Source organism: Cryobacterium sp. Hz7 (assembly GCF_004402815.1).
GTDB classification, from domain to species: Bacteria; Actinomycetota; Actinomycetes; order Actinomycetales; family Microbacteriaceae; genus Cryobacterium; species Cryobacterium sandaracinum.
Window position 1 is genome coordinate 1 of sequence record NZ_SOFB01000052.1, and the last position, 115343, is coordinate 115343.

Genomic DNA, 115343 nt, shown 5'->3' on the forward strand with positions numbered 1-115343 from the left:
CCGCCCGCAGTTCAGCGATGAAGGCCCGCACAATTGCCATCAACCAGATCAAGGGGATACTCGTCTCCGCTCCGGAGCACGTGCGCAGTCGGTTCCGCCCGCTGACCACCGCGCAACTCATCCCGGCGTTGAAGCGTTCCCGTCCAATGGGAAACCTCACGGACACTGAGATCGCAACGGCCCTCACTTTGAAGAAACTTGCTGTCCGATACCGACTTCTCGAGCGGGAGATTCTTGACACCGATGCAGTGATGGCAGAGATTCTTCGGGACTGCGCGCCTCTGTTACGGAATGTCCCCGGTGTTGGCATAGAAGTAGCCAGCCAGCTCCTCGTTACCGTGGGCGACAACCCCAAACGCATCGCCACGGAAACGCAGTTCGCAGCACTCGTCGGCGTAGCTCCGATACCCGCCTCGTCGGGCAAGACAAGCCGGCACAGGCTCAGCCGCGGCGGCGACAGAGCGGCCAACGCGGCAATCCACCACGTCGTCGTCTCACGCCTCGCAACCGACTCCCGCACGAGAGACTATGCGGCCCGACGAACGGCTCAAGGCAAGACCAAAAAGGAAATCATGCGCTGCCTGAAACGATACGTCGCCCGGGAGCTCTACCGTCAACTCACCAACCCACAAGCGGCGCCCTCGATCACCGACCTACGCACCGCGCGCGAAGACCTCCACATCACCCTCCGCGAGGCGGCCGGACACTTCAATACCTGGCCTGGCACCCTCTCCCGAATCGAACGAGGACTCAGCCGAGACGACTACCTCGCGAGCCAATTTCGGGACTGGCTCCACGAGCAAAAAGCCGTCCAAAATATCAATTGACAACTATACTATAGGAGCATCACGTGGGGGTCTCCCCTGGCTGCACGAACGAAGAGAAGGTGAGACCGACGATCGAGATTGAGCTGGGAAGTTAGGACGTCTGTTGCGCTCGCCCTGTTCATATGGACAGCACAGGAACTGAATTACCTCCGTGCAGGGCTGCGGCGCGGCAGGCGAGGAACGGTGACTGAGGATGAGGCGCCCGCATCTGGCGGTACGATCACTACCTGCCTCGCTGGTATGTCACGGCTAGCGGTTCGCACGAGAAGTTCGGTAGCTGGATCGGTACCGCGTTTGATGACTGCGAGTGCGATCGATCCTAATTCGAAGTGCCGGGCAACAGAGGTCACCTGGCCCACACTTTTGTCCTGGCCGTCCTGGTTCGGCACCACAACGTCGTCCCCGCGCGCCGGCAGCACGGTATCAAAATCGTGCAAGTAAAGCATGACGAGTCTGCGCGGTGGATGGCCGATGTTATGGACCTTGGCCACCGTCTGTTGGCCGCGATAACCGCCTTTGCTCAGGTGCACAGCTGTGCGCAACCAATCCAGTTCATGGGGAATGGTTTTGTCATCGACTTCGGTGGCAAAACTTGGACGCCAGGCGGCGATGCGCAACGCGTCGAGAGCGAGCAGCCCAGCGACAGGAATATCGGAGGCGGCGATGCTGGCAAGTTTGGTGCGGGGCAGCAGCAATTCGCTGTAGGTCCAACCTGCGGCCGGGTGTCTTATCGCTACCGCGTACTGGTGCCCACCTTGGCTCACATTCATCCACGGGTCGCGCCAGACCAATGGGAGGCCATGCGGGGCAGCTACCGGAAGCTCAGGCTGGCCAAGGGTGCCGATTGTCGCGAAATCGACGGAACGATCCGCAAGTTCCACCCGCAACGCGAATTGCATGCTGCCCAGCCACTGCAGCAGCCCGAATGCTTTTCCCCGCTCAAGCAAGAGCCACAGGTCGGTACCGTCATCGATCAAACGAACCGCATATTCGATCCGACCAGTCATATTCAGCAGCAGGGTCTCTGCGGATTCACCTGGTGCCAGGTGGGTGACACTCTGACTGGTCAGCGAGTTGATCCAGCTCAGACGATCGGGGCCGGTGATGGTGATCACTGCCCGGTGGGAGAGGTCGACGATCGCGGTTCCCGCGGCCAGTTCGCGCTGCTCGAAGATCGGGTTCCCGTAGTGGGCGGCCACACCGGCGTTGGTCGCATCACCGGCATCGACGGTGCCGGGCCTGTTCAGGAATTCACTCGACATGAGCGAGATGTCCCGAAGCGCACGTGGCCTGTTTGTGGGCGAGCGCGCTGATGTCCCGGGACCGCGGCCGGGATCCGTACCTCGTGGCGGCACCCGGCGTGGCCTCGTGGACCTGCATGCTGGTGTGGGAGTTGCTGTTGAGCTGTGGCAAGCCGCTTCCTTCGTTCATCCTTTGCGCTGTGATGCCTTTCGCTCGCGGCGCTCACAGGTGACATAACCCGGGGCCGGGCCGTCCTGTCTTGGTGCGGCCGTGCCTGGTCAGTACATTCCGAGTTGGAGCCTGGCGGCTTCCGACATTCGGTCCTGGCCCCAGGGTGGGTCCCAGACGAGTCCGATGTCGATGTCGCTGACGCCGGGAACCGCCTGGATTGCGGTGCGGGCGTCTTCCTTGAGTACGTCGCCCATCCCACAACCGGGAGCGGTCATGGACATTTTGACTTCGACTCGGTGGGAACCATCAGCAAGCAACTCTTCTTGGCAGAGATAGATCAGTCCCAGGTCCACGACATTGATCGGGATTTCCGGGTCGAAAACGTTCTTGAGCTGGTCCATCACCTGGTCCAGGTCGAACGGACCATCATTCTTGATCACTGTTTCGGCGACAGGCCTGATCAGTCCGAGCGCGGCCGAGTCCTCTGCACTGATCCGTACCAGGTAACCCATGGCGGTTTGCACGGTTACGCTATCGCCCAGGGTCTGCGTTACGACGACCTCTTCGCCTTCCTGGAGCAGCATCGGCTGGCCGCCCGGGATCACCGTCGCCTGCGCGTTCTGGCTGAGTGTAACTATTGTGTACCGGCCTGAGTTCATGGTCGTCTATTCCTTGTCGTTTGGGCGGTCGCCGGTTTCGAGGGCGTTCCGCAAGGCCTGCCAAGCCAGGGTGGCGCACTTAACCCGCCCGGGGTATTCCCATACCCCCGACAGCGCAGCTAGCTTGCCCACGTCGACGAGTGCCTTTTCATCCACGGTTTCGGTTGTCAGCATGCTGTGCACGCGGGTGAACAGGGCGAGGGCGTCACTCTGTGGCAGACCCTTCACCGCCGTGGTCATCAGCGATGCGGAGGCCCGCGAGATGGCGCACCCGTCGCCCTCAAAGGCAATGTCGGAGACAGCACCATCGGCGGCGAGGTCAAGGTAGAGGGTCAAGTGGTCACCACACAGTGGGTTGACCACGTCGACCGTGCGGGTCGCGCCGGCCAGTTCACGAAAATTTCGGGGACTGTGGGCGTGCTCGATGATCATTTCCTGGTAGAGGCTGGCGATACCCCCACTTGCTGGCCCGTTCATGACTCGACCGGACGGTCGTCTTTCCTGAACCGGCCGGCGACCAGTGGTTCCAGTTGCGTCCGGAGCTGCTCGATGGCAATCCGGTCCACCATCTCGTGTACGAACGCGTAGATGAGCAGACCGCGGGCCTCCTCCAACGGTATTCCGCGTGCCTGCAGGTATAGCAGCGCTTCCTCGTCCATTTGGCCGACTGCCGCGCCGTGCGTGCACTTCACGTCGTCGGTGTAGATCTCAAGCCTTGGCCTGGTGTCGACCTCGGCGCGGTCGGAAAGAATCAGGTTTTTGTTCTTCTGGTTCGCATCGGTTCCGTCGGCACCGTGGCGAACCATGATGTGCCCGTTGAACACCCCGTGTCCGTGTCCGTCCAGCACGCCTTTGTACAGCTGGTGGCTGGTGCAGCTGGTCGCGGCGTGATCGATGAAGATCGTATTGTCGTGGAGTTGATCGCCTTGCGGCAGGTAGACGCCGTCGAGGCTGACCTCGGCGCCGACGCCGTCCAGCAAGACCCGCACCTCGTGGCGGGCGATGCTGGCGCCGAGCATGACGGAGCGGGAAGTGAAGCGGCTGTTGCGCCCTTGGCGCACGTCGAGCAGTGCCAGATGGAACGCGGTCACGGGTTCGAGCTGAACCTTATAGTGCTCAATCTGCGCGTCATCGGCCAGGACGAATTCGGTAACGGCATTGGTGAGATACATGTCGCCATCGATCCCGGCGTAGGTCTCGACGATCGTTGCGCGACTGCGAGAATCGGCGATGATCACCGACCGTGGACTTGATATCAGGGGGACTCCGTCGGCATTGGAGAAGAATACGAACTGGATCGGCTCGTCCAGAATTACCCCGGACGTGAGGTGGATGAATGCACCGTCCTCGGCGAGTGCGTCGTTGAACGCGGCGAACGCGTGATGTTCGCCGGGTGTACGCGAGAAGAAGGGTTCGAGGCGATCAGACCCCGCGGCCAGCACCGCGGCGAGAGTCGTCACGACAGAGCCGGCTGGCAGGGCGGTCAGCCGCGAAAGCTCGGGCGCGAAGTGTCCGTTGACGAAGACCAACCGCGGACCACCGAGGTCGACCGCTGCTGCGTTGATCATTTCTGCGGTTACCCAGTTGCTGGAGGTCACGGTGGAGGCTTCGAAGGGCACAGCGAGGATCGGGGCCAGCGCTGTGTACTTCCAGTCCTCGTCCTTGTGGGTCGGGAAGCCGTGCACCCCTACCCATTCGAGGGCGGCCAGTCGCGCCTCGTGGAGCCAAGCGGGATCGCGGTCGTCGCGGTGGGGTTCGCGGCCGGCGAGCACTCCGCCGGCTGCACGCGTCAGCGTCACCTGGCCACCTCCACCGGTGTCAGACGCCCAGCGTTAGCTTGTTTCGTGCTCGTATAGCCGTGCTCTTCGAGCTCGACGGCCAGGTCTTTGTCCCCTGAGCGCACAATTTGACCAGCGGTCATCACGTGCACCCGGTCGGGAACGATGTAATCCAGGAGCCGCTGATGGTGCGTGATGACCAGCATGCTGCGGCCGGCGCTGCGGAGGGCGTTCACGCCGTTCGCGACGATCCGAAGGGCGTCGATGTCCAGACCGGAGTCCGTCTCATCCAGGATTGCGAGTTTAGGTTCCAGGATCGCCATCTGCAGGATCTCGTTGCGTTTTTTCTCACCGCCAGAGAATCCCTCATTGACCGACCGGCTCATGAAGCTTTGGTCCATCTCGACTAGCTTCATTCGCTCTTGGGCCAGCGCCAGAAAATCCACCGGATCCAGTTCTTCGTGCCCGCGTTGGCGGCGCAGGGAGTTCAACGCGGTGCGCATAAAGTACATGTTGCCAACGCCCGGAATCTCGACCGGATGCTGGAAGGCCAAGAACACACCGGCGGCAGCACGCTCTTCAGGTGAGAGAGCAAGCAGGTCTTGGCCCTCGTAGCGCACGCTGCCAGAAACGTTATAGCCGTCGCGGCCAATGAGCACACTCGCCAACGTGCTTTTTCCCGATCCGTTAGGCCCCATGATCGCGTGCACCTCGCCCGCGTTCAGCTCAAGATTCACTCCCCGAAGGATTTCTTTGTCCTCGATACTGGCGTGCAGTTTTTCGATTTTGAGCATTATCCAACGCTTCCTTCCAGGCTTACGGTTAACAGTTTCTGCGCTTCGACGGCGAATTCCATCGGGAGCATCTTGAATACTTCACGGCAGAAACCGTTGACGATCATCGAGACCGCCTCCTCTTCCGGAATGCATCTTTGGCGGCAGTAGAGGAGTTGTTCCTCACCGATTTTGGAGGTGGAGGCCTCGTGTTCAACCTGCCCGGTTTTGTTCTTCACCACGATGTAAGGAAGGGTGTGTGCCCCGCTGTCATTGCCGATCAACAGCGAATCGCATTGGGTGAAGTTGCGGGCGCCGACGGCCGAATGCCGCATGTCCACCAGCCCCCGGTAGGTGTTCTGGCCGTGACCGGCCGAAATCGCCTTCGAGATGATGGTGCTCTTGGTGTTCTTACCAATGTGCACCATTTTGCTGCCGGTATCGGCCTGCTGACGCCTGGCTGTTAATGCCACGGAGTAGAACTCCCCGACCGAGTTGTCGCCCTTGAGAACGACGCCGGGGTACTTCCAGGTGATCGCCGAGCCGGTTTCGACTTGAGTCCAGGAGATCTTCGAGTTCTTGCCCGACGCCATGCCACGTTTGGTCACGAAGTTGTACACACCACCGTTGCCGTCCGCATCCCCCGGGTACCAGTTCTGCACAGTGGAGTACTTGATCTGGGCGTCGTCGAGGGCTACCAGCTCGACCACTGCGGCATGCAGCTGGTTCGTATCACGCACCGGAGCGGTGCACCCCTCGAGGTAGCTGACATAGGCGCCCTCCTCGGCAATGATCAGGGTGCGCTCGAACTGACCGGTATCGGCCGCGTTAATGCGGAAGTAGGTGGACAGTTCCATCGGGCAGTGCACCCCTTTGGGGATGTAGCAGAACGAGCCGTCGGTGAACACTGCAGCGTTCAGGGAAGCGAAGAAGTTGTCGTTGTACGGGACCACCGAGCCGAGGTATTGACGCACCAGGTCCGGGTGGTTCTGAACGGCCTCCGAGAAGGAGCAGAAGATGACACCGACCTCAGCCAACTTGTCCTTGAACGTGGTCGCCACCGACACCGAATCGACAATGGCGTCCACGGCGACGCCGCTGAGCCGCTCCTGCTCGCCGAGGGAAATGCCGAGCTTGTCGAACATCTCCCGCACCTCCGGATCGACCTCGTCTAGGCTCGCCAGATTTTTCTTCGGCTTGGGGGCGGCGTAGTAAATGATGTCCATGTAGTCGACCGGTCCGTAGGAGACGTGCTGCCAGGTGGGTGGTGTGAGCGTAATCCAGTGCCGGTAGGCACGAAGTCGCCACTCCAACAGCCACTCCGGCTCATTTTTTTTGCTCGAGATCAGCCTGATGATGTCCTCGTTCAGCCCTCGGGGTGCGACGTCGGTATCGAGATCGGTGACGAACCCGTACTTGTACTCTTGATTCGCTAAATCCCGGACCTCGTCAGAGATACCAGTCGTGGTTGTGGGTGCGTTCATCTTCGTCTCCATGTCAGCTGGTGGTAATTACGGGCGGCCAAAAAAGTGTCGGCCAGAAAGGTGTGCCGATCAGTGCCCCTGCGGGGGCAGCGCTGCGATGAGCGGGCGGTCCTTGGCGATTACGCCCACCTTGGCCGCGCCACCTGGTGAACCGATGTCATCGAAAAAGTCGCCATTGGCCGTGTAATAGTCGGCCCACTGCTCCGGCACGTCATCCTCGTAGAAGATCGCCTCGACCGGGCAGACAGGTTCACAGGCACCGCAGTCGACGCACTCATCGGGGTGGATGTAGAGCGCTCGCCCTCATAAATGCAATCGACCGGGCATTCGTCAATACATGCCCTGTCCTTGACATCCACGCACGACAGCGCGATCACATACGTCACAGTGCGGCCCGCACCGAGTGCTCCAAGAATATTTCCTGACCGAACCCCATTAGGCTGCCACCCCAAATACTGCGGGCACCTGATCGAGAGCGTTCAGCAGCGTATCAACCTCAGCCACAGTGTTGTATGCGGCGAAGCTGACTCGCGTCGACGCCGCCACGTTCATCCGCTGATGCAGCGGCCAGGCGCAATGGTGACCAACCCGAACGGCGACCCCGGCATCGTCAAGGATTTGGCCGACATCATGCGCGTGCACACCGTCGACCACGAATGAGACCACGCCAGATCGGTCCTGGCAGTCGACCGGCCCGATGACACGGACCCACGGACGTTTTGCGAGTCCGGCGAGCAGAACCTCGGTCAGGGCGTGCTCATGGGCACTCACCCGCGACATACCCAAACGGGTCAAGTAATCGCAGGCTGCGGCCAGGCCTACGGCCTGCGCTGCCACCGGAACACCCGCCTCGAAACGTTGCGGCGGCGCGGCGTAGGTCGAGCCTTCCATGCGGACGGATTCGATCATCGAGCCCCCGCTGAGGAATGGGGGCATGGCTTCCAGGAGAGCGTAGCGGCCCCAGAGGACGCCGACCCCTAGGGGGCCGAACATCTTGTGGCCGCTGAAAGCCACGAAGTCCACGCCGAGATCGACCACGTCAATGGCTAAGTGCGGCACCGACTGGCTGGCGTCCAAGACGGTCAAGGCACCGACCATCCTGGCTCGATCCACAATGACTGCAACAGGATTGATCGTACCCAGAACGTTCGACACCTGAGTGAATGCGACCACCTTGGTATGCTCAGTGATCACCGTCTCCAGGTCAGTCAGGTCAAGACGGCCATCGTCAGTGACATCAATCCAGCGCAGGGTAGCGCCGCTGCGCCGGGCAAGTTCCTGCCACGGAACGAGATTGGCGTGATGCTCCATCTCAGTGACCACTATCTCGTCTCCCGCGTCGAGCGCGAACCGCGCCGCAACATCCGCGTCGACGCCGTCCATGGCCCCCACCGCAGCCGCGTTGCTGAAGGAATACGCCACAAGATTCAGCGCTTCGGTCGCGTTTTTGGTGAACACCACCTCCTGAGTGTGCGCACCAATGAAACGGGCCATCGTCTCTCGCGCAGACTCAAACGCTTCGGTGGCTTCCTCGGCCAGCTGATGGGCACCACGGTGAACCGCGGAGTTGTGCTGCTCATAGAACGCACGCTCTGCATCGAGCACCTGACGCGGCTTCTGCGACGTCGCCCCGGAATCCAAATACACCAACGGTTTCTCTCCACGCACGGTGCGCGACAGGATCGGGAAATCGCCACGTATGGCGGCCGACTCTTGGGCCGTGAAGGCCCCGGCGCCTTCAGAGCGTGTGGTTTCCGTCAAGCCAGAGTTCGACCCTTGGAGGGTTCTCATAGATTGGACCTTTCATCAGAGTTGTTCGTTTCGGACGACGTCGTAATTGGGAGAGCGTCCAGGGGGATGAAAGTCGTACAGACGTGCTCACCCTGGACAAGAGTTGTTCGTCGTTCAACGCCAACCCCGAGCAGTCGCGAGAATGCTTCGGTCTCAACGTCGCAGAACACCGGGAACTCGGCCGCGACATGCAAAACTGGGCAATGCCCCTGGCACAGCTGCACGCCAGCCACGGGCAGGCCCGCACCGGTCGAACGGATCGTCGCTGCGAAACCGTCAGCGCTCAATACCGACGCCAGTGCCTCCGCGCGGGCGCGCACATCTCCACCCGTCGAGGGCAGCTGTGCGGCATACCGTCGCTCCAACTGTGCGCTACGTTCACGGGCGAACTCGCCCACGGCATCCGCACCGGCGTGTTCTGCGAAATAGCGTAACGCCGAGGTGGCCACATCGGCATAGTCACTACTCATCCCGGCATGACCCGCCTCGGAGAGAACGTACGCGCGGGCCGGCCTGCCGCGACCACGACCACCTGCCGTGGCAAGCTCGCGTTCCTCGATGGCGCCTTGTTCGGCGAGCAGGTCAAGGTGACGGCGTACGGCGGCGGGCGTCAATCCCAAACGTGAGGCGAGATCGGCAGCGGTAAGCGGGCCATCCTCGGCGAGCAGCTGCTGGACCCGGTCCCATGTGCGGGTCTCAACACCATTCGGTCCGTGTGTCGACCTGTCTGTGCCCTCGGAGCTGTGGCGGTGGGTTATTAACATTACATAAGCATGTCTTAATTAGACACGGCTATCAAGTCGGCGCGTTGACTCATAAAAACCTCCGCGTATGGAGGGCTTTCGCAGTTTTACCTGGACTCACGTCGCGTAAGCAAGGGTTAGCTGTTGGATTATTTCGGGTGCGCTTTCATGAATGCCCACCGCTCCCTGTTTTGGGACATCAAGGTCCGAAACTATTGAGAGAGACAGGGCGGCGTGCAGAATGCCGACCTCTGGCGGCCTTTGCTCGGTGTAGAAAAGACGGTCGTGGAGCGCCCAATTTCGATGACGCGCGCGACAGATCGTCTGCCGGGTCGGGACAATGGGGGTTGGGGGGCTGCGCTCACCGGGGATACGACCTGTGGCCTTGCGCAGGCGCTGGCGTGCCCCGGGAAGTGGATGGATCCGGGTTTGGCTGGAATAGGCGCGCGTGAAGCGACTCCCGCCGTGGCGTCCGTTCGCCGCAGGATGGTGGAGGAGTTAGAAGCGCAGCAGGGGGTCGACGGCGACGAAGAGCAGCGTGAGGTATGCGATCGAGCCATGGAAGACGCGCTGGGCGACAAGTGCTCGTGATGGATGGCCCGGTTGTAGAGGCGGTGTGTGTCATAGATGAACCACCCGCCGGTCACAATGGCTGTGAAGGTGTAGACCAGCCCCATGTTCGCAATTGGGAGGGTAAGCAGAGAATAGGCGACGGTCGCCCATGCGTACAGGATGATCTGTAATCCCACCTGGGTGCGGCCACGAACAACGGCGAGCATCGGCACGCCGGCGGTCTGGTAGTCACTGCGATACTTCATCGACAGCGGCCAGTAGTGCGGTGGTGTTCGGAGGAAAATGACGGTGAACAGGAATGAACGGCGGCCAGGCAAGGTCCCCGGTCACGGTGGCCCAGCAGATGAGCACGGGCATGCACCCGGCGACACCTCCCCAGACGATGTTCTGCACGGTGCAGCGTTTGAGGATCGTCGTGTCGAACACGACCTACAGGAGAATAGCCCCCGAGAAAGTGCCGCGGCGAGCCAGTTGGTGAAGGCCCAGAGCTAGGCGATGGATGTGACGCCCAGCGCCCACGCGAAGATGAACGCCTGCCGATCGGTCAGCTCGCCCGTGACCTGGGGTGCCCCTGAGCGCGGCGCATCACCCGGTCGATGTCGCGGTCGATATAGCAGTTGAAAGCTCCGGCCGACCCGGCGCTCAATGCACCGCCAACGAGCGTCACGAGCACGAGCCAGAGGCTCGGAACACTGGTTTCAGCGAGGAACATCGTCGGGGTGGTGACCAATCGTCGGAACGGTGACCAGGAGAAGCAAGTCAATTACCCGAGGTTTCGTCAGGGCGATGTAAGCGTTCAGGGTGCTGCGGATGCTCCGCGGTCCGCTCCGAATGGGGATTTCTACGGCAACGTCCACAACTCCTCTGACACTGTGTAAGTCACGCCAATTGTAGATCAAGCCCGCCACCGCGCCCGAAGCGGTCGGTTGGCCAGCGTGGATACTGTTTCAATCCTCGAGGGCTTCGCCCTGTTTTTCGGGGAGTCCGAAAGCGCCGAGGGCCGCGACCACGAAGAACATGGCAAACACCGCGAATAGGAGGCCTGTCCCGCCCGTTTCGCGAAGCGACGGCACGGCCAGCGGCGCCAGGATTGCGGCGATCCGCCCGATGCCGGCCGCCCATCCTGCCCCAGTGGCTCGGATGCGGGTGGGATAGAGCTCGGGAGACACAGCATACAGTGCTCCCCATGCACCGAGGTTGAAGAAAGAGAGCAGCATGCCGGCACCGATCACCTGGGTGGCGTCTCCGGCAACCCCGAAAAGCGCCGCCGAGAGTGCCGAGCCGATGAGGAACACGGCGAGGGTCCGCCGCCGCCCCCACCGTTCAATCAGGTACGCCGAGGCAGCGTATCCCGGCAGTTGCGCCACTGTGATGATGAGCGTGTACGCGAAGGAGCGAACGAGGGAAAATCCCGACGCGACCAGGGTGGTCGGAAGCCAGATAAAGGCGCCGTAGTAGGAGAAGTTTACGCAGAACCAGACCAGCCACAACGCACCGGTTCGGCGACGCAGGCCGCGCGACCACAGCGCGGTGACGCGTGTTTTGGCCGCGGGAATGGTCGGCCTTGGACTCGTCGCCGCAGGCAGTGCCAATTCACGGGGTGTAGCGGTGACTCCAGCGGACTTTTCGAAGCGTCGGACGGTCGACTCTGCCTCCTGGAAGCGGCCACGCGACTCGAGGTAGCGAACAGACTCCGGTAGCCGCAGCCGCACGACCACCGCGTATATGGCCGGAGCCGCTCCAATAGCCAGCGCCCAGCTCCATCCGTCGGCCGAAGACGGTACAACGAGAAAACCGATCACGGCGGAAAGGGTCCAGCCGATAGCCCAGAACGATTCGAGGAAGACGATGATGCGGCCCCGAATTCGTGGCGGTGCGAATTCGCTCACGAGCGTTGAGGCGACCGGAAGCTCACTGCCGAGACCGAGCCCAACGACGAATCGCCAGCCGATGAGTATGGCCACGGAACCGGACAATGCCGACGCTCCCGTCGCGAGTCCGTAGACGAGCAGGGTGAGTGCGAAAACCTGGCGTCGACCGATGCGGTCGGCCAGCAAACCGCCGAGGACGGCGCCAATGGCCATGCCGATGAACCCGGCGGATGCGATCCAGGACAGTTCCGCGTCTGTGGTATTCCATTGCACTGCCAATTGGGCTAGGACGAAGGAGATGAGTCCTACGTCCATCGCATCCAGGGCCCAGCCCAGGCCGGAACCCACGAGCACACTGCGGTGTTCCCGGGTGAACGGAAGCGCGTCCAATCGCTCGGATCGACTGGAACGTGCGCGAACTTCAGCCATCAGGTGTCCACTCTAGTGTTGGCGGCAATGCGGCAATGCGGCAATGCGGCAAACTGAGAGTGAATCGTCCACCGGATAATCGAACTCTATTGCACGTTTTCCCTCGCCTCCCTCGTGGCGGGGGTGGTTACGCCGTCGCGGGGCGGTGCGGGCCAGGTAGATTTCCCCGGAATCGTACCGAACTGGATTTGGTCGTCCGGCACCCACGTTCTGAAAAATTAGGCTCGTCGCGCCACAACGCGGACGCATCGAATTCGTGAGCACGAAGATCAGATTCATCGCCCTGGTCGCCGTCGGATGCCGCCACCGAAGCCTCATCGCCCTGGCTAGCCTCAACCTCGGAGACAACGAATCCTCCCTTTCCAGCCAAAAATAACCCACAGATGTATAGGGAGAGCCCAAAAAAGATCGTTTTTGTGGGTTCATGCCGACGATGCGTAGCGCTCAACCTCGGAGCAGTCAAATGTGTCGTCTCACAGTGGCGAGTAGCGCTTGATGGTAGCGGTAGTCCGGCGAGTTGGTAGCGCGTTTCCGGGTACACGGTAGCGCTGGCGGGCGGTGTACTGCTCTGCTGTGAAAGTACAACGCAGAAGGCGTTGTCGTTTCATTGTTAAGGGGCAGGTTCATGGCGGACTATCGAAAAATATTGGGGTTGTTGCTGGAGGGGCGGAGTTACCGCGAGATTGTAGAGATCGCGGGATGCTCGCATCGCGACGTGGCCAGGGTTCGGCAGGAGGCCCAGGACCGAGGTCTGACCTCGATGGTCGCGATCACTGACGCTGAGCTCGCGCAGTGGTTCCCCGACGGGCGGCGGAGAGTGTCGGAAGAGTAGGACCAGCCCGACCTGTCGCGGGTGCTGGCGTCGATGAAAGCGAACCGGCACTTCACGTTGCTGTTGGCGTGGCGCCGCTACGTCGACACCAAAGACGCGGGGAAGAAGTATGGGTATTCGCAGTTCTGCGCCCTGTTCACGGACTATCTCCCCACCCATGATCTGGTGGCGGTTCTCCGGCACGAGCCGGGCCGGGCGATGCTGGTGGACTGGGCCGGCGACACGATGGACGTCGTCGACACGATCACCGGCGAGGTGATCCGGGCGGTGCTGTTCGTCGCGGTGTTGCCGTTCTCGGGCGCGATGTTCTGCCGCGCCTATGCGGATATGAAGTCCCCGGCCTGGCTCGACGCTCACGTTCAAGCGTTCGCGTTCTTCGGCGGCGTGGCGCAGATCGTCGTGCCGGACAACCCGACGACCTCTACCCACCAAACCCATAAGGGCGACGCGGAGCGGGTCGTCAACGCGAGATATCAGCAGCTCGCCGATCACTACCAATGCGCGATCGTCCCAGCACGCGTGAAGCGTCCGCGAGACAAGGCTGCAGCCGAAAACGCGGTGAACGTCATGAACAAACGCGTCATCGGCTACCTCAACGACGATGTCTTCACTTCCGTCACCGAGTTGAACGACGCGATCGAAGAGCGGGTGCGGGAGATCAACCACGACATCCGCCGCGCGGACGACACGACCCGGTGGGAGAGGTTCGACACCGAGGAGCGGGAGCTGCTGGGCCCGTTGCCCGATGCCGGGTTCGAGGACGTCTCATGGAAAGAGCTGAAGGCAGCCCGCAACTACCACGTCACCGCGGACACCCAACGGTATTCGGTGCCGTTCGCTCTGGCGGGCAGGCTGTTGCGGGTGAGGCTGACCTCGTCTCGGGTGACGGTCTTCGATGGGCACGAGATGCTCTGCGAACACCCGCGGTTGACCGGCCGGAAGGGCCAGTACTCGACCCTGCCCGAGCACGTCCCGCCGCAGCACCGCAACATCGACGGGCTGTGGTCCAGGCGCTGGTTCACCGACCGGGCGCGCAGCGTCGGGCCGGCAACCGTCACGGTGATCGAGCAGATCCTCGACGCCCAGGTGATCGAGGCGCAGGGGTATCTGGCCTGCCAGAACATTCTGGATGGGCTCGGCAAGAACAACCGGGAACGATTGGACGCGGCCTGCCAGGAACTCGTGAACCGCAGCGCCCATCCGACCTACTCGACACTGAAACGTTTGATGGCCGCGATCGACAGTGATGCGAAAAAGCCTCGGCCGGTGGTCCCGGCGGCCTCGACCCGCAAACGCGTCAGCACCGTCGTTTTCCGCGACACCATGCCAGACGTTTATGTTCGCGACGCCTCCCACTACGCACGCGACGAGGAGGGAAAGTGATGTTCACCAGCATCGATTACGACAAGTTCCGGGCCCTGCGCGTGACCCACGTCGCGACCCGGCTGGAAGAGCTCATCCAGGACGAAGCCAACGACACCCTCACCCCCGAGCAGCTGTTCCTCACCGCCGTCGATGACGCTTTGGAGTCCCGCCGCATCAACAAGGTCGACAAACTCATCCGCCAGGCCGCCTTCCCGATCCCGGGCGCGACCGTCGCCGAGGTCGACTACCGCGACGGGCGCGGCATCACCCCGGTGCGCATGCGACGCTATGCCGCCCACGACTGGCGCTCCGATGCGACAAACCTGCTCATCATCTCGCCCACCGGCGGCGGGAAAACCTACCTCGCCTGCGCGCTGGCCATCGGCGCCTGCCAGAGCGAACACTCGGTTCTTTACTTCCGGATGGACGACCTCGCCCGCCGGCTCGTCATCGCCCGCGGCGACGGCATCGCCCACCAGAAACTGTTGAACGAGCTCTCCAACATCGACCTGCTCATCATCGATGACTTCCTCACCGTCGGCATCGACAGCGACGCCGCCAGCGACCTGTTCGCGATCCTCGCAAACCGTGAACACCGGCTTCCGACGATGATCGCCTCGCAGACCGGACCCGCCCACTGGGTTGCCGAGCTGCCCGACCGGGTCGCGGCGGATTCGATCGTGAACCACCTCGCCAACAACGCCCGGATCATCAACCTCGGCCAGATCGACATGCGGAGGCACCGCAACGACCAAGCCCGCGCCCACGAGACCTACTGGGAATGAGACGGGGGCGGCCCGGGCACACAGCGCCCGGGCCGCTACCACCTCGTCAGAACCGCGCTACCACCTGCATGGACTGGCGCTACCATCAAGCGCTACTCGCCATCACAGGGTCACCGCGCGACTTCTGCGGTGCTGATCCGACGATGAGTCGTAGCGTCGATAGTGCCTTCCTGACTTCGTGAAGGCCGCGACGAACGGGGATACGACATGCTTCTCACCGGTTTGGGCTTGGGCATTGCCCTGGGCTTCGCGATGCAACGCGGTCGTTTCTGCGTCACTGGCGCATTCCGTGATCTTTGGGTCACCGGCAACACGCGCTGGCTTACGGCCTTTCTCATCGTGATCGCCGTGCAGAGCGTCGGGGTCTTCACCCTGGATGCCGTCGGCGTAATCTCGCTGTCGTCCAGCGCCTTTCCCTGGCTCGCCACGGTTCTCGGCGCTTTCCTCTTCGGCTTCGCCATCGTGCTCGCGGGAGGCTACGCCACGGGCACCTACTACCGGGCCGGTGAGGGCCTGGTGGGCAGCTGGCTGGCGTTGATCTTCTATGCGCTGTTCTCCGCGATCTCGAAGACCGGCGTGCTGGCGACCGGGGTATCCGGCCTGCGCAGCGTGACGGTGGAGGCCTCGACCGTGCACGGGCTGCTTGGCGTCTCGCCCTGGCTCCTGATCGCCGTGCTCGTCACCGCGGTCGTTCTGCTAGCCCGGCATCACCTGCGCAAACGCCCGGGAGCTCGCCTGGCCACCCTGCCGCCCCGCAAACGCGGCATCGCCCGCCTCCTCTTCGAGAAGCAGTGGGGCGCGTTCACGACCGCGCTCGTGATTGACGCGCTGGCGATTCTGGCCTGGCCGCTGAGCTGGGCCACCGGCCGCGAAGCGGGTCTCGGAATCACCGGCCCTTCGTCAAACATCGTCAACTATCTCGTGAGCGGCGACGCCGAGGTCATCGACTGGGGTGTCTATCTGGTGATCGGAATCCTCACCGGAGCCTTCATTGCCGCCAAGGGCAGCGGAGAATTCCGTATTCGAATTCCGGATGTCGTCACCACCGTTCGCAGCATCGCCGGCGGCGCCCTCATGGGTATCGGCGCCAGCCTGGCTGGCGGTTGCACCATCGGCAATGCCATGGTCAACACGGCTTCCTTCCAGCTTCAAGGCTGGGTGGCCTTTGGCTTCATGATCCTCGGTACCGGCGCCGCCACCCGGCTTTTCATCACCGGGCCATCCAAGGCCCGCTCCGCCCGCAATGCCGCGGCTCGGGAGGGGTCAGGTCAGGGCGCTGCAGCACCGGGCTCGCCCAGCAAGACGGCACCCGGCCACAGCACCGCACGGGCATCCGTTCGCCGCTAGCGTCTATCGCCCGGCGCCACGTTCCAGTTCAACAATTCACCGCAGAACAAGGAGATTCACCATGGCAGTTCACGTACTTGAAACCGATGGTCAGGTCTGCCCGTTCCCCATTGTCGAGGCCAAGGAAGCCATTGCCCTGCTCGATCTGGGCGATGAGCTGGTCATCAATTTCGACTGCACCCAAGCGACGGATGCCCTGCCACGCTGGGCCGCGGAGGTAGGTTACCCGGTCACCAATTTCGACCGCGTCGGCGATGCCGCCTGGACCATCACCGTTCAGAAGACGTAACGCTGCTGCTGCGTGATCCGAACAGCCAAGACTGAACGACTTCAAACTTAGCGAATGTTTTCGTTCCATTACTACTCAGACCTCGCGTCGGCCTGGCTGGCATTTTCGGTTTCGCCGCCGTCATGTTCAACTTCGGCGTCGTGAACGTGTTCTGCAGAGGCCTGCACTCGTACTCGGGGTTGTAAATACTTCGCTCCCGCTCCGGCTTGGGACTCAGCCCTTCGGAGTATTGATTAAAGCTCTTGCGGGTTGTTCGGTGATTAACCTGGGTGTGGCGGCCAATCGTTGAGCTAGGCCGGCTGTCGCAGTGGTCTGTTCCACCGCGCGCGTGCTGGAACATTGGGTGGCCTCCGACCCAGCCAGCTTGCCGGAGTAGGTTTTAATGATTGACTTCGCGAAGGATGGGCTGACGTGGTGAAGGATCAAGTGAAGGGCAACCGCTCGGCGCTAGAGACAGCGGCGGAAGCGATTCGTGAGCTGTGCGAGCCAGTTTCCCCGCCTAAACGCACACTTGATTACCAGAATTACTTTTGCGCCAGAAACCTCGATAACAAGGAGGTCGTGGAGCGGAACGAGGCGCGTAGAGCTGCTTTTTACGAAGCTGTAGTCGAGTATGCCCGTGCCTTTTCGGTAATCTGGGACGAGTTGGAGGCCGCCAGACATTCGCCGCGCGAGGCCGCGAGTATTGAGAAGGAAGTCTCTTACTTCCAGGATCTGGGCGAGGAGCTGAAGCGCGCAGCAGGTGGCAGCGTCGCCCAGGACACCGCTTACTAGACGAACAGATCAACAGATCCACTTAGTCTTAGACCAGCCGCCGACACCGTAACCCGATGCGGCGCCTTCGGTTTACTTGTGCTTACACCTTGCCGGTCAGGATGGCTTGTTTGACCTCGGCGATGGCCTGGGTCACTTTAATTCCGCGGGGGCAGGCATCCGTGCAGTTGAAGGTCGTGCGGCAACGCCACACGCCCTCTTTGTCGTTGAGAATGTCGAGGCGCACTTGGGCGCCATCGTCGCGTGAGTCGAAGATGAAGCGGTGTGCTGCAACGATCGCGGCCGGACCGAAGTACTGACCGTCGGTCCAGAACACCGGGCAGGCGGTAGTGCAGGCGGCACATAGAATGCACTTTGTGGAGTCGTCAAAGCGGGCGCGCTGGGCGACCGTCTGAATGCGCTCCTTGCCCTTTTCCGGCTTAATGCTGTTCATCATGAACGGCTGCATTTCCTTGAAGGAGTCGAAGAACGGCTCCATGTCAACGATGAGGTCCTTCTCCAGCGGCAGGCCCTTGATGGCCTCCACGTAGATGGGGTTCGTGACGTCGAGGTCCTTCATGAGCGTCTTGCAGGCGAGACGGTTACGACCGTTGATGCGCATGGCATCCGAGCCGCAGACGCCGTGCGCGCAGGAACGACGGAAGGTCAACGAGCCATCCTGTTCCCACTTGATCTTGTGCAGCGCGTCGAGCAGGCGGTCGGAGGGGTAGAGCTGCACGTCGAAGTCCTGCCAGTGCGGCTCTTCGTCAACCTCCGGGTTGAACCGGCGCACAATGATCGTGGCGGTGAACGACTTGATTTCTTCGGGGATGATGGGCTTGTTGTCGATCGTGGCTGTGCTCATTAGTACTTCCTTTCCCTCGGTGGTAGTGCATGATCTTGACCGGGGAGCGATTCACTTTCCATAAATAGATTGGGTCCAAGGAACCGTACGGTTTGCACTGTTACGAAGATTCGCGCTCGTAGACGACCACCGCTGTCCTCCTATAACAGGCTATCTGTTTTAATCGCTCTCGCGCCGGTCGGCAACGACAGGACGCAACCGTGAACCCGAGCGTGCTCTTGTTGCTCAGCAACCACGTGTTTCTCCGGCCCTGTTCACCGGGCCTGCACGATTTGTAGGTGGGGCCGTACATTGCGGGGGTCAGGACACCACGCCGTCGTGCTGTGGATTAGGCGCGGCTGAAGCGCACCCGCCAGAGCTCCGGGCCTCGTTCGATGTAGCTCACGTCGAAAGTGTTTGGCTGGCTCTGCTGAAGTTCCGCCAGCATCCGTTGGGGGTCGTGCGGTTCGATCACGTCCAGGGCGAACCCCGGCACAATGGCGTCGAGCGCGCCGAAGACGGCCGCGTGCCGGATGGCGTGCGGGATGGTGCGGGCGTCGAGCACGATGGTGTCCGTCCCCTCGGTCGTCCCGTCACTGCCCCCATCTGCCGTCGGCTTGCCGAGTGCAATCGGTGGAGGACGCCGCGCCGGAGCGATGAGCTTCGCCACGGTGAGCAGGATGACCGCGTCTTCGACAGCCTCCAGCGAGTTGCGGCCCGGCGGCATCGTGATCAGGTCCCCGCGCCATCCAGACCACGATGCGCCACCCGAGGTGAGAACGACCCGCCCCTCGAGGACCTGCACGGTTGCTTCAGCCAGGTTGTCGTGTTCTCCAAGGCGTCGCCCGGCACGGAGCGCGATCAGCGTTTGCCGGAGGACGTGCACGTGGCCGCCGTAAACGGTCTCCGCGCTGCGACCGCTGGATGCGTCCCGTGCGTGATTGAGATGGTGGCGCACGAGTGCGGTGAGCGACTTCTTTTGCATGTCGTTCTCAACTTTCATTTCCCTCAGGCTCCGCTACCGCTGCGCACGTCTCAACGGTGAGGTGATTGCCGCGCGTGGCCGGTCGGTGCGCCCGTTCTCAGTTCGGAGTCGGTTACGCTGCCAGCGCGTGGAGTCCACTTATTCTTGAGCATCTCATACTGGTAGGTCTCCGTTTTTTGCCCGGTCTGAGTGCATAGTGCCGCGATTGAGTTGAAGGTCGATTAGATGACGAAGGGTGGTCCATGGGCTTGACCGGAGGGGGCAGGCTGCGTGTCACCGGCGACGAATACGCTTTCGTGGCTCGTCTGGAGCCGACCGTCACGTGTGCGCCGGGACGGTTAGCGTCACAGAATGAATTTTCGCCGCAAAATGAAACTGCGCGGGCCTATTTGGTTTCCTCAGGAATGGCGGCTCCGCGTGCGCTCCGGGTGCGCAGCCACGGGATGAGGCCACCGACGAGGAGCATTTCGATCTGCCGGGTCGAGAGTTCGTGGCGCACGGAGTAGACCTCATCACGGGTTGTGTTGCGCACGAGGATCTCCGTTCCGTTCGAGAGAGCCTCACGAATCCCGTCGAGCACGAGCACGTCATCCTGCGCGATGCGATCGTGATCGGCCGCATCCACGAACTGGAGCGCCAGCGCGCCGAAGTTGGCCAGGTTCTGCCAGTGGATGCGTGCGAACGAGACCGCCAGCACCACCCTTAATCCTAGGAAGCGTGGGGTGATCGCGGCGTGCTCCCTAGAGGAGCCCTGCCCATAGTTGGCCCCTGCGACGATCATGTGGCCGGTCGTATCTCGGGTTTGGGCGGCGCGAGTCGGGTAGGTCGGGTCGACTTGGTCGAAGGTGAATTCGGCGAGCTTGGGGACGTTGCTGCGGAAAGGGAGCACGCGCGCACCCGCTGGCAGGATCTCATCCGTCGAAGTGTCATCGCCCACGATCAGGGCGACGGGTGCCTCGATGTGCTCGGGGAGCGGTCCGAAGACCGGCAACGAGGAGATGTTTTCGCCCTTGACCAGGTGCACCGCTATGGATTCCTCCGGCGGTAAGGGCTTCTCGAGCATCGCCAGGTTCACGCTCGACACCGCCGGAAGTGTGATCTGGGGATATTCCAAGCCGAAGAGCCCGGGCAGGTCCCGCGGATCGGTGATCTGTCCCGTCAGCGCGGCGGCGGCCCCCGTCTCCGGCGAACATAGGTAGACCGAGTCTTCCTGGGTGCCCGAGCGGCCGGGAAAGTTGCGCGGCATCGTGCGCAGGCTGATGCTGCCATTCGCTGGGGCCTGGCCCATGCCGATGCAGCCCATACAGCCGGACTGATGCAGTCGAGCCCCCGCCCCGATCAGATCCAGGGTGGCCCCCATGATGGTCAGGTCCTGCAGAATCTGCCGGGAGCTGGGATTGACGTCGAGGGACAGGCCGGGGAATGACTGCCGCCCCTTCGTGATCGCGGCCACGATCGCGAAATCGCGCAGGCCCGGATTCGCGGACGACCCGATCACGACCTGTCCCACCGGGCGCCCCGCCACTTCGCGCACCGGCACGACGTTGCCGGGCGAGCTGGGAAGCGCGATCAACGGCACGATAGAAGCCAAATCGATCTCCTCGGTCACGTCGTAGGTTGCATCTTCGTCCGCGAGCAGTTCGGTGAAATCCTGCTCGCGCTGTTCGGCGCGCAGGAAGGTTTGCACTTGATCATCGGCCGGGAAAACGGTGGTGGTCGCGCCCAGTTCGGCGCCCATATTGGCGATCACGTGCCGATCCATCGCGGTCAGGGTGGCGAGGCCGGGGCCGTAGTACTCGACGATCCGGTTGACGCCGCCCTTGACGCCGTGCCGGCGCAGCATTTCGAGGATGACGTCTTTGGCGCTGGTCCACGGCGGCAGTTGTCCGGTGAGCTTCACGCCCCAGATTTCGGGCATCCTGATGTACAAGGGCTCGCCGGCTATGGCCAGGGCTACCTCGGTGCCGCCGACGCCGATGGCCAGCATCCCCAGCGAGCCGGCGGCCGGGGTGTGGCTGTCGGAGCCAACCATCGTCTTGCCGGGGATGCCGAACCGCTGCATATGCGTGGGGTGCGACACCCCGTTTCCGGCCTTCGAGAACCACAGACCGAACCGCTGGCAGGCGGAGCTGAGAAAATCGTGGTCCTCCGCGTTCTTGCTGTCGGCCTGCAACAGGTTGTGGTCGACGTACTGCACGGAAACCTCCGTGCGCGCGCGATCCAGTCCCAGCGCCTCCAACTCCAGCATGACCAGGGTCCCGGTCGCGTCCTGGGTGAGGGTCTGGTCGATGTGCAGGCCGATTTCGGTCCCCGGCACCATCTCCCCGGAGACCAAGTGCGACGCGATGAGTTTCTGGGCGACGTTGTATGCCACGGTAAGCTCCCTTACTCGATAGCGGTGCCCGCCGACATCCGTCGGTATGAAATCGGCCTCCGGGGCATGCCACTAATACCAAGGTAGGCCACTCGTGGCGGGGGGCCTAACCCTCCCAGGACAATGGACATCGTCTGCACCGGATGCGTGCTGTCGTTTCGTCACGGTCTCAGCGTCGGTCCACCGGTCGGGTGGGGTCCTGGGCGGCGACGCAATCACTCGACCACGAAATCCTCCAGCTCGGCCAGGACCGCAGCAACTGCATCATCCCCATGACCCACATAACCACTCCAAGTAGTTTAGACGGCCTGCGCGAAGCCGAGCGAAGCATCCTCCAGTGGTCTGAGGTGTTCGGGGACCTCTCGCCCCTTGGCCTGCATGGACTGTGCCCACAGCCTGCCTGCCCGATACGACGAACGAACGAGAGGACCGGCCAGCACCCCGAGGAAACCGATCTCCTCGGCCTCCACCTTGAGCTCAATGAACTCCTCCGGACTCACCCAACGATCGACAGGCAAATGTCGCGCCGTTGGTCGGAGGTATTGTGTGATCGTCATGATGTCTGTGCCTGCGTCATGCAAATCCTGCGTTATCTCCGACCGTTCCTCTCCCATGCCGAGAATAAGATTCGACTTCGTGATGAGCCCCGCGGCGCGCGCCTGGGTCAAGACATCCAAAGAACGCTCATAGCGAAAAGCCGGCCTGATGCGCTTGAACAATCTCGGAACGGTTTCTACATTGTGCGCGAAGACCTCGGGTCTGGAGGAGAAGACCTCGCCGAGAAAGTCGGGGTTGCCGGAGAAATCGGTGACGAAAATCTCGACTCCGGTGCCGGGACTCTGCTGATGGATTTGCCTGACCGTCTCGGCGTGCAGCCATGCTCCCTCGTTTGGCAAGTCATCGCGGGCAACGCCCGTGATCGTGGAGTAGCGCAGATTCATCTTCACGACGGATTCCGCGACGCGCCTCGGCTCATCTGTGTCGTACTGTGCGGGTTTGCCCGTGTCGATCTGGCAGAAATCGCAGCGCCTGGTGCATTGCGAACCGCCGATCAGGAAGGTTGCTTCCCGATCTTCCCAGCACTCGAAAATGTTGGGGCAGCCGGCCTCCTGACAGACAGTGTGCAGGTTTTCGCTCTTCACCAGGTTTTGTAGCTTGTGGTATTCGGGGCCCATCCTGGCGACGGTCTTGATCCACGCAGGCTTGCGATCGATAGGCGTTTCGGCATTGCGGATTTCAAGGCGGAGCAGCTTCCGGTCCGCTGGGACAGCTCTCATGCGGCCACCGTCATTTCACTCTTGAAATTTGCCTTCATGGGGTCGATCAGTTCGGATGTGTGCACCGTGCGACCGAGAACGCGCGACATGGTCGTCACCCCGGCATCCTTGATCCCGCAGGCGATGATGTGATCGTACGGCTCAAGGGAGTTACTGCAGTTGAGGGCGAATCCATGCATGGTCACTCCTTCCGCTACTCGGATGCCGATGGCCGCGATTTTGTCTTCCCGGCGGGTTGAACCGACCCAGACCCCGGAGCGGCCGGGAATTCGGACACCCTCGATACCGAACCCGGCGAGCACGTCGATCAGAATGCCCTCCAACCGTCGCACGTGGCCGACGACGTCGGCGGGCTCGGCGAGACGCAGGATCGGATATCCAACGAGTTGCCCGGGCCCGTGCCAGGTGATCTTGCCACCACGGTCAGTGTCAATGACCGGGGTACCGTCCGTAGGACGCTCCTCCGGCTCGGTGCGTTTACCATCCGTGTATACAGCTGGATGCTCCAGGAAGATGACGGTGTCCGCTCTCTCCCCAGAGACAACGGAACGATGGACTGCGCGTTGGAGCTCAAGGCCCTCAACATACGGCGCGGAGTTGGCGCTTAGCCCCGCGACGACAAAGTCGAGCATAGAAGCGGGTCTAGGGCACGGCACATACTTGCTAATCCGATGACGCCCAGTTGTTCACAAATACCCCCTGAAACGTTTGGAGAGTCTGGATGACACCACAGGGGATGTGTGATCCAGCGAACCCGCCACCGACTACGCTGCCCGCGATCACGTCCCACTGAGTGTGGAATTTCTCGACACCTTTTATGCGTCGCGGTGGGTGACGATGAGGCCGGGGTGGTGCGTCGCGGTGGGTTACGATCGTGGTTTCAGATGGTTGTCGATATCGGCGGCATCATCGTGACGAACACCGATGGTCGCGGACGACCGGGGTCGTCGCGTTGATCCTGGCCGGGCTGATCGGCACGGTGATGGCGACCGCGACATCCTCAACACGAGGTGGCCCCTTCCCCCGGTCGGTGTGGTAGTCAAGAGCTACTGGTGTGACCCCGCCGTGCCCGCTGCCCGGAGTGCGCAGCCACGCACGTGCTGCTGCCCGCAGCGCTGGTTCTGCGGCGGGCGGACACGGCCGAGGTGATCGGCACCGCCCTGGCGGTGAAGGCCCGCGGCGATGGGCACCGCATGATCGTGGTCCGGTTGGGCCGCCCGGTCTCCACGGTGCACCGCTGGCTGCGTCGGCACGGGAACCACATGCCGACTAGGTTGTATGAACAGGGCGTGCAGCACGCGTACCGTGCCGATCCTGACCTTCTGAACCGCGACCTAAGTGTACCCGGCCACGACGTTAGTGGCTTAAGGGGTTGAAAAAGGGAGGTCCTCCGGTGCTTAGTGGAGATGTTCAACGTCTCACTTCGCAACGGAGGTCCTCATGTCACACAATGCCAGGTTGAACGTTCGCGGAAGGGCTCTTCTGGCCGAAAGGGTGTTGGGTGGTCGTCCGGCCGCGCACGTCGCCAAGGAACTTGGCATCTCTCGGCAGTGCGCGTATCGGTGGGTGCGCGGCTACCAAACCCGACAACCGACGGTCAGAGACCGGCTTCACCCACCCTGTACGCGCCATAGCCGCAATGTAAGAGGAGAGTGCTTATCTGAATGGTATTGAGGCTAAGCATGCCGGTGTTGTCGATCGGACCCGAGCGGGCGCCCACCTGGGAGAGGGCTTTGTTGCGCTTCGGTGAGACCGATGTGCGCTGCACCGTCCGCGTGATGCGCTGGACGAAGGACGCCGTTGGTGTCGACGTCGACGGTGACGGGGAAGAGCTGCGCTGTTGGGTTTGGCAGGGCGCGGTCGACGGGCTCGCAGCTCGCGAGGATGCCTGGCGATGAGATCGGGCCCGGAAACGATCGTGTGCGGACAGTGTCCGAAGTTGACTGCACGAGTGTCCGCAGTCGGCTGCACAACTTAGAGGTTGCGTAGTCATTGTCTGGTGAAGCGACGACCCACGATGGCGAGGGGGTGTTGACATTGTCTTGACAAGCTCGTGTCTGCGGCGAATCGCCTGTTCGCCTGCGGAGCTACTCCCGATCAGCAACCCCTGTGTACACTCGACCTGTACGACAGGGGAGCGCCGTGAATGGGCGCTGAGAGTGCGCAAGCAGACCCTTGAACCTGAACCGGTTAGCACCGGCGGAGGAAGTCGTGTGGTGACCGTTCGCCTGTGAACATCCACCTATGCGTTCGCGCTTGCGATTGCACCCGCCGGACATCCTCCCCTGTCGACGCGCCCTGCCAAGGACGGCAGCGCACAATCTGACAGAGGAGATGCTCATGACCGACGCTCACCGATTTGCACCCGGCATCGCTACCATCACCGTCGACCCGAACGGCCACATCGCGGAACTCCGCGCCGCGGTGGCCGAGGCGTGGGACGCCGCCGTCGACCACCGCTTCGTCAGGGAGCTCTCCGCCGGCGCGATCGACGACGAGGTCCTCATCGGCTACCTCGTGCAGGACCACCAGTTCTTCGACGCCTTCCTCTCCATGCTCGGAGCATGTGTCGCGTACGGGGACGAGGTGCCCGCCAAACGGCGTCTCGCCCGCCAGCTCGGCATGCTCGCGTCGGACGAGGAGGGCTACTTCCAGCAGTCCTTCGACGAGCTCGGAGTTCCCAAGTCCGAACGCACCGCACCCGAACTCACTCCCGCCACTACCGCGTTCAGGCAGGTGATGACCGAGGCGACCCGATCACAGTCTTACCCTCACCTGCTCGTTATCCTCGTCATCGCCGAATGGCTCTACCTCGATTGGGGGGAGCGCGAGGCGCAGATGCCCGAACGCTTCGTCCACCGTGAGTGGATCGACCTCCACCGCGGCACCGACTTCCAGGAATGGGTGCAGTTCCTCCTCGACGAGCTGGATCGCGTCTTCCCCCAGGATTCTGCCGAGCGGGACCGCCTCACCGCGGTGTGGGAGCACGTCGTCGACCTCGAACTCGCCTTCTTCGACACCGCTTACGCGTGAGACGCGGGTCGGTGACGGTCGTGGTCCCGTCATCGAGCTGAACGGTCACCGGAGATCGCGCGCTCGAACCTGCAGGCTTCTGCCCGGCGTACCGCCAGCGCCCACCCCTCATCGGGGACCATCAGCAGACCACGCTCAGGAACCCGGTCCTCAGCGACGGCTTCGTCGTGCACCGGACTATGGAATAACATGCCAGTCGTCCACACGGGTACGGATACGCCGGAAGATCAAACTACTGTGCAGACGACTTCGGACATTCACAGTTGCCTGGTGAGACGACACCATGGCGAGAACCCTGCAGCGGTGAAAAACGCCACGACTGGCCTTGACCCCGGAGAGTGGACACGGGTTAAGCGGCGAGTTGGATCTCTGCGGCCTGGGACGAGTATTGCATCTCGAAGTCCACCGGGGTGACATGCCCGATCGAGGAGTGCCGCCGGCGGCGGTTGTAGTGGTCCTCGATCCACGCCGCGACGTCGCGGATCGCTCGGGCCCGGGTGGGCCAGATGCGACGGTAGTAGAACTCTGTTTTCAAGTTCGCGAAGAAGCTCTCGGCCATTGCGTTGTCCCAGCAGATTCCGGTGTATCCCATCGACTGGGTAATGCCATGTGCGGCAGCGAACTCGGTGATCTGCTCCGACGCGTATTGGGTGCCGCGGTCCGAGTGAAAGATCACCGTCGCCGGGCGGTCCCCGCGCATCACCATGGCCATCATGAGGGCGTCCTGGATGAGGTCGGTGCGCATGTGGTCGGCGATGGCCCAGCCGATGACGCGGCGGCTGTGGGCGTCGATGACGGTCGCTAAATACACCCACCCCTCCCAGGTCCTCAGGTAGGTGATATCGCCCACCCAGACCTGGTTCAGCGCCCCGGTATCCCACTTCCGTTTCACCGCGTCGACCGGGTAAGCGTCAGCGTGATCGATGATCGTGGTCGTCTTCCCTTTCTTCGGACAAATGCCCGCCAAACCCAGTCGTCGCATGGTCACGGCGACGGTCTTGCGAGAGATGATCTCCCCGTCCGCGCGGAGATCAGCCAAGATCCGCGGGGCCCCATAGACCACGTCGGAATCACCGTGGAAGAAGGTGACCTTCCGCTCGATATGCACCCGCCGAATCGACGCCGGCGACGGCGGCCGGCCAACCCAGGCGTAGTAGCCCGACCGGGAGACCTCGAGGAGGCGGACCATGCGGGTGATGGTGAAGTTGGTCTTCTCCGCCAGCATCAGTTCGAACGCAAGACGCTCGTATCCGACGCTTCCTGGGCGAAGAAGATGGACGCTTTTTTCAAGAACGCCCTGTCCATCTTCAGGTCCGCGTTTTCTTTCCGAAGCCGCAGCAGCTCGGCCCTTTCAGACTCCGTCACCTCGGTCTGCCCGGTCTCGTTGCGAGCCTTGAACGCGCTCACCCACCGGCCCAGTGTGGCCTCGTTAACACCAAGCTCGCGGGCGACGGTCGCGACCGCTCTGCCGGTGGTGATGACCAGCTTCACGGCCTCGTCTTTGTACTCAGGAGTGAACTCCCGACGTGATCTTGCCATAGTGAACATTCTCTCTTGTGAGGTGTCCACTCGCTGGGGTCAGGGCCAAAGGCCCCAATCTGCCTCAACGAGCCAACGGAGAGTTGCATCATTCGTGGCCGGGTTCTCCAGCATGGCCCCGCAGTAATTGCTGCGAATGTCCTCCCGCGATTGGAAGACCCATCGTTCGGCCAGAATTGTTTCGGCTTCGTAGGCAATTCGGGCAGTGTCGGTATTTGTCAACCTGTGTGAGACAGGTTGGGGATGGTTCTTTGGTGCGGGTCGTTGATGCAGACGCGTCGGGGCAGGGCGGGTGGTTTGGGGCGGTGGTTGAAGCGTTCGGGGTGTGCGGTGGCGGTGCGGTCGAGGAGTTTGCGTCGGGCCGCGCTGATGCTGGTGGTGAGGCCGTGGTGGACGTTGTCGGGTGTGTGCCAGCCGATCCCGGAGTGGCGATGGTTCTGGTTGTATTCGCGGAAGAACCAGTGGCAGAAGTCCTCGGCGGTGGTGAGGTCGGGGAAGGAGCTCGGGAAGACTTCGTCGTATTTCAGCGTCTTGAAGAATGCTTCGGAGAAGGGGTTATCGTTGGAGACTTTCGGCCGGGAAAAGGACTTCCCGATGCCGAGCATTTCCAGAAGCACGGATACGGGTTGGCTGCATATCGCTGCCCCGTTGTCGGAGTGCAGATAGCCGGGTGCTTTCCCGTTCACGGTGACGGCGGTCTGGATCATGTCTTGGGCGAGGTCGCTGTCTTCGTAGTTCTCGATCCGCCAGCCCACTGCCCGGCGGGACCAAATATCGATGATGACGTAGAGGTGGAACCATTGGCCGCGGCGGGGCCGCGAACCTTCGTGATGTCCCAGGACCACACCTGAGACGGGCCGTTGGCGACCAGTTCAGGGATCTTCTTGGGCGAGCCCGTGGCCTGCCGACGGCGATCGCCGACCTGGCCGGCCGCGCGGGCGATGCGGTACCGAGAGGACTTCGACGCCACGTAGTAGCAGTCGTCCCACGAGCGGTAGAACGCCTGGCACACTGACAAGCCGGCGTAGGGGGTGAGGTTGAGGATCTCCAGCACCGACGCCCGCTCCGACTGGGACAACGCCGCCGGCTGGCAACGATCGGCCTGCGGCATCGGCACCCGCGTATCAACCGCTGGGCGGCGGTGACGGTAGAACGAGGCCCGCGAGTGACCCAGCAGACGGCAGGCCCGGACCACGGACATCCCGGTCACGGCGAGATCGGTGACGGCGCGGGACTTTATTCGTCCCGCTTCCGGCTCTGGAACGCCGGCGGGATCGCTGGTTGTTCGGGCAGTGAGGGTGCCTTGATTTGCGAGCTCTTGGCCAAAGCCCCCAAGAGCTCGGATGCTTTTCCCAGCACCTCCACCGCAGCTTCCGACTGGTCCAACTGCGCTTTCAACCGCTCGTTCTCACGCTGCAGCCGCCGATAATCGGCGCGTTCTTCCTTGCTCATCACGTACTTATTCTTACGGGCATCCGACACGATCAACAGCCCGTCACGGCGCTGCTTATCCCACACATAGACCGTGCTCGGCCTGATCCCAAGCTGGCGGCAGAACGTGGAACGCTGGCCATGCTCAAGGAGCGTGTCCCACCGGGCCAAGACCGCCAACCGCTCGTTCGGGCTATATCGCTGATACTTCGATACTCGTTCGGGCAACTCTGAAAAATCCAACTGAACACTCAATTCCCCGCCCAAAACGCGGCCTGTAGTCAAACACAAACTGAAACACGAACTGTCTCACTACAGGCTGACACGCGGGGGTGTCGCTGTCGAGCAGGGTAAGAAGTGCGGAATCCGAAAGGTTTAATTTGGCGAACAGCCGTCGCTTCTGCTTCCACGATCGATCCCGAACGAAGTCCTCGTACCGCTTGTCCGAACGGGAATCCTCGTCGAAGAACCAGATCCAGCCAATCGCATACATGTCGATCAGTGCTTGATCTGTGATCACGCCGTCGACAACGAGTTCGGCGAACTCTTGTTGCGGCTGAAAAACATAGTCTTCGTCGCCCCGGTGGTGCACCTGGATAGCGAAGTCAACCCACTCCAACAAATCCAGCTTCTCCTGTTCCGGAATGGACTGCGCGCGTATGAGCGCACTACTCAGCCGGAGGACGCGATTTCCACTAGGAATCGGGGGGGGGGGGGGGGGGGGGGGNGGGGGGCTAGGAATTCCGGCCGAGAAGATTGCCGTCAGGTGGATCCAGTCTGGGGGAGAGTCTTCATCGATGGTGAGGAGGGCGACCCACTCGCGGACCAGGGTGCGGGCGTGAAACGATCCGAGAGCAGGGTTTCTGATCGCCGCTTCTTGAACATCAGGGTCCCAATGGCGAGCCAAGGAAGACAGCTCGTCGCCACTCTTGGACTCATGCGCTCTCGTGAAGGCATCTGACGTATCTGCCCTTTCACGCAATGACGTGAGTACTTCGTGCGTGTGCGCTGAGTCGGTGCGTTGTCTGGCGGCTTCGCGCACTTCCTCGCGGGGATCGGCCGCAAGCATCTCAGCGATGTCAGGACGCAGGTGGGGATTCTCAGTGAGCGCCACCCTGACATCAACATCTCGACATAGGGCGAGCAAGCCCAGGAAAGCTGGCGAAACAAGACTTGATGCGGCCGCTTGGCCGATGAATGACGAGAGAGACGCAACGGTCTTCTCATCTGATGATACGAGCTCAGAGAACATGTACGCCCTGCCGGTCACGTCCCGCTGAGTGGTGGAATTTCTCGACACCGTGCGGGTCAGCTGTTCTAGCTTAGGCGGCGGCGAGTTCCGGGAGGATCACCGCCTCGTCGATGACCTCGATGGGGTTGTTCATGACGGCCAGCTCGAGCATGGATGCTTCGGAGAAGTAACGGCGTTCGCCGGCTTCCCACTCGTCGTGCTGCTCGATCAGGACCGACCCGGCCAGGCGCAACAGGGCCGCGGAGTTGGGGAACACTCCGACGACGTCGGTGCGGCGTTTGATCTCCTTGTTGACCCGTTCGAGCGGGTTCGTGGACCAGATCTGGCGCCAGTGCCGCCTCGGGAAGCCGGCGAAGGCGAGGAGGTCGGGTTGCGCGTCGACGAGCATCGCGGCGACCTTCGGGTGCGAGCGGGAGAGCATCGTGGTCACCTCGCGGAACTGTTTCTCGATGTGCTCGCGGTCGGGCTGGGCGAAGATGGTGCGGATGATCGAGGCGACCATCTCCTGCGATCCCTTCGGCACCACGGCGAGGACGTTGCGCATGAAATGCACCCGGCAGCGCTGCCAGCCGGCGCCCTGGAACACGGTCCCGATGGCCTTCTTCAGGCCGGTGTGAGCGTCAGACATGACCAGCTTGACCCCGTCGAGACCGCGAGTCTTCAACGACCGCAGGAACGACGTCCAGAAGCCCTCGTTCTCGCTGTCACCAACGTCGAAACCCAGGACTTCACGGCGTCCGTCGGCAGCCACCCCGACCGCGACGACGATGGCCTGGGACACGATCCGGTGGCCGACGCGGGCTTTGCAGTAGGTGGCGTCGAGGAACACGTAGGGGAAGTCCTGCGCGGCGAGGGTGCGGTCGCGGAACTCGGCCACCTCGGCGTCCAGGCCTGCGCAGATCCGGGACACCTCCGACTTCGAGATCCCGGTGTCAGCTCCGAGGGCCTTGACGAGGTCGTCGACCTTTCGGGTCGAGACGCCGTGAACGTAGGCCTCCATCACGACAGCGAACAACGCCTGGTCGACCCGACGGCGACGCTCCAGGAGCGCCGGGAAGAAGGAGCCGGCGCGCAGCTTCGGGATCTTCAGGTCGAGGCCCCCGGCTGTGGTCGTCAGGGTGCGCGCTCGGGTGCCGTTGCGGTGGGTGGTGCGGTCGCCGGGGCGTTCGAACGGGGCTGCACCGATGAACGCGGTAGCCTCCGCATCGATCAGTTCTTGATACAAGGTTTCGGTCGCGACGCGGATGCGGTCGGTGACATCGGTGAGTTTGAGTTCTCCCAGCAGGTCGAGCAGGGCAGACTGGTCTAGAGCCATCGTGTGGTGTCCTTTGTGAGTTCTTTGATCGGTACTCACTGACCATCCCACGGTGGCTCTTCANCTTTGATCGGTACTCACTGACCATCCCACGGTGGCTCTTCACGTTGACGAAGCAACACGCAAGAGCGGGAAACCACACCACTCACGGGGACGTAACCAGAGCAAACGCTGCGGGAGCACCAAAACCTGTTTGCCATCCAGTCACTCGGATTACCGCTGCGCACGCCCACTGTTCGCTGCGGCCCAGAGGTGAGGGCCGGTTTTTCTGCATTTGTCACATCGTCAAAACGCGCCTTCACGCTAGCGGTAATACCTAGAGCGTTGTCGGCGATCTCGAAGAACATCTGACGGTATTCCTTCATGTCACTCTCTATGAAGATCTGCACGGCAATGCGCTCCTCGGACAAGCGCTTCCTCTGGGCTTCCAGTTCTGTCACGCGTTGCCTGGCGTGCGCTTCGGCATTGCCTTTCGGGTCGACGCGACGCGCAGAGTCAAGGGCCGAACGTGCCTTGTCGAGGTCATCAGTGATTGCCTGATGGGCGAGATGGAACCCCAAGATTCGGTGTTGACCATCGAGAATATGAATGTCCCTCAGAGCAAGGCGGGCGAAGGAGACTTTTCCAAACTCGGTTCCAGCAATTTTGGCTATCGTCACGAAGTCGAACATGGCAGGGGCGCGCAAGATCATCCCTAGGGCTGTCCATCTCTTCTTCTCGCGGATGTATTTTCCGAAGGACGCGGCATGGGCCGGACGAATAGTTCGATTCCCAGGTGTGACATGTGTGGGGTCTGGACGAGCGATGAGACTGACAATCTCGGCGGGAGAGAAATCAAGCGAGTAAACGGTTCGTTCGCCCTGCTTATAGCGCGTCGCGAACCAGCTCATTGTCGTCTCGTAGCCGGTCACCCCATGAAGGGCTAGATCCTATTCAATGGCGGTGAAAGCCATTCCGTCGGTGACCGGCTCGATTTGATTTTCCATCTTTCCCCCCAGAGTGATGCACTAGCCCCAGCCTGTTGGTGGGTTGTGACACGCAGCACGCCTCAAGTGGCTGCAGAAAGACACGCTGACCTCCATTTAGCGGGACATAGCCGGCCAGACATGACGTCTGGAAGGAGAGGACGTGTCGGGCTCAATCGGTTCCTCGATGAGGCAGGGTCAGTACTTCATCGAAGTGACGCTTCCGGCTAGCTGCCTGATCGATAGCGGTTAGGTAGCCGAAACGGCTGCTCAGGAATGCTCCCACAAACGCACCGATGACGGTCGTCCCCAACGTTGCGGCGAGGGCGATGATGTTTGTCTTTATATAGGCGATGATTCCGCATATTCTCTGTTCGAGTTCATCTCTGCACGACCGAGTGCAGTGGCTCTGGATCGCGGTTCATTTCAGCTGCCCGTAAGCCGGCCCTCATTGGCACAGAGCCAAGGTCCGTGGTGGCGTGAAGGGGCTGTGCATGGGGGCGGCCTGGACTCGGTACGTGGCGAAGTCGTGCGGAGCATCGAGTGCCGCTACCCCGGAGGCGGGTAGAGATCGGTTCGCACGCACTCGAGATAGGTGTTGATCCCGCGTGCCCGGCGTACCTCCTCTTCATCGACCTCTGCGGTCAGTAGCTGCTCGCCGTCGGCCGCCAGGGCGAGGAACGTTCCGTAGGGGCTCGCAATGCCGCTGTGCCCTGTGAATGCGGGGCCGGTGTGGTTGGCATAGGCGATGTAGACGCCGTTCTCGAGGGCGCGCACCGGCACCATCATGGTCGAGATTCGCTCGGCGTTGTACCTGAGCTCGAGCGTGGCGCCGCCCACATCGCCCGTGCTGGGTACGGCGGTCGGGATGCAGAGCAGGTCGGCGCCGCGCCGAGCCGCGCTTCTGGCGTATTCGGGGAACTCGATGTCGTAGCAGATGCCGAGTGCGATGGTGAGACCGTGGTACGGCACCAGTTCCGGCAGCTCGTTTCCGGGGGCGAAGGACTCCTTCTCGTCGGGGCCGAACAGGTGAGCCTTGCGATATCGGGTCAATTCGATGCCCTGGTCGTCGAAGAACGACGCGCAAATGTGGAGATCCGAGCCGGCCGCCTCCACGCTCGAGCCGACGAGAGCAATGCTGTGCTGCCGGGCGATCCCGGCAAGTGCCGCTCGTACCGCGCCGCCGTCGGAGTGTCTCACGAGGCTCGGTGCGTAGCCGGTGGCGAAAAGTTCTGGTGTAACGAGGAGGTCGGTTCCCTCGCGGGCCGCTTGCTCCGCGAAGGAGGAGATCTTCGCGAGGTTCTCGGCGACGGCGTTGGTTCTTGCAGCACCCTGAAGAACGGCAATCCTGAGCATTGCGTCCCTATCTCTCACCAGCGTCGGTCACTCGGTTGCCGGGCGATAGACGTCCACGTCAGTCGCCGTACAGCGAATACTAATTGACAGGCACCCCATCGACCGCCACTATTGACCAAAACCGAATGACATTCGATTACACGGGGAGCCAATCATGGATTCAACGGATGCGAGAATCGCCGTCGAGCTGGAGAGCAGACTTGGCGTCATCGATTCGATCGAGAGGGATGATCCCGCGCGTAGCGCGCTGACGGGAGCGGAACTCTGGGTCTTCGTCGGCGTCGCCGGCATGATCACGCTGCTTGGCGTTCTGGTGCTGGCACTGTGACGAATCAGCGCGTCCGCGACGCACGCAACGGTGGAGCCGAACCCGATTCCGCCTCCCTCGGCTCGTTGCCGCTGTTGAACAAGGAACGCATCTGGAACGCGGCGGACTTCACGGGCGTCAACGTGGCGCTGGCGATCGCCACCTGGGCTTTTCTGGTCGGTGGGTTCACCGCGCTGCTGGTGGGCTTCCAGCAGGGCGTCGCTGCGATGATCATCGGCAACGCCATCGGCCTGTGCTTCATGATTCTCGCGAGCGTCGTCGCGAGCCAGCGCTACGGCGTCGAGCAGTACACCCTGCTGCGGCCCGTGTTCGGTGTCGTGGGCGTAGGCGTTCTTGTTTTCACAGTCATTCTGATCACCGAGATGGGCTGGTCGTCGCTGCTGGCGATCATGGTTGGCCGTGCCGTGACCCAGGTCTCGAACTCGGCTTTCGGCGCCGATTTAGGGCCCGAAAGCTTGCTGGTGACCCTCTTCGCGCTTGTCGCGATCGTTGTCTCCTGGTGGATACTTTCCCGCGGGCCCGTCACGATCGGCCGCTTCAACAAGTTCATCGCGCCTGGGCTGCTCATCGTGACGCTGTTCCTGATGGTCTACCTCGTCCTCAACACCTCGATCGACACTCTCTTCACGGCCGCCCCTCTCGCCCCCTTTGATGACGACCGGCTCAACTTCATGCTCGCCGTCGAGTTCAACGCCGGGGTCGGTGTGTCGTGGTACCCGGTAATGGGTTCGCTCGCCCGGCTGACTCGCTCGCCGAAAGCGGCCTTATGGCCCGCCTACGGCGGCTTGCTCATCGCGACCCTTGTCGCCCAGATCGTGGGGATGGCTGCTGCACTGACCCTCGGGGACTCCGACCCGACGGTGTGGATGCTGCCATTCGGAGGCCCGGTTCTCGGCGCGTTCATCCTGATCTTCATCGCCTTCGCCAACGTCACGAGTAGCTCATCCATCGTGTATTCGACCGTGCTCGCGATTAGGCAGGCCAGCGGCAATCTTCTGTCACGGGTGAGATGGGCGTGGCTGTGTGCCGCCTTCTTCGTGCTGCCGGCGTTACTGACCTTCTTCCCTGGATTCATGTACGACAAGTTCATGCTCTTCGTCACACTGAGCGGGGCGTTCCTTTCGGCGATGTGCGGCGCGATCATCGCCGACTACTTCGTGCTGCGTCGGCAGCGAGTCTCACTGCGAGACCTGTACCGGCCCGGCCGGGAAAGCGCGTACCACTTCAGCGGCGGAGTGAACTGGGCGGGAATGGTTGCCGTCGTCGTCGGGGCCGCGTTCTATCTCTGGATCTACAACCCGATCACCCTCGACACGCATCCGCTCTTCTCGTACACGACAGCCTCGCTGCCCGCCGCGGTCGTGGGTGGAGTGGTCTACTTCGTGCTGGCCACGTTGCTCTACAAGCGACGCGGCATCGGTGACTTCGTCCCCGGCGCTCCAGTGGCGGAGGCCTCGACGGTACTGGGGGAGAAGGCATGACGCGCCTCGCACGCGCAGCGGTGCACGACGGCTCGTCCCACTTGCTCGAGATAGCGACCGTTATGGTCGCCGACCCGGGGCACGGTGCGGTGCTGGTGCGCATGGGTGCCTCGGGGGTTTGCGGGTCTGATCGTCACGTACTCGATGGCGACTGGACCCTGCCCTCGCCCACAGTCATGGGGCACGAGGGCGCCGGAACCGTGGAGGCGATCGGCGTGGGTGTCACCGACGTCGCGGTGGGGGACCACGTGATCCTGTCCTGGTTCTACCCGTGCCGCCGGTGTGTCGCCTGCGTGTCGGGCAAGGCCTATGTGTGCACCGGGAGCCGGGCGGAGGAGTGCGTGCTCCCCGACGGCAGCACCGCTCTCACGATCGACGGGGAGCGGGTCTTCCCCTACCTCGCCGTGGGGTCGATGTGCGAGTATGCGGTGGTGCCCGAGTCCGGCGCCGTCCGCATCCCCGAGAATGTTCCGTTCGACGTTGCCAGCCTGATCGGATGCTCGATCGCGACCGGTTTCGGGGCGGTGACCCATGACGCAGTCGTCGAGGCTGGGTGCTCCGCGGTCGTAGTCGGCAGCGGAGGAGTCGGCCTGTCGATCATCATGGCCCTGAAGCTCGTCGGCGCGAACCCGATCATCGCTGTCGACCGCAGCGAGGAGAAGCTCGAGGCCGCGCGCCGTCTGGGCGCGACCCACACGTTCGTGGCCGGGCCCGACCTCGCTGAGCGCGTGCGGGAGCTCACCGGCACCGGAGCCGATTACGCCTTCGAGGCGATCGGCCGCGTGGAGACGATCGAGTCGCTGCCGGGGCTCATCGCTCCCGGCGGAAAGGCGGTCATCGTCGGACTCCCGCCGCAGGACACGCCGGTGGCCATCGATGCCCTCGCCCTCGCTGAAAGCGGCAAGTCGCTCATCGGCTCCAATTACGGGTCCACCGTGCCGGGGCGGGACTTCCCGCGAATCGCCGAACTGTACCTCGCGGGGAAACTCCCGGTCGATGAGCTCATCTCCCACCGCATCCGGCTCGAGGACGTCAACGAGGCATTCGACGCGATGCGGCGAGGTGAACGTGCCCGCAGCGTGATCGTCTTCTAACCGTGGGTAGGCCTGCCACCCCGCTGCTCTCCCCGGAAAACATCTGCCGCGCCGCGCTCGAACTCGTCGACGAGTGGGGAGACTTCACCCTGCCGCGTCTGGCGCGACGGCTCAAGGTGAGCCCGTCGTCGATCTACCACCATGTGCGCGGCCGGCCGGAGATCATCAACGGTATGAGGTCACTCATCAGCGCTGACGTTCTCGCCAGTGACGGATTTCCCCCCGGCGAGGGTACCTGGCAGGAGCAGGTGGTGCGCTGGACGCGGATCTACCGCACGGCGCTCGCGCAGCACGCCAAGGCAGTTCCGATCTTCGTCGGCGCGGCGGTGACAGATGGGGCGACCCTCGAGGTCTACGAACGCCTCGCGGCCTTGCTGGCCGGCCAGGGGCTCGATCCCCGCGCCGTGATCGTCGCGGTCTCGGTGATCGACAGCTATCTGCTCGGCTCGGCGATGGATGCCGCGTCCCCCGTCTTGGCCTGGGTCACGCAGCCGGAAGAGCAGCCGGCCCTCCACGGTGCGCTCCACCGCGGCGGGCTCGCAGGCGACCGGGCCGATGTCGCCTTCGAAGCGGGACTGGCCGGGCTCGTCGCGAACCTTCAAGCGATCGCGGGTTCAACGACGCCCGCGAACCCGCTGTCCGGTGAAGATGAATCGCTCTGAGTGCGTCCGACATCCTGGTGCTCTGGTCGGTCCTGACACCTACACGTTCAGCACCTGCCCAACCGTGGAACCGCCATCGATGATGAACTCGGTGCCCGTGGAGTAGGTGGCATCGGCGACCAGATACAGGATCAGCTTCGCCACTTCGTCCGGCTCGCCGACCCGGGGGATCGGCTGCTTCGCGAATGCCTCCGGGTTGTAGATACTGGCGATCATCGGTGTACGGACGCCGCCCGGGTGGACCGAGACCACACGGATGTGGTCTGCCGCGAGATCCAGGGCCGCTGCCTTGGTGAGGCCGCGCACTCTCCACTTGCTAGCAACATAGGCGCTCGAGTTGGAGTAGCCCACGAGTCCCGCAGTCGACGACACGTTGACGATGACGCCTCCGCCGGCGGCTTTCATGGATTCCGCGACTCTGGAAGATCTCACTGTTGAGAGGCCGAGTACGTTGTTGTCCCAAGCACGGGGGCTACTGGAGCGATTGCGCTATTCATAGACTGAGGTTTGGGGGCAAATCATTGTGCCCGAAATCGAAAGGGCACCATGACCGTTCCTGAACCTGGCTGGTATGTCGATCCCACGGATTCGACTCACCTGAAGTGGTGGGACGGCACGGTTTGGACTGAGCACAGGCAGGCTAACCCTCAAAGCGTCCCAGTAGCAGCTGCTAACAACGCGAGCACGGCGAGCACTGAGGCGTATGTGCCGATGGCGAACCACTACGGCGGCGCGAGTACCTCAGCGCCTGAGGAATACGTGCCGATGGCGAACCACTACCGCGCGACCATAGCGCTGGCCCCGAAGCTCACTCGTGGCGAAAAAGACCGACAGGTCCGTAGAAACAACTCGTTCGCGTACGCAGGCTGCGTGTTTGCCCTCTTGGGCTTTCTCATCAATCCCTTCGCGATTCTGAGCATTCTAGGAATCATCTTTTCCGCTATTGGACTGGCGAAGTCTCATGACTTGGACGGGCGACAGAAGGTGACCGGTCGCGGCACCGCCATAGCCGGTATCGTCGTTGGGCTACTTGGCCTTGTGGCCTTCGGATGGGTGCTGGCTCAGAAGCTCGCCTAAACAGCCTTCCGTGGGCCAAGATGCTTTGCTCTTCTATGTGCCTTCGGGCGAGTTGAACCGTGAGGGATCGCACTTGCGACCTGTATCGGTGCCCGGTTTATTCGGAGTCCACAGGTCGCGCGGGCTTCGCGCACCTCGCGGCCGACGAGGCGTCCGGTTACCTCACGAGCACACAGAAAGACGCCAAGACCGCAGGAAATGGTCTCTGGACCCCCTGTCCGGGCTTCGGTGCATAGCCGACAGTAAGAACTGCCGGCTCGCTTTCGCGCGCATGAATTTCAGTGCGCGCCAGAACACCAGCCACCACCCATCCAGCACGACAACCCAGAAAGGGGTCTGAAGACCATGACCGACAAGATCACCCCCAGCGCCCCGGACGCCAAGGCACCCGCCACGAAAGCAAAGATGCCTCGCAAGAAGCTCTTCGCCATGCTCGCCACCGTGGTGCTCATCGCCGGGGGCAGCGCTCACCTCGGTGAGCGTGGCCAACGCCAGCGCCGAAGAGGCGAGCCGCCTGTGTGCGGTTTCCCTCAAGGACGGCGCCAGTGCTGCCACGAGCGCGAAAGTAGCCACAGCCGCGGCCGACGCGGCGCTGGCGGCTGTCAAGGTGCTCGACCTGCCGGCTGTTGCTGGGACCAGCGCCAGTGCTGGAGCCAGCACCGACTACGCTGCCCGTTCGGGTGTCGAGGCCGTGAAGGCTGTGCCCGCCGTCGAGGCCAGTGAGGGTGTCGAAGCCGTCGCCGGTGTTGACGCCGTCGACGCTCGCGTCGACGGCACCGGACACATCGCCGAGACGACCACGGCCCGCGCTGCACTCGTGAAGATCAAGGTCGACACCAAGTGCTCCGGCCGCGACCAGGCTGCGGCTCTGACTGCTACCGCCACCCGCGCCAAGACAGCCGCCAAGGCGCTCGACCTGAGCGTCGAGGCACTGACCGCCGACTTCGCTGCCTTCCAGACCGACGAAGCTGCCCGCATCGCCGCGGAGATCGAAGCCGCGCGCGTCGCCGCCGAGATCGAGGCTGCGCGCGTCGCCGCGGAAGCCGAGGCTGCCCGAGTGGCAGCTGAAGCCGCAGAAGCAGCCCGTGTGGCAGCCAACGCCCAAGCAGCCAAGAACTCGTACTCGAACAACTCTGACACCGGATCCAGCTACTCCGGCGGGGGTTCTTCCAGCGGCAGTTACAGCTCCGGTGGTGGGTCGTCCAGCGGCGGAGGCTCGTACAGCGCCCCCGCTCCTGCTCCGGCTCCTGCTCCTGCTCCTGCTCCTGCTCGCCCCAGCGGTGGCGGCCAGATCGGTCCTGGTGCCAGTGGCCCCGGCTGCATGACCTCCAACGGCATGGGCGGATCAAAGCCCTGCTAGCCACGCAGCCCGCCGCAACAATCACCTCGGTCTACCCAACGGTAGGGTGAGGACCGGGCCACACCACCGACCGGGTGGTGAGCCCAACCTGAAACCCCCGGGGAGCATCTGCTCTTCGGGGGTTTCTTCTCGTTACGCACCTCCTTCACCGAACGAAAGGCCAGCCATGGCTGACAGCAACGACGCAACCAGAAAGCTCAGCGGAACCGAGATCGACGAGCAGATGGCCCGCATCGACGGCATCAACGGATCCGCCGGGCACACCCTCGAAGACAATTACCTGCGCGACCTGGTCAGGCAGCAGCTTGCCGGTGAGATCACCGGTGACGAAGCTCGGAAGCTCGGCCGTCAGCACCTGGCGCTCGACCAGCACGACAGCACTCCGCACTCGTGAGCACGCGGGTCGATCCGCGCGAGCAGGACTACATCGTCGGAACCAGCGTCATCAGCAACCTGATACGCCGTAGTGCCCGCTCGCCCCAGGGCTCAGCGGACCAGCGCGTCCTCAACGACGCCGAGAACTTCTACGTCCCCACCCGCATCGCCGAGCTGAGCACAGCGCCGATCCCAGGCTCGTTCACCTTCGGTCACATGCGCGAGATCCACAAGCACCTGTTCCAGGACGTCTACGCCTGGGCGGGTGAGCCCCGCAACGTGCCGATGCAGAAGCACGGCACCGCGTACGCTGAGCCGGCCGAGATGCCCGCTCTGCTCCGGGAGCAGTACACCCGTCTCGCCGCCGAGCGCCGGCTGCGCGGCATCGCCGGCCAAGCCGAATTCACGCAGAAGCTTGCCGGATTCTGGGGTGAGGTGAACCACGCACACTCCTTCCGCGAGGGAAATACCCGATCGCAGACTGTGTTCTTCGAGCAGCTCGCCGAGCATGCCGGCTGGACGCTCGACGTCACGCGCCTCTCACCGCACCACCCGGACTCCGTCTACCAGGCCTTCGTCGATGCTCGCTTCGAGCACCAGCGCATCCGCGGCCAGGACGGCGTCAGCACGCAGCAGGCGACCTCAGACCTCGCGAATGTACTGGGCAAGCTGATTGAGCCTGATCGCTCAGCAGAGGGCTGCATGCGGCGCGGCGTGCACGTCGCAGCTGAGACACCCGGAGCGCCCGCGACCGTGACCGAGCTGCACGCGCGCAATCCAGAACTGCGCACCATGAAGCTCGACCCGTACGGGCTGAGCGATGAACCCGAACACGACCCCTCCACCGAAAGCGGCTACCAGCCCTGACACCAGAAAGTGAGCGTCGCCATGAACCTCGTCCAGACCATCGTCGTCCAACCATCCACGCATTTCGACACCATCGCCGCCGCGGCGCTCGCTTCCGGGCTCGCCATGGTGCATGCCGACCTCGGCAGCAATCCGTGGCACAGCTGGCTCAGCGGCAGCTTCACCAAGAGCGTGCAGCGCGTCAAGCGCCCCATCGAGCTCGAGCGCATCCGTGCCCTGGGGCTCGAACACGCCGAGGTCACCGTCGGTGACGCTGTCGCTCTTGCGTTCGTGCCGGCGCGCTATGACGACAGCCCCCGCGAGATCAGCAAGCTCCAAGTCTCGGGCCTGGATCTCGCCCACGACGCTGACCGCTTCCAGCGCCTCGGCGCCGTGACCCCGCACATCGAGATCAACTCTGATGTGGCGATGTCCACGGGCAAGACCGCCGCTCAGGTGGCGCATGCGCTGGGTGCCTGGTTGCTCGCGCAACCCTTCAGCACCCGCCTGGCCTGGGCTGAAGATCCCGGGCTTAACATCGGCGAGGTCGGCTTCGCTGCCTACGCAGCAGCGGGCCCCGACGACGCCTCGATCATCACGATCGTCGACCACGGGCTCACCGAGATCGCGCCGGGCACGGCGACCGTGCGGGTTTACCTCGACTCGCTCGTCTGAGGCTCGCTCTCGGACCGGTGAGCACGCCAGTGCGGCTGATTGAGGGTGAAAACATGCCCTCAGGCAAGAAGTACCGCGACGGAACTTCCAAATACGGTCCGCGGTCACAGCACGTCGACGCCACTAAAACCCCTGATGAGAGCCGTAATAGCTCGCTCAGACGGCTGAGTACGATGCGAACAGGTACCGGCGATGAAAAGGCGATACGGTCCGCTTTTTTGCCACCTGATCACGGCTGAAAGCTCAATGTACCGAATGTACCGCGTTATCGAAGGAACCCCTGTGTGTGCGCATGCGCATGCGCGTGTGTGTAGGGTTTCCCGGTCCGTGCGGTACATACGGTACATCTCTCTCTTTCTCTCTTTCTTTATTCAGTAAATCAAAGAGAAAACAGGCAAAAGACGCCTGAGAACGCGGACCGTATTTGATTTTCAGAAAAACAATCGCCGGTACCTGTGTTTTCAAATACACACTCTCACCAGGCAATCTGCCCCGCGAGCCCGGACCGTATTTATTCTGAAAAACGATCCGCGACCCCTCGATGGAAGAAAACGCCAGTACGGTACACGCCTGTACCCCTTATGAAGGATGAAATCACCATGCGCATCACTCAACAGGCCCTTGGCACCGCCATCGCTGAGCTGCATTGCCTGAGCCCAGATCGTCCGGCCTCACTCGAAGAACTCACCGCCCTGAGCACCGCCCGCGACTGCATCGACCAACTGATGCGCGACTGCGTGGTCCAATTGCGCGAGGATCATCCGCCGATCGCCTGGTCAGAAATCGCCAACGTGCTCGGAACGCCGTCGGTCGCTGCCGCCAGGCAGCGATACGGCTCCGAGGTCGCTGTCGCCAACACCGGCGCTGGTACAGCCCTGGGCAAAACAGGCGTCAAGTACAACGCGCCCGCCACCGAACGTATCCTCGTGTTCTGGCTCTCGATCGCCGAGCAGTTCTCCTGGGGCTTCCTTCCCGTCAGCTTCGTGCACGCCCTGTATGTGGCGTGGATGACTGCTGAGTTCCCGGCAGAACAGCCGGTTGGACGAACGGCATTCACCGGAAGGCTGAAGCCGATTGCCGCGGCCACCGCAACGGGCGAATGGCGCTACACCCGGCTCCGTGCTGCGTCGCTGCTCGGCGCTCCGGAACCCTTGTGCGCACGCGTGCCTGCGTGGTCCGTCACCGACCTCGAGAAGGCCTAGTACGGCTTCCTCCGCGTCGGGCCGGTGACAGAGGGCGACAGCACCGATCGGCGTCAAAGCCTGACTCGTCGCTGACAACCGCACACCCGGCACCCGCTGTGGCCCCCAAGAGGGGAAGATTGCTCCATGCACCACAGCGACCACCCACTCCGAACCGCCCTCGCGGAGCTGAACAACCTGAGCACCGACAGCCCGGCAACCCTCGCTGAGCTCGCTGCCCTGAGCGCTGCCCGCGACTGCATCGACGAAATGCGCCGCACCTGTGTCGCCGAGCTGCGCGCTGATTCTGAGCACGCCGCTTCCTGGCCGGCCATCGCCGCGGCCCTCCGATCCTCGTCGGCCTCTGCCGCCCAGCAGAAGTCCAGCGCGAAGCCCGCCGCCACCGCAGCCTGGCTGGCCAACGCCACCGCCGACGGGCAGATCCTCTCGTTCTGGCAAGCCTTCGCTGAACGCTTCGCCTGGGACTTCCTGCCGGCGATTTCCTGTTCGCGCTCTACGCAGACTGGATGCACGCAGAGTTCCCGGCGGACACGCCCCTTTTGAAGAAGGCATTCACCCGGCGCATCACGACTGTCGCCACAGCGTCGGGCGAATGGCTCTACACCCGCTCCCGGCCCGGGTCCCTGGTGAGCGCAGCTGAGCCGCTCACCGCCCGGGCACCCGGCTGGACCCGGAACCGGTCCGATGACGCGCAGTATGGCTTGCGCCGGAGCAAGTCCGCGACGATTACCCGCTGAGTGCGCGGCAGCTGCCAGACTCTGTGGTTCCTGCCCGAAGCGCCCTGCTTGTTCATAGAATTAATACAGATTAATAGAAGTTAAGAGCCGTGCCTGAGCCGTTCGACCACGCCTTCCTCAAGCGCCGGCACCTGTTGGGCACAGAGAACAGAACGCTGCACCGCACCCAAACCGAGTTGCCTGATAAAGTTATCAGCGTGGAGCATAAATGCGACAGCAAGCGGGCTATGTAGCGTTCTCGCAACATATCGAGATATAGTTGCGTATATGCAACGCATCATCGACCAGATCATCGAGGGGTCCGGGCTGTCCAAGTCCGCCCTCGCGGCGCGGTCTGGGCTCGCGAGGTCGACGCAGTACCGGGTACGCGATGGCCTCGTCGACCCAGCCATTGGCACCGTCCGCGAGCTTGCCCTGGCCGCAGGCTTTGAGCTCGTGCTCTCCCTGGCGCCGCTGTCAGACCCGGATGCGGCACGGGCAGCTCGGGTGATCCTTGATCCGCTGTACGAGGCTTCATACCTTCTGACCACAGGGACGACCGGAGAGGCGAAGAAAGTCGACGAATGGGTCGAGCGTCTTCGCCGGTGGGTGCCAGACGGCAACCCGGTGGACATCGTTTCGCAGGCCGGGCAGAGCTCGAGCCTTCTGCACCGACCCGGCACTGTGTTTCTGCGCGGCCACGTTACTGAGCTCAAGCTCGCCTCGGCCGGCGACTTCTCCCAGCAAGAATGGCTGATTTCCGGCGCTGCTGTCATCGACCGAATCGGCGTGCCGGATGACGAGGGGGCCCTGTACGGCGGTGCTCTGCCAGGCACCAGCGCCTGCCCGTACATCGTGCACACCGCAGATACTCACCGTTTCGCGCGACTCCTGGACAACATGGAGACGGTTCGCCCCAACAAGGCGAACCTCATCATCGCCGAGTACACCGCCGGCGTCGAGGTCGACTCGTGGGAGGACGGCAAGATCAAGCTCGCGGCTCCGATCCAGGGTCTGCTCGACGCCTTCGGCATCAGAGGCGCCCTCGGAATAGCCGCAGAGCGCATCGCCCGGAGCTGGTGAAGCATGGATGAGACCAGCAAGCCTCAGAACAACCCAGCTGAGCACAGAGCCTGGGCTGTCAGCGCTGACCGCTTCGTGAAGCAGCCGAGACCGAAGCCGGCCAGCGCTACCGGCCGGCCGCCGGCGCCCCGTACCTCTCTCAGTTCCTCGGCAACGCAGGTCCAGCTCGAGGAGACCGGCATCACCTGGGATCGGTCCGCCGTCGATTGGTCGCTTCTCGAGCGCTCAACTGTGGGCCGCGCGCGCAGTCGGTTCCGCGCATCCCTGCCGGAGTACATCTGGGACGCTGCCGCGCTAGAAGGCAACCCGTACACGCTCCCTGAGGTGCAGACCCTCCTCGAAGGCATCACCGTCACCGGGCACCGCATCGCGGACCAGGACCAGATTCTCGCTCTCAACGAGGGGTTCAACCTCACCGACGAGCTTGTTGGTACCAGCAAATTCCACCTCGACAAGGCAACGAGCGATGAGATCCATGCCAAGGTCGCCGTATATGAGGCGATCGAGTCGGGTCACTTCCGCGGCGAGGGCTCAGCCGGCGGTGGCGGACACGTCAGCATCGGCTCCCTCGGAACCTTCCACGCCTCGGAGCCCGGCGAGAATGGCACGAACCTCAAGCGAGAATTCTCTCGCTTGAGGGCCTATCTCCTTGAAGATGTTGAAGACCCACGCGAGCAGGCCATCGCGTACTTCTGCGCCGCGACGAGGCGACAGTTCTACTTCGACGGCAACAAGCGCACCGCGAAGCTGATGATGGCCGGGCACCTGATGCAGAACAGCTACGACGCGATCTCCATCTCGGCCAGACGCCAGCTCGAATTCAACCAGCTCCTCGCCCCCCTGTTCGACACCGGCGAGGCCACTGAGATGATGCAGTTCATCATCGACTCGCGTCCCGCGTAACGCAGCAGGTCACCGCCGGAGCGCGGCGCCGCACCCCGCACCCCGCACCCCGCACCCCGCACCCCGCACCCCGCACCCGAACCCTGCACCCTGCACCCTGCACCCTGCACCCTGCACCTGCACCCTGCACCCTGCACCTGCACCCTGCACCCTGCACCCTGCACCCTGCACCCTGCACTCTGCACTCTGCACCCGAACCCTGCACCCGCGCCAAGCGCAAAAACACCACCCCGCCAGCCAATACGCTGAGCGGGTACCATCACATTCTTCTGGGGGAACCACCATGACCACATTCCTACGCACCATCCTGGGCGCGAGCGTCGCGCTCGCGCTCGCTACGGGCCTCACCGGCTGCGCTAGCGGCTCCAGCGCCCTGGGCGGCCTGGTGCCGACCGCAGCTGCTGAGTCGCCCGCGGTTACACCGAACGCAGCCGCTGCCACAGCAGCAACCGGCGACATTGTCGACGCCGCTCAGGCGGACGTCCTCCTGAAAGCCGGCCAGGGCCAGCGCGCGTACCCGATGGCCGACGGCACCTTCGTCGTCGTGAGCAAGACGGAACCGTTGCCAGCCAACGTGCAGGCTGACATGGACGCGAAGACTGCCGCCACGCTCGCCCCGTTCGTCGACATTCTCGCTGACGAGGAAGGCGCGGACGCCGCTCTCGGTTCGGCTCAGCTTTTCATCGCCAAGAACACGGGTAAGCGCGTCATTATCGCGTTGCATGCGCTTGGATACGCGACTTCCTACGATGAGGTCAAGACCATGAAGTGGTCCATCTCCGGCGGCCCAGCTGCCGGGGTTCTGCTCGACGACGAGGCTGCCGCGCATGGCGCCGTTGACGCGTTCCTTGCTGGCCGGGACAACGCGAGCGAGTACGCGGTGGTGTACGTGCGCTAGACCTGCTGGCTGCGCGTGAGTGCAGAAGCAGTATTCACAGCAGGCGTCGCCTGGTCCAACGATCTGCCTGAGCCACAACGAGGCGCAGGCCGCAGTCGACGCTTTGGGTGCCGCAGGGTCTACACGCGCGACGGCGCGGTCATCTCTGCGGGATAGAGCTCGTCAGGCAACCGCCCGCCAACACCACGCGGCACCACCGCAAACACCACCCCGCCAGCCAATACGCTGAGCGGGCACCGACACATCCCTTGGGGGGAACCATCATGACCAAATTCCGACGCACCATCCTCACCACGACCGCAGCACTGCTGCTCGCCGCACTCCTCACCGGGTGCAGTCCCGCCAGCGGTGACGTCGCCGGGCTTATCCCCGGCGCAGCCCCCGCGCCGGCCAGCGCGACTCCCACGCCGACCGCGATCCCCGGCGACCGCGACGGCAACGGCACGCTCTCCGCGTTCGAGACGGAGCAGCTGGCCAAGAACGCGCTGCGCGACTACACGATGCCCGATGGCAGCGTCGTCACGATCGACCCGACGCAGCCGCTGCCGACTGAGGTGGTGGCTGTGATCAAGAGCGGCGCATCCCCGTTGATGAGTGCGTTGAAAACAACAGAGAAGGACGGCGTCCTTCTGAGCCTCATGAACAACGCTGACGCCGTTGCCGACGCCACCGGCAAGGAAGTCGTCTTCGTCTACAACACCGCAAGCGCAACCGCCGACTGGGGCTACGAGATGCTGTGGGCGACCACGGCCTCGCACAAGGACTCCACCGGAATCGCAGCCGTTGCGAGCCGGGACAACGTTGTGGCTGACGCTCAGACCTGGGCCGGCACTCGCGGGTACGAAGTCATCGTCTTGGAATAGAACGTAGCAGCCGGGCATTCGACCAGCCCGCGCGTCAGAGGTGCCATGGAGGATCAAGGCACAGCCGTGACGCTGCACTGCGCCATCTAACTATCCGGGGGGATCGTACTAATGGGGAACAAGACCGCATGCTGATTCTGATGTACGCCTCGAAAGAGGAGATCGCCCGAGCACACTATGCGTATCTGGACGGGATCGGCGATGCGCAGGGCCGCATCCGCGAGCACCTCCGGAAAACCGGCGGCCCCGAAGCAGACGCGAGCATCGAGAGCCTCCGAGGCATCGGTTCGTGGTTCTTGGAGCACCTCCCGGAGACAGCCGAGCCGATGCCGACGTCCTGGATTCCGGCCTGGTGGAATCCTCTGGTTCTACCTGCTGGAGACGGCGTCGAGACGCACGCCCCTGTCACCCGGCAACAACTGCGCCTGATCGACGAGGTCCAGGCCTACGTCGCCGAGGTCGTCCTGGGACACGTTCCCGGAGCGCACTGGGTCGTGTACAAAGGCCGCCGGAAGGACATCCGTCACGGAACGACGGTGATCCAGCTGGACAAGCGGCGGCAGTTCTATCCGCGGTCCCTTGTCTACAAGGCAGCTCTCACGGGGGTGCTGCTCGCCAAGCCGGTGGAGGCTGCGCTCTTCTACGACGTCGTGCGGCAATACATCAGCGACGCGGGCTGACACGTCACTACCTCACACACGTCCTACGAAGGGTGCAACGCCATGTCGAATGCCGCAACAACCGAGGAACCCCAGAGCGCCACGCACCCCGAATGCCCCGCCTGCGGGACCTGGGTCTGCGACGACTGCGGCGCCCAGCGGTCCTACGCCAGCAGATTCTCAGCCCAGGCGCAGCACTGCGCGAGCTGCCGAAGCCTGAGCGGGCACATGACGCCGGCGCGTCACCGCGCACGCCGCGCAGACGATCACGCGGCTTCGTATCAGTCGTGCATATCCACTGGTCTCGCGCTGCGCTACCCGCTGTAGGACGCCCGTGGCGTCAATCAGCAACAGAACCGGGACGATGCTGCTGGTTGAGCGCGGCACGTTCACCCGGACAACCAGAAGAAGGACGCGGCATTGAACACCTTGACCATCGACCTCGGCGCCCGCGTTGGACTCATCGGAGATGTTCACGGCAACCTCCCGTTTCTCCGCGGTAGGCCGGACTGGCCTGTGACCGCATAGCTGTTGAATTCTCTGCGGACAGCGCGCGAAGTGCTGACCAAGGTGAACTCCCGTGCTCTAGCCGAAGCAGATAGCGGTCGTTGCAACAATGCACAGAGATGTGTACAGTTGCAAGCATGACAGCGCTGCGCATGCCCGTATCCACCGCCGCCCGCAAGGGGATCTCTGCGGTTGCCGCCGATGCGGCCCAGCAGCGTATCGTGCTCACGCGAATGGGTCATGACGTCGCTGTGATCGACTCGGCAGAGCGCCTCGACGAAACAGTGCGCGTGCTCAGAGACACATCGCGTGAGGTTCTGGGGGCATACGCGAATCTCGCCGAAGCTCGAGGCGGTCAGAACTCCTTGGCTGACGTGTGCGCCCGACTGGGTCTCAACGAGACCGTCGTTCGTGAGCGAGCTGTGCGGTTGCAGGCTGCGCAGGCTGCGCAGATTCCTACTGCACGCTAGTGAAGCCTGGCAACCGTCTTCCGGACGACCAGGCCGAGATCGTCTTCTCCGACGTGTTCGTCGAGCAGCTGGAAGCCTGCTCCAGCGTAGAACGCCTCGAGATCATGACGACCGTGGTCGCCCTGTGCTCTGATCCCGGCGGAAGCCACACACTCAGTGCTCGGGGCAACGACCGCATGCTCGTCGGCTGGAACACCGTAGCCGTCGTAGAAAAGACGAAACGAGTTGTCTATCGCGTCGACGAGAACGTAGCGAGCATCTACGTGCTTTGCGTCGGACCTCGACGAAACGACGAGGTCTATGACTTGGCCTCAAGCCTTGCCTCCTCCGGACTGTTGACCGACGAGGAGGTCACTCAGCTCTGGGAAGCGCTGAGCCTGCTCGACGTCGCCGCCGAGTCAGTAGGTCTCGATGGCTGGGACTACCTCCCCGAGGCTGCGCCGGAAGGACAGCAGCGCGCTGCCGTAGCGGCCGGGCTGCTGTCCGAGTCCATGGCAGCGCTTCTGTCGAAGGATGAGATCTCAGCCGCTCTGGAGCGCGGCTGGGGCGAGAACGGGCCCGACAAGACCAAAGCGCTCCTCGCTGCGTTGCAACGTGCCCGCGGCGGCGCACACTTCGACTCAGCCGAGTGGGTAATGACCAATCGTCAAGAAGACCGGTGCAGCAAGCAGATGCCTCGAGCGGGCCGCAAGTGCATCCGCAAGGCCGGCCACCCCGGACCGCATCGCGCCAGCGCCTAGCAAAGGACAGTTCACGATCGCGCATGTCGGCGCCCTGGCACTCCCGGCTGTGAACGATCGCGCATGTCGTCGCCCCGACGCCTGCGCTCGAGCGGGCTGCCAAATAAAGTGTCGCCGTCGTTGTCCAAATAAAGTGTCGCCCCGAGCAAGCCGCTTTGGCAGGCGACACTTTATTTGGCAATCCAACGTGCTCTCCGGCCCCATCAACCGGCGCAGGCCCTGCTCGACGACGTCTAGGCGCTGAAGGAGCTAAGCACCACTGTTCGGGTGCTAATTCGTGTTTAGCAATGACAAACCCCATCTAGGTGCGATAAAGTTGTGGTTATGAGCGCTGAGATCACCAACACTGCCTGGTCTCCACACGGGGTTGAGACTCTGCCCTGGCGTCAGCAGGTACGCGGCGGCACGCGTGAAGACCGGGTGCTGAGCTCGGTCGACGCGACAATCCCGCCACTGATCCAGACGCTCGACTACATGCCGCCTCTGGCAGTGTTGCTGGAAACCGAGAAAGCCCTTCTCGCCGTCGCGCAGGCTGATACTGACGCCCAAGCAGGCACTGACGCGGAAGGCCATTCTGCTGCATTGAGCCGTTTCATGGTGCGTTCGGAATCTGTGGCCTCCTCGAAGATCGAGCGCATCTCTGCATCGGCGCTGGACTACGCCCAAGCGGTTGCCGGCAACCGGGGCAATGCCTCGGCGATGAGCATGGTCGCCGCCTCGGCTGCGCTTCATGAACTCATCACCACCGTTGAGCAGCACAAGTGTTTTGAGCTGGAGCACATCACGAGCGCGCACCGCGCGCTGATGAAGGATGATCCAGACGAGGCGAGCTACGCAGGTCGTCTGCGGGACATGCAGAACTGGATCGGCGGAAGCGACTACTCACCGCGGGGTGCCCTCCACGTGCCGCCGGCGCCCGCACGAGTCGCTGAGCTGATGACGGACCTGGTGGCGTACCTCAACCGCGACGACGTTCCGGTGATGGTGCAGGCCGCGATCGGCCACGCCCAGTTCGAGTCGATCCACGCCTTCACTGATGGCAACGGTCGCATCGGTCGTGCGCTGGTATCCGCTGTGCTGCGTCGCCGCGGCGTCACCCGTAACGCCGTTGTGCCTCTGGCCAGTGGTCTCCTCGCCCGCCGCGACGACTACTTCGCATCGCTCGGCGCGTACCGCTTGGGCGACCCGGCGCCGCTGATCGACTTGTTCGCGCACTCAGCCCGTGCTGCCGCCGAGTGCTCGCGCGGCACCATCGCTCGCCTGAAGGCAATGCCGGATCTTTGGGCAGCAGAGCTGCGCCCTCGCGCTGGATCTGCGGCCGCCACACTGATTCACGCGTTTTATGACCACCCCGTGATGAGTGCAGCCGAAATCGAGGCACGGTCCGGGTCCGTGGCTTCTCAGGCATACCGGGCCATCGGCCAGCTCACCCAGGCTGGGTACATCCAGGAAATCACCGGGCGCAAAAAGAACCGCGTGTGGGCTGCGTCCGAGGCGCTGGCCGAGCTGGATGATCTCGACCGCCGCATCCAGGCCGCGATGATGGCGTGAAATGGAGACTCGCGGACGCAACGCGCACCGTTGTTTTTGACAAACAGTGTCGAACTGCGGCATGCACTCGAGGAAGACATCTAGCCGGTTACGAGCTCGCTGTCTTGGCGAGAAAAGAAACTACTTCGCGGCGGGTGTCTGAGAAAGCTTGACGATCCACTGTGGCGTCTCCACGCCGACGCGGCGGTCTGCGTTCACTCGAACGCGCGCGGCTACGGCCTGAGCTTTCGGGCTAGGTCGGCTGTCGCTCTGACGTTGCGGAATCTCGTTGATCGTCATGGTGTGCCTCCTGTTCCTGTACTGATTATGCGCGGGGGAGCCTGAAAAAACCACGTATGGCACTGAAGATTCGACTGCACCCTCACGTCGACGAGCCGCGCTGTCACCGCCGCGGAATATGCTTATCTCGGCGGTCTGGACCGCCGCACTCCGAGTCTGAATCCCCACGCGATTCAGACGCTAAGGACAACGGTTGCCGATCCAGAAATGCAGTGCCTATCGAGTTGAGTTCTCTCTCTCCTTGCTCTCTCTCTCTCTCTCTCTCTCTATCTCTCTCTCTCTCTCTCTCTCTCTCAGGGCATGCAGGCGTGGGGTGTAGAGCCCGGAAAAGATTGAGATGACCTCCTCCAACCACACCCGCGATCGAGCACTCCAGCAGGACGCTCGTGCGTGGCAAGCCTTCACCGGCCAGAGCTACACCGCTGCCTTGCGGCAGATTGAAGCCCCTTACGCGCGAGGCACGTCGCGCGATGAGTTGTCGCGCCTCGCGAGGGCAACCGCTCGCATCATCGAGACCGCGACAAACGCGTGATAGAATCGCGACATAACCGCGACACTATTGAACCATCTCTGCACAGCCTGGAGGCGAACATGACTAAGGCAACTTCGGCAACGGCTGCAACTTCGGTAGCCCCACGCCGACGAAGCGCTCACGAGCGGGCAGTGGGCAGCGACCAGAACGACGCTCTGCGGGCGCTTGTCGCGGCGCTCGGCAAGCACGCCGTCGCCGCAATCTTCGACAAGGACGCTCGGACGATCGAGCGCTGGCTGAAGCCGGGCGCCCAGCTGAAGGTCGACGATGAGAAACGACTGCGCGACGCCTTCCACGTTTTCTCTTTGATCGAAGGAGCTGATGATGCCTACGTTGCACGAGCATGGTTCATTGGCATGAACCCACAGCTGGGTGACGACTCTCCGGTCGAACGGCTCGCCGTCGGCGACGCCCGCAGCGTACTCGCCGCAGCGCGCGCGTACGTGAACGCGGGCTGACCCGTTGCCGCCGCTGGCTACAGCGCTCATCACAGAAGAATTCCCCACCACAGCCTTCCGCGTCGGGCGCCGATCCGGCGTGATCCACTTCGCTGAGATTGACGCGGTAGACGCAGCGAACATCGAACAAGGCGGGCGCTTTGACGTGGTTGGTGGTGGCGTGCTCTACTGCGCTACCACCAAGACGGGCGCGTACAAGGAAGTCCTTGCTGACTTCCGGCCGTCGGCCAAGGCTTATAGGATCGCAGAAGGCGAGTCGATCATGGCTCAGGGGTCTATGCCTCGTAGCTGGCGTGACGCTCGAGCCCTGGCAGAGTTCTCGCTTGAGGACCCCCTGCCGTTCGTCGACATCGAGCGCGACTCAACGCTCACGCATCTGACGGCGGCGATGGCGGAGCAGCTCGACGAACTGGGAGTCCGAGCACTCGATGTCAGCTTCGTTCGCGGCCCGAACAGGCTTCTCACGCGCTCGATTGCGAAATGGCTTTACACGCTGCGTCGACGAAGAAGGGGTGCCGCTGTACGGTGGCATCCGCTATCTGTCGCGGTTCCAGAGCCACGAGTGCTGGGCAGTGTTCAACGGCAGCATCATCGGCACCGTGCGAACCGAACCGATCCTGCTTTCGGACGCCGAGCTGACAAACGTCAGCCGCGAGTTTGGCATCACGCTGCACTGACTCCGACGAGGTGATCTTGTCGGCGTGCTTGTTCGCCGATCTGGGCGGGACGCTCGTCGTCGCCGAGTTGGTGCACCACGACCGCACCCCTCGGGTCACCGACGGATGCCCGGCCGCACCCCGGTGCTGCCGGGCGGCGTTGAACCTGTTGTGAACGACAGCGCAAAATGTCGCCGTTGCCCCAGCCTTTGAGCGGGCTGCCAAATAAAGTGTCGCCGTCGTTGTCCAAATAAAGTGTCGCCCCGAGCAAGATCTACGTCTCCGACCATGCTTCCGACGGGAAAACGAAACCCGCGAGAAGCCCGCCGACCCGCGTCCACGCCGACCACGGACCGCCGTTGCCCAAATAAAGTGTCGCTCCGAGCAACCGGCGACACTTTATTCGAGCAGGCGACACTTTATTTGGCAATCCAGAGCACGTTCCGACCCCCAAATATGCGCAGCCTCATCTCGGTTCAAGGGGGTGGTTTTTTACACCCGATAATCGCACTTATCCCTACTATCGGCGGTAGGGGTGTTTCCCGGATTCGAGCGTGAACGCGGCGATATTGTGCATTGCGCAAGGAAACCGGCTGCTGCCGTCGCGCCATCCAAGGCGTGCGCGACGGGGCGTCCGACGCATCGACGGGCGCGGGCGTCTGTAGAGGGTCCAGCGAGATCAGGCAAGTACCCATCATTCGACCGTTGAATGTACGGAGGCTAGAGCGAGAGATGAGGCGACCCTCGTCAAGCTGCAGATGCTTGATAGACCGGATTTCTCAGGTATGCCGCAATCCAGTGATTGGCGTCGCGTTGTGTCCGAGTTGAAGGCGGGCTTGTTAAGGTCGCGAGCGTGTTCATACTGCTCCCAGGGGCGATATAGACGGGGGTCCACTCGCCGCGCTCCGCCATGAGCGCAGGCAGCTGCCGACCGAATTGCCCGTACGTGCGGACAGGTAGCTGCAGGCCTTCGGACCCTTGCCTGTGAACCCATTTCTCGTACTGCTCGTAGACGAATCTGAAGGTCACGATGGGCCCGGTGAAATGTTGGGCGTGGCTCTTCCAGAACCATCTGATTTCCAGGTCGATGTGTACCTTGTAGATCTGCGCCCGAGACGAAGCCGAAACGGTCGGAGTTCTCCGGAGAGCCGGCGGCCTCGTCTCGGGGTGCAATGCCTCCATATCCTGATCATCACGACAGCACGGAATGAGGCTCACGGCGTCGGATTGGATGGCGTAGCGGAACGCAGATATCGAGTACCCGCCATCCTTGAGCTCCAGGATGGATTGCGCGGTCCTGCGGTGAATAGAAGCGGCGATGATCATGAGCACCTGAGATTCATTCACGGTCTCTGGTAGTGGGTTGCCGAAGTGGCGTTGAAAAGCGTCCGTCAAGTCGACGTTCAGATCACCGTCAGCGACGAGGCGAATGATGCCCTCCCTGTTTAGCCGCTTGATCCCGCGCCGGTAGGCGAGCACTTGGGTGATGATTGCGGGGGAGGCTTCGTTCAGCTTCAGTTCGATGATGTAGATGACGCCGTTCGCGTCGATCGCGAGCAGATCGATACGCCCTCCGACCGTCCTCACCTGCCTCCCGATGATCAACAGATCCTGTCCCAGAAGCGATAGGAGAAACGGTAGGTGGAACTTCAGGTAGCTCTCAAGGTTCGTCTCGGCCCGGAACACGAGCCGCCTGGTCCGGGCGGTCACCACCGGTTGTCCGACTCTACGATGGCTCTCGGCCCTGTCGACGTCTCACTCAGACTGTCGATGATCCAAGCGGTGTCGCCGTCCGGCCCTGCAGGTGCATCGCCGAGTTCCTCGAGGGTGTGATCCGGGTCGCTGGCTCCTTGCGTGTGTCGGGGCGCGGGGCCGGGGTTGGGACTGGAAGCGTGTCTGGACTGGTTCATAATTAGCGAGCGTAGGACTTGTCGGGGCCTTGTCCGGGTAGCAATACTGCCTCTGGTCGGCGGGCTCTGGTAAACGAGCAGAGACGCGTTTTTGCGGCGTGTCGCGCACCGTAGCCGCACCGCTGGCCTCCTCGGCAACAACAGAAGCGCTTACGACCTCCCGGCGAATGCCCCGTCTTTGGTAGGTGGCCTCGCTGGCATCGTTGAGGGAATGGTTGGTTGCTTAAAAATAGTGTTGCGCTGAATCATTCGTATAAATCATTCAGAGAATGATTTTGCAAGGTTGCCGATCACTGCTTGGTCCTACGACGGCTCTCCAAGTACGGAGTGGATGCCCTATTAAGGCAGCCAAACTCGTTCGGCCAGCCTCAGATGGCAGACCGAAGACCTCAACACGACGGTGTCGGGACACCTGTTCGATCTCGGCGTTGGCAAGTTAGTCGCACCTTGCGCATCGGTTGGCCTTGGGGCGCTCGCCTAACCTAGTGGTCGAACAACCCGGCGGATCGCGCGCTGCAGTTGCTCTCGCACGGCCTTGGCAGGTGTTGGCGGAGCGGATTCGCAGAGTTGGTTGCTCTTGGCGCGCCAAGGACTTCTGAGCGACTCGCGGTCAGCTCCCCGCGCATCCCAGAGGTCACCGAGCGAGGCGACGTGGATATGGGCCAACAGTTGCCCCTTGGGCCTTGAGATTTCGGGAATTGGGTGTCGGACTCCTACTGCCACTCTCGGCGCGCCAGCGTCGCGATCGCCGCGCACCATCAGCTTTCGTTGGCCTCAGTGAGGCAGCTTCAACGCTTCACTGTTCACCGAGTGGAACCGGTGGATCCTGTCGGCGTCCGTGGGGGAGCGCAGCGGAGGAGAGGCGTCGGCAGCAAGGCACCCGACAAACCCCGGCGGGGGTTGGGAGCGCGAGGGAGCGCAGCGAGTGAAGTAAGGACCCAAGGAGCGCAGCGACGAAGGGCAAGACCGCAGCGTAGCGGAGGGCGCAGCGATCGTCGGCTGCGCCGACCACCACGCAAGATTTTCATGGAGCGCAGCGGAATGAAAAACGTAGCGTGGTGCCAATCGTTCTTATGCCCTTTCCCTTCCTCCCCCGTATTCGGAGCTCCAGCGGAGAATCGAGGTCAAAACTGCTGGTGCATCAGCGTAAATGGATGATTCACCTCATCTGTTCACAACCCCGTTGACGCAGTCAACAGCACTAGGGGTTGTTAACAGTGGCATCCATTTCCGTTGGAAAGGCGGGGTTTGGTTCTCAACAGCTTTTCCGGGGCCTTGGCACCGGGTTGACAGCCATGGAGCGCAGCGACGCAGAGCGCGTTTCACCCTTTGACTCAAGCTCGTTTCACCCCGCCGCAGCCGCGGGCACGCGGCTGCCTTTGCCTCATCACCGGCGCAGGTCGGAGCAACGCGGAGACCTCCCTCCTAGCGATTTCAGCCGTGTCTGAGCTCGTCTCAGACCATCCGTTTCGATCGACGCAGATAACGAAGCGGGAATCGCCACAGCCGCGCAGCGGCGCTCTGGGGCAGTGGGAGCTTCATTGCCTTGGAGACGTCAGTCGACACGAATGCCGTCGCCTGGTTGGCCGCAGACCCGGTTGCAGATCAGCTACCTGGGAGCAGCAGAGCTCCTTCATGGCCGAGGCGCGCGCGTGGCACCTTGTGTCACTGTGCCGAGTATCAGAGCCCGCTTCAGAGCACGTCCCAGTTCCGACGCGGAGGCGCTGTCACTCCGCAAGTCTCACGGCCGTCACAGTCACTGGCACGGTCTCGCGCATCCTGTAATTCGGAACTTTGCTAAGCCTTGGCCCAGTCGATGTCCAAGTTCCGATTCAAGGGTCAGGCCGACCTCGCACCCTCGGACATTCAGGGGATCCAGGTTCGACGCTTGCGTCGAGGCTGGATTGCGCGTCCATGCCGACGGGGCGGTAGCCCCGGGGACGGCTTTGGCCTGATCGGCTCCGCCGTCGCTGCGGCACAGCGGCAGCCTTTTCGGTGCACAGCTCCTCGGCCGCAGGAGCTCGAGACCCTCGTCGTTGGAGAGATCCCTTCCAAGGGGGCGAGGAGCGGCCACCAACGGGCCGTTACGTGGTCGCTTTCTTGGTTACGCCTGCATCTCCGAGGGGCATTCTGAGGAATTCAGGCAGGGGAGACCAGGATCTGTGCCTTATTGCGGGTTGCTGACCAGCGGCTGACCAGTAGCTGGTCAGCCGCGCAGGGACAGATACGCGCAGCTTCCGCAGAGAAGCGCAGGGGGCGCGAATGGGCCGCAGGCTGACCGGACTCTGGTCAGGCGCCGCCCTCGTGTTTGGCTCTTGAATCAGGGTGCCCGACCGCGGGCGCGAAGCGACCGCGCGCTGGTCAGTTGGTGGCCTCGTGCAGGCTAGTCACGGGTTGTCGTCGGCAGGCAATAGATTTTCCAGCATGGCCCACACCGCTGAGGTTCTCGCCGCATTCCAGGATGGCGAAGTGCGACTGATCTTCGCCCGCGACAAGGACACCGACGAGCTGGTGCTTCTCGAAGACGGAACAGCGAAAGCGCAGCGCGCGTACACGAAGGCGTCCCTGCAATGTCCGATCAGGGACTGCCCCACGCCGCACCTGACGACGGTGGCGCGCAAGAAGAAGCGCGACGGGTACATGCACCTCTCCGGCGGCGGCCACGCGCCTGAGGGCATCTTTCACATTCAGGGCTGCGAGATGATCGCGCTCTGGCTGCGCGAGAAGTACCCGGCTCCCGGGTTCCGTATACAGAAGGAAGAGCGCTCCAACTCCGCGGGCGAGCGGCGAGCAGACGTGATGGTCACGCATGTCGCCACGGGCTCACGGATCGCCTTCGAGATCCAGTACGCCTACCTGAAGCGGGACGAGTGGCAGGAACGCCATGATTCCTACGTGAGGCAGGGGATCCCGGATGTCTGGCTGTTCGGCCATGTCGGCGCGCAGCTGGTGCTGGACAAGCACACGCCCGACCAGGTGCGCCTGAGCCCGACCCACGAAGCGGTCGCCGCCAGCGGTCTGCGGCTCCTCTGGCTGAACCCGTATACTCACCAGCTCGGCACGACGGTCTCGAACGGTCATGGCCCAGGGAGCACCACAGTGGACATCCCGACGGTCAGCGGGTCGGGCCGGCTGGTGCTGAGTCCGCTGGACGACTTTCGCCTGGCTACGTCGGGCGTCGTGTCCACCGGCCTGGCGAGCGACCTGCTTGAGCATCTGGAGACGAACCGTGTAGCCGACGCTGCGCACCGCGCCGAAGTCGCGCGTCAAGACCAGCTGCGGCAGGAGCGCCTCGCGCTCGAGGCGGCGCGGGAGGCTGAGCGCACCATCCAGCGCGCCGAAGCCAAGACGCTGGCTCTGGCGCAGCGACGCGGTAGGGCACTTCTCGCTGCTGAACGCCTGGAGCCCGCATGGCAGGCGACCGAGGCGTACAAGACGGTGCTGGACAGGTTCGATGGCCGGTGGCCCAGGTTCTTGAACGTGAAGACCAGCGTTGGACCCGGGATTCCCATGCCCGCGGGGCAATGGCAGAGCGCGTTATTCGAGGAGTTCTGGGAGGGCCGGCCGACCGGCTCCGCGATCTACGAAAGCAAGTGTGTCGCGCACCTGGCGATTCCGGGGATCCCCAAGTACGAGATGAATCTCATGGTGCGAGAGTGGCTGGAGGCTCTGGTCGCAGCTGGGTACGCGCAGTCCAAGCGCCGGTTGGGCTGGGACGGCGAGCTCACGACCGGTTTCATCGTTGGGAAGCCCCGGGGGCCAATATCCGCCAAGGAGATGGCCCACCGGGTCGCAGCGTCCGTCAGGGTCGAGGCCCAGCGGATCAAAGACCGGGACAGGGAGCATGCTCGCCGGCTGGACGAGTTGCGGATCGCTCAGCAACGCACGGAGGCGTTTGAGGCCGACCGCAATAAGCCGCTCGAGGCACGTGCTCCCAAGGCAGTCGGGCGGTCCCCGGCCGAGCAATCGTCGAACCCGACGTGCACGGTGTGCAAGCGACCGCTCTTCGACGGACAGCTGGGGCGCGGGATGCACACGCCTTGCACCTCTGGATGGCGCGCATAAGCGCAGCGGCAGCAGCTTTTCGGTGCACTCTTCCACCGGACTAAGAAAGTGCGTACTCCACATCCTTCGGGAGATCTCGTCCAAGGGGGCGGGGAGCGGCGCGTCAGTTTTGGCGAAGCCGAGCACAGTGGAACACGACCCCCGATGCAGAGCGAGGCTGGGCAGCCGGCGCCAGCGGAGCTAGGCGGAGGAAGAGGGATGCAGGAACGATTGGGGAGACGACGCTGAGCTGGTAGCGGGCGGCCGGGCTTTCGCACAGGAGTCCGCTCTCGTAAGTACGTTCCTTGGTCCCGCCCACTGTGACCGCTTTTCTTGAGGTCAGTTGTGGGGTGAATCCTGATGCGCAGCTCGAGCAGATGCGGCACCCACCAGAGCAACTTCATCGACCCAGGCAAGGGAGCGTGCGAGCTACCGATGCACAAAGGCACTATTTATTACCTTTATACGATATAAAGTTAATATACTAACTCGGTAAATGACGTTAGGAGTAATTCGTGGCTCACTACGTCGACCTGCTCTGGAACCCCGAGGACGCTGCTCACCTCGGCCGGAAAGACCGCGCGCCCGGGCGCTACCGGGCCTACGTTCCTGACGAGCTGGGCGAGCACTTGCCGCAACTCGGACGGGACGCTCAGCAGGCCGCCGAGGATGCGCTGGCAGTGCTTGCACGCGCGGATGAGCGAATTGGCCAGCGCGGTGGATACCTGAACCACTTGCTGATCCGGTCCGAGAGCATTTCGTCGTCCTGGATCGAAGGCAACAGCGTGACCCCAAAGAAGCTCGCCATCGCTGAGCTACTGCAACGGGGCACGCGCGTTGCGGTAGAGGTCGTGGCAAACGTCCGCGCCACGGAGGAAGCCATCGCTGAGTTGGCTGACCGCGATCGACCAGTCACAACAAGCGACATCGCGGCCTTGCAGCACATCATCGAGCCCGCGCTCGAGGTGGGTCTGCGCACCGAGCAGAACTGGGTCGGTGGCCCCGGATGGAGCCCCCTGCGCGCCGACTTCGTGCCGCCGCCCCAGAGCGAGGTCCCGCGCCTGGTCGACGACCTCGCGCGCTTTGTCACCGCCACAGACGGAAACCCCGTCCTGCGAGCAGCGATCGCTCATGCTCAGTTCGAGACCATTCACCCGTTCATCGACGGCAACGGCCGCACCGGCCGGGCGTTGATCCACACCGTGCTGCGCAGGGCTGACGCTCTGAGGAACACCCTGATCCCGATCAGCACCGTGTTTGCTGGCGACAAGGACGCCTACCTCGAGGGGCTGACGGCTTTCCGGGAAATACCGTCCCGTCTGGATGATTGGGTGATCGGCTTCGCCCACGCGGCCGAACTTGCCGCAGCAAACGCAGTGCTGCTCTCGGACGAGATCGCCGCTCTGGATAGAACTGTGCTCGAGGACCTGATCCGCTATCGCGGCGAGCAGGGGATCAGACCGGCCACTCCGCGCAGCGACGCAGTGGTGCTGCGAATCGTCGCTGCCCTGGCCACCGACCCGGTCCTGACCATCGAGACCGTGGCCAGGCAATACAGAGTGTCCACAATTGCAGCGCAGCGCGCTCTGGTGCAGCTCGCCGAAGCGGGCATCCTTGACCGCACTAAGGATCAGAAGGGGAGACTGGTGTGCTGGACGGCCGACAGGCATCTAGCCCTGGTCAGCCTGACCGAACGCAGCAACCGCGTTGGAGCCGGAGACACCGGACACGGCAAGCCTCGGCTCGGCCCGGCCGCTCCGGCCGTCGGCCAGGTGGGGGCTCTGCGCAACAAGGTGTGACAGACGCGATCGCGCGGGGAGCATCGCCCAGCCGGGCCGGCCGGATGAGTCTCAGTGCGACCTTGCTCTTGGGTACCTGATTGCATCTCGTGGTGAAAACGCAGTTGTGCGCGAGACGGAGGACCACAGCACAGCGTTGAGCCCTCCCCTGAATTCGGTAACGGGGTCCTCTACTTACCCCGGCGACTCGGGTGAGTTGTCGCATCTTCAATCGCAGAAAGCTCTTCCGGTGATAGCAACCAGGCGTCCATCATGCTGCTGCCACGCGCGCGACCGTCCATGATCCGTCGATACTCTGCGAGCATCCTCGTGTAGACGTCGAGCATCTGCATGTGCGAGTTGCCTCCATCGTTGTCCTGGATGTAGGGCTTGAGTTCCTCCCAGCGGCCCGTGCTGACAAGATGCTGGACGTATCGCGCCATGTGGCCTTCGAGGGCGTCATTGTGGTCAAATCCGCGAAAAGACAGTCGCTCAATGAGGGCGTCGTCGACGGGTGCACCCTCCCTTTCGTGATGCTTCACGCTCGCGATGATCACCCGGAACATTTGCAGAACGTCCGTCAAGCGCTGACTGTCGCGCCGGGACAATTCGGTCTCGAACCCCGCTGCTTCTCGCCAGTACTCGAGAGTGAAGCCATGCTCCAGGTTGCGGGCCATCTGCAGCTGATCGTCTTGATTGCCGTCGTCGTCATTCTCGTCGTCGGGAAGGACCCTAGCGAGAATGCGGTGTAGCAGCGAGAGAACCTGCCGATCCATGAGTCGCAAGCTGTCAGGCACGGGAGCGTCACCGTGACGACGTTCGGGCTCGCCGCCGATTGGCACGACCGACTCAAGGAGAAGGTCGCGCACATGTTCGCTGAGCGAAATCCCTTGATTGTCGGCCATGATCTTGAGCTGCTCGTAAACGTGATCGTCCACTCGGACGTTTAGCACTGCCATTAAATCCTCCTGTAAAGTGTATGACATTTACAGTAACACGTCATACAGTGCACGCACAGCGTTCGTCACCTGAAGCGCTGAAACGGCGCGAAAGAGCGAACTGTGGCAGCACGCAGAACGCGTCAGAAAGTCGCGAACAGGGCGCGATTCTGGTGCGTCTGAAGGCAACAACGATCTTCTGCACCGTTGCACAGCCATCAGATTGCCGCGGTCCTCGTCGCCAGAGATGTCACAGGTGTTTGGCGACGCAGCGTGCTCCGCGCTTCGGGCGCCGACGTGATGTCCGGCGGTACCGGGCGTGCCGCCGGCGAGGGCCATCTTGTGGTCGACCCCTTCACGCAAGGCCCCGGTGCGTGCAACGAACTGCGAGCGGCTTCAAGCCTCGTAGCAGCAATCTACGTCGGTCAGGGAGGAGCGGATGTTAAGACTGGAGGAAACTGTCGAGGATGTCCACGAGCGCCTGAGGGTCGCCGGCGTGCAGCAGCCACTCCACCGGAGTCACGCGTCGGCCTTCAACGAGCAGGTCCTCCTGGGGGGTCAACATGAAGCCCTGAATGCTCGCGGGGCGCATGTCTTCCGGGAGGCCTTTCACCAGAGCGGCGAGGCCCGGAAGCAGGGGCTGTGCGGGGTCGTTGGTGAACTGCCAGAACGGGTAACGGCGCTTGCCGCCGGCCGTAAACGAGTACAAGCCGCCCTTTGCTTGGCGATGGCGCACCCGGGACGCGTCGATGCCGAGTCGCAGCGCAACCTCGGCGGCGCTCAGCGAATTGATGACTGCCTCCAGTCGTGTCTTGCGCTCCTGCTTCGCCAGATCACCGCGTGCGAGGCTGGCCTCGATGTCAGCAAACTCCGCGGCCGTGAAGGTCCCTGACTCGATCAGGAACGCGACCTGCTCGTCGGAGAGGGCGCCGCCGCGCGGCTGGCGCTTTTTGAGCAAAGCAGCCGCCTCGCGAAGGATGGCAATAACCAACTCATCGCCGTGGCCTTGCGCCTGGGCGGTCTCGATGAGGTAGTGCATGCTTTCGCGGACTTCGTTCGGGATCGTGCCGTCTGACATGGATCTCCTTTTCGATGACAAAGAGAGATAGCGAGCACATCATCCTATGAAGGGAACTCTGTGCGAACAACGGTAGGGGGTCCATATTGCGGTGCCCGCTCGTGGTGCAGGGCGGGGGTGTCGGACGGTGGTCATCTTCGGTGATGATTGCTGGAATGACGTCCCCGGCCCGGCTTCACAGGTCAGGCGTTGTCAACCCCTCATTTGTGAGGGACTGAACGAAGTATCCCAGAGCCCACACCGTTGAAGGATTCTGGACCGATGCCGCCCACGAGGCTGTGCAGCTAATGCGCGAGACACGAGCAGACGTATAGGGCCGCTACTGTGCGCTTGCGATGGCCCATTCATAGCCGGGCTGGGTTGCATCCGGTAGCCACATGAGTGTTCCGGAAGTCGAGTTCACGTCGAGGACGATCTTGCCCGAGCCATGTTGGCCGGGCCCCATGGCTGCAGGCAGAATCTCACCGAGTGGAAAGCAGAACCTCGCCGCGTTCGTGTACAGCCCCGCCGACATGGTGGCCCCATCTGATCCAATCCACTTGAACCCGAAGCTGTTCAGTGCATTCACGCCGTCGTGCTGTCCTAAGTCGACCGTGGTCGAAAGGACCAGAAAGTGTCCGTTCTCCGGGGCTCGGGAGCTGTCCTCAGTGCACGGCGGATCAAACACGGCGCCGTCCACCACAGCGACGGAATCTTCGAAGTCAATGGGGACCCCAAACGAAGCGGGGTGGTTTCCGTAGGCAGTCAGCGGTGCCGCGTCGCTGGCCTGTTCGGGAGCCGTATTGAGCGGAGCTATGGCGATCGGTTGCTCCGCGGGCACGCTCACGTCCGACGGTGCGACTGTGCAAGCGCTGGCTGTGAGCAGAACGAGTAGTGCTGCTGTGAATAGGGAACCAGTGCGCATGTGTCTCCGGTCTCGGCGGTCATCCGCAGCCTAGCGTGCGGGTCCCGCATGGTCTGCAAACGCTGCCTCCGCGGCTCACGACTAGTTCCACCCCCTTCGCCCGGACCGGCTGTCACAGAGCGCCTCGGCAATTGCCGGGGCGTTTTGCTTTTCTGGTCTGGGGGAGTGACGGTCGCGTCCTGTCGGATCACCGCGCCTGAGGCTCGAGCTGCTCCTCGATCCAAGCGTCGACGTCGGATTGACGCCACCGAACCGCGTGCCCTCCGAGCTTCACGGCTCGAGGCAGAGACTCTCCGGTCGAGCGCTTGCGGTAAATGGTGGACATCGACATGCCGGTCTGATCCGCCAGGTCCTGCGCGGTGAGGAGTGCGATTGGACGCGCTCGGGGGTGCTGTACTGTCATTACGACGTTCCTTTCTACAGGTTCTATAACGTGTAATTTGATGCTAGCGGCTTTCCTTTTCTTATACAAGTTCTGTATCCTGTAAGCATGAGTGAAACCGAAACGATATCTGCGGCCGTAGGGGCGTTCGTCTCGCAAGTTCGTCGGGAGCACGGTCTCACGCTTGATCAGATCGCTCGCGCCGCCCGTTCTTACGGAGCCAGTTGGAGTGCCAGCAGCGTCAGTAACATCGAGCGCGGACAGGCGTCATTGACGCTGCCCACTCTGCTGCTGCTGGCTCTTGCCCTGGGGGACCTCGTGGAACAGCCGCTCACGCTCTCAGCCTTGCTGGGAGACGCGGAGCTCCTCACTCTGGTGTCCGGCGGCCAGCACCCTGTGAAGCGCTCGTGGGTCGATGGAGTGTTGAAGGGTGCTGAGGTGACGAGGAGCTCTGTCGAGCGCGTCTATGCCGAGGATGACCACGAGGTTGACGAGGAGCTCGAGGCCGAGGTCCTGCTCAAGATGCGCGAGATGCGCAGCCGAGAGGCGACGCGTGCCGATGTGGCCGACCAAGTCGCTCAGCTCCTCGACCAGTCCCAGATGCCCCCCGAGCCGGCGACCCGGAACCCCGCCAAGGGCGATGCAGGCAGCCTGGCCGAGGAGCGTGCAGCCAAGAAACTCGGCATAAGCATCGCCCAACTCCGGCAGCTAGCTCTCGACCTCTGGGCGCGTTCGCTCGAAGAAGAGTCGTCCCGGCGCGCCGGCACGGACAGCACGCCGCAGGCCCGCGGCCGTGTAACTCGCGTGCTCGTTGACGAGATCCGAGAGTCCATGCAGGAGGGGCGCTGATGGCCAGGCCGAGGATGGGAATTGGAACGTACGGCACCATTAACACGAGCGAAGTCCAGCCCGGGAAATGGCGCGCACGCACCCGCTACCGATTCACCGATGGTAGGGCCCGTCAAGTTGAAAAGTACGGTGCAAGTAGGGCAAAGGCGACCTCTGCGCTGAAACAGGCGATCACGACCATTGAGGCGGATCGGGGCGGCGAGTTGAAGCCGACCACTTCCTTGCGCGTCCTCGCGCAGATGTTCCTGGACGCCAAACGTGATGTGGGACGATCCGAGGGCACGTTGGAAACTTATGGCTATGCGGTCTCCGCCCACATAATCCCGAAGATCGGCGACCTCACCGTCGCCGAGGCCAAGCCGGAGCGTCTGCAGCCATTCCTCAACCGCATTGAGAAGGAGAGCGGGGCCGGCGCCGCGAAGAACTGCCGCTCGACACTGAGCGGGATGATGGCCTTAGCCGTAGTCAACGGCGCCATAGATAAGAACCCCGTACGTGAGTTGGAGCGAATCTCCCGAAGCAAGGGAAAGAGGCGTGGCAGTGCAGCCATCCCTCTTGACGAACTGCCCGCGTTCTTCGCCCATGTCCGAGCCGATGCAGACTTGATGAGGTGGGACACTGTCGGGTTGATCGAGTTCATGCTTTCGTCAGGCTGGCGTGTTGCGGAGGCCTGCGCCCTCGATGTGGCCTCAGTGGATTTTCAAGCCGGCACGGCCACCGTTGAGGCAATCAACGTTCGGGTGAAGGGCCAGGGGGTTGTGCGGCAGAACTTCCCCAAGACCGAGAAGTCAGCACGCACCACGCCCCTGCCGGCGCAGACGATGGAGCTGCTCCGCCGCCGTCACGAAGTACTGCGGGAGTTCACGACGCTGCTATTTCCGACGCCGTTGATGCGCCTACGCGACCCGTCGAACACTCAGCGCGAGATTCGCGACCGGCGCGATGTGCTTGGTTATCCGGCACTTTCCACGCATTCGTTTCGCAAGACCGTAGCGACGATCCTCGACAAAGCGGGGTTGTCAGCCACTGAAATTGCCGACTACCTCGGCCACGAGAACCCGTCCATGACTCAAGACGTCTACATGAACACAATTAAGGGGTCAAAGCGGGCTGCCGAAGTGATGGGCCAGCGACTTGAAGGCCTGATCTGAATGTGCGGGGTTTATGCGGGGTGGCCGACTGAAAACTCACGCAGAAAAGGAGAAATCCCCGTAAGTAGAGCCTTACGAGGATTTCAGTGGCCCCGACCGGCGTCGATCCGGTGACCTTTCGATTTTCAGTCGAACGCTCTACCAACTGAGCTACAGGGCCAGAAGTGGCTTCGAGAAGCCGCTTCAAGGAAAAAAACCCTCTCTGTCGAAAGGGCTTGTTGCCTGTGCGACCCTGACCGGACTTGAACCGGCGACCTCCGCCGTGACAGGGCGGCGCGCTAACCAACTGCGCTACAGGGCCTCGTAAGAAGAACTAACGAGAGTCGAACTTTGTCTAGCTGTTTTCGTACTTGCTTATTCTTGCACATCCCAGACCTGCAGGATGCGTAGCCCCAACGGGATTCGAACCCGTGTTAACGCCGTGAAAGGGCGCCGTCCTAGGCCGCTAAACGATGGGGCCGAGACGCCATAAACCTCATGGCTTCCGACGCATAAGCATACGGTCTACCGCCCGGGAATCTCAAATCGAGAGCAAAAAGTGTTCCTTCCGGGGGTGTCGCAGGCATTGAGCCCGTGAATTTCCCAGGTTTCGCTTGACGGGCCGCTAGATTCAAGGGGGGTGTTTTTACCCTGTTGTTGTTACTCTGAGCCGGTCTCAAGCAGTAGCAGATGTGTGTAACGAGCCCGATCGGGGAGTAATGAAGCGCACGGCAGTTCTCTTCAGCCGGGAAGCACGAGCGGAAAAGGGGGGTGACGGATCCGCGGGCAGCAGGCGCAGTCGCCGCCACCGTGTCAGCCTGGCGACCGGTTTCGTCGCTGCGCTCTCCCTCTTTGTTTCCCTCATCGGTCCGGCCGGCCCGGCCCAGGCCATCGACTATCCAACGTGGCAGGACGTGCAGAACGCCAAGTCCAACACGGCCGCCGCCTCGGCGCAGGTCAGCCAGATCCAGGGTCTGATCGCCGACCTGCAGACCCAGGTGGAGCAGACCCAAGCCGAATCCGAGGCACGCGGAGCGGAACTGCAGGCGGCGCAAGAGAAGTTCGACGAGGCCAGCCGGCGCGCCGCCGACCTCGAGGCGCAGTCCGCCGCGAGCTCCGCGGTGGCGGCGACCGCGACTCGCCAGGCCGGCCAACTTGCCGCCCAGCTCTACCGCACCGGCGGCACCGACCTGAGCGTGAACCTCTTTCTCGACGGCGAGGGGCGCGGCGAAGACGCCGATGCGCTCCTGTCCAAGCTGGGCAGCATGAGTAAGCTCGTCGAACGCAGCAGCAGCGTCTACGAGCAGGCGCAGACCGCCACCAACGTGGCCGAGTCTCTGGGTGACCAGGCCAAGGTCGCCCAAGCCGAGCGCGAGAAGCTCCGCATCGCGGCCGAGGAAGCGCTCGTCGCTGCGCAGGCCGCCGCGCAGGCGGCCGCCAGTGCCCTAGCCGAGTCGGAGGCGAAGAGAGTCGAACTCGACGCCCAGCTGGCGTTCATGCAGGATGCGCAGGCCACTACGTCGGCCGGCTACGAGGCCGGAGTGGCCGAGCGGGCGCGACTGGCCGCCATCGAAGCGGAACGGGTGCGCGTCGAGCGCGCTGCGGCCAGCGCGCGGGCGGCCGCAGCGGCCGCAGCTGCAGCGGCCGCGAGGCCGAGCAACGGGGGAGGCTCGTCCAGCAGCTCCGGCAGCTCCGGCGGCTCAGTCGGCGGCGGTGGCTGGGCGGTTCCATCCGGCGGGCGCATCACGGACGGCTACGGCCCGCGTGCGCAGATCTGCGGCAACGAGGGCTGCAGCAAGGGCTTCCACAGCGGCACGGACCTCGGCGCCGGCTGCGGCTCGGGAATCTACGCGGCCAGCAGCGGCACCGTCGTCTACGCCGGTCTCTACGGAACCTACGGCAACTTCGTTTTGATCCAGCACGCCAACGGCATCTCCACCGGGTATGCCCACATCCGCTCGGGCGGCATCTTCGTCTCCAACGGCGAGAGCGTCTCCGCGGGGGAGAACATCGCCAGCGTTGGGGAGACCGGTGCGGCCAGCGGCTGCCACCTCCACTTCGAGGTGCGCACCAACGGCAGCCAGATCAACCCGGTTCCGTTCATGTCGGACCGGGGCGCTTCCCTTGGCTAGGGACACCGACCGACGGGGGTGGCGCAAGAAGCCCTCCCGTCTGTTCGCGGCGGTCGCCCTCGGAGCTGTCTCGGCATCCGTGGGCGTCGCGGCGCCGGCGGCGTTCGCCGTGCCCGGCTACCCCAGTTGGGACGACGTGGCGAAGGCCAAGCTCAGCGAGGCCACCAAGCAGGCCGAGATCGAATCGATTACCGAGCTGCTCCAGGGCCTGCAGATCTCGGCGGCGGCGGCCACCAAAGCCTCGCTGATCGTGGCGGAGGCCTACCGGGTCGCGCTGGACGACCTCGAAGCGGCCACGGCCCGTGAAGCGAGCCTGGCGAGGCAGGCCCAGACGGCGGAGGCCCGTGCCGCGACCTCGAAGCTGCGGGCTGGCCTGATCGCAGCCCACCTGGCGAAGACCGGCGCCCAGGATCTGTCGCTGAGCCTGTTTCTCAACGGCGACAACTCCGATGAGTTGCTTGGACGGCTCGGCACCGCGAGCAAGCTGAGTGAGCAGTCGGACACGATCTACCGCGAAGCACTGCAGGATAAGAACACCTCCGAGTCGCTCGGGAAGCAGGCGGCATCCGCTGCCGAGGAACGCACCCGGCTCAGCGCGGAATCGCTGGCCAGGTACGAGGCGGCGAATGTGGCCGCGCAGGCCGCCGAGACGGCCTACGAGACCGAGCAGCGGCGCTCCACTGAGCTGTTCGCGCAGCTGGCCCTGTTGAAGGACACCACGGCCGAGGCCGAACGCGCCTACCAAGCCGGTCAAGATGCCGAGGCGGCGACGGCGGCCCTCGCCCGGGCGCAGGCGGCGGCCGCCCAAAAGACCGCAGCCGACGCCCAGAAGGCCGCGGGCGGCAAGAGCACGCCCCGGCAGCCGGCGGCCCAGCCCGCGCCCCAGCCCGCAGCACAGCAGCCCGCTTCACGGCCGGTCACCCCGGCCCAGGCGGCCCAGCCCGCTGCCGCGGCAGCTCCTGCGGCTCCGGCCCCGGCAGCTCCTGCGGCTCCTGCGACTCCGGCCCCGGCGGCTCCGACCACCGCGGCCCGGGCCCCGAGCGCCGGAGCGGTCGACACGGCGCTGTCATTCGCCACCCAGCAGCTCGGCGACCGCTACGTGCTCGGCGGCTCCGGGCCGAACGTCTGGGACTGCTCGGGGCTGACCAAGGCCGCCTACGCGGCGGCGGGCATCTACATTGGCTCGCACTCGGCCACCAACCAGTACCGCACCATGGCCAACGAGGGTCGCCTCGTGCCCTTCAATCAAGCTCAGCGCGGCGACCTCGTATTCTGGGGCGGGGGTGGCGACTACTACCATGTGGCTATCTACGTGGGCGGCGGCAAAATCCTCGAGGCTCCGAACCCGTCCTCGCCCGTGCGCATCCACGGCATCTGGTCTGCGGGCGACGTGGCTCCCTACGTGGGACGACCCGGCTGACCGGCGAAACGGATCACCGGGTTGTCGGGTGCGCGGGCATCCGGGGCGTGTCTGCGAATTCGTGTCACCACACCACGATGGCGCTCAGGACAGCCCCGCCCCGGTAAGTGAGGGCGGGTTTGTCGTGGCGAGTGGCAAGTCCGCGCCACAGCTTGCGGGTGTGGCAACCCGGCGTCGCCGCTCGGGGAGCGCGGGGACGAACGAGGCGGCAGCACGTGTGGGGTCGCCACTTCACTGGTTGCAGTAGTCGCACCATTCTGGGGCTGCCAGTGCGTGATTTCGTGGTGGTCGGATCTGGTGAGTGCACCGGCCGCAACCGTGGATATCGGCTGTGATGGCCTGGGTTGCCGATCCGCAGAAGGAGCAGGGCAGGCCGTGTTCGACGTTGACGTGGCCAAACCCGGGCGCCCGGGAGGCCGGACACTCGGTTGAGAGACGCTGGGCCATTTTCTCGCACAGTGCTCGGATGGCTGCGGCGCGGGATGGTGTCTTGTGGGCGCGGTAGTCCGGAAGTATCGCAACGGATTGGTGCTGTTTCAGAAGTGCTTCAGCGGTGTCGCCGAGGATCTCGAATTGGGTGATGTTTTTGTGGATGACCGTGTGGTTCTTCTGTGTGCCGTGCAGGATCACGCCTTGGTTCAGGAAGCCGATAGCCGACGCGAACGTGATGGCTTCGCTGGCGCGAATGATGTGTCGTCTTCCGGCCACTGGCGAGGAGCTGACGCTGCCTTCGGCGATCTTCAGGCCCAAGGTGGTTCATGTCCCGCCGGGCAACTGCTTCCCGGCGGGTACGCGGGCCCGGTATGGCTGGACATCGGCGGGATCATTCCTGGTCTGCGCGTGATCCAGGCCCGGGACGAGCCCCGGCAGCCTGACCTCACTCACGCCCGCCCTCACAGCAGTACGAGTCACGAATCGATTCTGCCGACAATCCTCACCGGACTGCAGGAGACGCGTCCTAGTGGCCCTCTTCCGCCAGTTTCGTGAGGCCGTCGCGCACGATCTGGTCGGCCTCCGCGGCGTCGCCCCAGCCCTCGGTCTTGACCCATTTGCCGGGTTCGAGGTCCTTGTAGTGCTCGAAGAAGTGCTCGATCTCCTTGCGGGTGTACTCCGGGATGTCGGTGACGTCCTGGATATAGTCCCAGCGCGGGTCGCCCGCGGGAACCGCGATGACCTTTGCGTCTGAGCCGCCGTCATCCGTCATATTGAACACGCCGACCGGGCGAACCGACAGGCCGACCCCTGGGAAAAGGGGAAACTCGATCAGGACCAGGACGTCGACCGGGTCGCCGTCGAGTCCCAGGGTGTTCTCGAAGAAGCCGTAGTCGGTCGGGTACACGAAGCTCGTGTAGAGAACCCGGTCCAGGTACACCCGCCCGGTCTCATGATCGACTTCGTACTTGTTGCGGCTCCCGCGAGGGATTTCGATTACTGCGTCGTATGCGGCCATGGCCTGGTCTCTCCCTTGTTCACAGTCTGTCGATAACGTTACTGGATGGAGTCCCCACGCCGCCCGAGGCTCACCCCGGCGATCGCCGATGTGCGCCGCCATGTACGCACCCTGCTCACCGAGGCCGGCCCGGCCCGCGGCGGCGGCCTGGTGCTGGTCGGCCTCAGCGGGGGAGCCGACTCGCTCGCCCTGGCCGCAGCCACCGCTTTCGAGGCGCCGCGCGCGGGCCTGCGCGCCGGGGCGGTCATCGTCGACCACGCCCTGCAGGCCGGCTCGGCCGGCGTCGCGGCGGCCGCGGCCGGGCAGGCGCGGGAACTCGGCCTCGACCCGGTTCTCGTTCTTCGGGTCACGGTCGACCACGGCACGGATGCCGGCGGTCCGGAGGCCTCCGCCCGCACCGCTCGGTACGCGGCCTTCGACCAGGCGCGGCGGGAGACCGGCGCGAGCCACATCCTCCTCGGGCACACACTCGACGATCAGGCCGAGACCGTGCTACTCGGCCTTGCCCGGGGATCGGGCCCCACAAGCCTGCAGGGAATGAAGCCGGTCGGCGGGCCAATTCTGCGGCCGCTGCTGGGCATCCGTCGCGCCCGGACCCGGCAATTCTGCGTGGATGCCGGCCTGCACCCCTGGCAGGACCCGCACAACGACGACCCCCGCTTCCAGCGGGTGCGGGTACGCCAGACCGTGCTCCCCGTACTCGAGCGGGAGCTGGGGCCCGGCGTGGCCGAAGCACTCGTGCGCACGGCCGGGCAGCTGCGCGAGGACTCGAGCGCGCTCGACGACCTGGCCCGTGGTCTCAGCGAGCAGCTGAGTGAACCGCTCAGCGACTCTGCCGACGGCGCCGGAATCCGGCTGGACGCGAGCCGGCTCGAGACGAATCCGCCCGCGGTGCGCCAGCGGATCATCCGATTCTCGGTCGAACGGGAGTTCGGGGTGTCCCTGGAACGCGTGCACACGCTGGCCGTGCTGCGCCTGGTCACCGACTGGCACGGGCAGAAGCCGCTTGACCTGCCAGGCGTTAGGGTTATACGGCAGGACGGCTGGCTGATATTGACCGCGCCTGGACACGCCCCGAGTAAAGGACCCTCCCGCTCCCATGGAACCCCGCGACATTGAAGGCGACCTCACCGAGATTCTGATCGAGGAGGAGCAGATCCGCACCCGGCTCGCAGAGCTGTGCCGCCTGATTGAGACGGACTATGCCGGCAGGGACCTGTTGCTGGTCGGCGTGCTCAAAGGAGCGGTCATGGTCATGGCCGATCTGGCGCGCGAACTCGTGCACCCGATCACGATGGACTGGATGGCGGTCAGCTCCTACGGGTCCGGCACGCAGTCCAGCGGCGTCGTGCGCATCCTGAAGGATCTCGACACCGACCTGCTCGGCCGCAACGTGCTCATCGTCGAGGACATCATCGACTCCGGTCTGACGCTCTCGTGGCTGCTGTCCAACCTGAAGTCTCGCGGCCCGGAATCCGTTGAAATCTGCGCCCTGCTGCGCAAGCCGGATGCCGCTCGCGTCGACATCGACGTGAAATACCTCGGTTTCGACATTCCGAACCAGTTTGTCGTGGGCTACGGTCTCGACTTCGACGAACGCTACCGCAACCTGCGCTCGGTGGGCGTTCTCGCCCCGCACATCTACAGCTGAGCCTGGTAGCGCTTTGGGCGAACACACGGTCTTCGTCCAGCGCGGTCACGGTAGCCTGTCACCACGATGAACGTCAAGAAGCTACTGCGCGGGCCGCTCCTCTACATTCTCCTGGCGATTGTTGCTGTGTGGGTAGGGTCGAGTCTCATTACCATGTCGGGATTCAAAGAGATTCCGACCCAACAGGGACTGGAGTTCCTGAAAGACGGGAAGGTCTCCGAGGCCACGATCGTCGACGGCGAGCAGCGCGTCGACCTCACCCTGACCAAGGCGGATAAAGACCTCGGTAGCGAGGTCCAGTTCTACTACGTCGCCCCGCGTGGCGAAGAGGTCATCACGGCCGTCACCACTGCCAATCCGGCCGACGGCTTCACCGACGAGGTGCCGAAGTCCAGCTGGATCCTGTCGCTGCTCGGCATCATGCTGCCCCTGCTCCTGATCGGCGCTTTCTTCTGGTTCATGCTCGCCGGCATGCAGGGTGGCGGCAACAAGGTGATGCAGTTCGGCAAGTCGAAGGCCAAGCTGGTATCCAAGGAGAGCCCCCAGGTGACGTTCGCGGATGTCGCGGGCGCCGACGAGGCCATCGAGGAGCTCGAGGAGATCAAAGATTTCCTCAAGGAGCCGGCGAAGTTCCAGGCCGTCGGGGCGCGCATCCCCAAGGGCGTTCTGCTCTACGGCCCTCCCGGAACCGGTAAGACCCTCCTCGCCCGGGCCGTGGCCGGCGAGGCCAACGTGCCGTTCTACGCGATCTCGGGCTCCGACTTCGTGGAAATGTTCGTCGGCGTCGGCGCGAGCCGCGTGCGCGACCTGTTCCAGCAGGCCAAGGAAAACGCCCCGGCCATCATCTTCATCGATGAGATCGACGCCGTTGGCCGTCACCGCGGCGCCGGGATGGGCGGCGGGCACGACGAGCGCGAGCAGACCCTCAACCAGCTGCTGGTCGAGATGGACGGCTTCGACGTCAAGGCGAACGTCATTCTCATCGCGGCCACCAACCGGCCCGACATCCTCGACCCGGCGCTGCTACGCCCCGGTCGCTTCGACCGTCAGATCGGCGTGGACGCGCCCGACATGCTCGGTCGCAAGCGCATCCTGGAGGTGCACTCCAAGGGCAAGCCGATGGCTCCCGGCGTCGACCTCGAGGTGCTGGCGCGCAAGACGCCCGGCTTCACCGGCGCCGATTTGGCCAACGTTCTCAACGAGGCCGCGCTGCTCACCGCGCGTTCCAACGCGCAGCTGATCGACAACCGCGCCCTCGACGAGGCAGTCGACCGCGTGATGGCCGGTCCGCAGCGCCGCAGCCGTGTCATGCGTGACAAAGAGAAGCTGATCACCGCGTACCACGAGGGCGGCCACGCGCTCGTGGCGACTGCGATGCGCAACACCGACCCGGTCACCAAGATCACGATCCTGCCCCGCGGCCGCGCCCTCGGCTACACGATGGTTATGCCGGTCGAAGACCGCTACTCCGTCACCCGCAACGAACTACTCGACCAGCTCGCCTACGCAATGGGCGGTCGGGTGGCCGAGGAGATCATCTTCCACGACCCGACCACCGGCGCCTCGAACGACATCGAGAAGGCCACCTCGACCGCGCGCAAGATGGTCACCGAGTTCGGCATGAGCTCGGCTGTCGGCCCGCTCAAGCTCGGGCAGGGTTCCGGTGAGGTTTTCCTCGGCCGCGACATGGGCCACCAGCGGGACTACTCCGAGCGGGTCGCCGAAAGCGTCGACGCCGAAGTGCGCCAGCTGCTTGAAGACGCGCACGACGAGGCTTACCAGGTGCTGATCACGAACCGGGCCATCCTCGATGAACTGGCCGCCGAGCTGCTCGAGCACGAGACGCTCGACCAGCACGCGCTGGCCGGGCTCTTCACGGGCGTCGTCAAGCTGCCCCCGCGGCCGCAGTGGCTGTCCAGTGACAAGCGTCCGGTCTCCGACCTGCCGCCCATCGCGATGCCGACCCCCAAGGCCCTCATCGAGAGCGGAGTCGCCGATGGCAGTACCGCTGGCGAGACCGCCGCGCGCACTCCGGCCCGCGCGCCGGCCCGTACCCCTCGTCCTGCCACCGCGTAGGCCCCCGGGTGGCAGTGGACAGGGTTCGGATCGAAGCCGCGGTCGCCGAGATCCTCGCCGCAATCGGTGAAGATCCCGCCCGTCCGGGCCTCAGGGCGACCCCTCGCCGGGTGGCCGAATCCTACGGTGAGCTCTTCGCCGGGCTGGCGGTGGACCCGGTCGACCACCTGCGTGACACGATCCCGGTGGGCCCGCACACGGGTGAACTGGTGCTCCTGCGCGACATCGCCTTCCGCTCCGTCTGCGAACATCACCTGCTGCCCTTCCTCGGCATCGCCCACCTTGCCTACGTGCCGAACGAACGGGTCGTGGGTCTGGGCAAGCTGCCGGCTGTCGTCGACACGATCGCCGCCCGGCCCCAGATGCAGGAACGCCTCACCGAGGAGATCGCCGAGGCGCTCCAAATCGGGCTCGCACCGCTCGGCGTACTGGTCGTGCTCGACGCCGTGCACGGCTGCGTGACCGCCCGCGGTTCGCGCCAGACCGCCAGCTCGACCGTCACGATGGCCAGCCGCGGGTCCCTCGCCGAACCCGTGAAGCGCGCCGAGATCATGGCCCTGATCGGCTCCGGCCGGTGACCCGGCCGCGCACCCTGATCATGGGGGTGCTCAACGTCACACCGGATTCCTTCAGCGACGGCGGCCGGTGGGCATCGACGGATGCCGCGATCATCCACGCCCTCGACCTGCAGTCCCAGGGAGCCGACCTGATCGACGTGGGCGGCGAGTCCACGCGCCCCGGCGCCGGCCGGGTCGCGCCCGCCGAGGAGCAGTCCCGGGTGATCCCGGTGATCAGCGAACTCGCCCGGCAGGGGCTTTCGATCAGTGTCGACACCCTCAATTCGAGCACCGCGGCCGCCGCGGCCGCCGCCGGGGCGCAGATCATCAACGACGTCTCCGGCGGCCTGGCGGACCCGCAGATGGCATCCATCGCCGCACGCAGCGGGCTGACCTACGTCGCCATGCACTGGCGGGCGCACGCCCCGAAGATGGACGACCTCGCTGTCTATGGCGACGTCGTCGCCGAGGTGCGGGCCGAGCTGGTTTCGCGGGTCGACATGCTCACCGCGGCTGGCCTGCCGCCGGAGAAGATCGTGCTCGACCCGGGGCTCGGCTTCTCGAAGCTGCCCGATCACAACTGGCGTTTGCTGGCCCACCTGGACGCCTTCGCCGACCTGGGGTTCCCGGTCATGGTCGGTGCCTCTCGCAAGCGGTTCCTCGCCGGGGTGCTCCCGGCCGACGCGGGCGTGCTGGAACGCGATCTGCCGACCGCCGTGGTCAGCGTGCTGGCCGCGCAGGCCGGCGCCTGGGCGGTGCGCGTGCACGACGTCGCGGCGACGCGAACGGCGCTGAATGTGCTGGCACTGGCGGATTCCGCCAGAATGGGACCATGAGAAGCGACTCCATCACGCTCACCGGCCTGCGGGTCAACGCGCACCACGGCGTCTACGACTTCGAGCGGGAAAACGGACAGGACTTCGTCATCGACGTAACGGTTTGGCTCGACCTGCGGCGTGCCGCCGCGAGCGACGATGTGACGCAGACCATCCACTACGGCGAGCTCGCCGTGGAAGTGACGGATGCTGCCCGGCACAACCCGGTCGACCTGATCGAAACCGTCGCCGAGCGCATCGCCGTTGCGGTGCTGGCGCACGACGCCGCCGACACGGTGCAGGTGACGGTGCACAAACCACAGGCACCGATCTCCGTACCGTTCACGGATGTCGCGGTGCAGATCGTGCGGACGCGCGCATGACCGACGCGACCCCGGCGCTGCTCGCCCTGGGCAGCAATCTCGGCGACCGCATGGCCACCCTCACCGCGGCGATCGACGCGCTGGAGCAGGTGCCCGGGCTCGAGCTGACCGGCGTCTCCCCGGTCTACGAGTCCGCCGCGGTGAAGGTCGGCGGCGTCGACGACGAGGCACCGCGCTATCTGAACCTGGTGGTCGGCATCCGTTACACCGGGCACCCGCACACCCTGCTCGACGCGGTGAACGCCATCGAGAACGACCACGGTCGGGTGCGGGTCGAACGCTGGGGCGACCGCACCCTCGACATCGATATCATCGTCTTCGGAACGGCCTCGCTGCACGACGAGCGCCTGACCATCCCGCACCAGCGGGCCGCCGAGCGCGACTTCGTGCTGGCCCCGTGGTTGGACCTCGACCCGGCCGCAGTGCTGCCGGGCCGCGGCCCGGTGCGCGCGCTGCTCGGCGCGATCAACACCACCGTGCAGCGGTACCCCGCACTGCCGTCCGCGGGCGGCAACCGGTGAAACGTACGCAGCCGTCGGCGCTGATCGCCCTGGGTCTGGCGGGCCTGGTCGTCGTGTTCCTGCTCGAGCTGGCCGCCGCGGCCGGCGGCTCGGCGATGTTCCTGCCCCCGGCCACCCTGCCGATCGCGTTGATCGCGATCGGGATCGGCGTCCTGGCGCTGGCCTGGCCGATCCGTCAGGCCATTCGCGGCACGGTGCGGAAACACGTCAACCCGTTCCTGGCCATCCGGGTGGCGCTGCTGGCGAAGGCGTCGGCGCTGAGCGGGGCGCTGCTGCTCGGCGGCGGACTGGGAATCGTGCTCTACATCCTGACCCGCTCGGTCGTGCCGGCGGTAACATCGTTATGGCCTGCAATCGGGACGGCGGTAGGCGCCGGGATCCTTCTGACCCTGGGGCTCGTGGCCGAGCACTTCTGCACGCTTCCCCCCGATGACGACGATCAAGAGCAGGGAGAAGTGCGTGCCTGACGCGGCTGTAGGACTGGACCTCCCCGACGTGGAGGAGTGGAAGCGCGTCTCCCCGCGTTATGTGGTGGTGGAGACGGTCGGCACGATCGTCTTCGGACTGGTGCCCACGGCCATGGCCGCGGCGGTGTGGCTGCTCCTCGACGTGCAGTGGGCGCTCTACGTGATCGGCGCGATCGTGTTGATCACCGGGGCCAGTGTCGCCTTCGAACCGCGCCGGGTGCGGGCCATCGGCTATCAACTGCGACGCGACGACCTGCTCTTCCGCCGGGGCATCATGTTCACCCGGTTCGTGTCCGTCCCTTACGGGCGGATGCAGCTGGTCGATATCACGCGCGGCCCGATCGCGCGCTGGCTGGGTCTGGCCGACCTCAAATTCGTGACCGCGGCGGCCTCGTCGGGGGTGCTCATCCCGGGGCTCGCCGAGGCCGACGCGGAGAGCCTGCGCGACCGGCTCGTGGAGCTGGCCGAGAGTCGCCGGGCCGGGCTGTGACCACGCTCGCCGACGGGGAATGGCACCGGCTGCATCCGGCCAGCCCACTGCTGCGCGGCGGCATCTTCATCGTCGCCGTGGTCGGCTTCATCATCGCCAACCTCCGCGAGCGGCTGATCGACGTCTTCTTCGGGGTGCAGAGATACGGCGGCGACCCGATCGACGCGATCCTCGAGCGCGGCGTCGTCGGCTGGGCGCTGCTCGCGGTCGCGGTCGTGCTTGTGCTGATCCTGGCGGTCTTCTACCTGTCCTGGCGCATGCACACCTTCCGGGTCACCGGGGAGGTCGTCGAGGTGCGTAGCGGAATGCTCTTCCGCAGCAACCGCCGGGCCCGCCTCGACCGCATCCAGGGTGTCAACATCGTGCGCCCGTTCATCCCTCGCCTGATCGGCGCCGCGAAGCTCGAAGTCAGCGTGGCCGGTCAGGACGCCAATGTGCAACTGGCCTACCTGGGTTCGACCCTGGCCGACCAGCTGCGACGGGACATCCTTCGCCTCGCGTCCGGACTGCGGCAGCAGGTCGTTCCCGCCCCGGATGCCGCGCTGGCCCAGACCTCCCGTCTCGGTCTCGCTCCCGCGTCACCCCTCTCTCCCGCGACCGCCGCCGCCGACCGGGCCCGGGATCTCTTCGCGCCCGAGCTGGACCCCGACGCCGCCCCGCCGGAATCGGTGGTGCGGATTCCGCCCGGGCGGCTGATCGGATCCGTCGTGTTCAGCGGCTTCACGGTTTTCGTCGTGCTCGCCGGAATCGCCCTGATCGTCGGCGTGACCGCCGGCGGCAGCGACTGGCTGCTCGTAGCCTTCATCCCCACCCTGATCGCCAGCGTCAGCTTCTATTTCACCAGGGTCATCAAGTCGCTGCGCTACAGCATCGCCGGCACCCCCGACGGCGTGCGGGTCGGCTTCGGGCTGCTCACTACTAGCAACGAGACCCTGCCGCCGGGCCGGGTCCACGCGATCGGCGTCTCGCAGCCGTTGCTCTGGCGCCCGTTCGGCTGGTGGCAGGTGCGCATCAACACGGCCGGCCACTCCAGCACCCAGGGTGCCGCCGGCGAGGCCAACACCACAACCCTCCCGGTGGGCACGCTCGCCGACGTCGCCCGGGTGCTCGAATTGATCCTGCCCGGGTTCGACTCGGCGGAGCAGCAGGCCCTGATCGAACGGGGCCTCCGCTCGAAGGGCGGCGACGACGGCTTCACGAACGCGCCGCGCCGGGCGGCCTGGCTGCATCCGTTCTCGTGGCGCCGCACCGGCTACACCGTCGTGGGCGGCATCGCTCTGCTCCGGCGCGGCGTGATCTCGCGGGAGCTGGTGCTGGTGCCGCTGGCCCGGTTGCAGAGCGTCGCCATCTCGCAGGGCCCCGTGACTCGGATGCTGCGCCTCGCCTCCGCCCGGCTGCACACCGTCGCCGGGCCGGTCTCCGCCTACCTCGGGGTGGTGGCCGCCGCAGAGGCCCTGGTTTTCTTCGACCGGATCGCCTCCGGGGCCATCTCGTCGGCCCAGTCCGACACCAGCCACCACTGGAACCAGCCGATCCAGGACCAGCCGACCGCGGCCCAACCCACCTGGAAGCAACCGAACGGAGTCATCGAATGACGCCGCGTCCCGGACGCCTCGGAATCGGCATCATCGGTGCCGGCCGGGTCGGCCCCATCCTCGGCGCCGCCCTCGCCGGCGCGGGCCACGCGATCGTCGGGATCTCCGCCATCTCGCAGTCCAGCCGCGACCGGGCCGAGGCGATTCTTCCGGGCGCGCCCATCCTCACCGTTCCCGAGATCGTCGAGCGCAGCGAACTGGTCATCATCGCCGTGCCCGACGCCCAGCTCGAGAGCCTCGTCAGCGGGCTCGCGGCCACCGGAACCTGGCAGGCCGGCCAGCTTGTGTTGCACACCTCGGCCCGGTATGGCACCTCGGTGCTGGCCCCGGCGCTGGCCGGTGGCGCAATCCCGCTGGCCATCCACCCGGCCATGAGCTTCACCGGCACCAGCATCGACCTGGCCCGCCTCGCCGACAGCTACTTCGCGGTGACGGCGCCCACGCCAGTGCTGCCGATCGGGCAGGCGCTGGTCGTGGAGATGGGCGGCGAGCCCGTGATCGTCGCGGAGGCCGACCGGGCTGCCTATGCCGAGGCCGTTGACACCGCCACGGCGTTCTCCACCTCGATCGTGGAGCAGGCCACCGGGCTGCTGGCCGGCATCGGCATCGAGCACCCCGGAGCGGTGATCGCGCCGCTGATGCGGTCCGCCATGGAGAACGCGCTGGCCCGAACCAGCCCCGACCGTCTCGACCTCTCCCAGCTCGACGCGCTGGACGCGCTCGACACCCGCGACCAGGACGGTTTCGACGAATGACACAACCGCAACACACCGGAGGACGAGTGAACGTGCTCACCAAACCAGCAGTCATCGGCAGCATCGAGGAACTGCGGAGCCGCCTGACCGACGCGCAGAGCCGCATCGAGAGCGCGCGCGCCGGGCGCGGCGAGGCCGGGCTCGGGCGACCACGCATCGTGCTGGTCCCGACCATGGGGGCCCTGCACGCCGGGCACCTGACCCTGGTTCGCCGGGCCCGCAGCCTCGGCGACATCGTCGTGGTGTCGATCTTCGTCAACCCGCTGCAATTCGGGGTCGGGGAAGATCTCGGCAGCTACCCGCGCATGCTCGAGGCCGATGTCGCGGCTCTGGCCGCGGAGGGCGTGCCGTTCGTATTCGCGCCAACCAGCCAGCTGATGTACCCGGACGGCGCCGCTTCCACCCGGGTTGTCGCCGGCGCGGTCGGCAGCCTCTTCGAGGGCGCTGCGCGCCCCGGGCATTTCGACGGCATGCTGACGGTGGTTGCGAAGCTGTTCAACATCGTCGGCCCCGACGTGGCCGTGTTCGGCCAGAAAGACGCGCAGCAGGTCTTCCTGGTCGAACGGATGCTGGCCGACCTCAACTTCCGCACCTGCATCGAGGTCGTCCCGATCGTGCGCGAAGACGGCGGCCTCGCCCTCTCCAGCCGCAACCGCGCGCTCGAACCGGCGCAGCGCGCCGCCGCCCGGGCGCTGTCCGCGGGGCTCGAGGCCGCAGCATCCGTCGCCGCCCAGGGGGTCGGCGCCGCACTGCAGGCCGCCCACGCGCGGATCGACGTGCAGCCGCTGGTTAAACTGGACTATCTCGTTGTCGTCGACCCGCGGACCTTCCTTCCGGTCGGGGGCGAGCATCACGGCCCGGCCCGCATGCTGGTCGCCGCGCTGGTCGGTCACACCCGGCTGATCGACAACGTGGCCCTGGACCTTCCCTAGGCCGCACCACCCGCACGACCGTCACCAGCCAGACCCTCACCAGCCCGACCTTTCATCAACACGTCGTCACATCAATGAGCACGCGCGGGAGCGCCGGGCATCGCCCGGCCGCCACCTGCCACGGAGAACCGCATGAGCGAGCAGAACCCAGCACCGACCGAGGCTGAAATCGTGGCCGCCGCAGCGGCGGAGGCCGAGACCAACGAGCAGAAGGTCGTGCGCCTGGCCAAGCGTGACCGGTTGAACGCCGCCGCGACCAGTCCCGCCGGCGGCGCCTACCCGGTGTCCGTGCCCGTCACCGACACGATCCCCGCCGTGCGTGCGCAGTTCGGCGACCTCGAAGCGGATGCCGTCACCGGCGTCATCGTCGGCCTCGCCGGCCGCGTCGTGCACCTGCGCAATACCGGCAAGCTCTGTTTCGCGAGCCTGCAGTCCGGGGACGGCAGCCGCATCCAGGCCATGATCTCCCTGGGGGCGGTGGGGGAGGAATCCCTCGCCGATTGGAAAGACCTCGTCGACCTCGGCGACCACCTCTTCGTCTCCGGCGAGGTCATCTCCTCCCGCCGCGGCGAGCTCTCCGTCATGGCGTCGGAGTGGCAGGTCGCCGCCAAGGCGCTGCTGCCGCTGCCGAACCTGCACACCGCGCTCAGCGAGGAGACCCGCGTGCGCAGTCGGTACCTCGACCTGATCATTCGCGAGCAGGCCCGCCGCAGCGTGATCCAGCGCTCGCAGACCGTCGCTAGCCTGCGCCGCACCTTCACGGAGCTGGGCTTCATCGAGATTGAGACGCCGATGCTGCAGGTCATGCACGGTGGCGCATCCGCTCGCCCGTTCACGACCCACAGCAATGCGTTCGACACCGACCTCTTCCTGCGGATCGCGCCGGAGCTGTTCCTCAAGCGCGCCGTGGTCGGCGGCATCGACCGGGTCTACGAGATCAACCGCAACTTCCGCAACGAGGGCGCCGACTCCACCCACTCGCCGGAGTTCGCGATGCTGGAGGCCTACGAGGCTTACGGCGACTACAACTCGATCGCCGACCTCACCCAGAAACTGATTCAGGATGCCGCGTTCGCCATCGCCGGCTCGCACGTGGTGACCTGGGCCGACGGCACCGAATTCGACCTGGGCGGCGACTGGGACCGCATCGGCATGTACGACAGCCTGTCCGCGGCCGTGGGCTACGTGATCTCGCCGGCCACCCCGCTCGCCGACTTGAAGGTGCTCGCCGACACGGAGGGGCTCGATATCGACCACCCCATCCACGGCAAGTACGTCGAGGAGCTGTGGGAGCACTTCGTGAAGGGCGGCCTGACCCGCCCCACGTTCGTGCTGGACTTCCCGATCGACACCAGCCCGCTCGTGCGCGGCCACCGCGGTGTGGCCGGGGTGGTCGAGAAGTGGGACCTGTACGTGCGCGGCTTCGAGCTGGCCACCGGCTACTCCGAGCTCGTCGACCCGGTCGTGCAGCGTGAGCGCTTCGTCGAACAGGCGCGCCTCGCCGCCGGCGGCGACCCCGAGGCCATGCGCCTCGACGAGGAATTCCTGCGGGCCCTCGAGCACGGGATGCCGCCGACCGGCGGCATGGGCATGGGCATCGACCGTTTGCTGATGGCGCTGTCCGGGCTGGGAATCCGGGAGACCATCCTGTTCCCACTGGTGAAATGATCATCCGATGAGGTCGAATCCGCCTCGCGAGCCTGTGCCCGGCGAGCCTGTGCCCGGCCAACCGATCCCGCGCGTCCGTCGTCGTCCGTCCCTGCTCGAAATCTCGATCTGGGTCGGCGTCGGGGGAACCGGGATCTACGCAATCGGAACCGGTATCGCAGGGCTGCTGAACACGTAAACGCCGCGCGCCTGCCCGCCGTTTTCCCGTATCGTTGGAGACATCATGGATAACTTCTGGGTCAGCGCTTTCTGGGCGCTCCTGCCCACCGTCGCCGTCGGGCTGATCTTTTGGATCGTGATGCGTTCCATCGTGCGGGCGGACCGCACGGAGCGTAAGGTCTACGCCCGGATCGAGGCGGAAGAGCGCGCCAAGCTCGGGCTCGATAAACCGGTTACGTAGCACCGAATGTTCGGCATCGACATCTCGACCATCATCCTCGTGATCGCCCTGGTGGTCGATTTCTCCATTCGCGTGGTGGCAATCGTCGTCGTTCCTCGCAACCGTCGGCCGACATCGGGCATGGCGTGGCTGCTAACGATCTTCTTCCTGCCCTTCATCGGCGCCTTACTCTTCCTGCTCATCGGCTACCGAACCCTGCCGAAAAAGCGACTGGAAATGCAGGAGGAGATCAACCAGTTCATCCTCGACAGCACCGAGGGAATCGATCAGGTGCGTCGCGATCATCCGTGGCCGCTCTGGCTCGACTCGGTCGTCGAACTCAACCGCAATCTGGGGGCGATGCCGCTGGTCGGCGGCAACGAGGCCCGCCTGCTCGGCGACTATGAGGGCACGTTCGCCGAGATGGTCACGGACATCGATCGGGCCCTTAATTTCGTGCACGTCGAGTTCTACATTCTTTCCCTGGATCCGACCACGGCACCATTCTTCGACGCCCTCGAAAACGCCGTCAAGCGCGGCGTGACCGTGCGCGTGTTGATGGATCATATCCAGTCGATGCGCAAGCTCGGCTACCGCGAGACGCTGCGCCGGCTCACCGACTCCGGCGTGAAGTGGGAGCTCCTGCTGCCGCTGCAGCCGCTCAAGGGGAAGTGGCAACGGCCGGATCTGCGCAACCACCGTAAGGTGCTGATCATCGACGGCACGGTCGGTTACATGGGGTCGCAGAACGTCATCGACCGCACGTACAACATGCCGGGGAACATCCGTCGCGGCCTGAAGTGGAAAGACCTGATGACGCGGGTCGAGGGACCGATCGTGTCGGGTCTCAACGCGATTTTCATCACCGACTGGTACAGCGAGACCAACGACCTTCTGACCCGGGACATCCAGCCGGTGTCAACCGAGGTTGTGCCGCACTCCCTGGACTGCCAGGTCGTGCCCAGCGGACCCGGCTTCGAGGGCGAGAACAACCTGCGTCTGTTCCTCGCTCTGCTCTACTATGCACAGGAGCGCATCATCATCACGAGCCCATACTTCGTGCCAGACGAGTCGATCATGTACGCCATCACGACGGCCACTCAGCGCGGGCTGCGGGTGGAGTTGTTCGTTTCCGAGGTCGGCGACCAGGCCCTCGTCTACCACGCGCAGCGCTCCTACTATGAGGAGCTGCTTCGGGCGGGCGTGAAGATCTACCTGTACAAGGCTCCCTACGTGCTGCACGCCAAGCATTTCACGATCGACGACGAGGTGGCCGTGATCGGGTCGAGCAACATGGACATGCGCTCGTTCAGCCTCAACTTCGAGGTATCGATGATGGTGCGCGGACGCTCCTTCGTGCAGCAGTTGCGGGCGGTGGAAGACGGCTACCGGGAGGACAGCCGTGAACTCACCCTGGCGGAATGGATGAAGCAGCCGCTGCGCTCCACGGTGCTCGACAATCTCGCCCGGCTGACCTCCGCGGTGCAGTAGCGGCGTCCGGCTCGGCTCCGAGCCCCGGCACCTCGCCTCACCCAATTCGGCGGTGGTCGAGGGGGCACTCCCTCGACGATGCGCGACGTGCCCAACAGGCGTTCACGAGCCGGAGACCGCACGACCAGGAGCTCGGTTCGGTGGTGAACCAATTCGACGGAGATTTTGGGAAAGAGGGAGGTTTTTCGAGCTAACCTAACCGCTTTTGCCAAAATCTCCGTCGAATTCGTTCGGGGGCGCGGGTGAAACGTGTTTTTGGCCGGTGCCCGTGCAGAGGCGTGTGTGCATAGTACGCTTGCGCTCTTTCTCGCCACGTTCATGTTCTTGCTCACGGTGCTGCGGAGCATCCGTTCTGACGGCGTGATTGCTCTGGTTTTCTTCCTGGCTCACCTGGCGACGCAGATCCGGGTCGAGGTGATCGCACAAATCTTTCTCCCGCACAGGGGCTTTATGCCGGTCGACTTGGCTGGTTCCGAACCCGGGGCGCGCGGTTCGAAAGCGCCGTCTCCGGGTACCTGCTGGACATCGTCGCCACGGCCGCCTGTGCGGCCGTCGTCGGACTCGCTGAAGCTCGAGCAGAGGCACAACTCCACGCCCGATCTCAATACCTGCGTGCACTCACTGAGATCGAGTGCGTGGAGCCGGTCGTAGTCGTCCTCAGCCGGTGGCTGGGTGCAGGCTCGACGCAGCGACCCGCGCCACCCGGGGAAGGGGTGCGTTCTCCCCGGATACGATGCTGCGAATGACGGCGATCGGCAGTTTGGGCTCCCGGTTCGCGTCGGTCAGGCCGTTGGTCTCCTGCATTGTGTCCGTCAGCTGGGTGTAACAAAAGCCCGAGAGGATCGGGTTGTCCCGAAGGCTTCCCACGAGACCTGATACACGATTTTCGAAGTCCTCATGGCTTGTCGCTGTCGTGTAGCCCCACGAGTCATCGGCAGCATCGGGCGCGAAGCTGACCCCGCCGAATTCAGTGACCATGATCGACTGGCCATCGACCTCGCGGGGGATGAGCTGCAGGCGACGGCCTGCCGGACCCATACCCGCAACGAGGGATCGGATGGCGTCGATGTCCTTGTAATTGGCGTCGAGCTGCTCGGCCGTGCCGGCATAGTCGTGGATTGTGAGGATGTCAGATATGGCGTGTTCCCAGCCGTCATTGGAGATGACGGGGCGGCTCGGATCGAGCGCGCGAGTCAGGTGGTAGAGCGACTGGGCGAAGCTCAACTGGGCGTCGTCGTGTGCGATCTGTTGAACACCCCAACTCTCGTTGAGGGGAACCCAGGTGACGATTGACGGATGCGATCGGTCGCGGCGCACTACTTCGGTCCATTCGCGGGTGACTCGCGATACTGCCTCCGAAGAGAACTCGTAGGTGCTGCCCATTTCACCCCAAATGAGCAAGCCGAGCCGGTCCGCCCAATAGAGGAATCGAGGGTCCTCGACCTTTTCATGGATTCTCGCGGCGTTGAACCCGAGGGCCTTGATGAGTTCCACTTCGGCTCGCAGAGCTTCGGCCGAGGGCGCAGCGAGGTGCGACTGCGGCCAGTAGCCCTGCTCCAGCACCGATCGTACGAAGTACGGTCGGTCATTGAGCAGGAACCTGCCGCCCGCGACACCGACGCTGCGAAGCCCGAAATAGGAGAAAGACTCGTCGAGAATGCTTCCGTCGTCAGCAATGATCGAGACATGCGCGTCAATCAGTCGTGGGTTTTCCGGTGACCAGAGGAGAGCTTCACAGGCCTGACCGTTCGCCTGCCGAGAAATCTGAATGGTTGCCTGTGATCGCGGCTCAACGGCCAAGAAAGACTGCCGGGCGAGAATTTCGCCCGCGATGGACAGTTCCACCTGAACAGTAACGCTCGGCGCCGGTCGCCGCGTCAGCTCCACCTCGATCGCGACGTCCCCAGCCGGCACGTTTGGAATCCAACGCAGTGCCGTGATGCGCTGATCCGGCACAGACTCGAGCCAGACCGGTTGCCAAATCCCCGTAGTGCGGTGGTACCAAATGACGTGCGCATCCTCAAGCCAATCCTGTTTGCCCCGCGGCTGAGCTACGTCGTGGGGGTCATCCTCGGCACGAACCACGAGCACGCAGTCCTCTTGGGGCGACAGAGCTTCGGTGATGTCAAAGGAGAATGGCGTCTGGCCGCCCTCGTGAGACCCGATGAACTGGCCATCGATCCACACAGATGCGCGGTAGTCGACCGCCCCAAAATGCAACACCACTCGGTCACGCCCGCGGGACAGTCCGCTCGCGGCCACGTCTTCGGGGCTGATGATGCGGGAATACCAGACAACGGGATGGAAGCCCGGCTCGGCGATTCCTGACATCTCCGACTCAGGCGGAAACGGAACAGTGATGACCCGGCCAAGGTATGCAGGGTTTGCGAACCACTTCTCGCTTCTGCCGATGTCGTGATCGTCGTGTTCGAATGCCCACTCGCCGGCGAGATCGTGCCAATTCGGGCGGACAAGTTGCGGGCGGGGATACACGCCACCCTGGGCACTGGCAGAAATCGGGAGAGAACGCGGCATACCGCAATCATGCCGCCAAATTACAGCGCTGTAAAGTCTGAGTGTCAGTCGAGGCGTCAAGGAGCAAATGGAGCGCTCTCGCGCACCTCGAGTGAATGCCCCACGATCCTGTGGCGGCCAACCCCCCGGTATCCAGCGATTCGTTCCTCGAGGAGATCGAAAGCAGCCGCGGCGATAGCGGTCTTCCTCGGCGCCACGGAGGTGAGTGTCGGGGACGTGTACGCGGCCAGGAAGGTGTTGTCCCAACCGACCACGGCCACATCTGCGGGTACCGATCGCCCGGAATCATGGAGGGCTTTTAATGCTCCGATCGCAAACCGGTCGTCGCGGCTGACCACGCCGTCAAAACACACCCCGCGCTCAATCGCCTCGGCAACCGAACGAAGGCCTGCTTCAGCCGTGAATTCCAAGGCCGTGAATACCAGCTCAGGATCCAGCTGGACCCCGGCCTCCAGGAGACCCTGTTGGTAGCCGAGAAGGCGCTGATTCGTCGAACCAGTGATGTCCGCCGCTATGACACCGAGAAAAGCGATGCGTCGACATCCTCTCGCTAAGAGGTGCCGCGTGGCATCGAGAGCGGCCGAGATGTTGTCGATCATCACGTGGTCTGTCATGACAGGCATGGCCGCCTCGCCGAGCAAGACCAGCGGAGTGCCAGGATCGAGCTTCGCAATGTCGAGCGATTCCATGCGGACGGGGTGAAAGATCACGCCGTCGACCAGCCCAGCCTCCCGATCGCTGAGTACCGCCCGTTCCGCGACGGGATCGCTCAAGGTCTGCTCGATGATGACTCGGTATCCTCGTCGAGTTGCTTCTTCGGCAATGTGACGGGAGAGTTCCGAAAAGTACGGGTGGTCGATTTCGGGGATTGCCAGGGCGATCATTCCGGTTCTTCCGGTAGCCAGACGCCGCGCCGTAAGGTTGGGTCGGTAGCCGAGCTGGTCAATTGCCGCTTGCACCTTCTCGCGGAGCGCCGGGGCCACGTGAGGATAGTTGTGAACGACGTTTGAGACGGTCTTCATGGATACGCCCGCGAGCTCCGCGACGTCTATTAGTCGAACCCTTGCCATGTTTGTCCCGTCCCGTCCGGTCCATCCTAAGGCGACTGTGGCCAGGCGCTGGAAACGGCGTTTGTCGCGGATCCTCGCAGACTAGACAAACATCTTTCTAGCGCTGTACATTGACGGAAGGCGCTCGTCTGCCGCTCCGATTGGTGCGGGGAATGGGCGGCCCGCTTCGCGCATGAGTCGCGGAGCGATGTTTTCGATGAGGAGGACGAACGATCATGAAGCAGAAAGACTTCCTGGGGCGGCGAGTGATTGGGGCCACAGCTCTCGGTGCCGCACTCATGCTGGTACTGGCCGGATGCTCTGCGGGCGGAACCGGGCAGGCGGCGAGTGAGCCCTTCACCGGTGAATACACCGGACCTGAAGTGGAGCTGTCCTACTGGAACGGCTTCACCGGCGGGGACGGTCCGTTCATGGAGAAGATGGTGTCCGACTTCAATGCTGAGCATGACAACATCACGGTTGTCTCGAACACGATGCAGTGGACCGACTTCTACCAGAGACTGCCCGCAGCGGTGACCGCCGGCGAGGGTCCCGACGTCGGCGTGATGCACCTGGACCAGCTCGCGTCGAATGCCGCGCGAAACGTCATCGTACCGATCGACGATCTCGCCGAGGACTTGGGTCTCACGTCAGATGACTTCACCGACGAAGTCTGGAGTGCCGGCGTCTATAAGGACGCCCGATACGGCATTCCGCTCGATGTGCATTCACTGGCCATGTACTACAACACCGAACATTTCGCCGCCGCTGGGATCGAAGGTGCCCCGACCGACGCGGCTTCCTTCCAGGATGCGCTCGACAAGCTCAAAGCAGCTGGGTACGAAACTCCATTCTGGATGCCGACGCGGTGGCCGAGCCACCTCATGAACCTCTCCGTGCTGTGGCAGAACGACGGTGAACCATATGGTGACGACGGGGCAACGTTTGATTCAGCAGCCGGGGTAGAGGCACTTGAGTGGCAGCGCTCCATCGTGGACGACGGTTACAGCCCGAGTGACGTCGCCATCGACTCTCAGTACGTCGCCTTCAAGAATCGTGAGACCTCGATCACATGGGACGGCATCTGGCAGATCAACGATCTCGCCGAGTCCGGTCTGCCTTACGCGGTCGCCCCGGTCCCCACAATTGGTGACACGGATGCCGTATGGGCCAACTCCCATAACTTCTTCCTTCCCCGCCAGGCAAACGCGGACCAGAACAAGGTCAACGCGTCGAAGGTGTTCATCGCCTGGATGAGCGAGCAGTCCGCCGAGTGGGCAGGCTCGGGCATGATCCCCGCTCGCCAGTCGGTGCGTGATGCGGGTGCCCTCGACGGCCTGCCGCAGGAAGCAATCGCGGCAACGATCGATTCGATGCGTTTCTTGCCGCCCATTCCCGGGATCGGTGGGGTTCAGGCCGAGACCCTCGAAATCGCAGTCGCCGACGGGGTTCAGGGAACGACGACGCCGAGTGACGCGCTCAAAAAAGCCGCCGGCACGGCGACGAAACTCATGGCCGACAACAAAGCCTCGTTCGGGGACTGACCAGTGTCGACGAAGGTCGGTGAGCGCGCCCTCCCCATGGGGAGGGCGCGCCGCCCCTCGGCCTCCGACCCGGAGTCGCAGAAGAATCGTGGAGTGCGAGCGGGCACTCGGCGGCAGGGGGTAGCCACCCCCTGGCTATTCCTTGCCCCCTACCTGCTTCTGTTTGGCAGCTTCGTCGTCCTCCCGGCAGTTTTAGGGGTGTGGATCAGTCTTCATTCCTGGGACTACACGTTGCCGAACAAACCCTTTGTCGGCCTCGACAACTACGTCGCCTTGTTCTCACCCGGATCGACGGTTTTTGGCCCGTTCTGGGGGTCCATGCGGGCCACCGGCATCTTCATGGTACTCAGCGTGCCATTGCTCCTGATCGTCCCGCTCGCCGTTGCCTTACTCATGAGCAGGAAGTTTCCCGGACGGGACTTTCTCCGAGCAATCTACTTCGCCCCCTACGTACTCGGCGTCGCCGTCATCTCGGTGCTGTGGCGATACCTGCTCGACAACAACATCGGGCTGGTGAATCACTATCTGGGACTCCTAGGACTTCCGGATGACACCGCTTGGACAACAACGACGCCCGCGGCCTGGGTCGCGCTCGTGGGAGTGACCGTCTGGTGGACGCTCGGATTCAACGCCGTCATTTACCTTGCCGGCCTTCAGGACATCCCGATCGAACTCTACGAAGCCGCACGTGTTGATGGGGCCGGACCGTGGATGCAGTTCCTGCACGTGACGATCCCCGGGCTGAAGCCCATCCTCTCGTTCATCACGATCATCACCCTTCTTGCATCCGCCAACATGTTTGGCCAGTCCTATCTCATGACTCAGGGCGGCCCCGGACGTGAAACGCGCACGGCCATATATCAGATCGCCGACGCGGGTCTGCGCAACTTTCAGATGGGCAGCGCCGCAGCGATGAGTTATGTCCTGACCGTATTCCTCATGGCGATCAGTGCTTTTGTCTTCTACATCTTTCGCGAGAAACAGCCCAAGAAGCTCAAGAAGGAGGTGCGCTCGTGAACGCTCTCACGACCAGGATCAGTGCCGGTTCCCGTGCACGCAGTGCACGTCGACGGAGTGGCACAATCACTCGGGTCGTCGTTCTCGGCGCGATCGCAATCGCGTTCATCAGCCCGATCATCTTCATGATCGTGACCAGCTTCAAGACCCGGGCTGACGCAACGGCTATTCCACCGGCGTGGATTCCCAATCCGATTTCCGTACAAGCTTTCGCGTCTATCCTCGCTCCCGGGACTGCGACTCCGGTGCTGCAATGGTTCGCAAACAGCATGGTCGCAGCCGCCCTCAATGCCACGCTCGTCGTCGTCACGGCGTCATTGGCGGCGTATCCGCTCGCACGAATGCAGTTTCGCGGCAAGAATTTCGTCTTCGTCATCATCGTCGCGACATTGCTGGTGCCGCCGGTAATCCTGGTGATTCCCAACTACCTCATCGTGAGCGAACTGGGGTGGCTCAACTCGCTCGTCGCGATCATCATTCCCACGGCGGCGTCCGCATTCGGAGTGTTCTTCATGCGACAGTTCTTCGTCGGCCTGCCGATCGAGTTAGAGGAGGCCGCCCGGCTCGATGGGGCGAACCGATTCGTCATCTTCATGCAAGTGGTTCTGCCGCTCGCCAAACCCGCACTTGCAACACTCGCGCTGCTCGCCTTCCTCGGCAACTGGAACGACTTCCTCTGGCCCGTCTACGTCTTGTTCAGCCCGGAGATACAAACACTGCCAGCTGGACTGTCCACGCTTCAGTCCGCAAATGCGGTGCGCTACGACCTTTTGATGGCCGGCGCGGTTGTCGCGAGCGTGCCCGTGCTGGCGCTGTTCATCTTCCTCCAGCGCTTTATCATCGAGGGCGTTTCTCGCTCCGGAGTGAAGGGATAGCACGTGTTGACCTCTGCTCGCCGCGCAGCGGTAGCGTGTGTGGCTGGAGCCATCATGACCGCCTTCGCGGTGAGTGGCTGCACGGCGGCTCCGGAGCACTCGGCACCTCCGGCGTCTACCGCAGCAGGCGCTGCGGTACTCAACACGAATTTCGCGGACCCCGACGTGGTGGAGGTCGACGGCACTTATTTCGCGTATGCCACCAACGACAACAACCGCAACGTGCAGGTCGCCTCCTCCACCGATCTCCTCGATTGGGAGGTGTTACCGGACGCGTTGCCGGATCTCCCAAGCTGGATTATTCCGGGAAAGACCTGGGCGCCTGAGGTGACGAGACTCGCCGATGATTCATTCGTCATGTACTTCACGGCGACGAATTTTGCGCCAACGCTGCAGTGCATTGGTGTAGCCACTGCCAGCGACCCGGCCGGACCGTTCATCGTTCAGAGCGACGCCATGATCATCTGTCCAGAAGACGAAGGCGGCGCGATCGATGCAAGCACCGTGCTCATCGACGACGCCTTGTACCTCGTCTGGATAAATGACGGTAACTGTTGCGACCTCGACACCTGGATTCAGGCGGCCACGCTCTCTCCCGACGGGCTCAGCATCACGGGCGATCCCATCAGGATCCTGAAGCAAACCGAGGATTGGGAGGGCAACCTTGTCGAGGCTCCCACCATTGTGGTCCGAGGTACAGGACTCCTGATGCTCTACTCCGCTAACTCCTACGGAGACGACCGATATGCGGTCGGTGCTGCAACGGCTGCCTCAATCGATGGCCCGTGGACGAAGGAAACGGGTCCGATCCTCTCGACCGAAGGGTCGGGGGGCCTATATCGCGGCCCTGGTGGCCAAGACCTGGTCTTTGGTCTGAATGGCAAGGACTATCTCGTCTTCCACGGGTGGGACACGGACTACACGTACCGCGCACTTCACGTTGCCGAGACCGAATGGGACGCCGACATTCCTCGGGTCCTGACCCCCGAGTAACCCAATTGGGGTGCGACCCTTCTTTCGCGGCGCCATCCTGGCGCCGTGGCCGAACCGAGTCGTGGATGGAAAGTACACATTCGGTGGTGTCGAGCAACAGCTCAGCATCACCGAGCCGTCGAGGGGTCACGCTCTCCATGGACTCGTGTCCTGGTTGAACTTTGCAGTGGTCAGGCAGGCGGCCGATCGGCTCGTCCTCGCGGCAACCGTCGAAGCGCAGCCTGGATACCCCCACCGGGTGACGCTGGAGGTGGATTTTGCGCTTGACGCCGGTGGCCTTCGAACGGCAGTTACGGCAGTGAATGCCGGTCCAAATTCCGCCCCTTTTGGCGTCGCTCCGCACCCGTACCTTGTTGCCGGCGATGGCCGCGTCAACGACTGGACGCTGGAGCTCGCAGCCCAGCGAATCCTGACCGTGACTCATGACCGCCTCATTCCCCTTCACCTCTGTGATCTCGATGCTGGTGATCTTGCCGTGTTTGACTTTCGCACGCCGCGGACTATCGATGACACCTTCATCGACCATGCATTCACTGGCTTCGACCGGGACGATGAAGGCATGGCGACACTTCGATTGACGACGACCGCGGGCAGTGGAGTGGAAATGATCTGGGGTCCCGAATGCCCTTGGGTTCAGGTGCATACGGCTGATCAATTAGTACCCTCGATCGACAGAATTGGACTCGCCGTCGAACCAATGACCTGTCCGCCGGATGCGTTCAACTCTGGAATGAACCTGAACGTCCTTGAGCCATCCGGCTCAACGCGCGCCTCCTGGACGGTTCGTGCAATCGACCAGCTATGCAGACCGCTCCGGAATTGACGCGACTCGCGTCGCCGAATGACCAAACCGGGACAATAGCGCTTGACCGACGATTTCACATACGTTCTGACGCGGGGGTCGCTGAACGCCCGATAGCCGAACGGCTAGCGGCCGTTCCGTCGTAAGAGAGAATGCCTCGGTGCCCACCTCGTGGTGTCGACGAGGCACCCCTGGCGCTGGCAGGGGGCAACGCGCAACCCGAATTCGGTCGCATCCTCGCAGTGGCGGGTCATGTGCGATCGTGATAGATCTGGGATATGCACATTTTCCGCGCAGCCTGAGACTCTGCCCGGACATTCACCGTAAATGCACCTCCGAAAGTGAGGGCGGATCTTCCGTCTTTCATGGTCAAAATTTAGGGAGTGAAAGAAATGAAAGCAGTCGTTTATAAAGGCCCCAACGCGGTCAACGTTGAAGACGTTCCGGATGCCAAGATCGAACGCCCCACTGACGTTCTTGTTCGCATCACAGCGACAAATATTTGCGGTTCCGATTTGCACATGTACGAGGGACGCACCGATTTCGAGGTCGGGCGCACCTTTGGTCACGAGAACATGGGTGAGGTCATCGAGATCGGGAACGGCGTCGACGCCGTCAAGGTCGGCGATCGGGTCGTGCTGCCATTCAATATTTCCTGCGGGTTTTGCAAGAATTGCGAACGCGGTTTCACGAACTACTGCATGACCACTCAACCAAACCCGGTCGGCGCGGGCGCCGCCTACGGCTTCGCTGGCATGGGTCCGTATCCCGGCGGGCAGGCCCAAATGCTGCGTGTGCCCTACGGCGATAACAACTGCTTGCGCCTGGGTGAAGACGCGGTAGAAAAGCAAAACGATTACGTGATGCTGTCGGACATTTTCCCTACCGGTTACCACGCTACCGAGATGGCCGGAGTGATCCCCGGTGACACGGTCGTGATTTACGGTGCGGGTCCAGTCGGACTGATGGCCGCCCTGTCCGCCACGATCAAGGGCGCGAGTAAAGTTTGGGTCGTGGATCGACGCCCTGACCGGCTGGCCCTCGCCGAGCAGATCGGTGCGATCGCCATTGATGACTCGAAGACGGACCCGGTTGAGTTCGTTTTGGACCAGACCAAGGGTATCGGCGCGGACCGGGGATGTGAATGCGTGGGTTATCAGGCCCACGACCCCCAGGGCACCGAAGATCCCGCCATGACTCTGAATCGGCTGATCCAGTCCGTGCGCATCACCGGGGGAATCGGCGTTGTCGGAGTCTTCCTTCCGGCAGATCCCGGCGGCTTCGACGATAACGCCAAGCAGGGCAAACTTGCCATTGATTATGGCCTGCAGTGGCTTAAGGGTCAAAGCATAGGCAGCGGACAATGCCCGGTGAAGAAGTACAATCGGCAGTTGCGCGACCTGATCGCCGCGGGCAAAGCCAAGCCATCCTGGATCGTTTCCCACGAGATCCCCCTCAGCAAAGCCGCGGATGCCTACAAGAACTTTGGCGAACGCACCAACGGTTGGACCAAAGTCATCCTCAAGCCGGAGTAGGCCAATCGATCCTTCGTTGGGTATCCGCGCGTGCGCCGCCGCACGGCTACCCGGGATGAGGGCAGCAGCGCGTTCCGCGATGGCGACGACGGCGGCATCCGTGTTGCCGGACATTGCCGAGGGCATAATCGAGGCGTCTGCGACACGCAGTCCGACGATTCCGTGCACCCGCAATTCCGGGGGGCAGCAGCCCGACCGTCATCGGACCGTCGGTGCCCCGGATCACGGCCCTCCGTCGTCTCACCGCGCCGATCGTGCTTCCATGCTCGGCAACATGGTGCTGATTTGCTCGGCGGTGGACCGGCCGCGGTCATCGACCACGCGACCATCGGCCAGGAGGATGATGCGGTCGGCATAGCTGGCGGCCTGCAGCGCGGCGATGACCTGCGTCTGGCTGAGCCGCAGCGCCTCTTCTTAGGCGGTTGCGAACGCATCCGAGGTCACCACCTGTTCGGCCGACGAGGCCGCCACGTGCGGTCGAGATCGCCCGCCACGTGCGGTCGAGATCGCCCGCCACACCTTCCGAAATCGGCCGAAGGTGACGAGGTCGGAGCCGGTGCGCGACGACATCCGTCACGCCTGCGGCGAACAGAGGCACTCATTTCAGGGTTCGCTCGTTACTCTCGATGTATCGGCGCCACAACTGCCCTGGCGCCAAGGGAGCGATCACATGTTTGAGAGATTTACCGACCGAGCTCGACGCGTCGTTGTTTTGGCCCAGGAAGAGGCCAAAATGCTCAACCACAACTACATCGGTACTGAGCACATCCTGCTCGGCCTGATCCACGAAGGCGAGGGAGTTGCGGCCAAAGCCCTCGAGAGCCTGGGTATTTCCCTCGACGCCGTGCGTGAGCAGGTGCAGGACATCATCGGTCAGGGCCAGCAGCAGCCGACGGGGCACATCCCGTTCACGCCGCGCGCCAAGAAGGTTCTCGAACTGAGCCTGCGCGAAGCACTGCAGCTCGGCCACAACTACATCGGCACCGAGCACATTCTGCTCGGCCTCATCCGCGAGGGTGAAGGCGTTGCCGCCCAGGTGCTCGTCAAGCTCGGCGCCGACCTCAACCGGGTGCGCCAGCAGGTCATCCAGCTCCTCTCTGGTTACCAGGGCAAGGAGCAGGTGCAGGTCGGCGCGAACGAGCAGGCGAGCGGTCCGGCGGGCAGCCAGATTCTCGACCAGTTCGGGCGCAACCTCACGCAGGCCGCCCGCGACAACAAACTCGACCCGGTCATCGGGCGCGAGAAGGAGATCGAGCGGGTCATGCAGATCCTGTCCCGCCGGTCCAAGAACAACCCGGTTCTGATCGGTGAACCCGGAGTCGGCAAGACCGCCGTCGTCGAGGGTCTCGCCCAGGCCATCGTCAAGGGCGATGTACCCGAGACGCTGAAAGACAAACAGCTCTACTCGCTCGACCTCGGCTCGCTCATCGCCGGAAGCCGCTATCGCGGTGACTTCGAGGAGCGGCTGAAGAAGGTCACCAAGGAGATCCGCACCCGCGGCGACATCATCATCTTCATCGACGAGATCCACACCCTCGTCGGTGCCGGTGCCGCTGAGGGCGCCATCGACGCGGCCAGCATCCTGAAGCCTCTCCTCGCCCGAGGCGAGCTGCAGACCATCGGTGCCACCACGATCGACGAGTACCGCAAGCACTTCGAGAAGGATGCCGCGCTCGAGCGACGCTTCCAGCCGATCCAGGTGGCCGAGCCGTCTCTGCCCCACACCATCAATATCCTCAAGGGGCTGCGCGACCGGTACGAGGCGCACCACAAGGTCTCGATCACCGACGGCGCTCTCGTGGCCGCGGCGAACCTGGCCGACCGCTACGTCTCCGACCGGTTCCTGCCGGACAAGGCCATCGACCTGATCGACGAGGCCGGCGCCCGCCTGCGCCTGTCGATCCTGTCCAGCCCGCCCGAGCTGCGCGAATTCGACGAGAAGATCGCCGTGGTGCGCGCCGCCAAGGAGACCGCCATCGAGGAGCAGGACTTCGAGAAGGCCGCCGGCCTGCGCGACGAGGAGAAGAACCTCCTCGGCGAGCGTCTGCGCCTCGAGAAGAAGTGGAAGTCGGGCGACGTCAAGACGACCGCCGTCGTCGACGAGGGCCTGATCGCCGAGGTTCTGGCCCAGGCCACCGGCATCCCCGTCTTCAAACTCACCGAGGAGGAGTCCTCGCGGCTCGTCTTCATGGAGAAGGCGCTGCACCAGCGCGTCATCGGTCAGGAAGAGGCCATCTCGGCGCTCGCCAAAACCATCCGTCGCACCCGTGCCGGACTGAAGGACCCGAAGCGCCCGAGCGGTTCGTTCATCTTCGCGGGCCCCACCGGCGTCGGAAAGACCGAGCTGGCCAAGGCGCTCGCCGAGTTCCTCTTCGACGACGAGGCCGCCATGATCTCCCTCGACATGAGTGAGTACGGCGAGAAGCACACCGTGTCCCGACTGTTCGGCGCCCCTCCCGGGTTCGTCGGCTTCGAAGAGGGCGGCCAGCTCACCGAGAAGGTGCGCCGCAAGCCGTTCTCCGTGGTGCTGTTCGACGAGATCGAGAAGGCCCACCCTGACATCTTCAACTCGCTCCTGCAGATTCTTGAAGAGGGCCGATTGACGGATGGCCAGGGTCGCGTCGTCGACTTCAAGAACACCGTGATCATCATGACCACGAACCTCGGCACCAAGGACATCAGCGGCGCGCCCGTCGGTTTCCAACTCGAGGGTGACACGTCCACCGGTTACGACCGGATGAGCGGCAAGGTGAAAGAGGAGCTGAAGAAGCACTTCAAGCCCGAGTTCCTCAACCGCGTGGACGAGATCATCGTCTTCCCGCAGCTGACCAAGCCGGAACTGCTCCAGATCGTGGACCTGTTCATCAAGCGCTTGAGCGAGCGCCTGCTCGACCGCGACATGACCGTGGACCTGACCCTCGCCGTGAAGGAGCACTTGATCGAGGTCGGCTTCGACCCCGCACTCGGTGCCCGTCCGTTGCGCCGTGCGATCCAGCGCGAGGTGGAGGACCGCCTGTCGGAAAAGATCCTGCAGGGCGAGCTCAACGCCGGCGACCACGTGCACGTGGATTACGTGGGTGGGGAGTACATCTTCACCACGACGGTGCGCGCCTCCGCCGTAGCCGTCGGCGTCAACACCACGGCCGCAATCGGCACGGGGCCGGGCTCACCCGACCTCGCGGTGACCAGCGAGTAGCGGTAACCCGTTGGACAGGGCCCGGCGGAAACATCCGCCGGGCCCTGTCTCGTGCTCGCCCGGCCCCGACTCCCTGACGAATTCGGCGGAGATTTTGCTCCTGCGGGCCTGTTTCAGGCTCAAAACGGGCAGGTTCGGCAAAATCTCCGTCGAATTCGCTCCCCCCACAGCTGCCTAGACTGAGCTGGTTGGTTCGCGTGAGTGAACCGAGAGAGATCGGTGGGCAGCGAATGCAGGAGTTTTTGGTGCGCCGGGCACGCACCACCGATGTGCCCCGAATCCAGGCGCTCGTGGCGCCGCTGGTGCAGGAGCGCATTCTGCTCGGCAAGGAAAGCGTCGTCTTCTATGAGGCGGTGCAGGAATTCCGGGTGGTCGAGGATGCCGACGGCACTCTGATCGGCTGCGGCGCCCTGCACGTGATGTGGGAGGACCTGGGCGAGGTGCGCACCCTCGCCGTGACCGCCGACCGGCTCGGCCACGGCGTCGGCCACGCGCTGATGGACCGGCTCGAAGCGGATGCTCGCGAGCTCGGGCTCAGCCGACTCTTCTGCCTGACCTTCGAGGTGCCATTTTTCGCCCGGCACGGCTTCACCGACATGGGCTCCGAAACGGTCGACCCGCAAGTGTACGCCGAGCTCGTGCGCTCGCACGATGAGGGTGTCGCCGAGTTCCTCGACCTGGCCCGGGTCAAGCCGAACACGCTCGGCAACACCCGGATGGTCAAGCGGCTCGACTGACCGTCTGAAAGCTGACCGCAGTGGGCAGAAGACAGCGAGAGACTACCCGTTCAGGTGCCGCTCAGGTGAGGGTAGTTCTGGAGATTTCTGCTCATCCGAGCGAAACGCTCAAATTCACTGATTGTTACTTCGCAGGTAGCGCACTGGCAACACCGCGTCCGTAGCATGGCGATCACTGTCGATCGTTAATAGCTGAGGAAAACTATGTCGCCTGCACCGAACAGCCGTCTGAAACTGGCTTTTTCTGCTCTACTCGGAGTGGGGCTGGTCGCCAGCCCCCTGGTGGCCCTGCCCGCCTTCGCCGACGTCGGCGGCACCGGGGTCGTGATCAACGAGGCCTACCTGAACGGCGGCAGCACGGGAGCGACCTACCTCAACAAGTTCGTCGAGCTCTACAACCCCACGGACGCTGCCGTCTCCCTCGACGGCACCTCGCTGCAGTATCGGTCGGCCACAGGCGCGGCGAACCCGTCCGGCACGCTTGCACTGAGCGGCTCGATCCCCGCCAAGGGGTACTACCTGGTGCAGGGAACGGCCAACTCGACCAGCGGCGCGGCGCTGCCCACCCCCAACGCCACCCTCGGCTTCTCTTTCGGCGGCGGAGGCGGAACCCTCTTCCTCGCCAGCCAGGCCACGCAGCTGACGGCCCCGGCCACGGGATCCCTCCTCAATGCCCCGGGCGTCATCGACCTACTCGGCTACGGCACGTCGCTCACGTTCGAGACCACGGTGGCGTCCGCCGCATCCGTCACCACCGCGCTCACCCGCGCCACGGGCCTCGACACTGACGTCAACTCGGCCGACTTCATCGTCGCGGCTCCCACCCCGACGAACGCCGCAGGCGAGGCCGCGGCGACCCCGGTCGACCCGACCGCGACGCCCACCCCGACGCCCACCGCGACGACTCCGCCCGTGCCTGCCGCCGCCCTTGCGATCAACGAGATCCAGGGCTCCACGGATGCCGGCGCCCAGACCGGCAAGGTCGTCACGACGACCGGCGTCGTCACCGCCACATATCCCACGGGCGGTTTCAAAGGCTTTTACCTGCAGACCCCCGGCACCGGCGGCGCGGTCGACCTGACCACGCACACCGCGTCCGACGGCCTCTTCGTCTACACGAACGCACTGGCCGCCCCGGTCACGGCAGGCGACTACGTCTCCGTCACCGGCACCGCGAGCGAGTTCTTCGGCCTCACCCAGATCACGATCACCGCGCTCAGCGACGTGACCGCGTTGGACAAGGCCGGGATCGTCGGCCCGGTGCCGGCCACGGTCGGCCTCCCGTCAACGGATGCCGCACGTGAGTCTCTCGAGGGCATGCTCGTCTCCCCGCAGGGCGACTTCACCGTCACCAACAACTACGCGACCAACCAGTACGGCGAGATCGGCCTCGCGGCCGGAACCACCCCGCTCGTCGGCCCGACCGTCACCGCCCGCCCGGGAACGGACGCGTACACCGCGGCCGTCGCCGGCAATAAGGCGCGCGCGGTCACCCTCGACGACGGCGCCACCACCAACTTCTTGTCCAGCATCAACAAGGACAAGCCCGTCCCCTACCTTTCGACGACCAGCCCGGTGCGCATCGGCGCGGCCGTCACGTTCGCGACGCCGGTCATCCTCGACTTCCGCAACAGTGCCTGGAAGTTCCAGCCGACCACCGAACTGGTGCCTGCGACCGCCGCAGCCGTGCAGCCCGCAACCTTCGCCGACACCCGCACCGCGGCACCTCGATCGGTGGGCGGCGACATCCGTCTGGCCACCTTCAACGTGCTCAACTACTTCGCCACCACCGGGGACTCGATCACCGGCTGCAGCTACTACACCGACCGGGCCGGCACGCCGATCACGGTCAACAGCGGATGCGACGCCCGCGGCGCGGCCACCCAGGTCAGCTTCGAGCGCCAGCAGGCAAAGATCGTCTCGGCGATCAACGCCCTCGACGCCCACGTCATCACGCTGGAAGAGATCGAGAACTCGGCCCGCTTCGGCAAGGACCGCGACTTCGCCCTCGCCAACCTCGTCACCGCCCTGAACACCGACGCGGGCAGCCCGGTTTGGGCGTTCGTACCCTCACCGGCCGCCCTCCCCGCCAGCGAAGATGTCATCCGCACCGCATTCATCTACAAGACCGCCGCGGTCGAAACCGTCGGCGGATCGACCATCTTCGACGACGCCGCGTTCGTGAACGCCCGCCAGCCGCTCGCCCAGGCGTTCCAGTTGGTCGGCGACGCCGGCAGCAGCTTCCTCGCGATCGTCAACCACTTCAAGTCGAAGGGTTCCGGAACCGGCGCCGACGCCAACACCGGCGACGGCCAGGGAGCCTCGAACCTGTCCCGTGTGAACCAGGCGACCGCGCTCGTCAAGTTCGCCGACACGCTGAAGACCAGTACCGGCATCGCGCGCGTCTTCCTCACCGGTGACTTCAACGCCTACGACCAGGAAGACCCGATCAAGGTCATCACCGACGCGGGCTACCTCAGCCAGGAGGCCAAGACCGGCGAGTACACCTACGCGTTCGGTGGCACCGTCGGCTCGCTCGACCACGTGTTCGCGTCACCCGAGGCAAATGCCGCGGTCACCGATGTGGACGTCTGGAACATCAACTCGGTCGAGTCCGTTGCGCTCGAGTACAGCCGCTACAACAACAACGTCACCGACTTCTACGTGGCCGACGCGTTCCGCTCGTCGGACCACGACCCGGCGATCGTCGGGTTGGACCTCGCCAGCCCCACCGACGTCGACATCAACCTGCTCAACATCAACGACTTCCACGGGCGCATCGACGGCAACACGGTGAAGTTCGCCGGAACGATCGAGCAGCTCCGCGCGGAATACGGAGACGCGTCCACTTTGTTCCTCTCCGACGGTGACAACATCGGCGCCTCCCTGTTCGCCTCGGCGTCGCAGGGCGACAGGCCCACCATAGACGTGCTGAACGCGCTCGGCCTCAAGACCTCGGCCGTGGGCAACCACGAGTTCGACCAGGGCTTCGCCGACCTCACCGGGCGCGTCGCCGACGCCGCCGACTTCGACTACCTCGGCGCGAACGTCTACCTGCTCGGAACGACGACCCCGGCGATGCAGGAATATGCGATCTTCGACGTCGACGGCGTCTCGGTCGGTGTGATCGGCGCCGTCACCAAGGAGACCCCGGCGCTGGTGTCGCCGAACGGGATCGCCAGCCTGAGCTTCGGTGACCCGGTAGCCGCGGTCAACCGGGTCTCGGCCCAGCTCACCGACGGTGACCCGGCCAACGGCGAAGCCGACGTGCTGATCGCCGAGTACCACGAGGGTGCCAGCGCCGGAACGCCGGACAACGCGACCCTCGAGCAGGAACTCGCCCTCACCGACAGTGCGTTCGCAGTGATCGTCACGCAGACCTCAGCCGAAGTCGACGCGATCTTCACCGGCCACACGCACAAGCAATACGCGTGGAACGCACAGCTGCCCGGTGCGCCCGCCGGCATCACCCGCCCGGTGCTTCAGACCGGCAACTACGGTGAGAACATCGGCCAGGTCGTGCTGAACTACGACATTGCCTCCGGTGACACCACGACCGTGAAGAACCAGAACGTCAAGCGCTCGGTCACCGCCGACGCCACCCTGGTCGCCGCCTACCCGCGGGTCGCCTTGGTGAAGACAATCACGGATGCCGCGCTCGCCCAGGCGGCCGTCATCGGCAACCAGCCGATCGGCTCCGTCACCGCCGACATCACCCGCGCCTGCCTCGGTGGCACCGCACCGTGCGCGGAGAACCGGGCCGCACCATCGGCGATGGGCACCTTGGTGGCCAACTCGCTGCGCGAATCGCTGGCTGACCCGCTCAAGGGCGGCGCCGAAATCGGCGTGGTCAACCCCGGCGGCATGCGCGCCGAGCTGCTACTCGCACCGGACGGCGTCGTCACCTACGCCGAGGCCAACGCGGTGCTGCCGTTCCTGAACAACCTGTGGACGACCAGCCTCACCGGGGCCCAGTTCAAGACGGTTCTGGAGCAGCAGTGGCAGCGTGACGCGGCCGGCAACATTCCGAGCCGTCCATACCTGCAGCTGGGCCTCTCCGACAACGTCAACTACACGTTCGACGCGAGCCGGACCGAGGGTGACCGCATTACGGGCATCTGGATCAACGGCTCGGCAATCGACCCGGCGCGCTCCTACCGGGTGGGCTCGTTCAACTTCTTGCTCACCGGAGGCGACAACTTTCGGGAGTTCAAGAACGGAACGGGCACGCGCGACTCCGGTCTCGTCGACCGGGACGCGTGGATCTCCTACATCACGGCCAAGAGCCCGCTGACGCCGTCGTTCGCCACCCGCCAGGCCAGTGTCACGGGTGTCCCGACCGTGGCGGTCGAGCGCGGCGCCTCGGTCACGTTCACCGTGGGCAACCTGAACCTGAGCTCGCTCGGCGCGCCGAAGAACACGGCAATGTCGTTGGTCTGGGCCGGCAGCAGTGCCGGACTGGGAACGGCAGCCGTTGACGCAACGGGTGCGGCGACGGTCACCGTCACGGTGCCGCAGGATGCCGCGGCGAACAGCGTGCTCGAACTCACCACCACGGAGTCAGGCACGATCGTGCGGGTGCCGATCACGGTCGTTGTGCCGGTTCCGCCGACGACTGAACCGGTCGCCGCCAGCCCGAAGGCGCTGACCAAGGCACTCAAGAACGCGATCGTCACGGACGCGGCCACGTATGCCGTGGGTGCCCCGGTCACGGTCGACGTCGGAGTGGCGCGTGCCGGTGAGTTCGTCTCCGTATCGCTGCAGTCCAAGCCAGTGGAGAACCTGGGCGGCTGGCTGCTGGTGAACGCGCAGGGTGAGGTCAGAACGACCCTGCCGGCCGACACCCGTGCGGGCAAGTACAAGCTGGTCGTGCAGGACGAGAACGATAACGTGCTCGGCTGGACCGAGATCAGGGTCGACAAGGCGCCGCGCGGCCGGTAGTACCGCCCGGAGCAAACCGGACCGGCGCGGAACCGAGCCTCTCGAGGTCGGCCGCGCCGGTTCGGCGTTTCCCGCCCAACACGCGCACGACACGCACAGCATTGCCGGCGGCGCCGGTATACCTCGCTAGCCTTGGGTAATGTCGACGATCAAACATCCGGTCGGCCCCCAGTCCAGCAAGGTGTACTGGCGCCGTCGTCTCGTGGTGGGCCTCGGCCTGCTCATCGTGCTCGCCCTCCTCATCCTGGTCATCTCGTCCATCGTGCGCCCGGCCGCCGGCACCGGTGTGCCCGACAGCACTCCGGCGCCCGCGGCCGAGGCGGCCGGAGCGGAGGTCTCCGCCTCCGACCCGGCGGCCGACCCGGCCGCGTGCGACCCCGCATCCGTGCAGATCGAAGCGACCACCGACGCGGTCAGCTACGAACCGGGGGCGCAGCCGATGCTCTCGCTCAGCGTCACCAACATCGGCGACGTGCCGTGCGTGCTGAACGCGGGTACGGCGACGCAGGTGTTCACGGTGTCGAGCGGCACGGATGTCTACTGGACGTCGACCGACTGCCAGCAGGAGCCAGGCGACGCCGACGTCAGCCTGCAGCCGGGTGAACCCGTGAGTTCCGGCGAAGCGATCGCCTGGGATCGCACCCGTTCGAACCCGGACACCTGCGGCGAAGCCAGCCGCGATGCCGCGCCGGCCGGCGGAGCGGCCTACAACCTGACCGTGAGCGTCGACGGCATCGAGTCGGTGAACCCGAAGCAGTTCTTCCTCTCCTGATACCGGCCCGGCCGCCGTTCGCTCGTGGCGTGCCCCCCAAGGGTCGGATTCGGCGTGTCACTACCGCGCCAACTGGTTGAATGGAAGCCGTGACTGACGCTACTCCACCGACGCATTCCCCTGCCCTCGCTGCCGCTCTGGCCGCCCAGGATGTGGTCGCTGTGGCCTATGCCCTGCGCAACGACGTGATGATCGTGCCACAGCTGGTCGTCAACGGGCAGGCGGAACAGGTGCGGGTCTTCGGCCGTGAAGGCACCGACCGCCGGATGCTGCTGCTCTTCTCCTCCGCCGAGAACTACGCCCGCATGGTTCCCGACGAGATCGATCCGCAGATCATGGTCGGTGACGCACAGTGGCTTCGCGAATTCCTCACCGTGCACCAGCAGGTGCTCGAGATGGTGTTCTTCGACGTCGCCGGTCCCCATGTCATGCAGGCCGCACCGGCGGACCTGATGCGCGCCCTCGGCTCGCTGCCCGGCGAGGAAGTAACCGGCACGAGCGAACCCGGCCGGTAGCGCCCGACTGACCCCCTCAGGCTGGGGGTCCCCAGACCCCCGGCCGCGGAGTCGGCCCGCGCTAGGCTGGCGCTAGACAGTGTTCGGCCCGCTCCCGAAGCGGAATCCGACGGACTTTTCACGGTCAGCATTCAGCCTGTCAGGGAGCAGGTCAATGTGGTGGAGACCGAACAGGGTCTGACCGACGCCCGCCTCGCGGGCGTCGAGCGACAGTACTGGATCGACCGCAATGTCGCCCTCCAGGATGCCGAGGCCTGGCTCGCCGAGTTCGGCGACGGGGAGCACGGAGCGACTGCGCGACGGCTGCAGGTTGTCGTCGCGGCTGTGCGCATCCGTCGCGGCGACCCGAGTCAGAGCGCCGTTGACGTGCAACAGATCCTGAGCTGGGCGGAGCAGCACGGCGAGCTCGCCCTGCAGTCGCGCTGTCACGACGTGCTCGGTTCCGTGTTCGAGATGGTGGGCGACCGCGCCCTGGCCCTGGAACACGCCGTCGCCGCGAACGACCTGCTCGAGGAGTCGGAGGTTCCACTCATGCGTGCAGCCGCCCGCAAGTGCCTGGCCGACGCGCTCGGCTCGGCCGGGTCCCTCGACGAGGCGCGCCGCCGATACGACGATGCCCTCCGCCTCGTGATCGATGACCCCGAGACCATCATCCGCTACAACATCCTGAACAATCTCGCCTACACCGAATACCTGGCCCACAACCAGGTCGAGGCCCTCGCGGCCGTGGAACAGCTGATCGGCCTGTCCGAGGTGGGCGACCGACAGATCGGCATGTACGCCCTCGACACGGTCGCGCGCGTCTACCTGACGGCGGGGCGGCTGGACGAGGCGGAAGCGAAGCTGCTGCCGGCTATGGACCCGGCCGTGGGCAACCTGCATCCCGACGGGTCCGCAGTGGCCCTGGTCACGCTGGCCGAGATCTATCGCACGCAGGGCAATCTGGCCCGAGCGCAGACCGTCATCGACCGGTGCCGCGAGCTGTCCCAGCGGTTCGGGCTCACCCGCTGGTCGACGGAAGCGGCAAGGGAGCAGGCCGAGATCCATGCGGCCAACGGCGATTTTCGCGCCGCGTTCGAGGCGTACCGGCACTTCCACGAACAGTCCGAGGCGCTCGGTGCGAGCGAGAACGAGTCGCGCGGGCGCATCCTCGAGGCCATGTTCCAGACCGCGGAGTCCCGCCGAGAGAGCGAGCGGTACCGAGAGCTGGCTGAGCGCGATCCGCTCACCGGGCTGCACAACCGCCGGTTCGTCGACGAACATCTCAGCGCCGCGCTGATGCGCCTGCGCGAGGGTGGGCCGAGCGTGGCCATCGCCATGGTCGACCTCGATCACTTCAAGCGCATCAACGACACGCTGTCGCATGAGGTCGGCGACACTGTGCTCCGCGAGGTGGGCAGCATCCTGATCGCCGCTGCGGCATCCGCGGCCGACGGCATCGCCGCACGCTTGGGCGGCGAGGAATTCCTGCTGATCATGCCGGGGATTGACGCCACCGAGGCGCACCGGCGTTTCGAGGCGGTCTGCCGCTCGATCGCTGATCACGACTGGTCGCCGATCACCGGCGCCCTGCCGGTGACCGCGAGTCTCGGGATTGCCCTGGCGCCTGCCGACGGCCAGCAGAGCTCGGACCTGCTGCGCGCCGCCGATGTGCGTCTGTACGTGGCCAAACGCGACGGTCGCAATCGGGTCGTTCACGCCGCCATCGTCTCCACGTCGACCCCGGAGGCGGAACTGCTCGAGGCCCGATGATCACGGTGGGTCGGGCTTCCCGCTGGTCGAGCGCCCGGTGGTTGAGCTTGTCGAGACCCCGGTGACCCGAACCTGCCGCTCGCCCGGGACATCCGTGGCGGCCCGCGCCGGATGTTCCCTGCTAGAACGCGCGGTCGAGCTCGGCGTCCCGTGCGGACTGGCCGGTCGCGATCGCCGCGGCGACCGCGGTGCCGATCGCGCCGGCCTCGGCATCGAGTCGGATGGTGAAGCCGAGCCGGGCGGCCTCGGCTGCGCGCAGCTTGGCCGCTGACACCGGTCGCACCTCGCCGGCGAGGCTGATCTCGCCGAACGCCACGGCCCCTTGAGCGATCGGCTTGTCCTTGAACGCGGACGCGATGGCGAGGGCGATGGCGAGGTCGGCGGCCGGTTCGGTGAGACGGATGCCGCCTACGGTCGACACGTAGACATCCATGCTGCCAAGCCCCGACAGGCTCGCCCGGCGCTCGAGCACCGCGAGGAGCATCGCCACCCGTGAGGAGTCCACCCCGTTGGTGACGCGGCGGGGGTTCGGGGCCTGGGTCTTGATCACCAGAGCCTGCACTTCGACCGGCATCGCCCGGCGGCCCTCGAGTGCCACCGTGACGCAGGTGCCGGACACGGGGGTGGAGCCGCGGCTGAGGAACAGCGCGCTCGGGTCGGGCACCTCGGCGATGCCGTCGCCGGTCATCTCGAAGCAGCCCACCTCGTCGGTCGAGCCGAACCGGTTCTTGAGCGCCCGCACGAAGCGCAGCGCGCTCTGCCGGTCGCCCTCGAACTGGCACACTACGTCGACAAGGTGTTCGAGCAGGCGGGGGCCGGCGATCGAGCCGTCTTTGGTGACGTGCCCGACGAGCAGGATGGGCAGGTTGCGGTCTTTGGCCACCCGGATCAGCGTGGAGGCCACCTCCCGCACCTGGCTGGGCATGCCCGCGAGGCCGTCGGAGAGTGAGCTGGCCACCGTCTGCACCGAGTCGACGATGACGAGGTTGGGTTGAATGGCGTCGATCTGGCCGAGGATGGTGGCCAGGTCGGTCTCGGCGGCGATGTACAGCTCGGGTTGCAGCGCCCCGGTGCGCTCGGCGCGCAACCGCACCTGGCTGACCGATTCCTCGGCGCTGACGTAGAGCACGCGGGACTTGGCGGCCGCTGCCTTGGAGGCCACCTCGAGCAGCAGTGTCGACTTGCCGACGCCGGGCTCGCCGCTGAGCAGGATGACCGAGCCAGGCACGATGCCGCCACCCAGCACCCGGTCGAACTCGGCGATGCCGGTAGGCCAGTGCGAGACGGCCGTGGTGTCGACGTGAGTGATCGGGCGGGCGACGCCCGCGCCGGTGACGCTGGCCGGCTTGAGCGCGCGGGCCAGGCTCGCCTTCTCGGTGGTGTCCACCACGGTGCCCCACTGCTGGCATTCGCCGCAGCGGCCTGCCCACTTCAGGGTGGTCCAGCCACACTCGGTGCAACGGAAGGAGGAAACGGGTCTGGCCATTCTGCGAGCCTAGCTCGGGCCGCTGACACCACCCGATTCCGAAGTGTTCGCCACCGGAGTCGACGCGGGTTCCGGCGTGGGGGAGGGCCGGCTGGCCGGCACGGCCGAGGGCAGGCCGGCAGGCGCGTTGGGGGCATTCGGCCCGGCCAGGTCGGCAGGCCGGATGCCCCGCACCAGATGAGCGCTCAGCGCCGGAACGAACGCCTCGGCCCAGGCCCGGTAGCCGCGGTTATTGGGGTGGAACAGGTCGCCCGCGACGTGCGTGGCGACGCTGCGCAGCCCGAGCCGCTTCGTCGTGGCGTGGAGCGGCACCACGCGTAGCTGGTACTCCGCGGCCACCTGGCGGATGATGCGGTTGGCGACGGCGACCATCCGTTCGTTGCGGGGCAGGTGGAAGCAGGGCAGGTCGGCGACCAGGGCGTGCGGGGGCAGCGCCGCGCAGACCTGCCGGATGCCGGCCTCGAAGACGGCGGCGTCCCAGAGGGCGATGTCGTTGGCGCCGATCGCGACCGTGACGATGTCCGGGGTGAGCTTCGCGAACGTGGGCAGCTGGTCGCGCACAGCCATTTCGACGGTGGCGCCCGACACGCTCAGGTTCACCACGCGCACCGAGCGGCCGGTGGAGAGACGGATGTGGTCGGTCAGGATTCCGACATAGCCGCGGTGCGGGGAACTCGCCCCGATCCCCTGCGCGGCACTGTCTCCGATGACGGCGTAGATCAGCTCGCCCTTGTCTTTCGCGCGGGCGCGCCACCAGAGAGAGTGCACCGGCAGGGTCTCATTGAGAATCACCGAGCTCTCGGCGATGCGACGCTGGAAGCCCCGGTAATTGACCACGGCGGCGGCGCCGAGGCCGGCCGCTGTGGCCAGGGTTCCGGCAGTGAGGGCAAGGGAACGGAGCCTGTGGTTCACGGTGATCACCCGGTGAGAATACCGCTTCGTGCTGGGTTCTCGTCGTTCAGGGCCGTTCGGGGCCGTTCAGGGCCGTTCAGACACGGATGTTCGCCGCCGCGATTCGCGCAAGGCCCCCGATTTCAACTAAACTCTCCCTCGGTACCGTGTCCGAGCGGCCGAAGGTGCAACTCTCGAAAAGTTGTGTGGGGGAGACTCCACCGTGGGTTCAAATCCCACCGGTACCGCCACAGAAAACCCTCTGCAGCCCTGTGTTTCACTGGGACTCAGGGGGTTTTTTCTCGCCGGGATTTCCCCAGCGGTAACGCAGCGGTAACGGAACATCTGTGAGCGGGTGTGAGCAAGTGCGAGTTGAGGCATGCGGTGGATGGTGACGCACGTGACTGCCGGGTGGCCCGCACCTTCCTGGCGACGATCTCCATGGTGCGCTGTGGCGGCTCGAGAGCAGTCGAATCGACGTCCTCGCATCGGTCACGGCGAGCCCGGTGCGCTGCCGGTGAGCGCGGGGGGATACGCGTCCTCGACACGCCCGACGTGTCTGGGAATAAGCTGTGTGGCCGCTATCTCCGAAATGCACATATACACATTCACCCTCGCCGGTACGTGTACGTGTACGTGTCCGGAAGCGGTGCGACCCATACGAGACAAGGGGAGCGGGCATATCCAGCTTCAACGGTCGTACACATTCTCGCGGCGACAACCCAAGTTCAGGACCCCCCCCGGGCGCGCACAGATTCAAGGGAGTTGGGAGGAGAGTGCACATCTGTACACATACTTATCGTGGGCGCGAGCAGAGTCGCTAGGATTGTCGATCCGGCGGTACAAACGGCAGAAGCGGTCCGTCCACCCGAGATCCGCGTAAATCCGCGGAGGTTAAGGGAAATTCGCAGGGTTTTCGATTTTTCAAAAGCGGTACATCGCCGGTGCTTTTCCGGAGGGCTCGCGCCTGACGCACGACGACCGCCACGTCTGAACGCATGATGTGCTAACAAACTGCTCTTAAGGCAGGGAGCCGGAGCCACCGGAACTTAGTCGCACTATCAGAGGCGAGTGCCGTCGTTCTTGTTCCAATCTGGAGGCCACTCCTCGCGCGCAGCGTCCACCCACTCCGGTGACCTGTCTGGCCAACCTGTCGGCAGTGTGTCCCTTTGAACGTAGTAATGGCTTCGGTGCTCCGCGCCGTCCGTCCCCAGCACAGCTCCCCCAGGAGTGCGGCGCCAGGCGCGCCATACTTGTCCTCGCTCGGCGGTCTCGACCACGAATCGAAGATCAAGTCCGCCAAAAAGCACTTCGCCGCGATCGGCATCGACGACTACGCAAAGTCGAGCCCGGAGAATTGGAATCTGTGATGCATATGCGCCGGCGTCGATCGATTTGAAGGGTGATTCCCCGCTAGCTGTTTGCATAGTCATTGCCGGTTTGCTGCCCGAGTAACCAGAGACGGGCCTCCGCGAATTTCCCTGTTCTGATGTGCTCAAGACTCGTTGCCAGAATCAAACGTTGCCAGCGGAGCGCTACCGGGATTGAAGCTCAGGTTGGGCGATCCTCATGCCAATCTGGGTACACCCCAACGGGACGTCAGGTGCACCTTCCGATGCCGTCCGGATAGGGTCTGATTCGCGATGGTTGGCAGCCCTGATCGCTCGGTCTAAGAGGTGGTTGTTTTTCTGCGTGGCCTAGCGGCCGAGTAATCGGTTCCTGGGAGCCCGCGATTGCAGGCGAGTCGGGTTGTGGGCGTCGCGAGAATCCATCGATCTGGCGGATGCCGCATTGGACTGGGTCGTGTCGTCGACGCGCTTAGATGAGTACGATCTCGAGCGGCGTGCGCGCACAGGGCACCCGCTCGGCGTTGCGATACCCGTCACTGCGTAGCGATTCCCCGGTTGCTAGGCGGCGGTTCGACGACACCACGACTCGGCCGGCGCTATTGATGATGGTGATGGCGGAACCGAGCGCTGCGAGTTGGGGCGTGAGATCGCGCTCGACGGTGTCGATGAGTAGGTCGAGTCCACTGACGCCGACGAATTCGTCGTCGATTCGCACCGGTGCGGCCACAGTGATCGTGTACTCATCGCTGCACAGGTAGTCGACATAGGGCCCCGCGACGTGGGCTTGGTTGGTGAGCATGGGAACCCGATACCACTCGAGTTCGCTGTAGTCGATGTTGCCCTTGTTGATCGCCTGGTTGGCTAGGGTCAGTCGGGCACGCTGTGGTCCCTGCCACCAGGCGAGGTGGCTGGGAGCGTCGGCGAGTGAGTCGTGGGCGGCGATGAAGCCCGCGCCGTAGACGGAGATGCCGGGAGTGTCGAGGGTTTGGCGGGCGTAGGGCGCCACTAACTCGTCGAGTCGCGATGTGGTGATCGGCCCGGTGCGCCGCGCCGCGGCGATGTCGACCGCAATGTCGAGCTGCCAAGCCTCCAGTGCATCGAGGGCGTCGGCGAAGTAGTCATCGACGGCTGCGACCGCTCGGGATGCGACCGTGGTGACTTCTGCCGTCATGGCAACCTCCTCGTTGCGAGTCGCGCCAGGGTGCGGATCCTGGGCGACTGGGTTATACAGTACCGGGGGAGAGCCCGCGCAGTCACGACCTGGCCAGTTCCGCCTGGCGGTCGATCAGTCGGTCCATGGCATCCGCGATCGATTCACGCACTTGGCGGGTCGCAGTAGCGGAGTCCGCGGCGGAGACGGCGTCGAGGACAGCGAGGAGTTGGCTGCGGCTGCGATCGCGATCGGCTTCGGATGCGTCGACGAGTGCGAGGAACGGCGAGAACTCCGCCTGCAGGCGCATTTGCTCGCGGGTGAGCCTGGCCGACTGGCTGAGCGCTGAGATCTCGAGGTGTGCGTCGTCGGCCAGTCGCCGCCATGTGAGCGGGTCGTTGCCGGTGTAGCGATCGAGCCGGCTGCGGATGCGCAAGACCTCGCTCGGATCGGCCCGTTGGGCGGCTAGGCCAACGCAGGCGCCCGTGACAGCGAGGTAGTGGGCGGCGAGGTCGCGGAGAGCGACCCGTGACATATCGCGAAGGGCTCGCAGGGCGAATTCGGCGGCGTCGGCAGTTTCGACGACGAAACTGCCGCCATTGCGTCCGCGTCGGGTGACGACGAGGTGACGTTCGCGCAGGGACTGTAGCGCCTCGCGAGCGGTTACCGGCGCGACGCCGAACAGCTTGGCCAACTCGGACTCGGCTGGGAGTTTCGTGCCGGGGGCCAGGACTCCGCCGGTGATCGCTTCGGCGATGCGGCGCTCCACCAGCGCCGCTCGCCCCGCGTCGCCGATGGGCTGGAACACGGCGCGCTGCAGACGTGAGGGCTCGCCCCGTCGGGAGGGCGTCGTCGTGGATGCGGGCACGGCCTCATTCTCCCTCACGCCGTGGGTGCCGCGACGGATGCGCCGCAAAGCAAAGTTAATCTGCTTGAAAAAAAACCTATGGAACTATAGGTTTATTCTCAACCTCTGAGACCACCGTCGTTCCAAGGAGTCATCGACCAATGACACAGTCTGGCCGCGCATTGCTGGAAGCAGCATCAGCGGCTTCCCCCACCCCCAAAGGCGTCAGCCTGCACGCCGTCACCAAGGTGTTCGGGGATGTCGTCGCCGTCGCAGAGCTCGACCTGGACGTTCACGCCGGGGAGTTCTTCTCCATGCTCGGGCCCTCCGGGTCAGGCAAGACCACGGTGCTGCGCATGATCGCCGGCTTCGAGGACGCCACGAGCGGCACCATCGAACTCGACGGCGTCGACGTCACCCGCATGGCCCCGTTCGACCGCAATGTGAACACGGTCTTCCAGGACTACGCGCTGTTCCCCCACCTGACGATCGCCGAGAATGTCGGCTATGGGCTGCGGGTGCGCAAGATGGGCAAGTCCGAAACGGCGGAACGGGTCGAGCGGGCCCTGCAGCAGGTACGTCTCGCGCACACCGCCGACCGCCTGCCCCACCAGCTCTCCGGCGGGCAGCGGCAGCGCATCGCGCTGGCCCGCGCACTCATCCTGCAACCCAGCGTGCTCCTGCTGGACGAGCCGCTCGGCGCTCTCGACAAGCAGCTGCGCGAAGAGATGCAGGTCGAGCTCAAGCAGATCCAGCGCGAGGTTGGTATCACCTTCATCTTCGTCACTCACGATCAGGAAGAGGCCCTCACCCTGAGCGACCGCGTCGCCGTGTTTAACAACGGCCGCATCGAACAGGTCGGTACGCCCAACGAGGTCTACGAATTTCCTCAGACCGCGTTCGTGGCCGGATTCCTGGGGATCTCGAACCTCATCGCCCCGGCCCACGCCAGCGTCATCAGCGGAATCGACAAGCTCATCAGCGTGCGCCCGGAACGGGTTCGACTCGCCGATGTGGCATCCGTCGTCGCCGCCGACGAGACCTCCGTGCTCGGCACCGTCTACGAAACCGTCTACACCGGCCCGGCAACGCGGTACATCGTCGAGACCGCCTCCGGCCTGCGCCTCACCGCCGAACGCCACAACGACCACCACCCCACAGCGGCGGCCGCCTTCGGCCGCGGAGACGCCGTGCGGGCCATTTGGAAGACCGACCACGTGTCCATCGTCCCCTGAGCCGACTACGACCCTCACGACGCACCATCCCTGCACCACGAATCACTAGGAGAGTTCCATGAAGAAGAAGTACATGCTGCTTCCCGCGATGGTGGCAGCGGCAACGCTGGTGCTCGTCGGCTGTAGCGGCACCGGCGACACGGCGACCGGCGACACGTCGGCCGGCGGCCTCAGTATCGACGTTCCCGACGTGCCCATGATGGACAAGCTCGGTAAGGCCGAGGGCGAGGTGAACATCGTCGCGTGGAGCGGATTCGTTGAGCCGGCATGGTCCGACGAGTTCACCGCAGAGACCGGATGCGTCGTCAACCGTCGTGTCGCCGGCACGAGCGACGAGATGGTCACGCTCATGCGCACCGGAGACTACGACCTCGTGTCGGCCTCCGGCGACGCGAGCCTGCGTCTGATCGCCGGTGGGGACGTCGCGCCGATCAACGTCGACCTGATCCCCAACTTCGGCGATGACATCGTCGAGGGAATGCAGGGCCAGATCTACGACACGATCAACGGCAAGAGCTACGGCGTTCCGATCGGCCGCGGTGCGAACATTCTGCAGTACAACAGCGAGATCGTCACCGAAGCGCCCACCAGCTGGGACGTCGTCTGGGAGGAAGACAGCCCCTATGCCGGCGAGATCATCGCCTATGACGCCCCGATCTACATCGCCGACGCAGCCGTCTACCTGATGACGCACGAACCCGATCTGGGCATCACCAACCCGTACGCGCTCGACCAGAAGCAGCTTGACGCCGCCATCGAGCTGCTCAAGACGCAGAACGGAATCGTCAGCGAGTACTGGGCCGACCCGGTCGCCCAGATCACCTCGTAC

The 115343-nt window shown here is 64.2% G+C and carries 103 protein-coding genes, 4 tRNA genes, 5 pseudogenes and 1 riboswitch (1 of these 113 running past the window's edge); of the genes and pseudogenes, 68 read left to right on the forward strand and 44 right to left on the reverse strand.

All coding sequences use genetic code 11. The annotated features are described in order from the left end of the window. The coding region (locus tag E3N86_RS12080) for a transposase (RefSeq protein ID WP_206751011.1) at positions 1 to 827 on the forward strand (827 nt) is incomplete at its 5' end. A gap of 143 nt (positions 828 to 970) precedes the next feature. On the opposite strand, the gene E3N86_RS12085 is transcribed toward E3N86_RS12080, so the two are convergent. From E3N86_RS12085 to E3N86_RS12135, 11 genes and pseudogenes are all read right to left on the reverse strand, one after another. Continuing rightward, entirely contained in the window at positions 971 to 2089 is a 1119-nt protein-coding gene (locus E3N86_RS12085) for a folate-binding protein YgfZ (protein ID WP_134512029.1), read from the reverse strand. A gap of 258 nt (positions 2090 to 2347) precedes the next feature. Continuing rightward, complete coding sequence (locus E3N86_RS12090; RefSeq protein WP_134512030.1) at positions 2348 to 2899, reverse strand: iron-sulfur cluster assembly protein; 552 nt, start codon at positions 2897 to 2899, stop codon at positions 2348 to 2350. A gap of 6 nt (positions 2900 to 2905) precedes the next feature. Further along, the gene (sufU, locus tag E3N86_RS12095; RefSeq protein ID WP_198412911.1) at positions 2906 to 3331 is read right to left on the reverse strand and encodes a Fe-S cluster assembly sulfur transfer protein SufU; all 426 of its coding nucleotides are present in this window, start codon (positions 3329 to 3331) and stop codon (positions 2906 to 2908) included. Positions 3332 to 3372: 41 nt separating this feature from the next. Beyond that, positions 3373 to 4698, reverse strand: a complete 1326-nt coding sequence (gene sufD / locus E3N86_RS12100) for a Fe-S cluster assembly protein SufD (protein ID WP_198412912.1) — start codon at positions 4696 to 4698, stop codon at positions 3373 to 3375. Continuing rightward, a complete protein-coding gene (sufC, locus tag E3N86_RS12105; protein ID WP_134512032.1) occupies positions 4695 to 5471 on the reverse strand; it encodes a Fe-S cluster assembly ATPase SufC in 777 nt (258 codons plus the stop codon). Before sufC ends, sufD begins: the two co-directional genes overlap by 4 nt. Further along, complete coding sequence (gene sufB / locus E3N86_RS12110) at positions 5471 to 6934, reverse strand: Fe-S cluster assembly protein SufB (protein ID WP_134512033.1); 1464 nt, start codon at positions 6932 to 6934, stop codon at positions 5471 to 5473. The genes sufC and sufB overlap by 1 nt, the downstream gene beginning before the upstream one ends. 69 nt (positions 6935 to 7003) lie before the next feature. Beyond that, positions 7004 to 7320: pseudogene (gene fdxA, locus E3N86_RS12115) on the reverse strand (ferredoxin). A gap of 49 nt (positions 7321 to 7369) precedes the next feature. Further along, positions 7370 to 8695 carry a SufS family cysteine desulfurase gene (locus tag E3N86_RS12120; RefSeq protein WP_241986072.1) on the reverse strand — a complete coding sequence of 442 codons (1326 nt, stop codon included), beginning with the start codon at positions 8693 to 8695 and terminating at the stop codon, positions 7370 to 7372. A 26-nt stretch (positions 8696 to 8721) separates the two neighbouring features. Continuing rightward, positions 8722 to 9489, reverse strand: coding sequence for a metalloregulator ArsR/SmtB family transcription factor (locus E3N86_RS12125; RefSeq protein WP_134512035.1), 768 nt, complete (start codon positions 9487 to 9489; stop codon positions 8722 to 8724). A gap of 477 nt (positions 9490 to 9966) precedes the next feature. Next, positions 9967 to 10898: pseudogene (locus E3N86_RS12130) on the reverse strand (heme o synthase). 90 nt (positions 10899 to 10988) lie between these two features. Beyond that, positions 10989 to 12341, reverse strand: a complete 1353-nt coding sequence (locus E3N86_RS12135; protein WP_134512036.1) for an MFS transporter — start codon at positions 12339 to 12341, stop codon at positions 10989 to 10991. 865 nt (positions 12342 to 13206) lie between these two features. Between E3N86_RS12135 and istA the strand changes: the two genes are divergently transcribed. From istA to E3N86_RS12160, 5 genes are all read left to right on the forward strand, one after another. Then, positions 13207 to 14556 carry an IS21 family transposase gene (gene istA / locus E3N86_RS12140; RefSeq protein ID WP_198412913.1) on the forward strand — a complete coding sequence of 450 codons (1350 nt, stop codon included), beginning with the start codon at positions 13207 to 13209 and terminating at the stop codon, positions 14554 to 14556. Next, a complete protein-coding gene (locus E3N86_RS12145) occupies positions 14556 to 15323 on the forward strand; it encodes an ATP-binding protein (RefSeq protein WP_134512037.1) in 768 nt (255 codons plus the stop codon). Before istA ends, E3N86_RS12145 begins: the two co-directional genes overlap by 1 nt. Positions 15324 to 15530: 207 nt before the next feature. Continuing rightward, positions 15531 to 16670, forward strand: a complete 1140-nt coding sequence (locus tag E3N86_RS12150) for a YeeE/YedE family protein (RefSeq protein ID WP_134512038.1) — start codon at positions 15531 to 15533, stop codon at positions 16668 to 16670. 61 nt (positions 16671 to 16731) lie between these two features. Beyond that, positions 16732 to 16959 carry a sulfurtransferase TusA family protein gene (locus E3N86_RS12155; RefSeq protein WP_134512039.1) on the forward strand — a complete coding sequence of 76 codons (228 nt, stop codon included), beginning with the start codon at positions 16732 to 16734 and terminating at the stop codon, positions 16957 to 16959. Between the two features lie 411 nt (positions 16960 to 17370). Then, a complete protein-coding gene (locus E3N86_RS12160) occupies positions 17371 to 17733 on the forward strand; it encodes a hypothetical protein (RefSeq protein WP_134512040.1) in 363 nt (120 codons plus the stop codon). Between the two features lie 82 nt (positions 17734 to 17815). On the opposite strand, the gene E3N86_RS12165 is transcribed toward E3N86_RS12160, so the two are convergent. The 5 genes from E3N86_RS12165 to lipB all read right to left on the reverse strand — a co-directional run bounded on the left by E3N86_RS12165 (position 17816) and on the right by lipB (position 23824). Continuing rightward, positions 17816 to 18577, reverse strand: a complete 762-nt coding sequence (locus E3N86_RS12165; protein ID WP_134512041.1) for a succinate dehydrogenase iron-sulfur subunit — start codon at positions 18575 to 18577, stop codon at positions 17816 to 17818. Positions 18578 to 18905: 328 nt separating this feature from the next. Next, complete coding sequence (locus E3N86_RS17895) at positions 18906 to 19559, reverse strand: DUF2249 domain-containing protein (protein ID WP_134512042.1); 654 nt, start codon at positions 19557 to 19559, stop codon at positions 18906 to 18908. 367 nt (positions 19560 to 19926) lie between these two features. Beyond that, positions 19927 to 21915: an aconitate hydratase gene (locus tag E3N86_RS12175; protein WP_134512043.1), complete on the reverse strand. Its 1989-nt coding sequence runs from the start codon at positions 21913 to 21915 to the stop codon at positions 19927 to 19929. A 299-nt stretch (positions 21916 to 22214) separates the two neighbouring features. Further along, positions 22215 to 23192 carry a lipoyl synthase gene (lipA, locus tag E3N86_RS12180; protein WP_134512044.1) on the reverse strand — a complete coding sequence of 326 codons (978 nt, stop codon included), beginning with the start codon at positions 23190 to 23192 and terminating at the stop codon, positions 22215 to 22217. Continuing rightward, a complete protein-coding gene (gene lipB, locus E3N86_RS12185) occupies positions 23189 to 23824 on the reverse strand; it encodes a lipoyl(octanoyl) transferase LipB (RefSeq protein WP_134512045.1) in 636 nt (211 codons plus the stop codon). The genes lipA and lipB overlap by 4 nt, the downstream gene beginning before the upstream one ends. 808 nt (positions 23825 to 24632) lie before the next feature. On the opposite strand from lipB, the pseudogene E3N86_RS12190 reads away from it, so the two are divergent. The 3 genes and pseudogenes from E3N86_RS12190 to E3N86_RS12200 form a co-directional block, all read left to right on the forward strand. Continuing rightward, positions 24633 to 24773, forward strand: a pseudogene (locus E3N86_RS12190) (leucine zipper domain-containing protein); the annotation flags it as partial. Positions 24774 to 24883: 110 nt separating this feature from the next. Beyond that, positions 24884 to 25090, forward strand: coding sequence for a hypothetical protein (locus E3N86_RS12195; protein ID WP_134512046.1), 207 nt, complete (start codon positions 24884 to 24886; stop codon positions 25088 to 25090). Positions 25091 to 25313: 223 nt separating this feature from the next. Beyond that, a riboswitch (TPP riboswitch) is annotated at positions 25314 to 25417 on the forward strand. Between the two features lie 115 nt (positions 25418 to 25532). Beyond that, positions 25533 to 26225, forward strand: a complete 693-nt coding sequence (locus E3N86_RS12200; RefSeq protein WP_134512047.1) for a TenA family protein — start codon at positions 25533 to 25535, stop codon at positions 26223 to 26225. A gap of 349 nt (positions 26226 to 26574) precedes the next feature. Here E3N86_RS12200 and E3N86_RS12205 read toward each other — a convergent pair. The 7 genes and pseudogenes from E3N86_RS12205 to E3N86_RS12235 form a co-directional block, all read right to left on the reverse strand. After that, positions 26575 to 27773: pseudogene (locus E3N86_RS12205) on the reverse strand (IS3 family transposase). Positions 27774 to 27982: 209 nt separating this feature from the next. Beyond that, complete coding sequence (locus E3N86_RS12210; protein ID WP_370295463.1) at positions 27983 to 28519, reverse strand: transposase; 537 nt, start codon at positions 28517 to 28519, stop codon at positions 27983 to 27985. Further along, positions 28468 to 28974: a hypothetical protein gene (locus E3N86_RS17435; protein ID WP_241986101.1), complete on the reverse strand. Its 507-nt coding sequence runs from the start codon at positions 28972 to 28974 to the stop codon at positions 28468 to 28470. The genes E3N86_RS12210 and E3N86_RS17435 overlap by 52 nt, the downstream gene beginning before the upstream one ends. 26 nt (positions 28975 to 29000) lie before the next feature. Beyond that, a complete protein-coding gene (locus E3N86_RS12215; RefSeq protein WP_166785085.1) occupies positions 29001 to 29438 on the reverse strand; it encodes a transposase in 438 nt (145 codons plus the stop codon). Positions 29439 to 30517: 1079 nt separating this feature from the next. Continuing rightward, positions 30518 to 31762, reverse strand: coding sequence for an IS256 family transposase (locus E3N86_RS12225; RefSeq protein ID WP_134512051.1), 1245 nt, complete (start codon positions 31760 to 31762; stop codon positions 30518 to 30520). Positions 31763 to 31839: 77 nt separating this feature from the next. Then, positions 31840 to 32673 carry a DNA sulfur modification protein DndB gene (locus E3N86_RS12230; RefSeq protein ID WP_134512052.1) on the reverse strand — a complete coding sequence of 278 codons (834 nt, stop codon included), beginning with the start codon at positions 32671 to 32673 and terminating at the stop codon, positions 31840 to 31842. A 603-nt stretch (positions 32674 to 33276) separates the two neighbouring features. After that, positions 33277 to 34083, reverse strand: coding sequence for a nitrilase-related carbon-nitrogen hydrolase (locus E3N86_RS12235; protein ID WP_134512053.1), 807 nt, complete (start codon positions 34081 to 34083; stop codon positions 33277 to 33279). A 154-nt stretch (positions 34084 to 34237) separates the two neighbouring features. Between E3N86_RS12235 and E3N86_RS16890 the strand changes: the two genes are divergently transcribed. Genes E3N86_RS16890 through E3N86_RS12250 form a run of 4 tightly spaced genes read left to right on the forward strand, consistent with a single transcriptional unit; the run spans position 34238 to position 37648 of the window. Further along, a complete protein-coding gene (locus tag E3N86_RS16890) occupies positions 34238 to 34411 on the forward strand; it encodes a hypothetical protein (RefSeq protein WP_166785086.1) in 174 nt (57 codons plus the stop codon). Further along, entirely contained in the window at positions 34408 to 35892 is a 1485-nt protein-coding gene (locus tag E3N86_RS12240; RefSeq protein ID WP_166785087.1) for a cytosine permease, read from the forward strand. Before E3N86_RS16890 ends, E3N86_RS12240 begins: the two co-directional genes overlap by 4 nt. Beyond that, positions 35889 to 36986: a zinc-binding dehydrogenase gene (locus E3N86_RS12245; RefSeq protein WP_134512055.1), complete on the forward strand. Its 1098-nt coding sequence runs from the start codon at positions 35889 to 35891 to the stop codon at positions 36984 to 36986. Before E3N86_RS12240 ends, E3N86_RS12245 begins: the two co-directional genes overlap by 4 nt. Before the next feature lie 2 nt (positions 36987 to 36988). After that, positions 36989 to 37648 (forward strand): TetR/AcrR family transcriptional regulator C-terminal domain-containing protein, encoded by a 660-nt coding sequence (locus E3N86_RS12250; protein ID WP_134512056.1) that lies wholly within the window; start codon positions 36989 to 36991, stop codon positions 37646 to 37648. A 39-nt stretch (positions 37649 to 37687) separates the two neighbouring features. On the opposite strand, the gene E3N86_RS12255 is transcribed toward E3N86_RS12250, so the two are convergent. Continuing rightward, positions 37688 to 38080, reverse strand: a complete 393-nt coding sequence (locus E3N86_RS12255) for an SDR family NAD(P)-dependent oxidoreductase (protein ID WP_255453071.1) — start codon at positions 38078 to 38080, stop codon at positions 37688 to 37690. 114 nt (positions 38081 to 38194) lie between these two features. Between E3N86_RS12255 and E3N86_RS12260 the strand changes: the two genes are divergently transcribed. The 13 genes from E3N86_RS12260 (at position 38195) to E3N86_RS12325 (ending at position 48326) form a co-directional block, all read left to right on the forward strand. Beyond that, positions 38195 to 38725, forward strand: a complete 531-nt coding sequence (locus E3N86_RS12260; RefSeq protein ID WP_134512058.1) for a DUF2510 domain-containing protein — start codon at positions 38195 to 38197, stop codon at positions 38723 to 38725. Between the two features lie 481 nt (positions 38726 to 39206). After that, positions 39207 to 40085 carry a hypothetical protein gene (locus tag E3N86_RS17015; protein WP_174843020.1) on the forward strand — a complete coding sequence of 293 codons (879 nt, stop codon included), beginning with the start codon at positions 39207 to 39209 and terminating at the stop codon, positions 40083 to 40085. 166 nt (positions 40086 to 40251) lie between these two features. Beyond that, positions 40252 to 40479 (forward strand): hypothetical protein, encoded by a 228-nt coding sequence (locus E3N86_RS12270; RefSeq protein WP_134512059.1) that lies wholly within the window; start codon positions 40252 to 40254, stop codon positions 40477 to 40479. After that, on the forward strand, positions 40476 to 41327 hold the full coding sequence (locus tag E3N86_RS12275; protein WP_134512060.1) for a Fic family protein: 852 nt from the start codon (positions 40476 to 40478) through the stop codon (positions 41325 to 41327). Before E3N86_RS12270 ends, E3N86_RS12275 begins: the two co-directional genes overlap by 4 nt. 21 nt (positions 41328 to 41348) lie before the next feature. Next, on the forward strand, positions 41349 to 41981 hold the full coding sequence (locus E3N86_RS12280) for a hypothetical protein (RefSeq protein WP_134512061.1): 633 nt from the start codon (positions 41349 to 41351) through the stop codon (positions 41979 to 41981). Positions 41982 to 42562: 581 nt separating this feature from the next. Continuing rightward, entirely contained in the window at positions 42563 to 43183 is a 621-nt protein-coding gene (locus E3N86_RS12285; RefSeq protein ID WP_134512062.1) for a hypothetical protein, read from the forward strand. A gap of 126 nt (positions 43184 to 43309) precedes the next feature. Further along, a complete protein-coding gene (locus tag E3N86_RS12290) occupies positions 43310 to 43726 on the forward strand; it encodes a hypothetical protein (RefSeq protein ID WP_134512063.1) in 417 nt (138 codons plus the stop codon). Beyond that, a complete protein-coding gene (locus tag E3N86_RS12295) occupies positions 43723 to 43920 on the forward strand; it encodes a hypothetical protein (RefSeq protein WP_134512064.1) in 198 nt (65 codons plus the stop codon). The genes E3N86_RS12290 and E3N86_RS12295 overlap by 4 nt, the downstream gene beginning before the upstream one ends. A 267-nt stretch (positions 43921 to 44187) precedes the next feature. Then, the gene (locus tag E3N86_RS12300; protein WP_134512065.1) at positions 44188 to 44982 is read left to right on the forward strand and encodes a hypothetical protein; all 795 of its coding nucleotides are present in this window, start codon (positions 44188 to 44190) and stop codon (positions 44980 to 44982) included. Positions 44983 to 44985: 3 nt separating this feature from the next. Next, positions 44986 to 45885, forward strand: a complete 900-nt coding sequence (locus E3N86_RS12305; RefSeq protein WP_198412914.1) for a hypothetical protein — start codon at positions 44986 to 44988, stop codon at positions 45883 to 45885. Between the two features lie 283 nt (positions 45886 to 46168). Beyond that, complete coding sequence (locus tag E3N86_RS12315) at positions 46169 to 46783, forward strand: hypothetical protein (protein WP_134512066.1); 615 nt, start codon at positions 46169 to 46171, stop codon at positions 46781 to 46783. Positions 46784 to 47046: 263 nt separating this feature from the next. Then, positions 47047 to 47646: a hypothetical protein gene (locus E3N86_RS12320; protein WP_134512067.1), complete on the forward strand. Its 600-nt coding sequence runs from the start codon at positions 47047 to 47049 to the stop codon at positions 47644 to 47646. A gap of 128 nt (positions 47647 to 47774) precedes the next feature. Further along, on the forward strand, positions 47775 to 48326 hold the full coding sequence (locus E3N86_RS12325) for a hypothetical protein (RefSeq protein WP_134512068.1): 552 nt from the start codon (positions 47775 to 47777) through the stop codon (positions 48324 to 48326). Between the two features lie 159 nt (positions 48327 to 48485). On the opposite strand, the gene E3N86_RS12330 is transcribed toward E3N86_RS12325, so the two are convergent. Then, positions 48486 to 48782: a hypothetical protein gene (locus E3N86_RS12330; protein WP_134512069.1), complete on the reverse strand. Its 297-nt coding sequence runs from the start codon at positions 48780 to 48782 to the stop codon at positions 48486 to 48488. A gap of 167 nt (positions 48783 to 48949) precedes the next feature. Between E3N86_RS12330 and E3N86_RS12335 the strand changes: the two genes are divergently transcribed. The 3 genes from E3N86_RS12335 to E3N86_RS12345 all read left to right on the forward strand — a co-directional run bounded on the left by E3N86_RS12335 (position 48950) and on the right by E3N86_RS12345 (position 51573). Further along, the gene (locus E3N86_RS12335; protein WP_134512070.1) at positions 48950 to 49282 is read left to right on the forward strand and encodes a hypothetical protein; all 333 of its coding nucleotides are present in this window, start codon (positions 48950 to 48952) and stop codon (positions 49280 to 49282) included. Continuing rightward, positions 49282 to 50022 (forward strand): type II toxin-antitoxin system RelE/ParE family toxin, encoded by a 741-nt coding sequence (locus E3N86_RS12340; protein WP_134512071.1) that lies wholly within the window; start codon positions 49282 to 49284, stop codon positions 50020 to 50022. The genes E3N86_RS12335 and E3N86_RS12340 overlap by 1 nt, the downstream gene beginning before the upstream one ends. 324 nt (positions 50023 to 50346) lie before the next feature. Next, the gene (locus E3N86_RS12345) at positions 50347 to 51573 is read left to right on the forward strand and encodes a Fic family protein (protein WP_134512072.1); all 1227 of its coding nucleotides are present in this window, start codon (positions 50347 to 50349) and stop codon (positions 51571 to 51573) included. A 120-nt stretch (positions 51574 to 51693) separates the two neighbouring features. On the opposite strand, the gene E3N86_RS16895 is transcribed toward E3N86_RS12345, so the two are convergent. Next, on the reverse strand, positions 51694 to 51852 hold the full coding sequence (locus tag E3N86_RS16895; RefSeq protein ID WP_166785088.1) for a hypothetical protein: 159 nt from the start codon (positions 51850 to 51852) through the stop codon (positions 51694 to 51696). Positions 51853 to 52189: 337 nt separating this feature from the next. Here E3N86_RS16895 and E3N86_RS12350 point away from each other — a divergent pair, with 337 nt between their 5' ends. From E3N86_RS12350 to E3N86_RS17900, 3 genes are all read left to right on the forward strand, one after another. Next, positions 52190 to 52384, forward strand: a complete 195-nt coding sequence (locus E3N86_RS12350; RefSeq protein ID WP_134512073.1) for a hypothetical protein — start codon at positions 52190 to 52192, stop codon at positions 52382 to 52384. Between the two features lie 131 nt (positions 52385 to 52515). Next, positions 52516 to 52842 (forward strand): hypothetical protein, encoded by a 327-nt coding sequence (locus E3N86_RS12355; RefSeq protein WP_134512074.1) that lies wholly within the window; start codon positions 52516 to 52518, stop codon positions 52840 to 52842. A 160-nt stretch (positions 52843 to 53002) separates the two neighbouring features. After that, the gene (locus E3N86_RS17900; RefSeq protein ID WP_370295491.1) at positions 53003 to 53533 is read left to right on the forward strand and encodes a hypothetical protein; all 531 of its coding nucleotides are present in this window, start codon (positions 53003 to 53005) and stop codon (positions 53531 to 53533) included. Between the two features lie 712 nt (positions 53534 to 54245). Here E3N86_RS17900 and E3N86_RS12365 read toward each other — a convergent pair. Next, positions 54246 to 55208 (reverse strand): hypothetical protein, encoded by a 963-nt coding sequence (locus E3N86_RS12365; RefSeq protein WP_206751012.1) that lies wholly within the window; start codon positions 55206 to 55208, stop codon positions 54246 to 54248. 2624 nt (positions 55209 to 57832) lie between these two features. Here E3N86_RS12365 and E3N86_RS12370 point away from each other — a divergent pair. Next, entirely contained in the window at positions 57833 to 59473 is a 1641-nt protein-coding gene (locus E3N86_RS12370) for a hypothetical protein (protein WP_134512077.1), read from the forward strand. A 494-nt stretch (positions 59474 to 59967) separates the two neighbouring features. After that, positions 59968 to 61251: a Fic family protein gene (locus E3N86_RS12375; protein ID WP_134512078.1), complete on the forward strand. Its 1284-nt coding sequence runs from the start codon at positions 59968 to 59970 to the stop codon at positions 61249 to 61251. Between the two features lie 170 nt (positions 61252 to 61421). Here E3N86_RS12375 and E3N86_RS12380 read toward each other — a convergent pair whose 3' ends face one another. From E3N86_RS12380 to E3N86_RS12395, 4 genes are all read right to left on the reverse strand, one after another. Beyond that, complete coding sequence (locus E3N86_RS12380; protein WP_134512079.1) at positions 61422 to 62189, reverse strand: YfbU family protein; 768 nt, start codon at positions 62187 to 62189, stop codon at positions 61422 to 61424. 421 nt (positions 62190 to 62610) lie between these two features. Continuing rightward, positions 62611 to 63246 carry a hypothetical protein gene (locus E3N86_RS12385; protein ID WP_134512080.1) on the reverse strand — a complete coding sequence of 212 codons (636 nt, stop codon included), beginning with the start codon at positions 63244 to 63246 and terminating at the stop codon, positions 62611 to 62613. 319 nt (positions 63247 to 63565) lie between these two features. Further along, the gene (locus tag E3N86_RS12390; protein ID WP_134512081.1) at positions 63566 to 64072 is read right to left on the reverse strand and encodes a hypothetical protein; all 507 of its coding nucleotides are present in this window, start codon (positions 64070 to 64072) and stop codon (positions 63566 to 63568) included. 265 nt (positions 64073 to 64337) lie between these two features. Then, the gene (locus E3N86_RS12395; RefSeq protein ID WP_134512082.1) at positions 64338 to 64553 is read right to left on the reverse strand and encodes an AlpA family transcriptional regulator; all 216 of its coding nucleotides are present in this window, start codon (positions 64551 to 64553) and stop codon (positions 64338 to 64340) included. Between the two features lie 87 nt (positions 64554 to 64640). Between E3N86_RS12395 and E3N86_RS12400 the strand changes: the two genes are divergently transcribed. Both E3N86_RS12400 and xerC read left to right on the forward strand, forming a co-directional pair. Then, positions 64641 to 65381, forward strand: a complete 741-nt coding sequence (locus tag E3N86_RS12400) for a helix-turn-helix domain-containing protein (RefSeq protein WP_134512083.1) — start codon at positions 64641 to 64643, stop codon at positions 65379 to 65381. A gap of 14 nt (positions 65382 to 65395) precedes the next feature. Then, positions 65396 to 66532: a tyrosine recombinase XerC gene (gene xerC, locus E3N86_RS12405; protein WP_166785089.1), complete on the forward strand. Its 1137-nt coding sequence runs from the start codon at positions 65396 to 65398 to the stop codon at positions 66530 to 66532. A gap of 87 nt (positions 66533 to 66619) precedes the next feature. Here xerC and E3N86_RS12410 read toward each other — a convergent pair. From E3N86_RS12410 to E3N86_RS12420, 3 genes are all read right to left on the reverse strand, one after another. Then, positions 66620 to 66692 (reverse strand) — tRNA-Phe (locus E3N86_RS12410). A 67-nt stretch (positions 66693 to 66759) separates the two neighbouring features. Next, positions 66760 to 66833 (reverse strand) — tRNA-Asp (locus E3N86_RS12415). Positions 66834 to 66919: 86 nt separating this feature from the next. After that, positions 66920 to 66992, reverse strand: a tRNA-Glu gene (locus E3N86_RS12420). 238 nt (positions 66993 to 67230) lie between these two features. Here E3N86_RS12420 and E3N86_RS12425 point away from each other — a divergent pair. Then, positions 67231 to 68643 (forward strand): M23 family metallopeptidase, encoded by a 1413-nt coding sequence (locus E3N86_RS12425; protein WP_134372744.1) that lies wholly within the window; start codon positions 67231 to 67233, stop codon positions 68641 to 68643. Beyond that, on the forward strand, positions 68636 to 70063 hold the full coding sequence (locus E3N86_RS17730) for an NlpC/P60 family protein (protein ID WP_134372741.1): 1428 nt from the start codon (positions 68636 to 68638) through the stop codon (positions 70061 to 70063). The genes E3N86_RS12425 and E3N86_RS17730 overlap by 8 nt, the downstream gene beginning before the upstream one ends. A 231-nt stretch (positions 70064 to 70294) precedes the next feature. On the opposite strand, the gene E3N86_RS12440 is transcribed toward E3N86_RS17730, so the two are convergent. Further along, positions 70295 to 70813 carry a DUF6671 family protein gene (locus E3N86_RS12440; protein WP_134512085.1) on the reverse strand — a complete coding sequence of 173 codons (519 nt, stop codon included), beginning with the start codon at positions 70811 to 70813 and terminating at the stop codon, positions 70295 to 70297. Between the two features lie 208 nt (positions 70814 to 71021). Next, entirely contained in the window at positions 71022 to 71513 is a 492-nt protein-coding gene (locus E3N86_RS12445; RefSeq protein WP_104102469.1) for an inorganic diphosphatase, read from the reverse strand. 45 nt (positions 71514 to 71558) lie between these two features. On the opposite strand from E3N86_RS12445, the gene tilS reads away from it, so the two are divergent. The 15 genes from tilS (at position 71559) to cls (ending at position 85293) form a co-directional block, all read left to right on the forward strand. After that, positions 71559 to 72632: a tRNA lysidine(34) synthetase TilS gene (gene tilS / locus E3N86_RS12450; protein WP_134372735.1), complete on the forward strand. Its 1074-nt coding sequence runs from the start codon at positions 71559 to 71561 to the stop codon at positions 72630 to 72632. Further along, positions 72613 to 73164: a hypoxanthine phosphoribosyltransferase gene (gene hpt / locus E3N86_RS12455; RefSeq protein WP_134372732.1), complete on the forward strand. Its 552-nt coding sequence runs from the start codon at positions 72613 to 72615 to the stop codon at positions 73162 to 73164. Before tilS ends, hpt begins: the two co-directional genes overlap by 20 nt. A 66-nt stretch (positions 73165 to 73230) precedes the next feature. Then, entirely contained in the window at positions 73231 to 75240 is a 2010-nt protein-coding gene (gene ftsH, locus E3N86_RS12460; RefSeq protein WP_134343456.1) for an ATP-dependent zinc metalloprotease FtsH, read from the forward strand. Positions 75241 to 75248: 8 nt separating this feature from the next. Next, positions 75249 to 75818 (forward strand): GTP cyclohydrolase I FolE, encoded by a 570-nt coding sequence (folE, locus tag E3N86_RS12465; RefSeq protein WP_134343455.1) that lies wholly within the window; start codon positions 75249 to 75251, stop codon positions 75816 to 75818. Continuing rightward, on the forward strand, positions 75815 to 76633 hold the full coding sequence (folP, locus tag E3N86_RS12470; protein ID WP_369827988.1) for a dihydropteroate synthase: 819 nt from the start codon (positions 75815 to 75817) through the stop codon (positions 76631 to 76633). Before folE ends, folP begins: the two co-directional genes overlap by 4 nt. Continuing rightward, entirely contained in the window at positions 76630 to 76995 is a 366-nt protein-coding gene (gene folB, locus E3N86_RS12475; protein ID WP_104102455.1) for a dihydroneopterin aldolase, read from the forward strand. The genes folP and folB overlap by 4 nt, the downstream gene beginning before the upstream one ends. Further along, complete coding sequence (folK, locus tag E3N86_RS12480) at positions 76992 to 77516, forward strand: 2-amino-4-hydroxy-6-hydroxymethyldihydropteridine diphosphokinase (RefSeq protein ID WP_104102453.1); 525 nt, start codon at positions 76992 to 76994, stop codon at positions 77514 to 77516. The genes folB and folK overlap by 4 nt, the downstream gene beginning before the upstream one ends. Continuing rightward, positions 77513 to 77983 carry a DUF3180 domain-containing protein gene (locus E3N86_RS12485; protein WP_104102450.1) on the forward strand — a complete coding sequence of 157 codons (471 nt, stop codon included), beginning with the start codon at positions 77513 to 77515 and terminating at the stop codon, positions 77981 to 77983. Before folK ends, E3N86_RS12485 begins: the two co-directional genes overlap by 4 nt. Beyond that, positions 77976 to 78473 carry a PH domain-containing protein gene (locus E3N86_RS12490; RefSeq protein ID WP_241986076.1) on the forward strand — a complete coding sequence of 166 codons (498 nt, stop codon included), beginning with the start codon at positions 77976 to 77978 and terminating at the stop codon, positions 78471 to 78473. The genes E3N86_RS12485 and E3N86_RS12490 overlap by 8 nt, the downstream gene beginning before the upstream one ends. Continuing rightward, positions 78470 to 80068, forward strand: coding sequence for a PH domain-containing protein (locus tag E3N86_RS12495; RefSeq protein WP_134512087.1), 1599 nt, complete (start codon positions 78470 to 78472; stop codon positions 80066 to 80068). The genes E3N86_RS12490 and E3N86_RS12495 overlap by 4 nt, the downstream gene beginning before the upstream one ends. Beyond that, complete coding sequence (locus tag E3N86_RS12500) at positions 80065 to 80823, forward strand: Rossmann-like and DUF2520 domain-containing protein (RefSeq protein ID WP_134512088.1); 759 nt, start codon at positions 80065 to 80067, stop codon at positions 80821 to 80823. Before E3N86_RS12495 ends, E3N86_RS12500 begins: the two co-directional genes overlap by 4 nt. After that, on the forward strand, positions 80820 to 81755 hold the full coding sequence (gene panC, locus E3N86_RS12505) for a pantoate--beta-alanine ligase (protein WP_134512089.1): 936 nt from the start codon (positions 80820 to 80822) through the stop codon (positions 81753 to 81755). Before E3N86_RS12500 ends, panC begins: the two co-directional genes overlap by 4 nt. Before the next feature lie 132 nt (positions 81756 to 81887). Continuing rightward, a complete protein-coding gene (lysS, locus tag E3N86_RS12510) occupies positions 81888 to 83423 on the forward strand; it encodes a lysine--tRNA ligase (RefSeq protein WP_104102437.1) in 1536 nt (511 codons plus the stop codon). Between the two features lie 223 nt (positions 83424 to 83646). Further along, on the forward strand, positions 83647 to 83823 hold the full coding sequence (locus E3N86_RS16900) for a hypothetical protein (RefSeq protein WP_166784554.1): 177 nt from the start codon (positions 83647 to 83649) through the stop codon (positions 83821 to 83823). A 6-nt stretch (positions 83824 to 83829) separates the two neighbouring features. Beyond that, complete coding sequence (gene cls, locus E3N86_RS12515) at positions 83830 to 85293, forward strand: cardiolipin synthase (protein ID WP_104102434.1); 1464 nt, start codon at positions 83830 to 83832, stop codon at positions 85291 to 85293. Between the two features lie 195 nt (positions 85294 to 85488). Here cls and E3N86_RS12520 read toward each other — a convergent pair whose 3' ends face one another. The 3 genes from E3N86_RS12520 to E3N86_RS12530 form a co-directional block, all read right to left on the reverse strand. After that, positions 85489 to 85734 (reverse strand): hypothetical protein, encoded by a 246-nt coding sequence (locus E3N86_RS12520; RefSeq protein ID WP_134512090.1) that lies wholly within the window; start codon positions 85732 to 85734, stop codon positions 85489 to 85491. 216 nt (positions 85735 to 85950) lie between these two features. Then, a complete protein-coding gene (locus tag E3N86_RS12525; RefSeq protein WP_370295482.1) occupies positions 85951 to 87888 on the reverse strand; it encodes a glycoside hydrolase family 2 protein in 1938 nt (645 codons plus the stop codon). Further along, positions 87885 to 88898 carry a LacI family DNA-binding transcriptional regulator gene (locus tag E3N86_RS12530; RefSeq protein ID WP_104102425.1) on the reverse strand — a complete coding sequence of 338 codons (1014 nt, stop codon included), beginning with the start codon at positions 88896 to 88898 and terminating at the stop codon, positions 87885 to 87887. Before E3N86_RS12530 ends, E3N86_RS12525 begins: the two co-directional genes overlap by 4 nt. A 215-nt stretch (positions 88899 to 89113) precedes the next feature. On the opposite strand from E3N86_RS12530, the gene E3N86_RS12535 reads away from it, so the two are divergent. The 6 genes from E3N86_RS12535 (at position 89114) to E3N86_RS12560 (ending at position 95643) form a co-directional block, all read left to right on the forward strand. Next, the gene (locus E3N86_RS12535; protein ID WP_134401783.1) at positions 89114 to 90421 is read left to right on the forward strand and encodes an ABC transporter substrate-binding protein; all 1308 of its coding nucleotides are present in this window, start codon (positions 89114 to 89116) and stop codon (positions 90419 to 90421) included. A gap of 93 nt (positions 90422 to 90514) precedes the next feature. Then, a complete protein-coding gene (locus E3N86_RS12540) occupies positions 90515 to 91438 on the forward strand; it encodes a carbohydrate ABC transporter permease (protein ID WP_241986078.1) in 924 nt (307 codons plus the stop codon). A gap of 125 nt (positions 91439 to 91563) precedes the next feature. Then, positions 91564 to 92313: a carbohydrate ABC transporter permease gene (locus E3N86_RS12545; RefSeq protein ID WP_104102706.1), complete on the forward strand. Its 750-nt coding sequence runs from the start codon at positions 91564 to 91566 to the stop codon at positions 92311 to 92313. A 54-nt stretch (positions 92314 to 92367) separates the two neighbouring features. After that, positions 92368 to 93306 carry a glycoside hydrolase family 43 protein gene (locus tag E3N86_RS12550; protein ID WP_134512091.1) on the forward strand — a complete coding sequence of 313 codons (939 nt, stop codon included), beginning with the start codon at positions 92368 to 92370 and terminating at the stop codon, positions 93304 to 93306. 10 nt (positions 93307 to 93316) lie between these two features. Then, positions 93317 to 94129, forward strand: a complete 813-nt coding sequence (locus E3N86_RS12555; protein WP_255453072.1) for an aldose 1-epimerase family protein — start codon at positions 93317 to 93319, stop codon at positions 94127 to 94129. 371 nt (positions 94130 to 94500) lie between these two features. Further along, on the forward strand, positions 94501 to 95643 hold the full coding sequence (locus E3N86_RS12560) for a glutathione-independent formaldehyde dehydrogenase (RefSeq protein ID WP_104102415.1): 1143 nt from the start codon (positions 94501 to 94503) through the stop codon (positions 95641 to 95643). A 78-nt stretch (positions 95644 to 95721) separates the two neighbouring features. On the opposite strand, the pseudogene E3N86_RS17665 reads toward E3N86_RS12560, so the two are convergent. Beyond that, positions 95722 to 95823: pseudogene (locus E3N86_RS17665) on the reverse strand (GMC oxidoreductase); the annotation flags it as partial. A 490-nt stretch (positions 95824 to 96313) separates the two neighbouring features. On the opposite strand from E3N86_RS17665, the gene E3N86_RS12570 reads away from it, so the two are divergent. The 6 genes from E3N86_RS12570 (at position 96314) to E3N86_RS12595 (ending at position 107556) form a co-directional block, all read left to right on the forward strand. Further along, positions 96314 to 98839: an ATP-dependent Clp protease ATP-binding subunit gene (locus tag E3N86_RS12570; RefSeq protein WP_104102410.1), complete on the forward strand. Its 2526-nt coding sequence runs from the start codon at positions 96314 to 96316 to the stop codon at positions 98837 to 98839. 230 nt (positions 98840 to 99069) lie between these two features. Beyond that, positions 99070 to 99576, forward strand: a complete 507-nt coding sequence (locus tag E3N86_RS12575) for an amino-acid N-acetyltransferase (RefSeq protein WP_104102407.1) — start codon at positions 99070 to 99072, stop codon at positions 99574 to 99576. A 204-nt stretch (positions 99577 to 99780) separates the two neighbouring features. Continuing rightward, positions 99781 to 104517 (forward strand): ExeM/NucH family extracellular endonuclease, encoded by a 4737-nt coding sequence (locus E3N86_RS12580; protein ID WP_134512093.1) that lies wholly within the window; start codon positions 99781 to 99783, stop codon positions 104515 to 104517. 139 nt (positions 104518 to 104656) lie between these two features. Then, entirely contained in the window at positions 104657 to 105289 is a 633-nt protein-coding gene (locus tag E3N86_RS12585; protein ID WP_134372708.1) for a hypothetical protein, read from the forward strand. An 89-nt stretch (positions 105290 to 105378) separates the two neighbouring features. Next, a complete protein-coding gene (locus tag E3N86_RS12590) occupies positions 105379 to 105804 on the forward strand; it encodes a dehydrogenase (protein WP_241986082.1) in 426 nt (141 codons plus the stop codon). Between the two features lie 156 nt (positions 105805 to 105960). Continuing rightward, positions 105961 to 107556, forward strand: coding sequence for a GGDEF domain-containing protein (locus tag E3N86_RS12595; protein ID WP_134420417.1), 1596 nt, complete (start codon positions 105961 to 105963; stop codon positions 107554 to 107556). Positions 107557 to 107677: 121 nt separating this feature from the next. Here the strand turns inward: E3N86_RS12595 and radA are convergent, their stop codons facing one another. Together radA and E3N86_RS12605 are read right to left on the reverse strand one after the other, a co-directional pair. Then, entirely contained in the window at positions 107678 to 109042 is a 1365-nt protein-coding gene (gene radA, locus E3N86_RS12600; RefSeq protein WP_104102393.1) for a DNA repair protein RadA, read from the reverse strand. 9 nt (positions 109043 to 109051) lie between these two features. Further along, a complete protein-coding gene (locus E3N86_RS12605; protein ID WP_241973066.1) occupies positions 109052 to 109963 on the reverse strand; it encodes an SGNH/GDSL hydrolase family protein in 912 nt (303 codons plus the stop codon). Positions 109964 to 110094: 131 nt separating this feature from the next. On the opposite strand from E3N86_RS12605, the gene E3N86_RS12610 reads away from it, so the two are divergent. After that, positions 110095 to 110184, forward strand: a tRNA-Ser gene (locus tag E3N86_RS12610). A gap of 1567 nt (positions 110185 to 111751) precedes the next feature. Here the strand turns inward: E3N86_RS12610 and E3N86_RS12615 are convergent. Both E3N86_RS12615 and E3N86_RS12620 read right to left on the reverse strand, forming a co-directional pair. Next, positions 111752 to 112453, reverse strand: a complete 702-nt coding sequence (locus E3N86_RS12615) for a cache domain-containing protein (protein ID WP_134372586.1) — start codon at positions 112451 to 112453, stop codon at positions 111752 to 111754. Positions 112454 to 112535: 82 nt separating this feature from the next. Continuing rightward, positions 112536 to 113300, reverse strand: a complete 765-nt coding sequence (locus E3N86_RS12620) for a FadR/GntR family transcriptional regulator (RefSeq protein ID WP_241986096.1) — start codon at positions 113298 to 113300, stop codon at positions 112536 to 112538. Between the two features lie 140 nt (positions 113301 to 113440). Here E3N86_RS12620 and E3N86_RS12625 point away from each other — a divergent pair, with 140 nt between their 5' ends. Together E3N86_RS12625 and E3N86_RS12630 are read left to right on the forward strand one after the other, a co-directional pair. Continuing rightward, positions 113441 to 114514, forward strand: coding sequence for an ABC transporter ATP-binding protein (locus E3N86_RS12625; RefSeq protein WP_134372583.1), 1074 nt, complete (start codon positions 113441 to 113443; stop codon positions 114512 to 114514). Positions 114515 to 114572: 58 nt separating this feature from the next. Beyond that, on the forward strand, positions 114573 to 115343 hold the 5' portion of the coding sequence (locus E3N86_RS12630) for an extracellular solute-binding protein (RefSeq protein ID WP_134512095.1). It continues 420 nt past the right edge of the window; only the first 771 of its 1191 coding nucleotides appear in the window; the start codon lies at positions 114573 to 114575; the stop codon falls past the right edge of the window.

Excerpts from the sequence above, each read along its gene's own strand:
- E3N86_RS12085 (WP_134512029.1), bottom strand. The coding sequence starts at position 2,089 with ATGTCGAGTGAATTCCTGAACAGGCCCGGCACCGTCGATGCCGGTGAT.
- E3N86_RS12090 (WP_134512030.1), bottom strand. The coding sequence starts at position 2,899 with ATGAACTCAGGCCGGTACACAATAGTTACACTCAGCCAGAACGCGCAG.
- sufU (WP_198412911.1), bottom strand. The coding sequence starts at position 3,331 with ATGATCATCGAGCACGCCCACAGTCCCCGAAATTTTCGTGAACTGGCC.
- sufC (WP_134512032.1), bottom strand. The coding sequence starts at position 5,471 with ATGCTCAAAATCGAAAAACTGCACGCCAGTATCGAGGACAAAGAAATC.
- sufB (WP_134512033.1), bottom strand. The coding sequence starts at position 6,934 with ATGAACGCACCCACAACCACGACTGGTATCTCTGACGAGGTCCGGGAT.
- E3N86_RS12125 (WP_134512035.1), bottom strand. The coding sequence starts at position 9,489 with ATGTTAATAACCCACCGCCACAGCTCCGAGGGCACAGACAGGTCGACA.
- E3N86_RS12135 (WP_134512036.1), bottom strand. The coding sequence starts at position 12,341 with ATGGCTGAAGTTCGCGCACGTTCCAGTCGATCCGAGCGATTGGACGCG.
- istA (WP_198412913.1), top strand. The coding sequence starts at position 13,207 with ATGAAAGCGAACCGGCACTTCACGTTGCTGTTGGCGTGGCGCCGCTAC.
- E3N86_RS12145 (WP_134512037.1), top strand. The coding sequence starts at position 14,556 with ATGTTCACCAGCATCGATTACGACAAGTTCCGGGCCCTGCGCGTGACC.
- E3N86_RS12150 (WP_134512038.1), top strand. The coding sequence starts at position 15,531 with ATGCTTCTCACCGGTTTGGGCTTGGGCATTGCCCTGGGCTTCGCGATG.
- E3N86_RS12155 (WP_134512039.1), top strand. The coding sequence starts at position 16,732 with ATGGCAGTTCACGTACTTGAAACCGATGGTCAGGTCTGCCCGTTCCCC.
- E3N86_RS12165 (WP_134512041.1), bottom strand. The coding sequence starts at position 18,577 with ATGAGCACAGCCACGATCGACAACAAGCCCATCATCCCCGAAGAAATC.
- E3N86_RS17895 (WP_134512042.1), bottom strand. The coding sequence starts at position 19,559 with ATGAAAGTTGAGAACGACATGCAAAAGAAGTCGCTCACCGCACTCGTG.
- lipA (WP_134512044.1), bottom strand. The coding sequence starts at position 23,192 with ATGAGAGCTGTCCCAGCGGACCGGAAGCTGCTCCGCCTTGAAATCCGC.
- lipB (WP_134512045.1), bottom strand. The coding sequence starts at position 23,824 with ATGCTCGACTTTGTCGTCGCGGGGCTAAGCGCCAACTCCGCGCCGTAT.
- E3N86_RS12200 (WP_134512047.1), top strand. The coding sequence starts at position 25,533 with ATGACCGACGCTCACCGATTTGCACCCGGCATCGCTACCATCACCGTC.
- E3N86_RS12225 (WP_134512051.1), bottom strand. The coding sequence starts at position 31,762 with ATGGCTCTAGACCAGTCTGCCCTGCTCGACCTGCTGGGAGAACTCAAA.
- E3N86_RS12235 (WP_134512053.1), bottom strand. The coding sequence starts at position 34,083 with ATGCTCAGGATTGCCGTTCTTCAGGGTGCTGCAAGAACCAACGCCGTC.
- E3N86_RS16890 (WP_166785086.1), top strand. The coding sequence starts at position 34,238 with ATGGATTCAACGGATGCGAGAATCGCCGTCGAGCTGGAGAGCAGACTT.
- E3N86_RS12245 (WP_134512055.1), top strand. The coding sequence starts at position 35,889 with ATGACGCGCCTCGCACGCGCAGCGGTGCACGACGGCTCGTCCCACTTG.
- E3N86_RS12260 (WP_134512058.1), top strand. The coding sequence starts at position 38,195 with ATGACCGTTCCTGAACCTGGCTGGTATGTCGATCCCACGGATTCGACT.
- E3N86_RS12270 (WP_134512059.1), top strand. The coding sequence starts at position 40,252 with ATGGCTGACAGCAACGACGCAACCAGAAAGCTCAGCGGAACCGAGATC.
- E3N86_RS12280 (WP_134512061.1), top strand. The coding sequence starts at position 41,349 with ATGAACCTCGTCCAGACCATCGTCGTCCAACCATCCACGCATTTCGAC.
- E3N86_RS12285 (WP_134512062.1), top strand. The coding sequence starts at position 42,563 with ATGAAGGATGAAATCACCATGCGCATCACTCAACAGGCCCTTGGCACC.
- E3N86_RS12290 (WP_134512063.1), top strand. The coding sequence starts at position 43,310 with ATGCACCACAGCGACCACCCACTCCGAACCGCCCTCGCGGAGCTGAAC.
- E3N86_RS12300 (WP_134512065.1), top strand. The coding sequence starts at position 44,188 with ATGCAACGCATCATCGACCAGATCATCGAGGGGTCCGGGCTGTCCAAG.
- E3N86_RS12305 (WP_198412914.1), top strand. The coding sequence starts at position 44,986 with ATGGATGAGACCAGCAAGCCTCAGAACAACCCAGCTGAGCACAGAGCC.
- E3N86_RS12315 (WP_134512066.1), top strand. The coding sequence starts at position 46,169 with ATGACCACATTCCTACGCACCATCCTGGGCGCGAGCGTCGCGCTCGCG.
- E3N86_RS12320 (WP_134512067.1), top strand. The coding sequence starts at position 47,047 with ATGACCAAATTCCGACGCACCATCCTCACCACGACCGCAGCACTGCTG.
- E3N86_RS12325 (WP_134512068.1), top strand. The coding sequence starts at position 47,775 with ATGCTGATTCTGATGTACGCCTCGAAAGAGGAGATCGCCCGAGCACAC.
- E3N86_RS12335 (WP_134512070.1), top strand. The coding sequence starts at position 48,950 with ATGACAGCGCTGCGCATGCCCGTATCCACCGCCGCCCGCAAGGGGATC.
- E3N86_RS12345 (WP_134512072.1), top strand. The coding sequence starts at position 50,347 with ATGAGCGCTGAGATCACCAACACTGCCTGGTCTCCACACGGGGTTGAG.
- E3N86_RS16895 (WP_166785088.1), bottom strand. The coding sequence starts at position 51,852 with ATGACGATCAACGAGATTCCGCAACGTCAGAGCGACAGCCGACCTAGC.
- E3N86_RS12350 (WP_134512073.1), top strand. The coding sequence starts at position 52,190 with ATGACCTCCTCCAACCACACCCGCGATCGAGCACTCCAGCAGGACGCT.
- E3N86_RS12370 (WP_134512077.1), top strand. The coding sequence starts at position 57,833 with ATGGCCCACACCGCTGAGGTTCTCGCCGCATTCCAGGATGGCGAAGTG.
- E3N86_RS12380 (WP_134512079.1), bottom strand. The coding sequence starts at position 62,189 with ATGGCAGTGCTAAACGTCCGAGTGGACGATCACGTTTACGAGCAGCTC.
- E3N86_RS12385 (WP_134512080.1), bottom strand. The coding sequence starts at position 63,246 with ATGTCAGACGGCACGATCCCGAACGAAGTCCGCGAAAGCATGCACTAC.
- E3N86_RS12395 (WP_134512082.1), bottom strand. The coding sequence starts at position 64,553 with ATGACAGTACAGCACCCCCGAGCGCGTCCAATCGCACTCCTCACCGCG.
- E3N86_RS12400 (WP_134512083.1), top strand. The coding sequence starts at position 64,641 with ATGAGTGAAACCGAAACGATATCTGCGGCCGTAGGGGCGTTCGTCTCG.
- xerC (WP_166785089.1), top strand. The coding sequence starts at position 65,396 with ATGGGAATTGGAACGTACGGCACCATTAACACGAGCGAAGTCCAGCCC.
- E3N86_RS12425 (WP_134372744.1), top strand. The coding sequence starts at position 67,231 with ATGAAGCGCACGGCAGTTCTCTTCAGCCGGGAAGCACGAGCGGAAAAG.
- E3N86_RS12445 (WP_104102469.1), bottom strand. The coding sequence starts at position 71,513 with ATGGCCGCATACGACGCAGTAATCGAAATCCCTCGCGGGAGCCGCAAC.
- tilS (WP_134372735.1), top strand. The coding sequence starts at position 71,559 with ATGGAGTCCCCACGCCGCCCGAGGCTCACCCCGGCGATCGCCGATGTG.
- hpt (WP_134372732.1), top strand. The coding sequence starts at position 72,613 with ATGGAACCCCGCGACATTGAAGGCGACCTCACCGAGATTCTGATCGAG.
- ftsH (WP_134343456.1), top strand. The coding sequence starts at position 73,231 with ATGAACGTCAAGAAGCTACTGCGCGGGCCGCTCCTCTACATTCTCCTG.
- folB (WP_104102455.1), top strand. The coding sequence starts at position 76,630 with ATGAGAAGCGACTCCATCACGCTCACCGGCCTGCGGGTCAACGCGCAC.
- folK (WP_104102453.1), top strand. The coding sequence starts at position 76,992 with ATGACCGACGCGACCCCGGCGCTGCTCGCCCTGGGCAGCAATCTCGGC.
- E3N86_RS12500 (WP_134512088.1), top strand. The coding sequence starts at position 80,065 with ATGACGCCGCGTCCCGGACGCCTCGGAATCGGCATCATCGGTGCCGGC.
- panC (WP_134512089.1), top strand. The coding sequence starts at position 80,820 with ATGACACAACCGCAACACACCGGAGGACGAGTGAACGTGCTCACCAAA.
- lysS (WP_104102437.1), top strand. The coding sequence starts at position 81,888 with ATGAGCGAGCAGAACCCAGCACCGACCGAGGCTGAAATCGTGGCCGCC.
- E3N86_RS16900 (WP_166784554.1), top strand. The coding sequence starts at position 83,647 with ATGGATAACTTCTGGGTCAGCGCTTTCTGGGCGCTCCTGCCCACCGTC.
- cls (WP_104102434.1), top strand. The coding sequence starts at position 83,830 with ATGTTCGGCATCGACATCTCGACCATCATCCTCGTGATCGCCCTGGTG.
- E3N86_RS12530 (WP_104102425.1), bottom strand. The coding sequence starts at position 88,898 with ATGGCAAGGGTTCGACTAATAGACGTCGCGGAGCTCGCGGGCGTATCC.
- E3N86_RS12535 (WP_134401783.1), top strand. The coding sequence starts at position 89,114 with ATGAAGCAGAAAGACTTCCTGGGGCGGCGAGTGATTGGGGCCACAGCT.
- E3N86_RS12545 (WP_104102706.1), top strand. The coding sequence starts at position 91,564 with ATGATCGTGACCAGCTTCAAGACCCGGGCTGACGCAACGGCTATTCCA.
- E3N86_RS12550 (WP_134512091.1), top strand. The coding sequence starts at position 92,368 with ATGACCGCCTTCGCGGTGAGTGGCTGCACGGCGGCTCCGGAGCACTCG.
- E3N86_RS12560 (WP_104102415.1), top strand. The coding sequence starts at position 94,501 with ATGAAAGCAGTCGTTTATAAAGGCCCCAACGCGGTCAACGTTGAAGAC.
- E3N86_RS12570 (WP_104102410.1), top strand. The coding sequence starts at position 96,314 with ATGTTTGAGAGATTTACCGACCGAGCTCGACGCGTCGTTGTTTTGGCC.
- E3N86_RS12575 (WP_104102407.1), top strand. The coding sequence starts at position 99,070 with ATGCAGGAGTTTTTGGTGCGCCGGGCACGCACCACCGATGTGCCCCGA.
- E3N86_RS12580 (WP_134512093.1), top strand. The coding sequence starts at position 99,781 with ATGTCGCCTGCACCGAACAGCCGTCTGAAACTGGCTTTTTCTGCTCTA.
- E3N86_RS12585 (WP_134372708.1), top strand. The coding sequence starts at position 104,657 with ATGTCGACGATCAAACATCCGGTCGGCCCCCAGTCCAGCAAGGTGTAC.
- radA (WP_104102393.1), bottom strand. The coding sequence starts at position 109,042 with ATGGCCAGACCCGTTTCCTCCTTCCGTTGCACCGAGTGTGGCTGGACC.
- E3N86_RS12615 (WP_134372586.1), bottom strand. The coding sequence starts at position 112,453 with ATGACGGCAGAAGTCACCACGGTCGCATCCCGAGCGGTCGCAGCCGTC.
- E3N86_RS12625 (WP_134372583.1), top strand. The coding sequence starts at position 113,441 with ATGACACAGTCTGGCCGCGCATTGCTGGAAGCAGCATCAGCGGCTTCC.